We start from the raw sequence: 88983 nt of genomic DNA, 5'->3' as shown, positions 1-88983 counted from the left end.
CCCGTGTGAAAGTAGGTAATCGTCAGGCTCCCTAAGCCAAGAACCCCCGCCCGACAAGGCGGGGGTTTTTGCATTGGCGCGGCGGAAACGCGAGTGCAGGCAATCGATCCCCTCCGTTTGCGGCCCAAGCGCGTCGCCGGAATCCACCGCTTTCCATCATCCCGGACCAATCACCCGTCGATTCGCTGCAATCTCCAGCCAGGGAGGCGACTCGGGCCGGTTCGGCAAGGCACTTCTAACACCCGCTCGGTGACTGCGGCACGATATCGTCATAAAAATCTATGCGCATAAAGTCCATTTGCGCGACATGCCCGGCAAAGCAGATAAGCAGCCCTTCAGGGTAATATCGCCGTTCATCCCGATTCCCGGTGTTCATCTGCATAAGCCGGCACTCGGTGTCCTTCGCATTCCGTTTCCCGCACCGTTCATGACCGACAGCCCCGCACAAAGTGGTCGGACGACCGACTTCTTGCCATACCTGGTCGCTGCAACGTTCTTCATGGAGTATCTCGACACGACCGTGATCGCGACCGCGCTGCCGCAGATGGCGCGCTCGTTCGGCGTCGGGCCGAACGCGCTGAGCCTCGGGATGACGGCCTATATGCTGGCGCTCGCGGTGTTCATCCCGATCAGCGGCTGGATCGCGGATCGTTATGGCTCGCGCACGGTGTTTGCCATCGCCATCTTCGTCTTTACCGGCGCGTCGGTGCTGTGCGGGCTGTCCGAGGGGGTGATGACGTTCACAGCCGCGCGTCTGCTGCAGGGTGCCGGCGGGGCGATGATGGTGCCGGTCGGACGGATGATCGTCGTTCGCAGCACCGAGAAGGCTAAGCTGATGCGCGCAATCGCGACGATCACGTGGCCGGGCATTGTCGCGCCGGTCGTTGGGCCGCCCATTGGCGGCTTCATCACGACCTACGCGTCATGGCGATGGATCTTCCTGCTGAATGTCCCGTTCGGCATTGTTGCGCTCGTCTGTACCTGGCTGATCGTCCGGAACACGCGTGCCGACGAGCAACGACCGCTCGACTGGGTCGGCTTCGTGCTGGCAGGCGCTGCGCTGACCTGTCTGCTGATCGGTACCGAAGCGGCTGGCCAGCAGGACGTCGACTTCACGCGCGCGGGTATTCTGGTGGGCGCGAGCGTGCTGTTCGGCATCGCCGCGTGGATGCACGCGCAACGCTGTGCGCATCCGCTGCTCGATTTCACGACGCTGAAGGTGCCGACATTCTCGGTGACGGTGATCACCGGCTCCATCACGCGGATGGCGATCAATGCCGTGCCGTATCTGCTGCCGCTGCTGTTCCAGATCGGCTTCGGGTTGTCGCCGTTCCAGTCCGGCCTGCTGCTGCTCGCCAGCGCGCTCGGCAATCTCGGAATGAAGGCGGGAACGTCGTGGATCCTCGATCGATTCGGGTTTCGGCGCGTTGCGCTCGTCGACGTGACGATCGTCGGTCTCTTCACGATCGCGTGTGGCTGGCTGACAGCGTCGACGCCGCTGGCGATCACGCTGTTCGTCGTATTCGTCTACGGTCTCACGCGGTCGATGCAGTTCACGACGCTCGCGACGCTGGCGTATGCGGATATCCCGGCTCGACAGACGAGCGCGGCCAGCACGCTGTGGAGTGCTGCACAGCAGATGACGATCGGGATGGGGATCGCATTCGGTGCGTTGTCGCTGCGGCTCGCGGCGTTGGTGCGTGGCGACGCGGCCGGCATGCATTACGTGCTCGACGACTTTCGCTGGGCGTTCGTTGCGGCGGGCGTGCTCGCGCTGCTGACGTTGCCCGGTTATGCGCGGCTGGCTTCCAATGCTGGCGATCGCCTGCGGGCAAATGCGGCTCGTGGGTAAGCAGGACTTCTCATTGCATTGGCGTCGCGACGGGTGAGGGCTTCAGTTTTTTGTTGCTCACTTGAAACGTCGATCCGTCATGGCGACGATCGTCTGCAGGACAGTGTGCCCGTCGCCCGTAACCATTGGTGATGCGCGCACCATGCGGCATCACGGCACAACGATCCTCGCGCAATGATGTGCGGTGCTTGTTGCGCAAACTCACCCGCATACCGAATGGCGCGACAACATCACGTTGCACCCCGCAGGCTGTCACTGCGCGTCATGGAAGATGATGCCGACCGTGTGGCGGTGGCCGCTTCGGATTCTGCTCACGCCATGGCGCAAGTTGACGCGGTAGACGCCGCGCGTTCCCTGCACGGGCCTGCCGTGGACGGCGAAGATCACCGCGTCGCCTTGTGTGAGCGGCACCACTTCCGCGCGTGACTGCATGCGTGGTCGCTGTTCCGTCAGCACGAACTCGCCGCCCGTGAAATCCCGACCAGGTACCGACAGCAGGATAGCGACCTGAAGCGGAAAGACATGCTCGCCGTACAGGTCCTGATGAAGGCAGTTGTAGTCGTCGGGACCGTATTGCAGGATCAGCGGCGTCGGTCGTGTCTGTCCCGCCGCGTGGCAGCGATCGAGGAATGTCCGGTGCTCTTTCGGATAGCGGACGTCGATCCCGAGCGCCTGGTTCCAGCGATTGGCGATCGGCGCGAGATGCGGGTAGAGCGTCGCGCGCAGCTCGGCAACGACCCCGGGCAGCGGGTACGCGAAGTACTTGTATTCTCCGCGCCCGAAGCCGTGCCGTGCCATGACGACGCGCGAACGATAGAGCGCATCCCGCGGATAGAGCGAGGCGAGCGCATCGCACTCGCTCGCGGAGATCAGGCCCGGTACTCGCGCACATCCGTAGCGATCGAGTTCGACATCGACGGCCGGCCAGTCGATTGCATCGACGCGTTGCGCGATGTCCGCCGATTCGACGGCAGGTTGCAGATTGGCGATATTCACGGGCGTACCTCGGTTCGTCAGCGGTGTGGCGCCGTCCGGTCGCGCGGAATATTCGCAAGCGTCGCGTGCACGGTTGAAGCCACGATGAAAGTTGATGAACCCAGTCTAGCGGCGTCCGTGTGCCGACGCGCTCCAGATCTTGCTCTCCAATCCGGAAAGGCGGAAAAGGCAACGACGTGGCACGGCCCCATCGAATGCCGAGACGTGTCGAAGCGGAGAAGGAACCGTGAAATTTTCCACGGCAGGCGACCGGCTTTCACCGGCCACCTCCTGTTTACCCGATCACGCCACTGACCGGAACAACCAGTAGAGCCCGCCTGCCAGCACGATTGACGCGGGCAGCGTCAGCACCCACGCAAGCACGAGGCTGCGCACAGTGTTCCACTGCAACCCGGATCCGTTCGCGGCCATCGTGCCCGCGACGCCCGACGACAGCACGTGCGTCGTCGACACGGGCAACCCGTACACGTCGGCGGCGCCGATCGTCAGCATCGCGACGAGTTCGGCCGACGCGCCCTGCCCATACGTCAAATGCTGCTTGCCGATTTTTTCACCGACGGTCACGACGATCCGCTTCCAGCCGACCATCGTGCCGAGGCCCAGTGCGATCGCGACGGCGACCTTCACCCACGTTGGAATGAACTTGGTCGCGTGGTCGAGTTGCTTGCGATAGTTGTCGATCGCGAGCTTGTCGTCGGCGGCGAGTGCCGGCTGCCCCGACTTCTCGATCAGGCGAATTGCTTCGGACACCAGATACATCGTGTTGCGCACGTTGTCGACGTCGCGTTGCGGCACCGCCGCCATCGACCCCGACACGCCGACCGCGGTCGCGAGCGACGTGGACAGCTGTTGCACGGCAGGCAGCACGGCGGGCGTCAGTTCGCGATGCTGCACGTAGTGCTCGACGTCGGCGCGCGGGTTCGCGGACGGCGCGACGCCGTTCGTGTACTTCCCGAACGTTGCGGCAGCCTGGTTCGCGACGGCGACGAAGGTCTGCGTTTCGGCCGGCGTGACGGCCTTGTTCAGCGCATACGCGGTCGGCACCGTACCGATCAGGATCAGCATGATGAGGCCCATCCCTTTCTGCCCGTCGTTCGATCCGTGCGCGAACGACACACCCGTGCAGGTCAGGATCAGCAGGCACCGAATCCAGAACGGCGGCGGTTGATCCTTCTGTGGCTCCTTGTACAGCTCGGGAATCCGCACGAGCGCTTTCAGCACGAGCAGCAGCAGTGCCGCGCACAGGAAGCCGACGATCGGCGAGAGCAGCAGCGACTTGCCGACACCGAGCGCCTGGCCCCAGTCGACGCCGCTCGTGCCGGACGGTCCGTGCATCAACTGGTTCATCAGGCCGACGCCGATGATCGACCCGATCAGCGTATGCGAGCTCGACGACGGTAGCCCGAAATACCAGGTCGCCAGGTTCCACATGATCGCGGCGATCAGCAGCGCGAACACCATCGCGAAGCCGGCGCCGCTACCGACCTGCAGGATCAGTTCGACCGGCAGCAACTGCAGGATGCCGAATGCAACGGCGCCGCTCGAGACCATCACGCCGAGGAAGTTCCACATACCGGACCAGATCACCGCGACGTTGGGCGTCAGCGAGTGGGTATAGATCACGGTGGCCACCGCGTTCGCGGTGTCGTGGAAGCCGTTGACGAATTCGAAGCCGAGCGCGATCAGCAGCGCGGCGCCGAGCATCAGGTACGGGAACAGCGACCCTTCGCGGACCGGCGACAGATCGGCGATCAGGTGCGTGGCGATATAGGCGGCGCCGAACGCGAGCACCAGCAGGAACACGGCATAGCCGACCTGCCTGGTGCGTGCGACTGAACCCGGATTGTTCGATGCGGACGAAGCAGGATGATTCATGACGGCATCTCGTAAGGGAACCGCGTCCGATCCTAGCTTTCGCTAGCAGTCAGTTTGATGACAGTACGGATGACGAATCATGGTCTTACGGATGTGTAAGGGGAGGGCGCCGTGACGTCGTGACGCAACTTGCCGTGCACGGCTCGCGTCGTCGTCCATATAGTGAACACCAGCCTGCGCACCGGCATGCGGGCCGCCGGAAGTGCGCGGTGTGCGAGCGCGGCTAGCGCAGCATGCGTGGCGCGCTCCACGTCGATTCGCGCGCCAGCGCGACGAATGCGGCCAGATAGTCGGTCGACGCATCCGCCTCGCGGATGCCGAGGAAGATCTGTTTCGCGATGCCCTTCTTGCCGAGCTTCACCGGCACGACCGGCATCCGGTCCGCGTATTCATCGGCAAGCCACCGCGGCAGCGCGGCCACGCCGCGCCCGCTTGCCACCATCTGCAGCATGATGTCGGTCGTCTCGATCGACTTGTGGCGTCTCGGCACGATGCCGGCCGGCGTCAGGAACTGGTTGTAGATGTCGAGCCGGTCGGTCTCGACCGGGTAGGTGATCAGGACCTCGTCGGTCAGCTGCTCGGGCGTCACGTAGTCGGCGTTCGCGAACCGATGCGCATCCGCGACCACCAGCACCTGCTCGTAATCGAACACGGGATCGAAGCGCAGCCCCGGCTTGTTCAGCGGATCGGGCGTCACGAGCACGTCGATGTCATGGCCGAACAGCGCGCCGATGCCGCCGAACTGGAAGCGCTGCTTCACGTCGACGTCGACGTCCGGCCAGCGCGACAGATACGGCGACACGACCTTCAGCAGCCACTGGTAGCACGGATGGCACTCCATCCCGATGCGCAGCGTGCCGCGCTCGCCCTTCGCGTACTGCTTCATCCGCTCCTCGGCGAGTTCGAACTGCGGCAGCAGCCGGTTCGCCAACTTCAGCAGATACTGCCCGCCCTGCGTGAGCCGCAGGCCGCGTCCTTCCCGGTCCCAGATCGGCGTGCCGAGCTGCTGCTCGATTTTCCGGACGGTATGGCTGAGCGCCGATTGCGTGAGATGCAGCGCATTGGCGGCCGCGGTCAGCGAGCCCTGGCGCTCGACTTCGCGGATCACGACGAGATGGAATCGTTCCAGCATGGAGATCGTTCACCCGACAGATACATGAACAGATTTAATGGATGAATGAAATAATGCCATTTTATTTCATGAGATGAAATCCCTATGATGGCTGCCGGATCTTCAATTTCTTCTGGATGGCAGCTTCATGGTTACGACACACAACCTCGGTTTTCCGCGCATCGGCGCGAAGCGCGAACTCAAGTTCGGTCTCGAACGCTACTGGAAGGGCGAATCGTCGCGCGACGAACTGAAGGCACTCGGCGCCGAACTTCGCCAACGCCACTGGAACGACCAGCGCGACCTCGATCTCGTACCGATCGGCGATTTCGCGTTCTACGATCAGGTGCTCGACATGAGCTTCACGCTCGGCAACCTGCCGAAACGCGTGCAGGACTTCCATGGCGATGCGCTCGACAACTATTTCCGCGTCGCGCGCGGCCGTTCGGCGCAGTCGGCGGAAGAACACGCGGCATGCTGCGGCGGTGTCGCGGCCGGTGAAATGACGAAGTGGTTCGACACGAACTATCACTACATCGTGCCGGAGTTCCACGCGGACACGAACTTCTCGCTCGATCCGTCGCGCCTGCTCCAGCAACTGGCGGAAGCGCAGGCGCAGGGCGTCGCCGCGAAGCCGGTGATTCTCGGCCCCGTCACGTATCTGTGGCTCGGCAAGGCGAAGGACGATTCCGATCGCCTCGCGCTGCTGCCGAAGTTGCTGCCGGTATATGGCGCGCTGCTCGACACGCTGACCGCGCAGGGTGTCGAATGGGTGCAGATCGACGAACCGATCCTCGTCACCGAGCTCGACGCCGAATGGCGCCTGGCGCTGCGCACCGCGTACGACGCGCTCGAGACGCGCCGCATCAAGCTGCTGCTCGCGACGTACTTCGGACAGCTCAAGGAAAATCTGACGCTCGCGGTCTCGCTGCCGGTTGACGGCCTGCATATCGATGCGATCAACGCCCGCGACGAAATCGATGCACTGGTGCGCGAACTACCGGCCGACCGCGTGCTGTCGGTGGGCGCGATCAACGGCCGCAACATCTGGAAGACGGATCTGAACGCGACGCTCGACTGGCTCGAACCGCTCGCGAAGCGACTGGGCGATCGCCTGTGGCTCGCACCGTCGTGCTCGCTGTTGCATGTGCCGGTCGATCTCGCGAACGAGGAGAAGCTCGACGCGGAGATCCGCGCATGGCTCGCGTTCGCGCTGCAGAAGCTCGACGAACTGAAGGTGCTCGCGACCGCGCTGAACGAAGGCCGCGACAAGGTGGCCGACGCGCTCAGCGCGAATGCTGCCGCGATCGACGCACGCCGTCGCTCGCCGCGCGTGAACAACCCGGCGGTGAAGGCCGCGATCGCGCGCATCGACGCGCAACTCGGCAATCGCGCGAGCCCGTACACGCAGCGCGCGCCGAAACAGTCCGCGCGCCTGAACCTGCCAGCGTTCCCGACGACGACGATCGGCTCGTTTCCACAGACCGCCGAGATTCGCCTGGCGCGCAGCCGGTTCAAGGCCGGCGTGCTGGATGAAGCCGGTTACCGCGAGGCGATGCAGGCGGAAATCGCGCGCAGCGTGCGCGAGCAGGAGTCGCTCGAGCTCGACGTGCTGGTGCATGGCGAAGCCGAACGCAACGACATGGTCGAATACTTCGGCGAGCAGCTCGACGGCTACGCATTCAGCCAGTTCGGCTGGGTGCAGTCGTACGGTTCGCGCTGCGTGAAGCCGCCGATCCTGTTCGGCGACATCAGCCGCCCGAAGGCGATGACGGTCGAATGGATTGCGTATGCGCAGTCGCTGACGAACAAGCCGATGAAGGGCATGCTGACCGGCCCGGTGACGATCCTGAACTGGTCGTTCGTGCGCGACGACCAGCCGCGTTCGGTGTCGTGCTACCAGCTCGCGCTCGCGATCCGCGACGAAGTGCTCGATCTCGAGAAGGCCGGCGTGCGCGTGATCCAGATCGACGAGGCCGCGCTGCGCGAAGGGTTGCCGCTGCGCCGCGCGCAATGGGACGAGTACCTGGAATGGGCGGTCGAGTCGTTCCGCATCACCGCGAACGGCGTGCAGGACGATACGCAGATCCATACGCACATGTGCTATTCGGAGTTCAACGACATCATCGCGTCGATCGCCGACATGGACGCGGACGTGATCACGATCGAGACGTCGCGGTCGGACATGGAGCTGCTCGACGCGTTCGACAGCTTCAGGTATCCGAACGAGATCGGGCCGGGCGTGTACGACATCCACTCGCCGAACATCCCGACGCAAGATCACATCGTCGGCCTGATGAAGAAGGCGGCCGAGCGGATTCCGGCGGAGCGCCTGTGGGTGAACCCGGACTGCGGGCTCAAGACGCGCCAGTGGGCGGAAGTGATTCCGGCGCTGACGAACATGGTTGCCGCCGCGAAGACGCTGCGCAGCCAGGTGCGATAACGCGCGAACACTGGGCGAATGTCGTCGCGATCGACGATCGGGCGGCATAAACGGCGGCCCGCATGTCGCGATGAGCGTTTGGGGACGTTGCGGCGTACCGCGGTACGCCCAATGCAAACGGGCAGGCGATGTCGCCTGCCCGTTGCGTGGGGTTACGCGGTGCGTGCGCCGCGCGGCAGCGTTTCGTCCGCCTTGCCGGGCGCGCCGGCATCGTCGATGCTGACGCGGCGCGAGATCAGCCACACGCACACCGACGACAGCACGGCGGCGCTCGTGTACTGAATCGCGAGCGGCCACCATTGCGGCGCGGTGTTCTGTGCGATCAGCGTGGCGACGAGCGGCGTGAGGCCGCCGGCGATCGCACCGCACACCTGGTACGCGATCGAGATCGCCGTGTAGCGGATGCGCGCGATGAAGATGCCGCTGACGAAACCCGCGACCACCGAGTAGTAGCCCGACTCCGCGAGCGTCGCGAGGCCGACGCCGACCGTGATCGACAACGGCGTGCCCATGTGCACGAGCGGCAGCATCACGAACGGCACGATCGCGGCCCAGGCGCCGGTGATCAGCAGCACGCGCGTCGTACCGAAGCGCTGCGCGATGAACGCGGCGGCGAGCTGCACGACGAACTGCAGCACGGCGACGATCGTCATGCAATGCAGCACCATCGACCGGTCGAGCGACAGGAACTGCGTCGCGTAGCTGATCATGAAGATGTTGCTGAAATACACGCCGGCGATCCCGTACACGTTCGCGCCGATCGCGAGCAGCAGCAGCGGCCAGTACTTGAGCGCCTCGCGCACCGGGTTCTGCGCGGTGTTGCCGCTCTTTCTGACTTCCTCGAACTCGGGCGACTCGGACACGCTCGCGCGGATCACGAAGCCGACCGCCAGCAGCACGGCGCTCGCGAGGAACGGCACGCGCCAACCCCAGCTCATCATGTCGTCCTTCGACAGCGTGCTGATCGCGCCGAACGCGAGCATCGACAGGATCAGGCCGCTCGCGCTGCCGAGCTGCGCGAACGACGCGAAGAACGTGCGCTTGCCTTCGGGCGCATGCTCGCCGGCGAGCAGCACCGCGCCGCCCCATTCGCCGCCGACCGCGATGCCTTGCAGCACGCGCATCAGAACCAGCAGGATCGGTGCGATCACGCCGGCCTGCGCATGGGTCGGCAGCAGGCCGATCGCGACCGTCGACACGGCCATCAGCATCAGCGTCGCGAGCAGCGAGCGCTTGCGTCCGAAGCGGTCGCCGAGATAGCCGAACATCACGCCGCCGAGCGGCCGCGCGAAGAAGCCGACCGCGAACGAGCCGAACGACGCGAGCAGGCTGACGAAACGGCTTTCGCCGGGAAAGAACAGCGGCCCGAACACGATGGCGGCAGCGGTCGCATAGCTATAGAAGTCGTACCATTCGATCGTGGTGCCGACGAATGAAGCGAGCGCCGCCCGCTTCGGTTGCTTGATGGCAGTCCCCATCTGTTATGTGCTCCTCTGGAATCCTCTGATTTGGAATAGGTCGTGTGCCGGGATCAGTCGCGGTACGCGACGCCGGGCAGCACGCACAGCAACTCGTAGGCGAGGTTCGCGCCGAGCAGGGCCGTGGTGCCGAACGGGTCGTACGGCGGCGCGACTTCGACGAGATCGCAACCGACGATGTTCAGCCCCTTCGCGCCGCGGATGATCTCGAGCGCCTGCGGCACCGTGAGGCCCGCGATTTCCGGCGTGCCGGTGCCCGGCGCGTAGGCCGGATCGATGCCGTCGATGTCGAAGGTGATGTAGACCGGCGTGTCGCCGATGCGCGCGCGCACTTCTTCCATCAGCGGCGCGAGCGACTTGTTCCAGCATTCCTCGGCCTGGACCACGCGGAAGCCCTGCTCGCGGCACCAGTCGAAATCCTCGGCGGCGTAGCCGGTGCCGCGCAGGCCGATCTGCGTGACCTTGTCGCCGTGCAGCAGGCCTTCCTCGACCGCGCGGCGGAACGGCGTGCCGTGCGCGATCTTTTCGCCCATCATCGTATCGTTCACGTCGGCGTGTGCATCGACGTGGATCAATGCAACCTTGCCGTGCTTGCGGTGGATCGCGCGCAGGATCGGCAGCGCGATCGTGTGGTCGCCGCCGAGCGTGATCGGCTTGCAGTCGTGCGCGAGAATCGCGTCGTACGCGGTCTCGATGCGCGCGATGGAATCGTGCAGGTTGTACGGGTTGATCGCGACGTCGCCGATGTCGGCGATTTGCAGCGAATCGAACGGCGCGGCGCGCGTGGCCATGTTGTACGGGCGCAGCAGCACCGATTCCGTGCGGATCTGGCGCGGGCCGAAGCGTGCGCCGGTGCGATTGGAGGTGCCGAGGTCGAACGGCACGCCGACGAAACACGCGTCGAGGCCGGCGGCGCTCGCCACGTGCGGCAGGCGCATCATCGTCGCGATGCCGCCGCTGCGCGGCATTTCATTGCCGCCGAGCGGCTGGAAATGGGTGTGATCGTTCATGGGCTTGTCTCTTCCGATGTGGGGTTGCCGTATCATTCGACGCGGCCTGGCGCATAGTTTTACGCGTCCGACCGGAAAGAAGAATGCGAAGATATCGACGTAAACATCGATTTTCATCGATGTATGGAAGGGGAATAGCGTGCTGGGGAATCTGTCGACCCTCGATCTGCGGTTGATCCGCGTGTTTCTCGCGGTCACGGACGCGGGCGGCGTGTCGGCCGCGCAGGCGATGCTGAACGTCGGCCAGTCGACGATCAGCGCGCAACTGTCGTCGCTCGAGACGCGGCTCGGCTACCGGCTCTGCGAGCGCGGCCGCAGCGGCTTCCGGCTCACGCCGAAGGGCGAGCGGTTCCACGCGATGAGCCGCAAGCTGCTCGCCGCGCTCGACGAATTCGGGATGGCCGCGCGGCACATGGACCGCCAGCTCGTCGGTACGCTGAATATCGGCCTGATCGGTCATACGCCGGTCAGCCAGAACGCGCGGATCGCGGAGGCGATCGCCGCGTTCCGCACGCGCGACCAGGCCGTGCGCTTCTCGATCTCGGTGCGTGCGCCGGGCGATCTCGAGGAAAAACTGCTGAGCGGCGAGATCCAGATCGCGGTCGGCTACTTCTGGCATCGCGTGCCGACGCTGCACTACACGCCGCTGTTCGTCGAGCGGCAGGTCGCATACTGCGGTCGCGGCCATCCGCTGTTCGAACGCGCCGGTGCGCTGACGCCGGCCGACGTCGCGGGATTCGAATGGGCCTGGCGCTCGTATCCGCTGCCGGAGGCGCAGATGTCGACCACGCCCGATCGCGTGACCGCGACCGCCGACAACATGGAGGCGGTCGCGCTGCTGATCCTGTCAGGCCATCACCTCGGCTATCTGCCGCAGCACTTCGCGGCGCCGTATGTCGCGCAAGGGCTCCTCGCGCCGCTCAGCCCGGATCGGCTGCATTACGAGGTCACGTTCCACATGGTCGTGGCGCGCGACGGGCGCGGCGATCCGCTCGTCGAGGCGTTTCTCGAGGATCTCGAGCGCGCGCACCAGTCGCCCGACGTCGTGTGAACCCGCGTGCGGCCAGGCAACGCCGGCACTGTGGACGAATGTCACGCCGGAGCGGGCCGCGGCCTGCATCACGGCACCGGCAACCCCGCGTCATGCTTCACCTCCCGTAGCGACAGCGCCGATTCGATCGACGTGACGCCCGGCAGCATCCGCAGCGAGTCGCGCAGGAACGTGCCGTAGTCGTCGAGATCGCGCGCGACCACCTGCAGCAGGTAGTCGGCCGTGCCCGCGACGTTGTGGCACGCGAGGATCCGCTCGATGCCGAGCACTTCCCGTTCGAACCGGTCGGCGACCTTGCGGTCGTGCGTCGCGAACCTCACGAGCACGAACGCGACGACGCCGAAGCCGAGCGCCTGGCGTGACAACTGCGCGCGGTAGCGCTCGATGTAGCCGTCGTTTTCGAGACGTTTCAGGCGCCGCGCGCACGGCGTTTCGGACAGGCCGACGGAATCGGCGAGGCGCGCGATCGGCAGGCGGCCGTCGCGCTGCACCGCGGCGAGAATCGCGCGATCGGTTTTGTCGAGTTCGGTCATGTTGGCGGAATCCGTGTCTGGATTCCATGATTGTGGCGGATTCCGCTATGGATCGCCAATCCTGAGCCAAAGATGGCCAATAATCCCTCCACCTTCAGCGGCAACATATCGTCATTGAAGGACGGGGGCAGACCATGATTTCCACGCATTTGCTGTTGATTTATCTCGCCGCGCTGGCGGCCATCTACGCGGTGCCCGGGCCAGACATGGCGCTCGTGCTGCAGACCAGCATCGGCCGCGGCGTGCGCCCGGGCATGGCGGCGGCCGCCGGCCTTTCGCTGTCACGCACCGCGCACGTGACGCTCTCCGCATGCGGCGTCGCGGCGCTGATCCGCAGCGCGCCTTGGCTGTACGAAGCGATCCGTTACGGCGGCGCGCTTTATCTCGCGTACGTCGCGATCCAGGTGTTCCGCTCGCCGGTGTTCGCACTCGGCGACGGCGACGAGGCGGCCCCGGACGAACTGCGGCAGTCGTTCTTCAAGGGGCTGCTGACGAACCTGCTGAATCCGAAGGCGCTGCTGTTCTGCTCGGTGCTGCTGCCGCAGTTCGTGCGGCCCGAGGCCGGGCCCGTCGTGTGGCAGATGTTCGAGCTCGGCGCGCTGCTGGTCGCGGCCGGCGTGTGCTTCGACCTCGCATGCGTGTTCGGCGCGTCGCGCATCGCAGCGTGGATGCGCGCGCATCCGCTCGCGCAGACGGTTCAGCGCTGGACGTTTTCCGCTGCGCTGATCGGGTTCGCGCTGCGGCTGTCGATGGATTGAGCCGATCGACGGAGGCCGCGTGCAATGCCGGCCTTCGCGCCCATGCCCCGCCGCAGAAGGGCGTGCGCGCAAATCGTCTGACTGATCTAAACTCCCTTTAACTTCGCGCATTCGCGAACCGACTGACCGAACGGAACCGACTTCCGCCGGCTATGTCCGATTTCCTGGCTGTTCCGTGCAACGCGGTACCAAGGAGGGTCAGAACATGGCAAGGCATCTTCACGCCGACCGTGAACCCCGAATCGTCCCCGAGTCCAAGTGCCTCGGCCCGTGCGATCCGGCAGAACGCATCCACGTCACGATCATGTTGCGGCGGCAGGAAGAAGGGCAACTCGATACGTTGGTCCACCAGCTCGCCACCGGCGACGCACAGGCGAAACCGCTGTCGCGCGAAGCCTTCGCGCAGCGTTTCTCCGCCCATTCCGACGACATCCGCAAGACCGAGGACTTCGCGCGTCGTCATCAGTTGACGGTCGATCGCGTCGACCCGGTCGAAAGCGTCGTCGTGCTGTCGGGCACGATCCAGCAGTTCGAAGCGGCATTCAGCGTGAAGCTCGAGCGTTTCGAGCATCGTTCGATCGGTCAGTATCGCGGCCGCTCGGGCCCGATCGCGCTGCCGGACGAGCTCGGCGACGCCGTCACGGCCGTGCTCGGCCTCGACAGCCGCCCGCAGGCGCGGCCGCACTTCCGGCTGCGTCCGCCGTTCAGGCCGGCGCGCGGCGCCACGAGCGTCACGTTCACGCCGATCCAGCTCGCATCGCTGTACGGTTTTCCGGCCGGCGACGGCGCCGGGCAGTGCATCGCCATCGTCGAGCTCGGCGGCGGCTATCGCGCGGCCGATATCCAGCAGTATTTCCGCGGGCTCGGCATCGACACGCCGCCGACGCTCGTCGACGTCAACGTCGGCACCGGCCGCAACGCGCCGACCGGCGACGCGAACGGCCCGGACGGTGAAGTCGCGCTCGACATCGAGATCGCCGGTGCGATCGCGCCGGCCGCGAAGATCGCGGTCTATTTCGCGCCGAACAGCGACGCGGGCTTCATCCAGGCCGTCAACGCGGCCGTCACCGACAAGACCAACAGACCGTCGGTGATTTCGATCAGCTGGGGCGGGCCGGAAGCGATCTGGCAGGCGCAGTCGGCGCAGGCGTTCAACCGTGTGTTGCAGGCGGCCGCCGCGCAGGGCATCACCGTGTGCGCGGCGTCGGGCGACAGCGGCTCGGGCGACGGGTTGCAGGACGGCACCGATCACGTCGACTTCCCCGCGTCGAGCCCGTACGTGCTCGGCTGCGGCGGCACGCAACTCGATGCGCTGCCCGGGCAGGGCATCCGCGGCGAGGTCACGTGGAACGACGAGGCGTCCGGTGGCGGCGCGGGCGGCGGCGGCGTCAGCACGCTGTTCGACCTGCCGGCATGGCAGCAAGGATTGAAGGTTGCGCTCGCCGACGGCAGCAGCGTGCCGCTCGCGAAGCGCGGCGTGCCGGACGTCGCCGGCGATGCATCGCCGCAGACGGGCTACGAGGTGTCGATCGCCGGCACGCCAGCGGTGATGGGCGGCACGAGCGCGGTCGCGCCGTTGTGGGCCGCGCTGATCGCACGGATCAACGCGGCGGCAGGCGCATCGGCCGGCTGGATCAATCCGGCGCTGTACAAGAATCCGGGCGCGCTGCGCGACATCACCAAAGGCTCGAACGGCACGTATGCAGCCGCGTCCGGCTGGGATGCATGCACGGGCCTCGGCAGCCCCGACGGCGCGAAACTCGCGGCGATCCTCGCGCGCAAGCCGTCGAGCTGACACGCCGGCACAGACCTTTCCACGCGACGCGGGTTTCCTGCCCGCGTCTTTTTTCACCTCCAGGAGCAGCACGATGGGCATCGATTCCGCATCCTCCGGCGGCGTGTATCCGCTGCATCACGGCGACCACAATTCGCATGGCGTGCCGCCGACCATCAATCCGGTCGCGCTGAGCCACGGCCGCGACCAGCCGTTCTTCGATCCGGTCGCGTACGGCAACGGCCCCGACGACTCGGTCACCGACACGACCGAAGCGGCCGCGATCACGCACCATACGATCCTGATCGACGGCAAGCGCATCGCGTACACGGCGACGGTCGGCCATCTCGTGACGGTCGACCCGAGCAGTTCGCTGCCGGCCGCGAAGATCTTCTACGTCGCGTTCACGGCCGACGGCGCGAAGGAGGAAACGCGACCCGTCACGTTCTTCTACAACGGCGGGCCCGGGTCGTCGTCGGTGTTCGTGCTGCTCGGCTCGTTCGCGCCGAAACGCATCAAGACCTCGATGCCGGGATTCACGCCGCCCGCGCCGTACCAGATGGAAGACAATCCGGACAGCATGATCGACCACAGCGACCTGGTGTTCATCAACCCGGTCGGCACCGGCTATTCGGCGGCCGTCGCGCCGAACAAGAACCGCAATTTCTGGGGCGTCGACCAGGACGCGAATTCGCTGAAGCAGTTCATCAAGCGCTACCTGACGAAGAACAACCGCTGGAATTCGCCGAAATACCTGTTCGGCGAGTCGTACGGCACCGCGCGCAGTTGCGTGCTCGCGTACAAGCTGCACGAGGACGGCGTCGACCTGAACGGCGTCACGCTGCAGTCGTCGATCCTCGACTACCGGCAGGCCGGCAACCCGGTCGGCGCGCTGCCGACCGCCGCGGCCGACGCGTGGTATCACAAGAAGCTCGGCGTCACGCCCGCGCCGACCGATCTCGGCACGTTCGTCGAGGAAGTCGCGCAGTTCGCGCGTACCGATTACCTGACCGCACTGCGCAACGTGCCGCATGCCGATCCGGCCGCCGTGCGGAAGCTGGCGGGCTACACGGGCATCGACGCCGCGACGCTGCAGACCTGGGGGCTCGACATCGCGGGCTACGACGCGCGTGGCAATTCGCTGTTCCTGACGACGCTGCTGCACGCACAGGGGCTGGCGCTCGGGTCGTACGACGGCCGCGTGACCGGGATCTCATCGGGCATCGCCGGCAAGATCGATCCGAACTCGGGCGGCAACGATCCGACGATGACGGCCGTGACCGGCGTCTACACGGCGATGTGGAACAGCTACCTGAACGAGCAGTTGAAGTTCACGTCGAATTCCGCGTTCACGGACCTGAACGACCAGGCGTTCCAGAACTGGGACTTCAGCCACATCGATCCGACCGGCGCGCAGCAGGGCATCGATGCGAAGGGGAACGTGATTCTCTATACGGCCGGCGATCTCGCCGCGGTGATGGCGCTGAACGTCGACCTGAAGGTGCTGTCGGCGAACGGCCTCTACGATTTCGTCACGCCGTTCTACCAGACCGTGATCGACCTGCAGCAGATGCCGCTCGAGGACCAGAAGGTGCGGCAGAACCTGTCCGCGCGCTTTTATCCGTCGGGGCACATGGTGTATCTCGACGGCGGTTCGCGCACCGCGCTCAAGCGCGATCTCGCGACGATGTACGACGCGACGGTCAGCGATACGGGCGCGCGGATGCGGATTCGCGCATTGCAGGCGAAGAAGACGGGCGGCCACGCGTAGCGTCGCCCGTCGTGCATGTGCCGCGCGTAACCGCCAGGTTCGCGCGGCACGGCATGGTGCGGCGGCGGGGCCGGCTTACGCGGCCGGCCAGTCGAACGGCGTGTACGGCAGCGCGCGCTTGTGGCGCGAGCCGTCGTAGAAGCGCAGCACCGTTTCGTACACGCTGTCGGCCACGGGTTTGCCTTCGAGGAAATCGTCGATCTCGTCGTAGGTGACGCCATACGCGTGCTCGTCGGGGCGCAGCGGACGCAGTTCCTCGAGGTCGGCCGTCGGCACCTTCATCACGATCAGTTCGTCGCCGCCCAGCGCGCGGGCGACCGCGCGCACGCGGCGCTTGCTCAGGCCGGCGAGCGGCAGCACGTCCGCGCCGCCGTCGCCGAACTTCGTGAAGAAACCCATCAGCGATTCGGCCGCGTGGTCGGTGCCGATCACGATGCCGCGCCGCGCGCCGGCGACCGCATACTGCGCGATCATGCGTTCGCGTGCCTTGATGTTGCCGTGCACGAAATCCTGCTGTGCCGGGTTTTCGAACGCGTGGCCGGAGGCGACGAGCGAGGCGAGCATCGCGTCGGCGGCCGGCTTCACGTCGACCGTGAACGTCTCGTCCGCGCGCACGAACGCGAGCGCGCGCTGTGCGTCGGCTTCGTCGTTCTGCACGCCGTTCGGCAAGCGCATCGCGATGAAGCGGGCGTCGTAGCCGTCGGCGCGCAGCCGTTCGACCGCCAGCTGCGCGAGCCGCCCGGCCGTCGACGAATCGACGCCGCCGCTGATGCCGAGCACGTAGGTCCGCAAGCCGGTTGAACGAAGGTACTGCGCGAGGAAGTCGACGCGGCGGGCGATCTCGGCATCGACGTCGAATTGCGGGGCGACGTTCAGTTCGGCAATGATCGCGCGTTGGCGGCTGGCGTAATCGGCGGATGTCATGGAGGGTGGTTCCGGAACGAAATGCAAGGCGCTCATCATAAGCGCAATCGCGGCCCGACGCCGCGCCGGGCATGCGATCCGGCGGGCGCGCGTTGCATCGGCGAGACGCGCTGCATCGTCATGGGGCAGCGCGCGGGGCGGCAGGCTCCGGCGTGCACGCGGATGCCTCGTTTCGATGCATGAAAGGGGCGCGGTGAGGATGCGCTCGGCTGCCGCTCGCCCGCGTCAGCGCCGTGCGAGCACGACGCCCACCAGCGCGAGCCCGAAGCCGGCGAGCTGGACGGCCGCGAGCGTTTCGCCGAACAGCAAGTAGCCCTGCAGCGCGGCAAGCGGCGGCGCGAGGAACAGCAACGACGTCGCGCGCGCGGCGTTACCGCGCCGCAGCATCCACATCAGCATCGTGACCGCGCCGCCGGACAGGAACACGACGCCCCACAGGAGCGAGATCCACAGCGCCGGCGCGCCGATCCAGCGCGTTTCGTGCAGCAGCACCACGAAGACCGCCGCGACGATCGCCGCGCCCAGGTTCTGCACGGCGACGGCTGTGCGCAGGTCGTTCTGCGCGAGCTTGCCCTTCTGATACAGCGAGCCGGCGGTGATCGAGCCGACCGACAGGATCGATACGGCCACGACGAACCACGCGGGTGCGGCGCCCGGCGGCGGCGCGACGCCGCCCGCCACCTTCGGCGCGAGCACGAGCGCGACGCCGGCGAGCCCGAGCGCCATCCCGAGCCAGCCGCGCGCGGGCAGGCGCTCATTGAACAGCGGCACCGCGAGCACGGCGGTGGCGAGCGGCTGCAGCGCGCCGAGCAACGCCATCACGCCTGCATTCAGTCCCTGCGCGACGGCCCAGTAGCTGGCGCCGAGATAGACGCCTTGCAGCAGCGCGCCCGCGATCAGGTGACGCGGCCATTCGCGGCGGGCCGGCCACGGCGCGCGCGCGGCGAGCGCCACCGCGCCGAACAGCACGGCCGTGCCGGCGAAACGCGCGAGCAGGAACAGGTTCGGATCGGCATACGGCTTGATTGCCCGGGCGACGATGAAGCCGGTGGACCACAGCGCGACGAAAGCCGCGGCGACGAGCGAGTTGAACATGCATGGCGGGCCGCGATACGGCCGGACGAATCGTGAAGTCGGCCAGTATCGGCCGAACCGGAGCCGCTGTCTTGTCGGATTCTGCATTCGCCCGTGGCGCGAGCGCGGCGGCCATTCCGTTACCGGCCGGCCAGATGAAGGTGCTGCGGCATGAAGGCGCGCCGTGGCGCGCGGAAAGGACGGGAGAATCAGTCGAGCGAGAACGTGTCGAGCGGCTGGTTCGCGCGTGCGTCGGTGGCGAAGCGCGCGGCGAGCTGTTCGTACAGCCGGCGCGCCTCGTCGAGCGTCAGGTCGATCCAGTACGGATCGCCCGCGCCGTCGTTGAGTCGTTCTGGCGAAAACTGGATTTCGAGCACACTGCCTTTGCGATACATTGCGCAAGCCCCTTGATGGTCTGTCGTTCGGCGAAGCGCAGAGTGTAGCAACCGCTTGCCGTGCCGATTCGCGCGCATCGGGCAATACAGAATTTCGCTTTCGTGAACCGCGCCGACCGCCAGCCGCGCCGCCGTCAAATGGCGGTCAAACGGCCGTAATACAATGGTCGGCTTACCCATTACCAGTCGCCTCGGGCGCATTGCGATGCTGGCGGAACAACGTCATCAATACATTCTGTCGGAGCTCGGACGATCGGGCGCGCTGTCGGTCGCCGAACTCGTGCGCTCGCTCGACGTATCGCGCGAGACGATCCGGCGCGACCTGAATGCGCTCGCGGCGCGCGGCCTGCTCGTGATGACGCACGGCGGCGCGCTGGCGGCGGACCGCCGCGAGCCGAGCCTGTCCGAGCGTGAAGCGGCGAACGCCGAAGCGAAGCGCACGATCGGGCGACGCGCGGCCGAATTCGTGCCCGACGACGCATCGGTGCTGATCGACTCGGGCAGCACGCCGCATGCGGTCGCGCTCGCTCTGGCCGACCGGCACCGGCTGTCGATCTACACGAACGACTGGCGCACGGCATTCGTGCTCGCGCGGCGCAACGGCAATCGCGTGACGCTGCTCGGCGGCGAACTGTCCGACGACGAGGACGCGACGTTCGGGCTCGATACGATCCAGCAACTCGCGCAATACCATGTCGATTTCGCGTTCGTCGGCGCGGGCGGCATCACGTCGGACGGCGACTGCACCGACTATTCGCGGCTCGCCGCCGAAGTGCGCAGCCGGATGATCGCGGCGGCCGGCACGGCGATCATCGTCGCCGACCATTCGAAGTTCGGCCGCGTGACGCCGGTGCGGATCAACGGCACATCGGCCGCGCGCTACCTCGTCACCGAGCGCGCGCCGGACAAGGCCGTGCGCCGCGCGCTGACCGCACGCGGCATCGAGCTGCTCGTGTGCGACTGACGCGGGTCCGACATACAAGGTTCATCGAACCGTCATCGCGCGGGAAGAACCACCGTCAACACTGACTCATTCATCTCGACCGGCCCGTCCGGCAGGAGCAACGAATGACCGTCAGCGTACGCAGTTATCTTTCCCCGACCCTCGTCCTGCTTGCCTTCGACTGGCCCGATGCGGCGTCGCGCACGGACTTCCTCGGCTTCGCGATCCGGCGCACGCCGGGCTTCTGGTCGGCCGACGGCAAGACGCGGGCGCCGAACAGCTGGCTGCCGAACCGGCTCACGTTCGACGGCCCGGCCGCCGACACGCAGGGCGATGCACCGACCGACCAGGCGCCGATCCAGAAATTCATGTGGTGGGACGCGCGCATCGATCCGCAGGACCGCGATGCGTCGTTCCGCTATGACGTCTTTCCGGTCGTCGGCACGCCGGAGCACCTGCAGGTGCTCGATGCGGAGGCAGGCGTGTGCGACGTCGTGCTGCCCGCGCACGTCGTGGACGGTGTCGGCACGTGGTTCAACCGTGCGGTCGTCAGCTCGCAGGCGTTCGCGAAGCAGGTCGCGGCGCTGGGTCTCGCGCCGGATGCGGCGCCGAGCGCGGACCAGGCACTGAAGCTGCGCGCGTGGCTCGCGAACGACATGGAGCAGGTGTTCGCGGCGATGCTCGACCCCGCGTCGCGCGCGGTGTCGGCCGTCTATCACCTGACGGACACGCTGTGGGCGCTGCCGGCTTTCGAGGCGTTCGGACGGCGGCACGGCGAAGCGTCGCTCGCGATCGTCTACGACGCGCACACGACCGTGCGCAAGGGCAAGCCGCCGCTGCCGTCGCCGAACCAGCCGGCCGTCGACGCGCTGCAGGGCCTCGCGACGCTCGCGCCGCGCGACCGGACGCACATCATGCACGACAAGTTCATCGTGACCGACGCACCGGTAAATGCGGCAAACGCGGTGACGCCCGCGCGCGTGCTGACCGGTTCCGCGAACTTCACGACCGAAGGGCTGACGGAGCAGGCGAACGTGCTGCACGCATTCGATTCGCCGGCGCTCGCGGCGCTGTACAACGCGCGTGCGCACGCGCTGGCCGCGAATCCGCCGATCGCGGAGACGGCGAAGTTGTCGGCGGGCTGGTCGGCGCCGATGACGATCGGCAGCGCGCAGGTGCGCGTCGCGTTTTCGCCGGAGCCGGCGGGGCAGCGCACCGAGATCGATACGATCGTCGCCGCGATCGCGGCCGCGAAGCATTCGGTGTCGTTCTGCCTGTTCATGCCGACCGATGCTGCGCTGCGCGACGCATGCTTCGCAGCCGGCGACCGCGGCCTGATGATGTTCGGCCTGGTGAACCGCATCAACGTCGGCAGCGCGACGAAGGCCGATGCCGCGCAGCACGACGGGCAGTCGCTCGATGCGGCGACGCTCGCAAACCTCGAGCTTTATCATCGCCAGCGCGATCGGCGCGACGTGATCGATGCCGCGTATTTTTCGCCGGCGACGGTGCCGAAGGGTTTCGAGCCGGAACTGCGCCTCTTTCCGGGCGAGCCGGCGCCGGCGTATCCGCCGGTCGTGATCCACCACAAGTTCATCGTGATCGATGCGGAAGGCGCGAACCCGATCGTCTACACGGGCTCGGCGAACATGAGCCGCAACTCCGAGCAGTACAACGACGAGAACCTGCTCGAGATTCGCGACACGCGGATCGCGGCGATCTATCTCGCGGAATTCCTGCGGCTCTACGAGCACTACCGCGCGCGGGCGCTGTCGATCGAGACGAAACGGCATGGCGCCGGTGCGCATCGGCAACTCGCGCTCGCACCGGATTCGAGCTGGGCGAAGAAATATTACGTGGCGGGAAGCCCGGAAGAGAAGGCGCGGATCGCGCTGGCGTCGACCGTGCCGACAGACTCGCCCGCGACGCACGCGCGGCGTGAGGCGGCCTGAAGGAGCGTGCCGCGTGCGTCCGGCTCATGCCGGTTGCACGCGGCGAGGCGACGTTCGGGAGGTGTGCCGGACGGCGAGTGGAGCGCTCGCCAGCCGGCCTTCGGGCGGAATCGCGCGGTGCGCCTACGCGGCGACGTAGCGCAGCACGGAGTCGGTGATCGTCTCGCGATGTCGCGCGCGCAGCCGCGGCGCCGACGGATCGCGGCCGAACGCGGCGCCGAACGTATAACGGTTCGACACGCGGTGGAAGCAGAACGAGCTGATCAGCAGATGCAGGTCGAACGCGTCGATGTCCTTGCGGAAGGCGCCGCTCGCCGCACCGCGCTCGAGCAGTTCCTCGAGCGTCTTGATGATGCTGACGTTGCGGTTCTTGAACGACTTCAGCTGTTCGAGATACTTCGCGCCGTGGATGTTCTCGATCGACACGAGGCGGACGAAATCGCGATGCTTGTCGTGATAGTCGAACGTGAATTCGACGAGCCGGCGCATGCCTTCGCGCGGCTCCATGTCGCCGACGTGCAGTTCCTGTTCGAGCGCGCGGATGTCGCCGTACACCTTCTCCAGCACGGCCTCGTACAGGCCTTCCTTGCTTTCGAAGTAGTAGTAGAGCATCCGCTTCGTCGTGTTCGTGCGCTCGGCGATCGCGTCGACGCGCGCACCGGCGAGGCCCATCGCGGAAAACTCCTGCGTGGCGACGTCGAGGATGTTGCGCTTGGTTTGCTCGGGATCGTATTTGCGCCGCGCATCGGTCGCAAGCGCGCGGCTTTCGGACGTGGCGGCCTTGCTTCCAGCTTTCATGTGACTTTGTTGTGAGTTCGCGGCGGCATGAAGAAACCATTCTAGCATGCGGGAAATGCCCGCCCGGCCGACCTTTCGCTCTAATCGGCCGGGCGGTTTCGGCTGCCGCCGCCGCTCAGCGCCGGCACGACGCGAGCGCGTCGCGGGCCTGGTACGCGGTGTACGTGAGCTGCGCGGCGGCGAGGCCCGCGAGCCCGAACGTGCGCGTGAGCCCGAACGCGGCGAAGCCTTCCGGCACGGGCCGCTCGCCGGCAAGCGCGGCGGCGAGCGCTTCGCCGGCGACGGTGGTGGGCGCCATCCCGTGACCGCCGAATGCGATCGCGTGCCACACGCCGTCCGCGTCGCGGCCGATCTGCGGCATCTTGTGCCGCGCGTAGCTCATCAGCCCGCCCCAGGCGTATTCGACCTTCACGCCTTCGAGCTGCGGATACACGCGCAGCAGGTCGCGTCGCAGCAGCCGCGCGATCGCGTCGGGGCCGCGGTCGAGCACGGAGATTCGGCCGCCCCACAGAATGCGCGTGTCCTTCAGCGGGCGGTAGTAGTCGAACGCGAAACGCGTGTCGTAGATGGCGTACGGCGCGTCGATCGCGTCCGGCAGGCGCGTGCCGAGCGGTTCGGTCGCGATCACGTAAGTCGCGATCGGCAGCACCGCGCGCTCGATGCGCGGCGACACGCCGCGCGCGTAGCCGCCGCCGGCGAACACGACGTCCTTCGCGCGCACCGTGCCCTGCGCCGTGCGCACGACGTAGCCGGCGCCTTCGCGCGCGATGCCGAGCGCGGCTGAGCGTTCGAACACGCGCGCGCCGCCGCGCGATGCGGCCGCCGCGACGCCGAGCACGTACTTGAGCGGATGGAAGTGGAACGCGTTCGGCTCGAACAGGCCGCCGTAATAGCGCTGCGTCTTCAGCCGCGCGCGCAGCGCGTCGGTCGCGACCGGTTCCCAGTCGACGTTGAATTCCTGCTTCATCAGCGTGCGCACGCCGTCGAGCCGCGATGGATCGTCGAACCAGTTCGCGAGCATCACGCCCTCGTCGACGATGTCGCAGTCGATTCCGTAGCGGGCGATCCGCGCGCGGATCAGGTCGACCGCGTCGACGGTGAGCCGGTACAGGCGGCGGCCTTCGTCGCGGCCGAGCGTGCGCAGCAGGTCCGCGTTGTCGAGGCTGTAGCCGCCGAACACGAAGCCGCCGTTGCGGCCCGATGCGCCGAAGCCGACCCGCTCGCCGTCGAGCACGACGACGTCCCGCACGCCGCGCTCGACGAGGCCGAGCGCCGTGCACAGGCCGGCGAGGCCGCCGCCGACGATGCAGACCTGCGTGTCGATCGTGCCGGTCAGTTGCGGGTAGGGCTGGCGGGTAACGGTGGCTTCGTAGAAGTTCTGCATGCGTTTTCGGGGATTCGTGACGGCGGAAAAACGGACGGCGCGCGTCGATCTTGCCTGAACGCGCGCGCCGCGTCGAATGGGGTTTTCAGCGCAACGGCCGCGGCGATCGGGCGGCGGCCGTTGCGCGACCGGGCGTCAGGCGCCCGGCGTCGGGTTGGCCGGGGCGGCGACGTAGGCCGGATAGCCGGCATCGGCCTTTACCGTCGCCTCGGTCGGCGCGTTGCGCTCGATCCACGGCGCGATCTCCATGTCCTCGTAGCGGACGAGGCGGCATTTGCGCACCAGCGCGTAGCCGAGCCAGATCGCGAGGAAGAACGGCAGGCCGATGTAGGTCGCGGCGATGCCGGCCCAGTCGATCCTGTCGGCGAGGAACGCCTGGTAGTCCTGGCCGAGCGCGACGATGGCGCACAACGCGAATGCGAACAGCGGGCCGAACGGAAACCACTTCGACCGGTATGGCAACTGGTCGAGCCGAAAGCCCTGCTTCAGGAAGCCCTTGCGGAACCGGTAATGGCTGACCGCGATGCCGAGCCACGTGATGAAACCGCCCATGCCCGACGTGTTCAGCAGCCACAGGTACACCGTCTTGTCGCCATACAGCGACGTGAGGAAGCACAGCGCGCCGACGGCGGTCGTCGCGTACAGCGCGTTGCGCGGCACGCCGCCCGGCGACAGCTTCGCGAACAGCTTCGGCGCGCGGCCTTCCGTCGCGAGGTTGTAGAGCATCCGCGTCGACGCGTACATGCCCGAGTTGCCGGCCGACAGCACGGCCGTCAGGATCACCGCGTTCATCACGCCGGCCGCGAACGCGAGGCCCGCGTGGCGGAACACGAGCGTGAACGGGCTCACGCCGACGTCGGTCACGTCGCTCTTCAGCAGGCTCGGGTCCGTGTATGGAATCAGCACGCCGATCACGAAGATCGCGAACACGTAGAACAGCAGGATGCGCCAGAAGATCTGGCTGACCGCGCGCGGGATCGTCGTGCGCGGGTTCTCCGATTCGCCGGCCGCGACGCCGATCATTTCGGTGCCCTGGAACGAGAAGCCCGCGATCATCGCGACGCCGAGCATCGTTGCCCAACCGCCCGCGAAGGGCGCGTCGCCGATCGTGAAGTTGCCCCAGCCCGCGCTCGGGCCGCCTTGCATGATCCCGAAGATCATCAACAGGCCGATGCCGACGAACGCGACCACCGTCAGCACCTTGATCAGCGCGAACCAGTATTCGGCTTCGCCAAAACCGCGTACCGACAGCGCGTTGAGCGTGAAGATCAGCGTGAGGAAGATCGCGCTCCACCAGACGCCCGGCACGTGCGGAAACCAGTAGTGCATCACGAGCTGCGCGGCGACGAGTTCGACCGCGAGCGTCACGGCCCAGCTGTACCAGTAGTTCCAGCCGAGCGCGAAGCCGAAGCCTTCGTCGACGAATTTCGCGCCGTAGGTCGCAAACGAGCCCGACACCGGCATGAACGCGGCCATTTCGCCGAGGCTCGTCATCAGGAAGTAGACCATCAGGCCGATCAGCATGTACGCGAGCATCGCGCCGCCGGGGCCGGCCTGCGAGATCGACGCGCCGGACGCGACGAACAGGCCCGTGCCGATCGAGCCGCCGATCGCGATCATCCGCAGATGACGCGCCTGCAGCGCGCGGTGGAGGGACGGCTTCGCGGGCGGCGAGCCGGACGGACGGGGCGAGTCGGGGCGGGCATCTGAATGCATGGCGGGTGCTGGGCGCTGTCTCCGGGATTGTTTTTTGGTGACGAAGGGCGACGCGTCGGCGGCCGGCCGGCGGTCAGCGGCACTGCTTCGCGGGCCTGGTCCGGATCCACCGGATTTACCGGTGCAGCGGTGCGCGACGCGTGTCGTCTTCGTCTGTCGTCCGGCTGCCGCTGGGCGGCCGGCGGCGCGCCGGGTGCCATGCACCTCGTCGACGCTGCACCGATTGTGTGTGCCGACCGCATGCGCGGCAAACGATATTTCCGCACAGGGTGATGCGGCTTTGTCATCAACTTGTCGCGCGGCGCAATCGGGTCGGGCGACCCGGCCATCGGCCCTGGATACGTCACATGCCGGCATCGAAACGAGCGGATCAGTCCTGCCGAGGTGTTGCGTTTTGGGAATGAAGTCGTGAGTTAATATCAATAGCGGCCCGACTTGTGGCCATCGACAATGTGTCTCATGGATCGTGCCTCGCGAGGCCGGGGCGTGCCGTCGGGCCGGGTTTCCGGCGGCGGCGCCGCGCGATGCGCCAGGCGGCGCACCGGGCCCGCCTGGCGCATCCGCTTGCACACGGCGCGCGAACGCGCTCCAATCGAATCACGCGGGCGGCGTCGCCGCCGCACCGATCAATCTGTCCCTGAAGAGGAAGTGATGCAATTCAACGACATTCTTGCTGCGCTCGACATCGATCTCGCCCAGTGGAAAGGCAATGCGCTGACCGCGCGTTCGCCGCTCGACGGCGCGACGCTCGCGACGCTGGCGGTGGACTCGCCCGCCGACGCCGAGCGCAAGATCGACGCCGCGCACGACGCATTCCTCAAGTGGCGCACGGTGCCGGCGCCGGTGCGCGGCGAGCTCGTGCGCGTGTTCGGCAACGTGCTGCGCGAGCACAAGGCCGAGCTCGGCCGCCTCGTCACGCTCGAAGCCGGCAAGATCACGTCGGAAGGGCTCGGCGAAGTGCAGGAAATGATCGACATCTGCGACTTCGCGGTCGGCCTGTCGCGTCAGCTTTACGGCCTGACCATCGCGTCCGAGCGCCCGGGTCACCGGATGATGGAGACGTGGCACCCGATCGGCGTGTGCGGCGTGATCTCGGCGTTCAACTTCCCGGTCGCGGTGTGGGCGTGGAATGCCGCGCTCGCGTTCGTGTGCGGCGATCCGGTCGTGTGGAAGCCGTCGGAAAAGACGCCGCTCACCGCGATCGCATGTCACCAGCTGCTCGCCAAGGCGCTGCGCGAATTCGACAAGACGCATCCGGGCGTCGCGCCGGAAGGCCTGAGCCAGCTCGTGCTCGGCATGCGCGACGTCGGCGAGGTGCTGACGTCGTCGAAGAAGGTGCCGGTCATCAGCGCGACCGGCAGCGTGCGGATGGGCACGGAAGTCGCGAAGGTGCTGAGCCAGCGTCTCGCGCGCGGCATCCTCGAACTCGGCGGCAACAACGGGATGATCGTCGCGCCGAGCGCCGATCTCGACCTCGTGGTGCGCGCCGTCACGTTCGCGGCGGTCGGCACGGCCGGCCAGCGTTGCACGACGCTGCGCCGCCTGATCGTGCATCGCAGCGTCGTCGACCAGCTGCTGCCGCGCATCGAGAAGGCCTATGCGTCGGTGAAGGTCGGCAACCCGCTCGAGGAAGGCACGCTCGTCGGCCCGCTGGTCGACCGTGCGTCGTTCGACGCGATGCAGAAGGCGCTGGCCGACGCACGCGAGCAGGGCGGCGAAGTGAAGGGCGGCGAGCGCATCGACGTCGGTCACGCGGATGCGTACTACGTGCGTCCGGCCATCGTACGGATGCCGAAGCAATCGGCGGTGGTCGAGCGCGAGACGTTCGCGCCGATTCTCTACGTGATGGTCTACGACGACTTCGAAGACGCGATCGACGTGCACAACGCGGTGCCGCAGGGCCTGTCGTCGGCGATCTTCACGAACGACATGCGCGAGGCCGAGCAGTTCATGTCGGCGGCGGGCAGCGATTGCGGGATCGTCAACGTGAACATCGGCACGAGCGGCGCGGAGATCGGCGGCGCGTTCGGCGGCGAGAAGGAAACGGGCGGCGGCCGCGAGTCGGGTTCGGATGCGTGGAAGGCGTACATGCGCCGTGCGACGAACACGATCAATTACAGCCGTCAGTTGCCGTTGGCGCAGGGCGTGAAGTTCGACGTGTGACGCAGCGGCCCGTCAGGGCGCGTTGACGTTCGAATGACAAGGGCCGGTTGCCGCGAAAGCGGTAACCGGCCCTTGTCGTTTTCGGCGATGCGTGCGCGGCGATGCCCGATCCGCGCCCGCCCGATCACGTATTCATTCGTGCCGGGTGGATCCGTCGACTGCCGGCATGTTCTGCACGACCAGCATCTGGGGCGTCGACAGCGTGATCTGCGACGCCCGCAACTGCTTCAGGATCTCGAACAGCAGGTCGCTCTTCGTCGCGCTCGCGATCCGCGGGCTCGCCACGTAGCCCGTGACGCTCAGCGTGATCCCGTCCGGCGCCAACTGGCTGAACGTGACCGACGGCGCTGGCTTGTCGAGAATCGCCGGATGCTCGCGATATGCATCGAGCAGCAGGTCGCGCACCTGCTCGGGGTCGGTGTTCAGCGGGAACGTCAGCATCAGCGTCGCGACGCCCTGCGTGCTGTTGCCCATCGTCACGTTGCGCACGTTCTGCGAGATCAGCTGCGAGTTCGGCACGATCACGGTCGAGCGGTCGCTGAGCTGGATCTCGGTCGCGCGCACGTTGATGCGGCGGATGTCGCCTTCGACGCCCGCGATGCTGACCATGTCGCCGACCTTCACCGGCCGCTCGGTCAGCAGGATCAGTCCCGACACGAAGTTCTTCACGATCTCCTGCAGGCCGAAACCGATACCGACCGACAGCGCGCTGACGATCCACGCGAGGTTGCTCCACTTGACGCCGAGCAGCCCCAGCGTCATCAGCACGAGCAGCACATAGCCGACGTTGGTGAACAACGTGATCAGCGACACGCGCATTCCCGCATCCATGCCGAGTGCCGGCATGAACTCGCTGTCGAGCCAGCGCCGCACCGAGCGCAGCAGGTAGAAGCCGATCGCGAACCCGATCACCGCGTTCATGATCCGGTCGGGCATGATGTTCAGGCTCTGCAGCCGCTGGCCGCCGATCATCGCGACCGCGCTGTCGAGCAGGTCGCTCGGCGTCGTGCCGAAACCGCCCGTCAGCAACGCGATCGCCGCGACCAGCATCAGCAGGCTCGTGCCGAGACCGGACACGACGGTGTGGGCCTGGTCGAGATGCCGGTCGTCGAGCGCGAACAGGTGCTTGATCTGCTTGCCGGTCGACAGGTTCGCGGAGAACAGGCTTTCGCTCGCGTCGCGCGTCAGCTGCGTCATGATGTAGACGCTGCACAGCACGATCTCGAACCACACGAGCTCGTACGTGATGAAGCGTGCGACCGTGATGTAGCCGATCAGCAGCGCGCCGAGCGACACGACGATCGCCAGCGTGACGCCCGCATGGATCAGCCCCGCGAGCGTCGAGCGATCTTCAGGCGCCTCGCCGGATGCCGCAAGCGCGCTGCGGACGCGATTCGCGCGCAGGATCGACGCGCCGACGGTCAGCGCGACGACGAGCGAGACGATGCCGCGGCCGAACAGCGTGACGGACAGGCTGGTATCGACGATCCGGTTGATCGATTCGAGCGTGCCCGACATCAGCAGCAGCGCGGCCAGCACACCGGGGAACGGCCTCATCGCGAGCGCGACGGGATCGGCGAGCGCGGGCAGCCGCCACGACGGATGCTTCGTGCAAAGCAGCGCACGGCCGAGGCCGGCGATCAGCGCGCAGGTCACGGCGAGCTTCGCGAACTGGTCCCACAGATCGGTCATCGACGACGTGAGCTCGGCATGGCGGGCGAGCGCGAGATAGAGGATCTGGACGGCGACCGCGGTCGCGAGCAGCGTCGAGAACGCCGTCGCCAGCGCCAGCGCACTGCGGCGCAGCCGCGTGGGCGGCAGGCGGTTCAGGCAGAACCACGCAAGCCCGCGTTCGACGATGCGGCGGCCGCCGAGCCAGGCCGCGAGCGCGGCGATCACCAGCAGCGTGGTGAGCGCGCGCTGGCCGGGTGTCCAGGACGAACGCAGCATGTCGCGCAGTTCGTCGTTGAAATCGTCGAGCCGCTGGACGTCGTCCGGCGACAGATGGAACAGCGGCAGCCAGAACTGCGCGCCGAAGATGCTGCCGGAACGGAACGCAAGCTGGTTCTTCAGCAAGCTGCGGTGCAGCTTCGAGAACTGGTCGTTCAGGTTCGCGAGGTTGGTCTTCTGGTCGGCGGCCTGCTTCAGCGCCGCGTCGATTTGCGCCTTGCGCGCGTTCAGCGTCGCCCGCTGCTGTGCGACGGCGGGTGTTTCGGGCGATGCGCCCGGGGCCGGCGGCGGGCCGAGCACGTCGAGCTGCGCCTGGACCTGCGTGCGCTGCGGCGCGAGCTGGCTCTGCAGCTTGTCGACGTCGGCGCTCAGTTCCTGGGTCGCGTCGCCGAGTTCGTCGAGCTCCTTGCTGTTGGTCGCGTTCGACGTCTGCTGCTTGATGCGGTCCTGCTGCACCTGCATTTGCTTGAGTTGCGCAACGGCGTCGCCGAGCGAAATCGTCGGCACGGGGACGCCGACGCCGCTCGCGCCCGGGGCGGACGCGGCCGTCGGAAATGCCGACGCGGCCGCGATCGCCGCGAACTGCAGCAGTGCGAACAGCGCGATCCGGCGTGCGTACGTGGATAGTCGTTGTATGGACATGGAATGCTTACGTTTTGCCGACAATGACGGGTGCCGCAAGGCGCCCGGAAGCCGGGAGTTGGCCCGGTAGCATGTTACCGGGGCATGGCGGCCGCGGCGCTGCCGATCGTGCATCTTGCCTGGCGCGTACCGCGATGCCCGCGCGGGCATGTGATGGCCCCGCGAGCCCTTGCCGGCGGGGCCGTGACGGGTTGCGTTCGCAGTCCGGCAGCGAAACGTCGCGACGCCGGCGAACCTTACAGATCCGACAGACGGTTACGCAATTTACACAATACCCGGCGCGAAAGTGGGGTGTCCGAACCGGTTCGCCACGCCGCGCGGCCCGCGCGGCGTGCCGGTACAATGCAGCGAATCGCCCGACGGCGGCCCGCTGGCCGCCGGACAACAAAACACACGACACGATCAGGAGACACGACCAAGATGGTCTCAACGGACAGCTTTCCACCGGCAGCCGCCTCGTCCTCTTCCATCGACGCCGGCTCGATTTCGGCCCGCCTCGATCGCCTGCCACCGACCCGCAGCGTTTGGAAGCTCGTCGTGCTGCTGAGCCTCGGCTTCTTCTTCGAACTCTACGATCTGCTGTACAGCGGCTACGTCGCGCCGGGCCTCGTGAAGAGCGGGATCCTGTCCGCGACGACGCACGGCCTGTTCGGCACCACGGGCGTCGCGAGCTTCATCGCCGCGCTGTTTTCCGGCCTCTTCATCGGCACGATCGCATGCGGCTTCCTCGCGGACCGCTTCGGCCGCCGCGCGATCTTCACGTGGTCGCTGTTGTGGTACACGGCCGCCAACGTCGTGATGGCGTTCCAGGACACGGCGGGCGGATTGAATTTCTGGCGCTTCGTCGTCGGTCTCGGCCTCGGCGTCGAGATGGTGACGATCGGCACGTACATCTCCGAACTCGTGCCGAAGCAGATCCGCGGCCGCGCGTTCGCGTGCGAGCAGGCGGTCGGCTTCGTCGCGGTGCCGGTGGTCGCGTTCCTCGCGTATCTGCTCGTGCCGCACGCACCGCTCGGCCTCGACGGCTGGCGCTGGGTCGTGCTGATCGGCGCGCACGGCGCGCTGTTCGTGTGGTGGATTCGCCGCGAGTTGCCCGAGAGCCCGCGCTGGCTCGCGCAGCAGGGGCGCGTCGACGAAGCCGATCGCATCATGCGCGCGCTCGAGGCGAAGGTCGAAGCCGAATATGGCCGGCCGCTGCCGCCGCTCGCGCCGGCCGAGCCGGTGCCGCCGCGCGGCAGCTTCCGCGACATGTGGGTGCCGCCGTATCGCAGCCGCACGATCATGATGACGATCTTCAACGTGTTCCAGACGGTCGGTTTCTACGGCTTCGCGAACTGGGTGCCGACGCTGCTGATCAAGCAGGGCATCACGATCACGTCGAGTCTCATGTATTCGAGCGTGATCGCGCTCGCGGCGCCGCTCGGCCCGCTGATCGGCCTCGTGATCGCCGACCGCTTCGAGCGCAAGTCGGTGATCGTCGCGATGGCGGCGGCGATCGTCGTCTGCGGGCTGCTGTTCAGCCAGACGACGGCGGGCGCATTCCTGATCGTACTCGGCATCGGCCTCACGCTCGCGAGCAACATCATGTCGTACAGCTTCCACGCATATCAGGCCGAGCTGTTCCCGACGTCGATCCGCGCGCGCGCGGTGGGCTTCGTCTACTCGTGGAGCCGCTTCTCGGCGATCTTCTCGTCGTTCGTGATCGCGGCCGTGCTGAAGGGCTTCGGCACGTTCGGCGTGTTCGCGTTCATTGCCGGCGCGATGGTGATCGTGATGGCCGCGATCGGGTTCATGGGGCCGCGTACCAAAGGCATCGCGCTCGAAACCATTTCGAAGTAGACGCCGGTTGCGCACTCGCGTGTCGCGTGCGGCACGCGGGTGACAAGCAAGCGGCAACGAGTTGAAACAAAGCGTGACGAAGCGCAACACCGCCGCGAAACCGGGGGTTCGGCCCTGCCGATTCATGTCCGCGCGGGTAGAATGAAAGACCTGACGACTCATTAGCCGCCATTGGACCGAACGCGTTGTACTGCGAACGACTCCACCGCGAAGAGGCGTCGGCGCCGGGCACATGCGTGCCGCAGGCGTGTCGATGGCTCGCGCGGGAGATGCGCCGTTCGCCACGTGCGATGGCCGGATCGGCCGATGGCTTCGATCGCATGATGCTCTCCGACCTGACGCGGCGGTTATCCAGGCCGCGTTGCCGTACCCTCGCGGTCGCCACGTATGTGTGGCTCGCGGCCGCAGTTCCGATCTCCGTTCTTGTCGCGCGGCCAGCCGTTGCCGCGTCCGACGTGCCGTCGGCCACTGCTACGTCCTCCTCATCAACTGCTTCGGCCGTGCATCCGGCTTCGCCGGCACATGTGTCGTCGGAGGCGGCGCCGGCATCCGCCGCGTCCGCGGCCTCTCCGGCATCGGCAGCATCCGCCACACCGGCAAGCGAAGCCGAAGCGCCCGCACCGACGCCGCCGCGCCGGCACCCGCCGCTGTCGGCCGAGGAGGCGAGGAGCGCAACCGCGCGTGCGATCGACATGCGCAAGCGCTTCACGCAGGAAGTCGCGCGGCGCCTGAACGTGCCCGCGAGCGAGCAGCGCGCGTATGGCGATCGCCTTCAGAACGCGCTCGCCGATGCGGATCTCGGCGATCTGGCCGGCGAATACGTTGCGCTCGTCGACCGTGCGCCGAACGTTCAGGCGCTGTTCATCTACTTCCGCGCGACGTCGTCCAATGCGTGGTTGATGATCGGCGCGTCGCCGGTCGGCACCGGCTGGCCCGGCAAATACGATCACTTCCTGACGCCGCTCGGCGTGTTCCACCACTCGCCCGACAACATGGATTTCCGCGCGGAAGGCACGACGAACGACAACGGCATTCGCGGCTACGGCAAGCGCGACATGCGCATCTACGACTTCGGCTGGGTGGACGGCGAGCGGGGCTGGGGCAAGGGCGGCAAGTCGCCGATGCGCTTCCAGATGCACGCGACCGACCCCGATCGCCTCGAACCGCTGCTCGGCATCCGGCATTCGAAAGGCTGCGTGCGGATTCCTGCGTCGCTGAACACGTTCCTCGACACGCACGGCATCCTCGACGACGACTATCAGGCGCGCGTCGAGGCAGGCAAGTCGTTGTGGGTGTTGCGCCGCGATCGCGACATCACGCCGATCGCCGGCCGCTACCTGGCCGTGATCGACAGCGCGCGCAAGACGCGTCCGGCATGGTCGCCGGCGCCGGGGCGCAACGCATGGTCGAAGCTGCCGAAGAACGGCGATACGGCGGACTGACGACAGCCGGTCCGACGAGGGCGATACGGCGGGTGCGCCAGTTCGATGCACTGGCCGCGACGCTCGCGGCGGCCTGAGCGCGTTGTCGGTCGTATCCGCCGGCCCGCGCATCGGTCGGGGCCTGACGCAGGTCGCCCGCAAAATCGTACGGCGTGCAGTCGCGGAACGCGAAACGCCACGCGGTGGCGACGCGCGCGAACGCGTCGACGATGCGCGATGCGTGCCGGGATCGCTTCGTCAAGGATGACGAAGCGTCATTGTCGAGTGGTGCTCAGCGGAAGATTTTCAGCCAGTCGAACAGGCCGGGGTGCGGATGTCGCTTCGGCACCGGTGCCGGCGCACTGCGCGGCCGAAAATCGGGCGAGAACTGCGCACGCGGATCGATCGCGCGCGCACGCAATGCCGCATCGTAGAACGAGCCGACGATCGGCAGCGCGCTGTGTGCGCCCGCGCCCCAGTAGTCGCTGCGCAGCGTCACGCTACCGTCGTCGAAGCCGACCCACGCACCGGCCACCAGTTGCGGATGCATCAGGATGAACCAGCCGTCCGTGTTGTCCTGCGTCGTGCCGGTCTTGCCCGCGACGTCGACGCGAATCCCGTAGCGCGAGCGGATGTCGGCGCCGGTCCCGTAATCGACGACGCCGCGCATCACGTCGACCAGCGTCTGTGCCGCGGCCACCGGCAGCGCGCGTTCGGGCGGCGCGCTGCCGAACGCGGCGAGCACCTTGCCGTCGCGGTCCTCGATGCGCGTGATCATCTGCGGCGCGACGTACACGCCGCGGTTCGCGATCGTCCCGTACGCCGACACCATTTCCTTCAGCGTGACGGGGCTCGTGCCGAGCGCGAGCGACGGCACCGCGTCGAGCGCGCTGTCGCGCACGCCCATTGCGCGCGCGAGCTGCGCGACCCTGGCCGCGCCTTCGCGCTGCATCACCTGCGCGGTGATGCGATTGCGCGACAGCGCAAGCGCGTCGCGCAACGTCATCGGCGCGTCCGTCGGCGGCTCGGCATCGGTCGGATGCCACACCGCGTGCGCGCCGATCGGAATCGCGACGGGGCGATCGACGAACGTATCGCCCGGCCGCATGCCGTCCGCGAACGCGGCGCCATAGACGAACGGCTTGAACGTCGAGCCCGGCTGGCGTCGCGCCTGCACGACGTGATCGAACGGCTCGCTGCCGAAATCGGGGCTGCCGACCCACGCGCGAATCGCGCCGTTGCGCGGATCGATCGCGACGAAGCCCGCCTGCACCTGCGTCTTGCGCTCGCACAACGCGCGGATGAACGCGGGATTCGCGCCGAGCTGCTTCAGCGCCGCCGCATCGGCGAGCCCCGCGTCGCGCGCGGCGCGATAGTCGGGCGTCTGCCGGATGAAGCCGCGGAACAGGTCGTTGCGCAGCCCGCAGCCGGACGGGTTGTGCCACGCGCTATCGGCGATCGCCTGCAGGCGATCGGTCTGCTGCGTCAGCGCTTGCGTCGCCATGTCCTGCAGTTGCGCGTCGAGCGTCGTGCGCACGACGAGGCCGTCGGCGTAAAGATCGTAGTTGTTGCGATCGGCCCATGCGATCAGCCACTTGCGCAGCTGAACCGCGAAGTGCGGGGCGGGGCCGGGCTGCGCGGTCTGCGGCTCGAAGTCGACGCGCAGCGGCCGGCGCTGCAATTGCGCGAGCTGCCGCGGCGACAGCATGCCCATCGCCGCCATCCGGGCGAGCACGATGTTGCGGCGCTGTTCCGCGCGCTCGGGGTTCAGCACCGGGTTGTAATAGCTGTTGCCCTTGAGCATCCCGACGAGCGTCGCGCTTTCGACGATGTCGAGCTGGTCCGCCGACTTGCCGAAATAGGTGCGCGCGGCCATCTCGACGCCATACGCGTTGTACAGGAACGGCACCGTGTTCAGGTAGGTCTCCAGAATCTCGTCCTTGCTGTACACCGTCTCGATCTTGAACGCGGTGATCAGCTCCTTCACCTTGCGCGTGAGCGTCGGCGCGCGACCGACTTCGTCCGGATACAGGTTGCGCGCGAGCTGCTGCGTGATCGTCGAGCCGCCCTGGCGGCTGCCCGAGAACGTGTGCAGCCCGGCCGCGAGCGTGCGGCGCCAGTCGATGCCGTGATGCGCGTAGAAGCGGTGGTCCTCGGTCGCGATCAGCGCGTCGACCATGTGCGGCGAGATCTGCTTGAGCGGCACCCATTCGCGATTGACGGGCCGGAATTCGGCGATCAGCTGACCGTCGGCCGACAGCACGCGCGCGGGGCGGTCGATGCGCGCCTTGCGGATGTCGCCGATGCTCGGCGTGAACGGCACGAACGCGAGCAGGACCAGCAGGCCGAGCACCGGTATCGCGGCGAGCGTCAGCGCGACACCGCGGCGCGTCGGATGGCGCAGGCGATGCCAAGCGCCGGCGCCCAGCACGCGGGCGCCGGTGCGGCAGCGAAGCCACAGGTCACGAAGAAACGGCACGAAGCGATTCACGACGGCAGGAGCGCGAGCGGAAAAGGCGCGATCCTAGCAAACCGCGCACCGTTGCCGGCGGCCAAACAGCCCGTTTTCTTGCAGGATTTACAGACGATTACGTTTGTTTCCCGCGGACAACCTTTGGTCGTGTGCGCTGCCGCGATTCTTCCGATGAAACGGTGCCGGCCGCTTCGCCGACCACATCCGCGAGCCGCTGCGCGGCCGCTTCCATCCGCGCGCGATCGAACCCGCCGAAGCCGAGCACGAGGCCCGGACGCGCGGTGCCCGGCGCGAACATCGGCGACACCGCGCGCACCGCGACACCCGCCTGCGCGGCGCGCGCCACCACGTCGAGATCGTCGATCCCTTGCGCGAGCCACAGCACGACGTGCATCCCCTGATCGCCCGGCTGCACCCACGCGCGCTCGCGCGGCAGCCGCGCGCCGAGCGTGTCGATCAGCAGCGCGCGCTGTTCCGCGTAGACGCCGCGCACCCGGCGAATGTGGCGGTCGAGATGCCCTTCCGCGATGAAGGCGGCGAGCACGTGCTGATCGGCGGTCGGCGCGTGCCGATCCATCAGCGCGCGCGCACCGCAGAACGCGGGCACGAGGTCGTCGGGCGCGATCACGTAGCCGAGCCGCAGCGACGGGAACAGGATCTTGCTGAACGTGCCGAGATAGATCACGTGTTCCGGATCCAGACCTTGCAGCGACGGGAACGGATAGCCTTCGTAGCGCAGCTCGCTGTCGTAGTCGTCCTCGACCACCCACGCGCGATGTGCGCGCGCCCAGCCGAGCAGCGCGTTGCGTCGCGCCATGCTCATCGGCATCCCGAGCGGGTACTGATGCGACGGCGTGACGAACGCCGCGCGTGCGTTCGGCGCGAGACGGATGCCGGCGTCGACGTCGATGCCGTCCGCGTCGACCGGCACGCGGACCATCGCGTCGCTCCGGCCGGTGCTTTCGAGCAGCGCGGTGATGCCGCGATAGGCGGGATTCTCGACCCACGCGCGATCGTTCGGGCCGAGCAGGACCTGGCTCGCGAGGTGCAGCCCCTGTTGCGTGCCGCTCGTGATCACGACCTGATCGGCGCTGCAGCGCACCGAGCGCGAGCGGCGCACGTAATCGGCGATCGCTTCGCGCAGCGGCAGCGCGCCTTGCGGATCCGCGTAACCGGACGGCGCACCGGCGCCGCGGGCGCGCAGGCGGTTGCCGAGCCGGCGCCAGATGTCGTCGGGCGCGGTGAGCCCGACCGGCACCGAGATCGCGAACGGCACGGCCGGCAACGGCCGGAATTCGCGGGCGATCCGCGCGAACGTCGCGGCCGGTTCGGGCAGCCCGGCGGGCGCCGCACGCCGCCGGGCGGCGGGCGGTTCACCGGCCGGCGGAGCGGGCTCGGCCAGCGCGTTCGCGACCCGCGTGCCGGCGCCGCCGCGCGACTCCAGGAAGCCTTCGGCGACGAGCTGCGCATACGCGTCGACGACGGTGCCGCGCGCGACCTGAAGAGATGTCGCGAGCAGCCGCGTGGACGGCAGCGTGTCGCCGGGCCGCATGTCGCCGCGCCGCACCGCGTCCCGCAACGCCTGCGCGAGCTGGCGGCTCAGGTCGCCGGCCGCGCGGTCGAGCACGCCGAGCGACGGGATTTCGACGATCCGGGCGGTTCTGGCCATGATTCTGGTCTGCTGAAATTGTTCTAAACCGGCTCTACAGCATAAACCAGTTAGCGATCACAATCTGCGCATGACGGGCCGGTTGCGCCTGTTCCGTCCGAACCCTTTTCGACCGTGGAGCCGCCATGTATGTCCCTGCCGATTTCGCCGAATCCCGCCCCGACGCGCTGCGCGAACTGATCGTCGATCATCCGTTCGGCAGCCTGGTCACGCACGGGAAGGGCGGGCTCGACGCGAACCACCTCCCGTTCGAATTGCTGCCGGGCGACGGCGGCCTCGGCGAGCTGCATGCGCACGTCGCGCGGGCGAATCCGGTCTGGCAGGAGGTCGCGAACGGCGACGAGGTGCTCGTGATCTTCCGCGCCGGCGACGCGTACATCTCGCCGAACTGGTACCCGAGCAAGCATGCGGCGCATCGACAGGTGCCGACGTGGAACTACGTGGTCGTGCATGCATACGGCCGCATCACGGTGCGCGACGACGAGAAGTTCGTGCGCGGCGTGGTCGCGCGGCTGACGCGCACGCACGAGGCGTCGCAGCCGGCGCCGTGGAAGATGACCGACGCGCCGAAGGACTATCTCGACACGATGCTGCAGTCGATCGTCGGGCTGCAGATCGAGATCACGCGGCTCGTCGGCAAGCGCAAGCTCGGGCAGAACAAGGCGGTCGACGATATCCGCGGCGCGGGCGACGCGCTGATCGCGGACGGGAATCTCGCGATCGGCGAGGCGATGCTGGCGGAGGCGGATGCGAAGCGGAAGTAAGTCGAGGTGAATCGCACGGGGGCGCATGCCGCGCCCCGGCCGGCGCACGCTACTGTGTACGCGTCGCGCCCTTCGCCGCTTCCCCCGCCTGCGCCAGCGCCCCCCGAATCGCCGCTTCCGTCTTGTCATACCCGCCCTCGCCGTACCGCGTATAGACGACCTTCCCGTTCGCGTCGATCAGGTACAGCGCGGGCCAGTACTGGTTCCCGTACGCACGCCACGTGTCGTAGCGGTTGTCCTGCGCGACCGGATACTGGATGCCGAAGCGCTTGACCGCATCGGCGACGTTCTTCGCGTCGCGTTCGAACGGATACTCGGGCGTATGCACGCCGACCACGACGAGCCCCTGGTCGCGATACTTCCGGTACCAGTCGTTCACGTACGGAATCGTATGGATGCAGTTGATGCACGAGTACGTCCAGAAATCGACCAGCACGACCTTGCCGCGCAACTGGTCGAGCTTGAGCGGCACGCTGTTGTGCCAGCGCTCGATGCCGGTGAAGTCGGGCGCCGGCGTGCCGGCCAGCGAGGCGGTCATGCCCGCGTCGTCGCGGGTGCCGGCGAACGCGGCGAGCCCGGCCGTGGCGGCGAGGGCAATCACGAGGGCGGCGGTCTTGAATCTGGGCAGCATGGCGGTTCTCCGGTTCGGCCGGCCGCTGCGCGAGTGCGCGGGCCGGACAGGTTTCGACAGCCGTCATTGGGCCGCGCCGACGTATCTGCGGTGTGTCCGGCAAGCCGCGCGTGTGCAAAGTTGTGTGTCGTCACGGCGACGCGATACATTGGGATACAAACGCGCGCCCGCGGTGCGGTATAAAAGCGGACATCACCAGCCGGAACATCACGCCAACGACATCGACTCATGGACAAGATCGACCACGTACTGATCGTCGACGACGATCGCGCGATCCGCGAACTGATCGCGGACTATCTGGAGAAGAACGGCATGCGCGTGTCGCTCGCCGCGAACGGCCGCGAGATGCGCAACGCGCTCGACGACGGCGCGCCCGACCTGATCGTGCTCGATCTGATGATGCCCGGCGAGGACGGCCTCACGCTGTGCCGCGACCTGCGCGCGGGCAAGTTCCGGACGGTGCCGGTGCTGATGCTGACCGCGCGCGGCGAGGAAACCGACCGCATCATCGGCCTCGAGATGGGTGCCGACGACTATCTCGCGAAGCCGTTCGCGGTGCGCGAACTGCTCGCGCGGATCCGCTCGGTGCTGCGCCGCGCGCGCATGCTGCCGCCCGGCATGCAGGTGACGGAGACGGCCGCGATGCTCGCGTTCGGCGAATGGCGGCTCGACACGACGGGGCGTCACCTGCTCGACACCGAAGGCACGCTGGTCGCGTTGAGCGGCGCCGAGTACCGGCTGCTGCGGGTGTTCCTCGACAATCCGCAGCGCGTGCTGACGCGCGACCAGTTGCTCAACCTCACGCAGGGCCGGCAGTCCGATCCGTTCGACCGGTCGATCGACCTGCTCGTGAGCCGGCTGCGGCAGCGTCTGCGCGACGGCGCGCGCGAGCCGCGCTACATCAAGACGCTGCGCAACGAGGGCTACGTGTTCTCGTCGGCGGTGACCGCGGTCGAAGGCGACGCATGAACGCGCGCACCCTGTGGCACTGGCCGCGCTCGCTGTTCGCGCGGCTCGCGCTGATCCTGTGCGTGGGCCTCGCGCTCGCGCAGACGCTGTCGTTCTGGCTCACCGTGACCGAGCGCGACCAGGCGACCACCAACCTGATGATGGGCTACATCGAGCGCGAGGTCGCGAGCTCGGTCGCGCTGCTCGACCACCTGCCGCCCGATCAGCGCGCCGCGTGGCTGCCGCGTCTCGCGCGGCGCAGCTACGCGTTCATCCTCGGGCCGGGCGAGACGGGCACGCCGCCGGAGGCGCGGCTCTCGGCGCGCGTCGAGCGTTCGATCTCGGACGGCATCGGCGGCGATTACCCGCTGACCGCGAACGCGCTCCCCGGCGATCGCGAGCATCTGCAAGTGCATCTGCGCCTGACCGACGGCTCGCCGCTGACGATCGACATCCATCCGATGTCGACTGTGCCGCTGTCGGGCTGGCTGCCGGTCGTGCTCGCGCTGCAGCTCGCGGTGCTCGCCGCATGCTGCTGGCTCGCGGTGCGGCTCGCGACGCGGCCGCTGAAGCAGCTCGCGCAGGCGGCCGACGCGCTCGGCCCCGACCTGAAGGGCGAACGCCTGAACGAGGACGGCCCGTCCGAAGTCGCGCGCGCGGCCCGCGCGTTCAACGCGATGCAGGACCGCATCGCGCAGTACATGGCCGAGCGCATGCAGATCCTCGCGTCGATCTCGCACGATTTGCAGACGCCGATCACGCGGATGCGGCTGCGCGTCGACGTGATGGACGACGACGCGCAGGGCGCGAAGCTGCGCCAGGACCTGCTCGAGATGGAGCATCTGGTGAAGGAAGGCGTCGCGTATGCGCGCACGCTGCACGGCACGGAAGAGGCCGCGCGCCGCATCGATCTCGACGCGCTGCTCGACAGCATCGTGTGCGACTACATGGATGCGGGGCAGGACGTCGCGCTGCACAGCGGCGGGCCGCTCGCGCTCGTCACGCGGCCGAAGGCGCTGCGCCGGATCGTCGGCAACCTCGTCGACAACGCGCTGAAGTTCGCGGGCGCGGCCGAGATCGACGTGCAGGCGGCACCGGGCGGCGGCGCGGTCATCGCGGTGCTCGATCGCGGGCCCGGCATTCCGGACGATCAGCTCGACGCGGTGTTCGAACCGTTCCGGCGCGTGGAGACGTCGCGCAACCGGGAGACGGGCGGCACGGGGCTCGGCCTCGCGATCGCGCGTCAGCTCGCGCTCGCGATGGGCGGCACGCTCACGTTGCGCAACCGGCCGGACGGCGGCGGGCTGGAAGCGCGGTTGACGCTGGCGAACGCTGCGTGATCGGACGCCGCGTGATGCGGCGTCAGCACCGGCCGGTGCGCAGCGCGACGGTCCAGTCGTCGCGGCCGCGCGATGCCGCGGTGGCGGCGGCCGTATGCCAGTCGTATTCGACCGCATGGAACTCGGCGTGCCAGCCGGCCAACGTGCGCGATACCATCGCATAGCGCGCATGTGGCGAACCGGTTTCGATCCGGTGCGGATGCGGAAGATCGTCCATGTAAGCCTGCAACCCGACGCTGCCCGGGTTGACGATCACACGCCCGTCGTCGAGCTTCGCGATGCGCGGCACGTGCGTGTGGCCGCACAGGATCAGCGACGCCGGCGCGTCGCCCGCGCGCTGCGCGATTTCATCGGGCGTCGCCGCACGGCAGCCGTCGGGCGTCACCGTTTCGAGGAAATAGACGAGGTCGCTGGCGGGCGTGCCGTGCACCATCAGCACGTCGTCGCCGAGCGTCAGGCGCTCGGGCAGCGCGGCGATCCATGCGCGATGGTCGTCGCGCAGCGTGTCGTGCGCCCAGCGATCGGACAGCCGCATCGCGTCGCGATCGCCGGTCAGCAGTTGCCGTTCGTGATTGCCCTTGATGGTCGGCAGGTCGAGCGCGATCAGGCGGTCGGCCGTGTCGGCGGGATGGAGTGCGCCCGACACGATGTCGCCGAGGTTGACGATCACGTCGGCGCCGCGGCGGCGCACGTCGTCGAGCACCGCGTCGAGCGCGGCGAGGTTGCCGTGGATGTCGGACAGCGCGGCGATTTTCATGGTGAGCAAGTCGAGGCGGGGAACGGCGATTGTCGCGAATTCGGCGCGGATCGTCCAATCGCATCGATGGCGGGACACGCGCGACGCGCGGCGAGTTTCAGTCGGTCGCGATGCGCGCGTACATCGCGAAATCGCCCGGTACGCCGCGCACCATCCGGTACGCGCGCAACAATCCTTCGTAGCGGTAGCCGCATTTTTGCAGGACGCGCACGGAGCCGGCGTTGCTGGTCAGCACGACGCCCTGGATGCGCTTGAAGCCACCTTCGGCGAACGCCCATGCGGTGACGCTCGCGCACAGCGCGCTCGCGATGCCGCGCCCCCAGTGCGATGGCGCGAGGTCGTACGCGATCTCGGCCGAGCGGTTCGCGGTGGACACCGTATGCAGTCCGATCGTTCCCGCGAGTGCGCCCGACGCGTCGTCGACGATCGCGAGACGGCGGATCGAATCCGGATGAGTCGACTCGATGCCGTCGAACAGCGGCAGCAGATCGTCGCGCGCATGCAGGTTCCAGCTCGTGTGGCGGACGACGTCGTGATTCGACAGGTACGCGTACCACGCGTCGAGATCCGCGCGGTCGAGCTGCCGGAGCGACAGGCCGGGGAAACCGGAGCGGGGCGGCGCGGCGATCCTCATCGCGCACCCGCCACGCACGCTGCGGCGCGCATGCCGACGCGCCTACGCGGCATGACGCCGGTACAGCGCGAGCGAACCGGCCAGGGCGAGCAGCATCGCGCCGCACGTGCGTTCGAGCCACAGCGCGCCCGAGCGCTTCAGCAGCCGCACCGCGCGAGCGCCGAGCAGCGCGTAGCCGAACATCACCGCTCCGTCGAGCAGCGCGAACGTGACCGCGAGCGCGACGTATTGCGGCGCGAGCGGCGCGGACGGATCGAGGAACTGCGGCAGGAATGCGGAGAAGAACAGATAGCCCTTTGGATTGGTCACCGCGGTCAGGAAGCTCTTCGCGAAGATCGACGCGTTGCGTCCGTGCACCGCGCCGCCATGCGCGACGGCGACGTCGAGCGAGCCCTTCGACGTGAGCAGCCGGATGCCGACATACGCGAGATAGGCGGCGCCCAGCCATTTCACCACCGAGAACCAGAATGCCGACGCCATCAGCAGCGCGCCGAGGCCGAGCGCGACCGCGACAATCAGCGCGAAGTCGGACAGCATCGCGCCGGCGAAACCGTAGGCCGCGCGGCGCACGCCGTAGCGCGAGCCGTTGGTCAGTGCGAGCAGCACGGTCGGGCCGGGCGTCGCGATTCCGACGAACGCGACGGCGGCGAAGATCAGCAAGGTCGTTTGATGCATGCCGAAGGCTCCCTGTGCAAGGCGGGTGCTCGATTATCGGGCGCACGTCGTCGCGCTGTACAGCGGCGTTCGATGCGCGACCGATTATCTCGATTCTCGCAAGAAATTGTTTTCATCATTGCGCTGTCGACGGGAACCGGTTCCAACTACCATGGCGGCCGTGGCGGGCATGCTCGCCGCGACGTCGCGCGCGCGTATCGCACGCGCGCGTTCCCGTATGCGGCCGCGGCCGGCCTCGCATGCCGGCGGATCTCCCTGCCGCACACGCTACTCGCATAGAACAACGGGTTCAGCCCGGAGACGCTAACAACCATGAACAAGCAACTGATCGCAGCCCCGCTGCTGCTCTCGCTCGCGGGCATCGCATCCGCGCAAAGCTCCGTCACGCTGTACGGCATCGTCGACGCGGGCGTCACCTATCGCAGCAACGACCGGGTCGGCTCGCCGGGCGCCTATACCGGACATTCGAACGTCGGCCTGACCACCGGCAACCTGTCCGGCAGCCGCTGGGGCATCAAGGGTTCCGAGGATCTCGGCGGCGGGATGCGCGCGCTGTTCGTGCTCGAGAACGGCTTCGACATCACCAACGGCACATCGGGCCAGGGCGGTCGCCAGTTCGGCCGGCAGGCGTTCGTCGGCGTCGGCAGCACCCGTTACGGCACGGTCACGCTCGGCCGCCAGTACACGTCGCTCGACGACTTCGTGAGCCCGGTCGGCCCGTCGTCGTTCATCGGCGGCTTCGGCGCGCACCCGGGCGACATCGACGATCTCGACCAGACCGCGCGCGTCGACAGTTCGATCAAGTACACGAGCGCGAACTACTCGGGCTTCACGTTCGGCGCGCTGTACGGCTTCGGCAGCCAGCCGGGCAGCATGAAGCAGCGCAACACGTGGAGCGTCGGCGCGGCATACGCGGCGGGGCCGCTGCGCGTGGGCGTCGGCTACGAGCGTTCGGACAACAGCAAGACGGGCGCGACCGACCCGACGGCCGGCAAGTGGCGAAGCACCGACGACGGCCTGTTCAACTCGTCGATCAACGAAGGCTATGCGAGCGCGCAGTCGCAGCAGATCATCGCGACCGGCGCGACGTACGACTTCGGCCCGGCCGTGGTCGGCGTGAACTACAGCAACGTGCAGTACCGCAGCGGTGCGCAGTCGCTGTTCAACGGCCACGCGACCTTCAACGTCGCGGGCGTGTTCACGCGCTGGAACGTGCAGCCGCAGACGCAGCTGTTCGCGGGCTACAGCTACACGCGCGGCAGCGACGTCGACGGCATCGACAATCGCGCGCAGTATCACAACGTCACGCTCGGCGCGGTCTACGACCTGTCGAAGCGCACCAGCGTGTACCTGCTCGGCGCGTACCAGCATGCGTCCGGCACGACGCTCGACGCGCTCGGCCGGCCGGTGGCCGCGACCGCGTCGGTGTCGGACAAGGCGAACGGCCACTCGTCCGACTCGCGGTCGCAGGCGATCGTCAGCCTCGGCCTGCGCCAGAAGTTCTGACGTCACGCGCATGACCGGCGGCCCGCGTTCGAGGCGGGCCGCCGATTGCGTGGCCCGTTGCTTGTCGATGTCTGTTCCGCCGGCAGCGCGTGATCGACATCGTCGATGCGCTGCCATCGCTGCGCGCATCGCTCGTCGCCGCACGCGCGGGACATCTCTCTCCTCATCCGCATCTTCATCGGCAACGGCATTCCGCCGCACATCGCTTTATTTCATATATTCACGACTTTCCCGGCAATGCAGCGTGCGCCGCATAATATTTTTTCTCTTTCATTTTAATTTCGATTTGTAATCATTGAATCGCTTTGCCGGAAATGGGAATTCAATGCATGTAAATCAGAAAAAATGACGCGTCCGTATTGGGCGATTCGGAATTTAGTGCCGGAAAGCGCGAATTGCGAGAGCGCCGCCGGGGGCGCGGATCTGCGATACGACACCCGCAGCGGCGTGTCTTCAGTCAGCCGGTGTCGCGTGGTCAAAGAACGTAATGAATCATTCGCGGCGCAATTGAGCCGGTTTTTGAAAAAATCACCAATATTTCATACGCATCGAATTAGAGTGTCGAAAAACGATCGTCCGGGAGCATCATTCATGTTATCGAAACAAATTCGCGCGGCATTGCTTGGATTGTGCATGGCAATGCTGGCGCCGGTCGGTCACGCACAAGCGCAATACACGACGGACTGGCTTGCGAACACGTTCGGCACGCTCGCCGCGCACGTCGGCAACGGTGCGCGCTCGCTGTGGGTCGCGCCCGAGGGCGTGATCTATACGGCGTCGCGCTGGGACGAGAACGCGGGCGGCGTCGCGATCTACCAGAACGGGCAGACGCTCGGCACGATCGGCATCCACGACGAATTCCAGGGTGGCGCGATCACCGGCAACGCGAACTCGCTGTTCGTCGCGCTCGGCTACAACCGCACGTTCGGCAGCGGTTCGGTCGGCCGCTACAACCGCAGCACGAACCAGCGCGACCTGCGCATTCCCGTCAGCACGTGGACGGGCATCCAGTACGCGGACGTGATCACGGGCCTCGCGACGACCGGCAACCTGCTGTACGTGAGCGACTTCTACGGCAACCGCGTGCGCGTCTATACGACGGACGGCGTGTGGCAGCGTGACATCGGCGTATCGGGCCCCGGCGCGCTGGCGCTCGATGCGGCCGGCAACCTGTGGGTCGCGCGCAAGAGCGCGGGCGTCGTCGCGCAGTTCAGCCCGACGGGCACGGCGATGAACACGATCCAGATGGCGGCCCGCGCGCGGCCGGCGTCGCTGTATTTCGATGCGCCGAGCGGGCAGTTGCTGGTGGGCGACGAAGGCCCCGACATGAACATCAAGATCTATGCGCTCGTGGGTCTGCCCGTGCAGCTCGGCACGTTCGGCGTGCAGGGCGGGTATCTCGACACGACCTCGGGCATCAAGGGGCAGGTCGGCGACAAGCGTTTCACGCGCGTCGCCGGCATCGGCAAGGATGCGGCCGGCAACCTGTACGTGCTGAACAACGCGTGGGGCGGCGGCTGGGATCTCGGGCGCAACGGCAGCACCGACCTTCATTCGTACGGCCCGACGGGCGCGCTGCAATGGAAACTGCAGGCGCTGAACTTCGAAGGTGCCGCCGCGCCGGATCCGGCGACCGACGGCGCATTCTTCTACAGCGGCAACAACGTATACACCGGCACCGCGGGCGGCACGTTCGTCGCGAACACGATCGATCCGTTCAGCTATCCGAAGGACCCGCGCCTCGACATGAACGACTACCAGCGCGGCCAGCATTTCGGCCAGCTCGCGCTGGTGAACGGCACCCGGATGCTCGTCGCGACCGGGCAGAACCCGGGCAACTACAACATCTATCACTTCAACGGCGCGAACGGCTACATCGCGATTCCGGACGGCTCGATTCCCGGCAAGCCGTTCAACACGACGCTGCAGGTCACGGCCGGTTTCGCGCTCGACGACAACGGCGACGTATGGGCCGGGCTCGATCGCACCAACAACATTTCGCACTATCCGATGACGGGTTTCGACGCGACCGGGAAACCGACGTGGGGCAAGCCGGTGCAGATCCCGATTCCGCGCACCGTGCTGCCGCTCACGCGAATCATCTACCAGGCCGACAGCGACACGATGATCCTCGCGCAAGGCATCGCGGGCACCTGGGACTGGACCGCGATGAACGGGCACATCGAGGTCTATCGCGGCTGGAAGGCCGGCAACACGAGCACGCCGAACGTCGCGATCAACCTGACGAGCGCGAATCCGAAATCGATGGCGGCGGCCGGCCACTACCTGTTCGTCGGCTACGTGCACACGGTGCCGAACGTCGACGTGTTCGACCTCAACACCGGCAGCCTCGTGACCACGCTGACGAACTCGAACACGTCGGCGATGGACGTCGGCAACGACGTCGACTCGATGTACGGCATCCGCGCGTACCTGCGCTCGACCGGCGAATACGTGATCACGAAGGACAACTACAACGGGTCGAGCGTCGTCGTGTATCGCTGGCGTCCGTGATCGCGCATGCCGCACCGTTCGGACCAGCCCGGTCTCACGGCGCGCCGAGCACGCGGCCGTTCACCTCGCGCCCGTACATCGAGTCGGGCGTGTCGTGGAATTTCGCGCGGGTGTCCTGGACCGAGCCGGTGAAACGCGGGTCCTGCGGGCGCTCGTGACTGTCCATGAAGGTCGCGACGTCCCACGCTTCCTGATCGGTCAGCGTGCCGCCGAGCCCGAGCGGCATATTGGCCTTCACGAAGCCGGCCGCGTTGCGGATGTCGCCCATCCCCGCGCCCCAGTTGAACGAGCGCGCGCCCCAGAGCGCCGGAAAGACCGGCTTGCCGCCGCTCGATTGCCCCTGGCCGTCCGCGCCGTGACACAGCGCGCAGTGCTGCGTGTAGACGGCGGCGCCACGCGCGTAGTCGGCTTTCAGCGCGGGCGGCGGCAGTTTCGGAAAGCCTTGCCCCGGCAGCTTCGCGCCGACAGGCGCACCCTTCGCGAGCCAGTACGAATAGGTTTCGAGCGCAACGAGGATCGGGTCGCCGGCGGGCGGCGCCTTGCCGTTCATGCTGTAGCGAAAGCACCCCTGCAGGCGTTCGGCGAACGTGTTCACATGGCCGTTCTTGATCCGGTAGGCCGGGTATAGCAGGTACGCGGCCCACATCGGGCTCGAATCCGGACGGCGGCCCGCGTCGAGGTGGCAGCTCGCGCAGGTCAGCTTGTTGCCGACGTACTTGCCCGCATATTCGGGCGTGTGCAGGAAAATCTGCTCGCCGAGCTTCACGGTCTTGCCGAAGTCGTCCGCGGGGATCGCGGATTCGGGCGGCGGCGTGAACGGCTTCGCCGTCGTCGCGGCGGGCAGGGCGGCTGCCGCAGGAGCGGAAGCGGTGGCCGGTGCGTCCTGCGGCGCGGCCGCGCAAGCGAGCGCGGGCATCCAGGCCGCGCCGAGCAGCGCGGCGCGCGCGCCGCGGATCAACGTCGTGCGGTCGATCATTGTTTTTCTCCGTTCGCGGCACCGCCACGCGCATAGTACGCAGCCACCGCGTCGACATCGGCGTCGGACAGCTTGCCGGCGATCGTCGGCATCAGCGCCATCGGGCCGGGCGCCCGCGTGCCGTGCTTCCAGCCGTTCAACTGGCCCGCGATGTATGCGGCCGGCTGGCCGGCGAGCGGCGGAAACGCGGCGCCGACGCCGAGGCCGCCCGCGCCGTGGCATTGCGCGCACGCGGGCAGGCCCTGCGACCAGCGTCCGCGCGTCGCGAGCCAAGCGCCGGTGTTCGCCGGGTCGATCGACGTGGCGTCGGAAGCGGCAATGGCGGGCGGCGCGGGCAGGCTCGCGAAGTACGCGGAGACCGCGTCGCGATCGTGCGCCGACAGCAGTTTCGCGAGCGGCTGCATGACCGGGTTCTGGCGGCTGCCGTCCGCGAACGCGGCGAGTTGCGCGGAAAGATAGGCGGCGTTCGTGCCCGCGAGACGCGGAAAGCCGGCGGCCGCGTTGCCTTCGCCCTGCGCGCCGTGGCAGCCGATGCATGCGGCCGCGCCCGTCGTCGTGCCCTGGGTGGCGATGGTCTTGCCGAGTGCGATGTCGTCCGCGTGGGCATGGCCGGCGAGCAGTGCCGCCGCGGCGAGCAGCAACCGCGCGGACCGGCGCCGCGGGATGTCGACCGAATCGTTCACGTGTCCCCTCCTTGATGTCTGTCTTATGGCGTGGCCCGGCGTGCACACCCGCGCGGTCAGCCCGCGTCGGGCCCGTCTTGCCGTGGCGCGAGATTCGGCGTCGGTGCCGTCGCGTCGTATTGCCCGAAGCCGTAGCGCGCGAATATCCGGAACGCGTCCGGCGACCGGATGAACGCGAGCCACGCGCGTGCGGCTTCCGGATGCGGTGCGTGCTTCACCATCGCGCCCGCATAGATCGCCGTCGTATTGTGCGCGGCCGGAATGTCGATGTGCATCAGCGGATGCCCGATCTGTTCCTGGAACGCCGCTTCCGATTGCCACAGCACGCCGGCGTCGGCACGCCCCTGCATCAGGAACAGCGCGGTTTCCCGATGATGGATGTGCGTGAGCTCGGTCGTGCCGGCGCGCACCTTGTCGTCGTAGACGATACGCGCGAGCGCATCGCCGCCGGCCTTCACGAGCGATGCGCGGATCTGCCGCGCGACGCCTTCGAATGCCGGGTTCGGCATCGCGAGCGTCACGTCGGGCCGCGCAAGATCGTTCAGCGACGTAATGCGCTTCGGGTTGCCGGCGCGCACCATGATCGTCAACTGGTTCGTCACGTAGGGCACGGCCGGGCCTTCGAGCGTGCCGTCCGCGATCAGCTCGCGGATCTTGCCGAGCCCGGCGAAATACGCATCGGGCTTGACCGTCCACGTCATGTTGCCGACGGTGATCGTGCCGCCCGCGTGAATCTGCTTCACGAGCAGGCCGGGCGGGATGGTTTCCCAGTAGATGCGGCCGCGGTATTCGGGATGGTCGGTCTCGAACTTCGCGACGAGCGGTGCCATCGCGAAGAAGTAGTTGCCGCCGACGTACAGCACCAGCTTCGGCGCGGTGAGGTCACCGTGGAAATCGGCGAGCACGTCGACCTGCGGCACCGTGAATTCGAGGCCGCGGTTCGTCGCGTCGTTGTTGCGGCCGTCCTGCCACGGCGGAAAGATGCTGCGCGACGTGTCGGCCGGTGCGGCGAGCGACAGCATCGACGTGCAGCAAAGCGCGGCCAGCGCGGCATGCAGCGCTGGCTGCCACCGGCGTCGCAACGGAGAACGCGTGCGGAGCGATGTCATCGGGCGCCTCACTTCGCGTAAGTGAAACCGGCGTGCTGCAGTTCGGGCAGCGTGCCGACCGCGCCCGGCGTGACGATCGCCGACGGAATCACGTGGTTGGTGAGATCGGCGGCGAGGGCGTCGAGCGGCAGCTTGTCGGGATTCGCGTTCGCGCCGTCGAGCCGTTCCGCGAGTTCCCAGATCGCGTTGTGGCACGAGAGGAACACGACGCCACGCTGCAGCAGCGCGGCGATGCTGTTGTCGTGCGACGAGAATGCGCCGTCGGCCCGTTCATGATCGGCGGCGTCTTTCGATTGCGCCGGTTTCGCGGCAAGCAGCGTGTTGGTCGCGAACGCTGCGCCGGCGAATTTCGCGAGGCCGTATTTGTCCCACGCGGCCTGGTCGAACAGCGCGAGATGCGCGGCGCCATGCGTGGCCGATACGACGAGGAAGTCCGGATGACCGAACGCCCAGATCTGCGCGTTCAGCGCGTTGCGCATCAGGTTCAGCCATGGGCCGCCGAGCTCGGTGTTGTCCCACACCTGCTTCGGGCCGCCGCGATAGCCGATCACTTCCATGAGCGCCGCATGATCCCATTGATCGGGGCGCTCGACGATCATCGGCACCGTCTTGAAGTCGCGTCGTCTCGGTATGGCCGCGAGACGGCGGGTGAGGTCGGCGAGGCGCGTCGCGCCGCTGGCGAGCAGCGCGCCGGATTCGGGTGTCGCCGCCTGCGCGACGCGCGAGGCGCCGAGCAGCGCGGTGCCGGCCGCGAGGCCGAGTGTCTTGAGCGCGCCGCGGCGCGCATCCCGGTCGGACATCGAACTCTCCCATATCGTTTTTGTGGGGGCGTGGTGCATCGCCGTGTCGCGGCGATGCGTCGCCATCGCGTAGCCAGTCTAGAGGCGCGCGATCGACGGCGGAAATCGCGATATCGGATGGGAGATATTCGAGGGTCCGATGATTGGCGGAAACGACAAGGCCGCGCGGCGCCGACGTGTGCGGCATCGCGCGGCCTTCGTCAGCCGAGAAAGGTCAGTGCGCGGCGCGTTCGCGCAGCACTTCCGACGGCCGCACGTTGCGCACGAACACGCCGGCCAGCACCGCGCCTGCCAGTGCGATCGCGCCGGCCAGCACGAACGCGGACGCGAACGAGCCGCTGCGCTCGACGATGAAGCCGGTCACGGCCGGCCCGATCACGCCGGAGAGGCTGCCCATGCAATGCAGGAAGCCGCTGACGCCGCCGACGCGCGCCGGATGCACGACGTCCTGCACGATCGCCCAGTAGATCGCGCCCGTCACGTACAGGAAGAACAGCGATACCGACATCAGTGCGACCGCGCCTTGCGTCGACTGCACGGCGCCCGCGACGGCCACGCACGCGCCGGCGCCGAGCAGGCAGGTGACGAGCACGATGCGGCGCGACAGCAGGAGGTTGCCGGTGAGCCGGTACAGCGCATCCGAGATCGCGCCGCCGCACGCGAGGCCGACGGTGCCGACGAGCCAGGGCACGACGGTGGCGATGCTCATCTCCTTGATGTTCAGGTGGTGCGCACGCACGAGGTAGCTCGGGAACCAGCTCAGGAAGAAGAACAACACGTAGTTGTAGCTGAAGAACGCGGCGGCCGTCGCGAGGATGCGCGGCTGGCGCACGTAGTGCGACAGCGTGTGCGCGGGCGTTGCCGTGCCGGCGGCGGCAGGGGCGTGGGCGGGCGTTGCGGCAAGCGTTGCCGCGGGCGCACGCTCGGCATCGCCGACCGGCGTGGCCGGACGGTCCGTCGTCGACATCATCCACACGACGACCCACACGAGCCCGATCGCACACACGATCCAGAACGCCGGTCGCCAGCCGAACTGCGCGGCCAGCAGCCCGACGATCGGCCCGGCGATCGCGCCGCCGAGCGGCGAGCCGGCACTGAGCAGGCCCATCGCGGTCGCGGCGGCGTCGCGCGGCAGCCAGTTGTTGACCATCTTGTTGGCCGCCGAGCACAGCGGCCCTTCGGCCATGCCGAACAGCAGCCGCACGATCAGCAGGCTCACGAAGCCGACGGTGAGCGCGGTCATCCCGCAGAACACCGACCACAGCCCGACCGACAGCACGTACACGAGCTTCGGCCCGAGCCGGTCGGACGCAAGCCCGCCGATGAAATTGAACAGCGCGTAGCCGATGAAGAACGTGCTGAACACGAGGCCCATCTGCGCGGCGTCGATGCCGAGATCGGTCTGCACGATCGGCGCGACGATCGACAGCGCGACGCGGTCGAGATAGTTGATGCCGTACACCAGGAACAGCAGGAATACCGTGAACCATGCCTGCGACTTCTGCTTCATCTCCGTCTCCTTCGTGCCGGTGGGCCGGCCGTCATGTGTTGTCTTGTCGATCGTTTGCCGCGTCGTCGTGGACCTCGGCGGGCAGGGTATTGCGCGGTTCGCGTCGATTGCCGCGAACCGGGTAAACGGTCGTTCAGCGCGCGTGCAATGGCGCGAGCAGCGCATCAGTGCCGCCCGCGCGCAGCGTCGACAGATGCGCGCCGACGCGCGCGATCAATGCGTCGGGCCACGCGGCCGAGCCTACATGCGCGGTGCTGCCGAGTGCGGCCCGAACCGCGCCGGTCGCATCGCCGGCCGCGGACAACGTCGCGCCGAGCGTGGCCGCGCCCGGATCGCTGATCGTGAGCGGTCGGCCCGATTCGTCATGCGCGGTGGCGAGGTAGTGCAGCCACAGCGCGAGCGCGCGTTCCAGGTACGGTCGCTCGGCACCGGCCGCCGCGCTTTCGCCGAGCGCCGGCAGCCAGCGCAGCGGCACCTTCTGCGTGCCGTCCATCGCGATCTGTTCGGTTCGATGCGCGAGCGTCGGATTGCGGAAGCGCTGCACGAGCGTCGCGCAATAGCCGTGCGCGTCGTATCCGGCCGGCACGTCGACGGTCGCGAGCAGGTCGCGCGTCATCACGCCGTTGACGAGTGCCGCGATCGCCGGATCGGCCATCGCATCGGACACGGTCGCGCGGCCGCGCAATTGCCCCGCGTACGCGATCGCCGAATGCGAGCCGTTCAGTAGCCGCAGCTTCATCGTCTCGTAGGGCCGCACGTCGCCGACGAGGTGTGCGCCGGCATCTTCCCAGCGCGGGCGCGGGCCGGCGAAGCGATCCTCGATCACCCATTGCGAGAACGGCTCGCAGACGATCGCGGCCGCGTCGCGCGCGCCGAGATGGGCATGCGCCCAGTCGAGCGATTCGGGCGTCGCGGCCGGCACGATCCGGTCGACCATGCTGTTCGGGAACGCGATGTCGTCGCGGATGCGCCGCGCGAGCGCGCCGTCGATGCGTTCCGCGTAGTCGATCATCAGCGCGCGCAGCGTGTCGCCGTTCGACGTCATGTTGTCGCAGCTGACGACGCTCAGAGGCGCATGGGCCGGCCGCAGCCGCAGGCCGGCGGCGATCACGCCGAGCGCGGTGCGCGGCGCGTCGGGTGTCGCGAGATCGTGGCGGATCGCGGGATCGTCGGCATCGAGACCGCCACTGGGGCGGCGGCAATAACCTTTCTCGGTGACGGTCAGGCTGACGATCGACACGGCCGGATCGGCGATCAGCGCCAGCAGCGCCGGCAGCGATTCGGGTGCGAACAGCGCGCCGTGCACCGCGCCGACGATGTGCGTGCGCGCGCCTTGGCCGTCGCGTTCGGTCACCGTGTACAGGTGATCCTGCGCGGCGAGCAGGTCGACGGTATGACGCCGCCGCAGTTCGACGCCGACGATGCCCCAGCGCAGGTCGCCCTGTTCGAGCACCGTATCCGTATGCAGCGCCTGATGCGCGCGATGGAACGCGCCGAGGCCGAGATGGACGATGCCCGTGCGGACCGCCTGCCGGTCATAACCGGGGCGGCGCGTGCCTGGCGGCGCGGTGCGCAGGAAATCGGGGGCTGATGACATGACGATTGGCAACGAGTTGTACCATGGTAGATGGTGGAGTGCGTGCAGGTTATTTCGAGTTTCACCGCGAAGTTATCGGTGTAAACGCTAGATCGTCTGAATTCGATTGCTTATGTACCATGGTAGACATCGATATCAAGCCAGATCAATCGCAACCATGAGCGAAACGGCAGCACTGGAAGAAGCAGACGTCGTGGTCACGGCGTTGCAGGGGTTCTCGCTGGACGAGAGCCGGTCGTATACGGATCAGGTGCATGCGCTGCTGCGCCACGCGATCGTGCGCGGCGCGTTGCCGCCGCGCACCGCGCTTTCGGAGGCGGTGATCTCCACGACGATCAAGGTCAGCCGCACGCCGGTGCGCGAAGCGTTCGCGCAGCTCGCCGATGAGCGGCTCGTGCAGATCATCCGGAAGGTCGGCACGCTGGTCGCGCCGATTCCTGTGTCGATCCTCGAGGAAGGGCGCTTCGCGCGCAGCACGCTCGAATGCGCGAACCACGTCGAGCTCGCGCAGAAGATCACGCCGGCGCAGCTCGCGGAACTGTCGCGGATCATCGATGCGCAGCGCGAGGCCGTGGCGGCCGGCGATGTCGAAGCGTTCTTCGATCTCGACGAGGCGATGCACGGCCGGATGTTCGCGTTCGCGGGCCGGCCGCACGTGTGGGAAATGCTGCAGCCGATGAAGCGCCAGTTCGACCGCGTGCGCTGGCTGCTGCTCGACCGCGTCGAGGATCACGCGCGCCGCGCGCTGCAGGAACACGAACAGATCCTCGCGCACATCGCGTCGCGCAACATGGCGCTGCTCGGCGCATCGGTCGCGGCGCACGTCGACCGGATCGGCTCGCACCTGCCCGACGTGCGCAGCCGCGCGCCGCATTACTTTGTCGACTGAAACGCCCGCTGGAGGAGCGCAGTGAAAATCGAACGCTTGCAGATCATCGTCACGTGTCCGGGCCGCAATTTCGTGACGGTGAAGATCGTGACCGACGAAGGCGTATACGGCCTCGGCGACGCGACGCTCAACGGGCGCGAGCTCGCGGTGCGCGCGTACCTGGAAGACCACGTGTTCCCGTGCCTCGTCGGCCGCGACCCGCGCAAAATCGAAGACATCTGGCAATACCTGTATCGCGGTGCGTACTGGCGGCGCGGGCCCGTGACGATGACGGCGATCGCCGCGATCGACATGGCGCTGTGGGACATCCTCGGCAAACTCGCGGGCATGCCCGTCTACCAGTTGCTCGGCGGAAAGAGCCGCGACGGCCTGATGGTGTACGGCCACGCGAACGGGCGCGATCACGAGGAAGCGGTCGACGCGGTGCGCGCACACATCGAGGCCGGCTATCGCGCGATCCGCGTGCAGTCCGGCGTGCCGGGGCTCGACAAGGTATACGGCGTCGGCAAGACGGCCGGCGCGTACGAGCCCGCCGAGAAAGGGCTGCCGCCCGAGGAACCGTGGGACACCGCGCTCTACCTGCGCCACACGCCCGAGTTGTTCCGCAAGGTGCGCGACGCGGTCGGAGATGCGCCGCACCTGCTGCACGACGCGCATCACAGGCTCACGCCGATCGAGGCCGCGCGGCTCGGCCGCGATCTCGAGCCGCATCGCTTGTTCTGGCTCGAGGACGCGACGCCCGCGGAGAACCAGGAAGCGTTCCGCCTGATCCGCCAGCACACGACGACACCGCTCGCGGTCGGCGAGGTATTCAACTCGATCTGGGATTGCAAGGACCTGATCCGCGACCAGCTGATCGACTACATTCGCGCGACCATCGTGCACGCGGGCGGCATCACGCACGTGCGGCGCATTGCCGATTACGCGGCGATGTACCAGGTGCGCACCGGCTTCCACGGCGCGACCGACCTGTCGCCCGTGTGCATGGCGGCGGCCGTGAACTTCGGGTTGTGGGCGCCGAACTTCGGCATCCAGGAACTGATGCCGCACAGCGCGCTGACCGATGAAGTGTTTCCGCACAGCTACCGCTTCGAGGACGGCTATCTCGTGATGGACGACGTGCCGGGCCTCGGCGTCGACATCGACGAGACGCTGGCCGCGAAATATCCGTACGAGCGCGCGTACCTGCCGGTTGCCCGGCTGCGCGACGGTTCGATGTGGAACTGGTGAGCGCCGAAGATCCGAGGGAGAGAACCGAAATGTTGAGCGTCGTTGTCGATCGTCCGAACAGCATGGCCGTGCGCGAGGTGCCGCTGCCCGCGCCCGCCGCCGGCGAAGTGCGCGTGAAGGTGCGCTATGCGGGCATCTGCGGGTCGGACCTGCACATCTTTCACGGCAAGAATCCGTTCGTGTCGTACCCGCGCATCATTGGCCACGAGTTCGTCGGCACGATCGAATCGGTCGGCGCGGGCGTCGACGCCGCGCGGCTCGGCGAGACGGTCGCGGTCGATCCGGTGATCAGCTGCGGGCATTGCCATGCGTGCACGATCGGCCGGCGCAACGTCTGCCGCCACCTGACCGTGCTCGGTGTGCATCGCGACGGCGGCTTCAGCCAGTACACGTGCGTGCCGGCCGACAATGCGTACCGGATTCCGGACGCGATCGCCGACACCTGCGCGGCGATCGTCGAGCCGTTCGCGGTGGCCGCAAACGCGACGTCGCGCACCGGCGTGCTGCCGGGCGATGTCGCGCTGATCTACGGCGCCGGCACCGTCGGCCTGACGATCCTGCAGGTGCTCAAGCGCGTGTACGGCATTCGTGCGTTCATCACCGACCGGCTCGACGCGCGGCTGCAACTCGCGCGCAAATGTGGCGCGGCGGAGGACGAGGTCATCAACACGAGCGTCGAGTCGCTGCCCGACGCGCTGGAAAAGCGCGGCGTCGACGGCGGCCCGACGCTGATCTTCGATGCGGTCTGCCATCCGTCGATTCTCGAGGAGGCCGTGCGGATCGCCGCGCCGGCCGGCCGGATCGGCGTGCTCGGATTCTCGTCGGAGCCGTCGGCGATCGTGCAGGCGGAGCTGACGAAGAAGGAGCTGACGCTTGCGGCGTCGCGGCTGAACTGCGCGATGTTCCCGCAGGTGATCGACTGGATTGCCCGCGGGTTGATCCAGCCGGAGCACATCGTCACGCACAAGGTGGGTTTTCGCGACGTCGCGCAGGCGTTCGAGATGGCCGAGCGCAATCCCGAGAAAAGCTGCAAGATCCTGCTCGATTTCGCGGGCGGCTGATACTGCTTCGTGTAGCCGGCCGGGGCGCGTTGCGCATGTCGCGCGGCCCCGGCCGAATGACGTGATCGCTCGCCGACGGCGGGCCGGTGCGGCGCGAATCCCGCGCGCCGCGTCGAGGGCAGGCCCGGGATCGGACACATCGATATCCAACATCAGGAGACATGCATCGTGACCCGGATTCCCTTCGAGGAAATGCAACGCGCGATCCATGCGGCGCTCGTGAACGCCGGCATGCGCGAACACGACGCCGAAATCTGTGCGAGGGTGCATACCGAATCGACCTGTGACGGCGTCAATTCGCACGGCATCAATCGCGTGGCGCGATTCATCGACTATCTCGACAAGGGGTGGGTGAATCCTGACGGAGCGCGCGTGCGCGTCAAGCAATTCGGCGCGATCGAGGTGTGCGACGGCCAGCGCGGGCCGGGCATTCTCAACGCGTTGTCCGCGACCGAGCGGGCCATCGAGATCGCCGACGCGCAAGGCGTCGGCATCGTGGCGATGCGCAATGCGACCCACTGGATGCGCGGCGGCACGTATGGCTGGCACGCGGCCGAGCGCGGTTACATCGCGATTTGCTGGACCAACACCGAATCCTGCATGCCCGGCTGGGGCGGCAAGAACACGCGCGTCGGCAACAACCCGTTCGTAATGGCGGTGCCGCGGGACCGCGGCCATATCGTGCTCGACATGGCGATGTCGCAGTACTCGTACGGAAAGCTGCAGGCCACCCGCCTGAAAGGGAAGAACATGCCGTTCCCCGCCGGCTTCGACAGCGACGGAAAGCTGACCGCCGAGCCGGGCCCGATCGAAGCGTCGATGCGGATCCTGCCGATGGGCTACTGGAAGGGTTCGGGGTTCGCGATCGTGCTCGACGTGCTCGCGGCGGTGCTGTCCGAAGGACTTGCGACGAACGGGATCGATGCGATTCAGGAGGGAAGCTGCACGGGATGCTCGCAGGTCTTCATCGTGATCGACCCGCGCAAGCTCGGCGGCGAAGCCTTCACGAGCCAAGTGGCCGACGGCGTGGCGGACTACGTGAACACGTCCGAGCTGGCGGAAGGCAGCGACGAAGTGCTCTACCCGGGGCAGAGCGCGCTGCGCACGCGGATCGAACAGCGGCGACACGGCATCGCCGTCGACGACGGCATCTGGGCCGACGTGCTCGCGCTCGCGGAGCGCCGGGCGTCGCCGCATCGCTGACGACACGACGGCGGGCGCGCCGGAACGGAATGACGGATCGACCCCATCGCTGCAAAGACGCTTGTTTTCATTGGGAGAACTGACCATGAGGGCGGATGTCGCGCTTGCGCCGGACGCAAGCATCGAGACACGGAACGAAGATGAGTTGTACCGGAAAGTGATACTGAGGATCGTCCCGCTGTTCTTCCTCGGCTTCATCATGTCTTATCTGGACCGCGTCAACATCGGTTTCGCGAAATTGCAGATGGCGGCCGATTTCGGCCTGACGAATGCGTCGTTCGCGCTCGGTGCGAGCGTGTTCTTCTGGGGCTACATGCTGTTCGAGATCCCGAGCAACCTGATCCTGCGGCGTGTCGGCGCGCGAGCGTGGATCGCGCGGATCATGATCACCTGGGGGATCGTGTCGATCCTGATGGTCTTCTCGAGGAACGAAGTTGCGTTCTATTCGCTGCGGTTCCTGCTGGGCGTCTGCGAGGCCGGCTTCGTCCCGGGCGTGATGTACTACACGAATACGTGGCTGCCGGCCCGACGTCAGAGCGGCATGTACTCGCTGTTCCTGATGGCGTTGCCGATCGCCGTCATGTTCGGCGCACCGCTATCCGGCGCGATCATGGAGACGATGGGCGGTGTGGCGGGCATCCGCGGATGGCAGTGGCTGTTCCTGCTCGAAGGGCTGCCGTCGGTGGTGTTGGGCATCGTCATTCTGATGCTGCTGCGAAACAGGCCGGCCGACGTGGACTGGCTGACGCCGCGCGAGAAGCAGATCATCGAAGCGAATGTCGAGAAGGAGGCCGCCTTCAAGTCGCATCGCGTGGCCGATGCATTCCGGTCGCCGAAGATCTATGCGCTGATCGTCGTGATGATCCTGTTCAACACCGGGTTCTACGGCCTGACGTTCTGGATGCCGACGCTGTTTCACGATGCGGGCGTCTCCAGCAGCCTGAACGTCGGGCTGTTGACGGCCATCCCGTTCGGCGTCGCGGCGATCTGCATGTACGTGAACGCGAAGCGCGCGGAGCAATCCGGGCGGCTGCGACGGCACGGTGTGGTGCCCGTCGCGCTGGCCGCGATCGGCCTGTTCGTCGCGACGATTGCGCACGGCAATTTCTGGCTCGCCGTGGTGATGCTGACCGTCGCGACGTCGGGCATCCTGTCGCTGATGCCGATCTACTGGACGCTGCCGGGGCGCGTGCTGTCCGGCCCGGCAGCGGCGGCCGGCTTCGCATTGATCAACGCGTGCGGGAGCCTGTCCGGCATTCTGGGCGCGATGATCATCGGCTATGCAGGCCTCCGGGTCGGCATGATCATCCTCGCTGGCTTCCTGGTGCTGTGCAGCGTCGTGTTCTATCGGGTGTGCCCGCCCACGGCGGACTAGCCGCGAGCCAGGCCGCGGCCGTCCGCACGAAGGTGCGTCAGAACGACACCGTCGTCGTCAGCGTGACGAGCCGCGGCTCGCCGACGGCGACGATCAGATTGCTGTTGCTCGACGGATAGTAGGTCTTGTCGAGCAGGTTCTTCACGTTGAGCTGGATGCGTGTCGGGAACTTGCCGATCGTCGTTTCATAGGCCGCGAATGCGTCGACGGTCACGTAGCCGGGCAGCGTGAAGCTGTTCGCGGTGTCGCCGGGCCGTGCGCCGACGAGCCGGGCGCCGCCGCCGAAGCGCCAGCGTCCGGGCAGGTTCGCGATCGCCGTGTCGTACACCGCGAACAGGCTGCCGGTGTGGCGCGCGACGTTGACGAGCGGCGTGTTGCTGTCGCGGTCGTTCGCGTTCGTGTACGCGTAGCTGCCGATCAGGCTCAGATGGCGCGTGAGCTGCCCCGCGACGTCGAGTTCGATCCCGCGCGAGCGCGCGGTGCCGATCGTCGAGGTGATGTCGCCGACCGTGACCGCGACGTTGCGCTTGTCGATCTGGTAGGCCGCGAGCGTGCCGGTGATGCCGGGTTTCAGGCTGAACTTCAGGCCGGCTTCCAGCACGCGGCCGAATTCCGGCGCGAGCGGTGCGGCCACGTTCGACGCGACGTTCGGCTTGAACGAGCGGCTCACGTTCGCATAGGCGGTCAGCGCGGGCGTGAGCGCATAGGCGAGCCCGAACTGCGGCAGCCACACGTTGCCGTGCGAGCGGTCGGCGAACACGAACGGCCGCCCCATCCCCGATTCCTGCTGCCAGTCCTCCCAGCGCAGCCCGCCGACCGCGGTGAGCCGGTCGGTGATCTTCACGGAGTCCTGCACGATCATCGAGTACGTGTGCACCTTCGAAAGCGAATCGCTCTGCTTCGTGCTTATCGTGCCGCCGGGCGCGAGCAGGCCGTAGACGGGATCGTAGAGATTGAAGCCCTTGGTCGCGGCGCCGCGGATCGTGTCGCCGCGGAAGCTGCGCTGGCGCTCGTATTCGCCGCCGATGTAAAGCGCGTGGTTCATCCCCGCGAGCGTCAGGTTGCCGAGCAGGCCGAGCGTCGCGATCTGGTCGGAGTCGTTGCGCCCGAGGTTCGCGTCGGACGTGCGCGACAGCGCGCCGGTCGTGGCGTTGAAGGCGGTCGCGCGGGTGATGTATTGATCGTAGCGGTCGCGGCCCCAGCCGTAGGTCGCGCGCACGCGCCATGCGTCGGAGAGGCGGTGCTCGATGCGCGCGCGCAGCGTTTCCTGGATCCCGCCGCTTTGCGCCCACGCTTCCTCGTAGCGGCGATAGCGCAGCGCATCGTCGGGGCGGCCGTTCACGAGCACGGTGCCGCGATCGAACGGCATCGTGTAGTCGACATACTGGTAGCTGACGTCGATCGACGTGTTCGCGTCGTGCCATGAAAGCGCGGGCGCGATCAGCGCGTTGCGTTCGCGGCCGAAGCTGCGCCAGTAGCGGCTCGTATCGTATTCGCCGGTGAGCCGGAACGCGAGCGTGCCGCCCGCGACCTGACCCGGCTTGCCGAGCGGACCGGTCAGGTCGAACTGAGTGCTGCTGCCGCCGTGGCTCGTGCGCGAGGCCGAGATCGAGCCGCCGAACGTTTCTTCCGGCTTGCGCGTGACGAGGTTGATCACGCCGCCCGGGTCCTGCATCCCGTACAGCAGCGAAGCGGGGCCCTTCAGCACTTCGACGCGGTCGATCGTCGCGAGATAGCTGTGCAGCACCGGTGTGCGCACGCCGTCGACGAGCACGGAGCCGTCGTTGTTCGAGCCGAAGCCGCGCTTGATGAACGCGTCGCGCGTGCCGCCGAGCGTGTTGGTCTGCGTCACGCCGCTGATGTTGCCGAGCACATCGTCGAGCGAGCGCGCCTGCTGGTCCTGCATCACGCTGCTGCTGACCACGGCGACCGATTGCGGAATGTCCTTGAGCGGACGATCGTCGCCGCCGGCGACGCTGCTGGTGCGCGGCTGGTAGCCGACGGTCGGATCTGCGGCCGCCGATGCGCTGACACTGATCGTCGGCAGTTCGCGTTCGGACAGCGCGGGCGTCGACGACGGCGAGGACGTGGCCGCCGAAGCCGTGGCGGCAGGGTCGGCATCCGCATGCGCGCCGCTTGCGACGCAAAGAGTGATCAGGGCAGGCAGGCTCGCGCGCCACGGACGCAAGGTCCGCGCGCGGCGGGGCAGTCGACGGGATGGCATGAATCGATGAATGGACGGCGTGCTAAGGATGAAGGCGCGGGCCGCGGCGCTTCACTGATTCGCCGCGGCAGGACGCGCATGATATACGTAATGAGAATCGTTTGCAATTACGGCGAGGCCGATACGGCTCGGGCATCGCGATTACCGGGCCGCAGGCCGTCTGCTGCCGTAGCGGCAAAAATTCCTGTCACGTCGCGTGCAGCGCGACGTCGCGCTCGACGCGCGGTGTCCGGCAATCAGAACTTCTGCTGGATGCCGGCCATCACGCCGAGCTGATTCATCCCGGTGCCGACCGTCCCGCCGGCGGCGACCGCGTTCGCGGCCAGCGTGCTGTTGAACATGTAGCCCACCGACGTATAGACGGTCGTCCGCTTCGACAGGAAATAGTTCGCTCGGCCGACGAGGAGCGTGGCGTTCGTGCCGCTTTCGCCGTTTTCCCGGCGTTGCAGGTAGCGCACGCCCTGCAGGTCGAGCGCGAGGTAGGGTGTCGCGTAGTACGTGCCGCCGGCGAACACGATATCGGCCTGCAGGTGTGCGGCCGCCGCGAGATTGCGGCGGATCCAGCCCGCGCCGAGTTTCGCGGGGCCGATCTTCACGTAGCCGGCGACGATGTCGCGCGTGTCGGTGTACGCCGGATTGTTCAGCGGCGCGAGCGCGCCGCCGCCGCCGCGCATCACGTCGTGCGACGCGGCGAGCCCGAAATTGCTCGCGTCATAGGCGAGCATTGCCGTGTATTGGCGGCAGGCGACGATGTCGCCGGGCACTTGTCCCGCGCAGCCCGTCGCGGACGGTCCCGCCGGCCCGGCCGCGTCGCGGCCGAAGCTGTAGGTCGCGCCGAGCGTCACGCCGTGGAACGTGCCCTTGTAGCCGATCGCGTTGTCGCTGCGCGCGTTCGGCAGATACGAGTCGAAATCGGCCATCGAATGAATCGACGGACCGATCACGTCGGCATTGGTCAGCACGATCATCGACATGTTCATCTGTCGGCCGAGGGTCAGCGCGCCGAAGGGGCTGTTCACGCCCACGTTCGCTTGCCGCCCGAACAGACGCCCGCCGTAGTTCAGCGCACCGGTGCCGGGCTGGAAGCCGTTTTCGAGCACGAAGAAGGCCTGATAGCCGCCGCCGAGATCCTCCGTGCCGCGCAGGCCCCAGCGTGACGGCACCTCGCCGGTCAGCGTCGGCATGCCGGTGAACGATCCGCCGCGCGCGGCGTTGTTGTAGTAGGACACGCCGGTATCGATGATCCCGTACAGCGTGACGCTGCTTTGCGCACAGGCCGGTCCGGCCAGCGCCATCGCCGTCGCGAATGCGACGCCCAGTTTCGTTTTCATGGCTGTCTCCAAACAGTATGTAGATCTACTTATCGATTTTTCTAATGCCCCGGACATGTCCGGGATGCCGACGGGTATCGGCAGGGCCGCGTGCGTCGCGCGTTACGAGATCGCCGGATCGCGCTGCCGCTGCGGCGCCGCGGCGCGCGCGCCCGCCACGGCGACGGCGATCGCCGCGCCGGCCATCGGCACGAGGAACGCAAGATAGAGATGGGGCACGGACCAGCCGTCGTCGAGCAGCGCACCGACCGTCATCGGCGACAGGATCGCGCCGAGGCGACCGATGCCGACCGCGAGGCCGATGCCGGTCGTGCGGATCTCGGCGGGGTAGGGTGTCGGCGACAACGCATACATGCCGGCCACGCACGCATTGATCACGGCACCGAGGAACACCGCGACGGTCATCCCGATGCCGAGCGAGCCGGTGTTCGCGCCGAACACGACCATCAGCGCGCCGCCGAGCAGCAGCGTTGCGCCCAGCAGGTTGCGCAGGCCGAACCGGGTCGACAGCAGGCTGAAGAGCGACGCGCCCGCGATGCCGCCGAGGTTGAGCAGCACGCCGCCGGTCACGCCCTGCGATGCCGACAGTCCGGCCTGGACCAGCAGCTTCGGCGTCCAGCTCACGACGAAATAAAAGCTGCCCATCACGAGAAAGAACGCGATCCACAGCGCGATCGTGCGGCGCGCGAGCGGTGCGCGCAGCACGGCCGTCCAGCTCGACGCGGGGCCCGTCGTGTCGATGGACGCCGTCACGGCCGGCAGCGCGTCGATGGGCGCGCGCTTCATTCTCGCGAGGATGCGGTTGATTTTCTGCAGCGCGTCGTCCGGCCGCCGTGCCAGCAGGAAGTCGAGCGATTCCGGCAGCAGTGCGAGCACCATCGGGATCGCCATCAAGGTCAGGATGCCGCCGAACGCGAACACGCTGCGCCATCCCCACGTCGACAGCAGGTAGCCGGCGATGACCCCGCCAGCGGTGGCGCCGATCGCGTAGCCGGTCGACTGCATGCCGATCGCGGCGCTGCGCCATTTGTTCGATGCGTATTCGCCGCTGATGACGGTCAGGCTCGCCAGCATGCCGCCGATGCCGAGCCCTGTGTAGGCCCGTGCGATCGCGAGTTGCAGCGTGCTGTGCGTGGCCGCGCAGGCGAGCATCCCGGTCGAGATCACGGCGAGGCAGAGCAGGATGATGCGGCGGCGGCCGACGCGGTCGGCCAGCGGCGCGATCAGCACCGAGCCGATGCCCATGCCGGCGAGCCCCGCGCTCAGCAGCAGGCCGATTTCCTTGCCGCTCAGTTTCCACTCTGCGGCCAGGTGCGGCGCGGCAAATGCGATGGCCAGCACGTCGAAGCCGTCGAGCATGTTCAGCACGACGCAGGCCGTGACCGCCATCGTCTGGAACGCGCTCATCGGGGATGCGTCGATCGTATTGCGGATATTTGCACTCACGTCAAAGACCCTTCATAAAAATAGTATGACTAATCGAATGGGAAAAACAGAAGCCGGCTGCAGCAAGCGTGGCGAACGCGAATGCATGTGCCGGCGGCCAACCGCGGGGATGCCTGCAGCCACAAGCCGGCGTCGCTCGCGCGCCAATGCGACGGTTACGCCGGTTCGGGTTGCTGCAGCAGTCGCTCGATCACGCGCCGCGCGCGATTGGGGCCCGCGTCGACGTGAATGTCGATCTGGCGGCCTCCGGGAAACCGCAGCTGATTCCGGTATTGCGCTTCGATCACGGTCTTGTCCTCGTCGAACGTCGCCGCCGATTGCTCGATGACCGTTTGCGCGACGCGTTCGACGTCGTGTTGCGGATTGGTCGCGATGGTCCAGAAATAGTGCGTCGTGGTGTCCGTCTCCGGCGTGATGCCGTGGAAGCCGCGCATGTGAAAGCCGCCGCGCGCGGGGTCGAGCAGGTCGCCGGTGCCGACGTCCATCGCGCCGGTCCAGATCCGGATATGCGACACGTGGAATTCGATTTCCTGCCAGCGATCGACCCGGCCCGCGAACGGCCACGCGGCCGTGTACGTTGGCGGCGGGTCGGAATCCGGCATCCGGCGCACCAGCGTCACCGTGTCGCCGTCGCTGCTGACGCGGGTTTCCGCGCCCATGTGCAGCGGCGCGTTGCCGCCGATCGTTTTCAGATGCACATAGCCGAGGTGGCTCAGGTCCATCAGATTGTCGTGAATCAGCTGATACGGCGCGTCGTAATGGTAGTTGCCGCTGCCGAACCGGTATTGCGGATCCGTGTGGAACGCATAGCGCGGCGGCGCGCAGGTCGGTTGAGCATGCGCGTCGGCGCCGATCCAGATCCACACGATCGCATCCTGTTCCCGCACCGGATACGACGACACACACGCCTTTGCCGGAATCCGGTCCTGCCCGGGAATCTCCACGCAGGTGCCGTCGCGGTCGAACAGCAGGCCGTGATAGCCGCAGCGCAGGCCGCGCGCTTCGAGCGAACCGCACGACAGCGGCAGCGACTTGTGGCAGCAGCGATCCTCCAGCGCGCCGACTTCCCCGGACGGCATCCGGAACAGCACGACCGGGCGGCCGAGCAGCGTGCGGGCGACGGGTTTGTCCGTCAGTTCGGAAGACAGCGCGGCGACCCACCATCGGTCGACCGGGAACTTAGTAGTATTGATCGGTGGCCGGGCATGTTGCGCCATTGATCGTCTCCAGTATTGTGATTGGCCGCCGCGTGTCGGGCGGTCCGTCTACAGCTCTACAGGTCGAGTACCAGCAGATCGCTTCGCGATCGCGAGCAGCACGGCATGAACTGGTCGCCGGCCGCCTGTTCCGCTTCCGTCAGATACGAATCGCGATGATCGGGTTCGCCTTCGAGCACGCGCGTCATGCAGGTGCCGCACACGCCTTGCTCGCACGACGTGAGCACGTCGATGCCGTTGGCCGCCAGCGCGGCGACGACCGTGCATTCGGCCGGCACGTCGATCACCTTGCCGCTGCTCGCGATGCGGACCTGGAACGCGCGATCCGCGCCGGACGACGCAACCGCGCCGCCGAAGAACTCGTAATGCAGCCGCTCGTCGGCCCAGTTGCGCTCGCGTGCGGCGTTCAGCACCGCGTCCATGAAGCCGCGCGGGCCGCATACGTAGAGGTGGGTGCCGTCAGGCGCCGCGGCGAGCACGGCGGGCAGGTCGAGGCGTTGGGCGGGGTCGCCGTCGTCGACGTGGAAGCGGGCGCGATCGCGGAACCCGGCTGCGTCGATCCGCTCGACGAAGGCCATGCGATCGGTCGAACGCGCGCAGTAGTGCATGTCGAAGGGCGCGCCGGACGAGAACAGCCGTTCCGCCATGCAGAGAATCGGCGTGACGCCGATCCCGCCCGCGAGCAACAGGTGGTGCGGGGCGTCGGGCGCGAGCGGAAATTGATTGCGCGGCATGCCGATCCGTACGGTATCGCCTTGCCGGACTTCGTCGTGAATTGCGCGCGACCCGCCGCGGCCCTCGGCATCGCGCAGCACCGCGATCTGGTAGCGATCGCCGAGTTCGGGGTGGTTGCACAGCGAGTACTGGCGCACGAGCCCGCCCGGCAAATACACGTCGATATGCGCGCCGGCGTCGAAGCGCGGCAAGGGCGACCCGTCATCGCTGACGAATTCGAAACCGCAGATGTCGCGCGCTTCCTGCCACTTGCGGGCCACCCGGACCGTCAGCGTCGCGGCGCTCATGACGCCTCCTTGATCTGCGCGACCGGAATCACGGGCCGCTGCGGGCTCGACGCGTTTTCGTCGGCGAGCAGCCGCTCGATCACCTTGCGCGACAGCACGCCGCCGGCGTCGATGTTGAGCTTGAGCAGCTTGCGGTCCGGCCACTGCTCGAGGTTGAGTTGCTGGCGCTCGAGCATGTCGAGATCCTCGGCGAAGATCTTGCCCTGGCCTTCGCGGATCTCGGCGGTCAACGCGTGATCGTCGGGCCGGAAGTTGCGCGCCATCCCCCAGAAATACCAGATCGAGGTGTCCGTCTCCGGCGTGATGAAGTCGACCACGATCGACGACGCCTTCAGCTCGGCCGGCGCGTCGTAACCGCCGTGGCCCGCATGCGCGACGCCCACTTCGATCATCACGTGGCTCGGCGGCGTGAAGCGGCAGATCTGCCAGCGGTCGACCGGCACGTCGTCGGCCAGCCCGTTGCCGCGCAGCGCCATCCGCCAGAACGGCGGCGGCATCACGTTCTCCATGAAGCGGCTCGTGACGACTTCGTCACCGTTGGCGGTCGTCTTCGGCGGCGCTTCGTCGATTTCCTTCTGGCCGATGCTCGTCGCATGCACGTAGGTCTCGTGCGTGAGGTCCATCAGGTTGTCGATCATCAGCCGGTAGTCGCAACGGATGTGATACAGGCCGCCGCCGTGTGCCCAGGCCGGATCTTCGGCCCACTGGAGCGCGGGCAGCTTGTCGGGATCGGCTGCGGACGCGTCGCCGGGCCACACCCAGACGAATCCGTACCGCTCGACCGTCGGAAAGCTGCGGATCGGCGGAAAGCCGCCGACGCGCTGGCCCGGCATGCCGGCCGTCTTGCCGTTACAGCCCATTTCCAGCCCGTGATAGCCGCACACGAGCACGCCGTCGCGCACGAATCCCAGCGACAGCGGCGCGCCGCGGTGCGGGCAGAAGTCCTCGAGCGCGGCGACCCGGCCGTCCGCCGCGCGGTAGAACACCATCGACTCATTGCAAATCTTGCGGCCGAGCGGCTTGCCGTCGATGTCATCGGGCGTGCACGCCACATACCAAGCGTTCTTGAGAAACACGTTCTTCGTCTCCTTCAGGGCGGTGCCGCCGGTGCGCGGCAATTCTTCATTCCGTGTACTGAATGAGATTCAGTGTACGCATCGAGATTGGCCAGGGCAAGGCGAGCGGTATACTGGTTTTCCCGGGAAATGGCGCGACGCAGCGCCATGCCGTCGGCGCACGCAACGGCGTGCGCCGCCTACGTCATCGACTCATTCATGGAAAAAACGAATCCCGCCGACGCGCCGGCTTTCCCGCTCGACCTGTACGACGAACCCGGGCATCTGATCCGGCGCGCGCACCAGATCGCGGTTGCGATGTTCTACGAGAAGCTGGGCCGGGACGTGACGCCGGTGCAGTACGCGGTCCTGCGGATGCTTTATGAGTGTCCGGGGCTCGATCAGGTCACGCTCGCGCAGCGGGTGGCGCTCGACACGTCGACGACCGCGGACCTCGCGGTCCGGCTCGAAGCGAAAGGATTGATCGTCCGCGAAGTGTTGCCGCGGCGTCAGCGGCGCCTGCTGCTGACGCCGGCGGGCGTCGAGCTGCTCACGCACCTGATTCCGTCGGTGCAGGAGCTGCGCGCCGGCCTGTTCGACGGCATGGGCGAGGACGATTCGCGGGAACTGATGCGCCTGTTGCGCAAGTTCGTTCATTTGAACAACGAGCAGAGCCGTGCGCCGCTGCGGGTCGGCGAGGAGTCGTAGCGATTGAATGCTCCGCGACGGGGAGAGCGATGTGGCAACGCGGCGGCAGGCCGCTCAGCGCCGCCCCTCGGCGTCACGGGCGTGACGCTTCCCCTTCCAGCCGCCGAACCGCTTCCGCGACTTCGTTCCTGAAGCGCACCAGCGCCGCCTGCTCCGGCGCGGGCGGCTGCACGGCCGCCCACAGCATGTCGATGAGCTGCGCGGCCGTCGTTTCCGTATCGAGCTTGCGGTGCCCGAGGATCGCATCCCACAGCACGTGCTCGATCGGCCCGAACACCATCGAGCGCAGCAGGCTCAGCGGCATGTCGCTGCGCACCTGCCCGGCCGCCTGGCCGCGCGCGAGCACGTCCATCAGCGGCGCCGTGTAGCGGCGCTGCAGCGCGGTGAGCTCGTCGCTCAACGCATGCTGCTTCGCCCGCCCCTCCGACAGCACCAGCGCGCACAGCCCCGTGCCGTTCACCAGCATCAGCCGCAGGTGCGTGCGCACGATGAACGCGAACTGCTGCTGCACCGACGCTTCCTGCGGCATCCCGACTTCGAACGCGGCAATGATTTCGTCATACCAGTCGGCGATCACGCGCGCGCACAGCTCGCGCTTGCCGCGGAAGTAGCTGAACACCGTCGCCTCCGATACGCCGACGCGCTGCGCGATCTCGGCGGCCGTCGCATGCTCGTAACCCTTTTCGGCGAACACTTCACGACCGGCGCGCAGGATGTCCTGCACGCGCTGCTGGGACTTGCGCCCGGCGGGTGCGCGCGACGGCTCGGGACGGTCGGCTTTGGCGGTGGCGGTCATGGTGTCGGCGGTAGCGGCTGTCATGCCGCCATGATATCTGAGTGTCACTCAAAAAACTATTGACGACAAGCTGGACGAGGCGCGAAACTGTGCAAAATTTGCGCTGTATTGGCTTAATGAATCGACGCATTGATCCGATTTGAGCGAAACTCAGAAATCGGCGCGTGCGACCCACTTTCTGGAGACGGAGGAGACATGATCAACCTGCCCGGTGTGCAATTCATGCTCGGTGAAGACATCGAGATGCTGCGCGACGCCGTCGCGACGTTCGCGGCCAAGGAAATCACGCCGCGCGCGGCGGAAGTCGACCGCACCGACCAGTTTCCGATGGATCTGTGGAAGAAGTTCGGCGATCTCGGCGTGCTCGGCATGACGGTGGCCGAGGAATACGGCGGCGCGAACATGGGCTACACCGCGCACATGGTCGCGATGGAAGAGATCTCGCGCGCATCGGCGTCGATCGGCCTGTCGTACGGCGCGCACTCGAACCTGTGCGTGAACCAGATCCACCGCAACGGCACCGACGCGCAGAAGCAGAAGTATCTGCCGAAGCTCGTGTCGGGCGAACACATCGGCGCGCTCGCGATGAGCGAGCCGAACGCGGGCTCCGACGTCGTCAGCATGAAGCTGCGCGCGGACAAGCGCGGCGACCGCTACGTGCTCAACGGCACGAAGATGTGGATCACCAACGGCCCCGACTGCGACACGCTCGTCGTCTACGCGAAGACGGACATCGACGCCGGCCCGCGCGGCATCACCGCGTTCATCGTCGAGAAGGGGATGAAGGGCTTCTCGGTCGCGCAGAAGCTCGACAAGCTCGGCATGCGCGGGTCGCACACGGGCGAGCTCGTGTTCCAGGACGTCGAGGTGCCGGAAGAGAACATCCTCGGCCAGCTCAACGGCGGCGTGAAGGTGCTGATGAGCGGCCTCGACTACGAACGCGCGGTGCTGTCGGGCGGCCCGACGGGCATCATGGCCGCGTGTCTCGACGCGGTGGTGCCGTATATCCACGACCGCAAGCAGTTCGGCCAGTCGATCGGCGAATTCCAGCTGATCCAGGGCAAGGTCGCCGACATGTACACCACGTTCCAGGCGTGCCGCGCGTACCTGTACGCGGTCGGCCGCCACCTCGATTCGGCCGGCAGCGACCACATTCGCCAGGTGCGCAAGGACTGCGCGGGCGTGATCCTCTACACGGCCGAGAAGGCGACGTGGATGGCCGGCGAGGCGATCCAGATCCTCGGCGGCAACGGCTACATCAACGAATATCCGGTCGGCCGTCTGTGGCGCGATGCGAAGCTGTACGAGATCGGCGCCGGCACGAGCGAGATCCGCCGCATGCTGATCGGCCGCGAGCTGTTCGCGGAAACGATGTAACGCCCCACGTCACGCGAACGGAGCCCCGTCGATGCCGATCATCGAATCGAAACTGAACCCGCGTTCGGAAGACTTCCGCGCGAACGCCGCGGCGCTGGAGGCGGTCGTCGCCGACCTGCGCGCGAAGATCGAACAGCTCGCGCAAGGCGGCGGCCAGGCCGCGCGCGACAAGCACCTGTCGCGCGGCAAGCTGCTGCCGCGCGACCGCATCGCGCAGTTGCTCGATCCGGGTGCGCCGTTCCTCGAGCTGTCGCAGCTCGCGGCGAACGGCATGTATAACGACGACGCGCCGGGCGCGGGCGTGATCACCGGGATCGGCCGGATCGCGGGCCGCGAGTGCGTGATCGTATGCAACGACGCGACGGTCAAGGGCGGCACCTACTACCCGATGACCGTGAAGAAGCACGTGCGCGCGCAGGAAATCGCCGCGGAAAACCGGCTGCCGTGCGTGTACCTCGTCGATTCGGGCGGCGCGAACCTGCCGAACCAGGACGACGTGTTTCCCGATCGCGACCACTTCGGCCGCATCTTCTTCAACCAGGCCACGATGTCCGCCGCGGGAATCGCGCAGATCGCGGTCGTGATGGGCTCGTGCACGGCGGGCGGCGCGTATGTGCCGGCGATGAGCGACGAGTCGATCATCGTGAAGAACCAGGGCACGATTTTCCTCGGCGGTCCGCCGCTCGTGAAGGCCGCGACCGGCGAGGAAGTGAGCGCCGAGGATCTCGGCGGCGGCGACGTGCACACGCGCCTGTCGGGCGTGGCCGACCATCTCGCGCAGAACGACGCGCATGCGCTGTCGATCGCGCGCAACATCGTCGGTCATCTCGCGCCGAAGATCGCGTCGCCGGTGGCGGTGCGCGAGCCGAAGCCGCCGCGCTACGACGCGAAGAGCCTGTACGGCGTGATTCCGGTCGACACGCGCAAGCCGTTCGACGTGCGCGAGGTGATCGCGCGCATCGTCGACGATTCGGAGTTCGATGAATTCAAGGCGCGCTTCGGCACGACGCTCGTCACGGGCTTCGCGCACATCTGGGGCCATCCGGTCGGGATCGTCGCGAACAACGGCATCCTGTTCTCCGAATCGGCCGTGAAGGGCGCGCATTTCATCGAGCTGTGCTGCCAGCGCAAGATTCCGCTCGTGTTCCTGCAGAACATCACGGGCTTCATGGTCGGCCGCAAGTACGAGAACGAAGGCATTGCGCGCCATGGCGCGAAGATGGTGACGGCCGTGTCGAACGCGAAGGTGCCGAAGTTCACGGTGATCATCGGCGGCTCGTTCGGCGCGGGCAACTACGGGATGTGCGGCCGCGCGTTCGGCCCGCGTTTCCTGTGGATGTGGCCGAATGCGCGGATCTCGGTGATGGGCGGCGAGCAGGCGGCATCGGTGCTCGCGACCGTGCGCCGCGACGGCATCGAGGCGAAGGGCGGCACGTGGTCGGCCGAGGACGAGGATGCCTTCAAGCAGCCGATCCGCGACCAATACGAGCGCCAGGGGCATCCGTATTACGCGAGCGCGCGGCTGTGGGACGACGGCGTGATCGACCCCGCGCAGACGCGCGACGTGCTGGGCCTCGGCCTCGCCGCGTCGATGAACGCGCCGATCGACGACACGCGCTTCGGCGTGTTCCGCATGTAACGGCCGGGAGGGCTGACCGATGCGATACGAAACGATCAAGGTAAGCGAAGCCGGCCGCGTGGCGACCGTCACGCTCGCGCGGCCCGACGTGCGCAACGCGTTCAACGAGACGACGATCGCCGAGCTGACCACCGCGTTCGAGTGGCTCGATGCGCACGCCGGCGTGCGCGCGGTCGTGCTCGCGGCGGAAGGCGCCGCGTTCTGCGCGGGCGCGGACCTGAACTGGATGAAGAAGATGGCCGGCTACTCGGACGACGAGAACCGCGCCGACGCGCGCAAGCTCGCGCGGATGCTCGAGGCGATCCATCGCTGCGGCAAGCCGGTGATCGCGCGCGTGCACGGCGACGCGTATGCGGGTGGCGTGGGCCTCGTCGCGGCGGCCGACATCGCGATCGCCGCCGACGGCGCGAAGTTCTGCCTGTCCGAAGCGCGGCTCGGGCTGATTCCGGCAACGATCGCGCCGTACGTCGTGCGCGCGATGGGCGAGCGCGCGGCGCGTCGCTACTTCACGACGGCCGAAGTGTTCGACAGCGCGCGCGCCGCGTCGCTCGGCTTCATTCACGATGCCGTGCCGGCCGAGGCGCTCGACGAAACGGTCGCGAAGCTGGCCGCGACGCTCGTCGCGAACGGCCCCGACGCGGTGCGGGCATGCAAGCGGCTCGTCGCCGACGTGGCCGGCCGGCCGCTCGACGCGACGCTGATCGAGCAGACCGCCGACTGGATCGCGCGGACCCGCGCCGGCGCGGAAGCGCGCGAAGGGATCGCGTCCTTCCTCGAGAAACGCACGCCTTCGTGGCGTGAATGACGGCGTGCCCCTAACTTTCCGGACGACACCGAAGCCATGTTCGACAAGATTCTGATCGCCAACCGCGGCGAAATCGCCTGCCGCGTCGCCGCGACGTGCAAACGTCTCGGGATCGCGAGCGTCGCCGTCTATTCCGACGCGGACGCGAACGCGAAGCACGTCGCCGCGTGCGACGAGGCCGTGCACATCGGCGGCTCGGCGGCCGCGGACAGCTACCTGCGCATCGAGCGCATCATCGAGGCCGCGCGCGCGACCGGCGCGCAGGCCATCCACCCGGGCTACGGTTTCCTGTCCGAGAACGAGGATTTCGCGCACGCGTGCGAAGCGGCCGGCATCGCGTTCATCGGGCCGCCGGTCGACGCGATCGCGGCGATGGGCTCGAAGGCCGCCGCGAAGGCGCTGATGCACGCGGCCGCCGTGCCGCTCGTGCCCGGCTACCACGGCGACGACCAGGACGCGGCCAACCTGCATCGCGAAGCCGACGAGATCGGCTACCCGGTGCTGCTGAAGGCGAGCGCGGGCGGCGGCGGCAAGGGCATGCGCGTGGTCGAGCGCTCCGAGGACTTTCCGGCGGCGCTCGCGTCGTGCCAGCGCGAGGCCGCGAGCAGCTTCGGCAACGATCGCGTGCTGATCGAGAAATACCTGACGCGCCCGCGTCACGTCGAAGTGCAGGTGTTCGGCGACACGCACGGCAACACCGTCTACCTGTTCGACCGCGACTGCTCGGTGCAGCGCCGTCACCAGAAGGTGCTCGAGGAAGCGCCGGCGCCGGGGCTGCATGAAGACGTGCGCCAGGCGATGGGCGAGGCGGCGGTCGCGGCCGCGCGTGCGGTGAATTACGTCGGCGCGGGCACCGTCGAATTCATCATGACGGGCGACGCGTTCTACTTCATGGAAATGAACACGCGCCTGCAGGTCGAGCATCCGGTCACCGAGATGGTCACGGGGCTCGATCTCGTCGAATGGCAACTGCGCGTCGCAGCGGGCGAGCCGCTGCCGCTGCAGCAGGACGAGCTGCGCGTGCAGGGCCACGCGATCGAGGCGCGTCTCTACGCGGAGAATCCGGCGCGCGGCTTCCTGCCGTCCACCGGTACGCTGAAGCACTTGCGGCTGCCGGAAGGCGTCGAATTCGCGATCGGCGCGCCGGTGCGCGTCGACAGCGGCGTGCGCGAAGGCGATGCGATCACGCCGTTCTACGATCCGATGATCGCGAAGCTGATCGTGCACGGCGCGGACCGCGCGGAAGCGCTCGGCCGGATGCTGCGCGCGCTGCGGGCATGCGAGGTGGTCGGCCTGCACACGAATGCCGCGTTCCTGCAGCGGATCGTCACCTGCGCGCCGTTCGCGATCGCCGATCTCGACACGGGCCTGATCGAGCGCAACCACGCTGCGCTGTTCGCGCCGCAACAGCCGCCGCGCGCGACGCTCGCGCTGGCCTGCGCGGCGCTGCTCGCGCGCGAACGCGATGCGGCCGCACGGGACGGCGCGTCGCCGTGGCGCGCGCTGCCGGACTGGCGGCTGAACGGCGGCTATCGCCGCACGCTCGAATGGCATGCGCCCGAACGCGAAGCGGACGTGACGGTCACCTACCTGGACGACGGCGGCAGCACGCGCATCGCCACCGGCGACGCGGCCGCGCAGCCGTTCGCATGGGCACGCGGCGCCACGCCGCTCGACTTCGACGTAACGCTCGACGGCGTGCGCAGCAGCGGCCGCGTGTATGCGGACGGCGACAGTTTCCACGTATTCACGCAGGGTGTCGCCGAGACGTTCGAATGGCGCAACGTGCTCGCGCACGCCGGCGATGCCGAACATGGCGGCGGCCGCCTGACCGCGCCGATGCCCGGCAAGGTGATCGCGGTGCTGGTCGAGCCGGGCCAGAAGGTCGAGGCCGGCACGCCGCTGATCGTGATGGAAGCGATGAAGATGGAGCACACGATCGGCGCGCCGGGCGCGGGCGTCGTCGCCGAAGTGCTGTACGGCGTCGGCGACCAGGTCGCGGATGGCGCGCAGCTGCTGATGATGGCGGAAGGCTGACGGGGGCGTGCGTCGCGCACGGGCCGGCGCGGCGCCTCGCGGCGCGACGCCGGCCTTGTCGCATCCGGCGCCGGCGGCGCGCATGGCATGCCTTGCGGTGCGCCCGGTCGCCAACCGGCGCCGTTGGCGCCGCGTATGACCATGCATGACAGTCTGGCGGCCGGCGCTCCGCTAGACTGGCGGATTGCTCGCGCGGCCGCGTGCCGCGCGCTACACTGCGACCATTCAACCTCCCATCCCGCCGACGATGACGTCTCCTGTCCTGAACGGCCTGCGCATCGGTATCACGATCGGTCTGCGCGCCCCCGACGAAAGCCTGTGGATCAACGGTATCAAGCAGAACGCGCTGTTTCTCGCGAAGCTGCTGATGGCATCACCGCATGGTTACCGCGTGACACTGGTCAACACGACCGACGTGCCGCTCACCGACGCGCTGCCGTGGGATCGCACCGTGTACGACACGCGCGCGTTCGCGGACATGAAGGATGCGCTCGACGTGGTGATCGAGCTCGGCGGGCAGATCGACGCCGCGCAGACGGCCTACCTGAAGGCGCGCGGCGCGAAGATCGTCAGCTACTGCTGCGGCGTCGAGTACATCAACGCGATGGAATCGATGCTGTTCGGCCGCCGGCTGTGGGATTCGCTGTTCATCAACCGCGGCTACGACGAGGTGTGGGCGATTCCGCAGATCGCGCCGTCGTCGCTGCCGTTCCTGCAGTCGCTGCGCCGCTGCCCGGGGCGCGTCGTGCCGTTCGTGTGGGATCCGATGTTCCTCGACGCGCGTGCGGCATCGTTGCCCGGGCACGGCGAGTACCGCCCGCGCAGCGAGCCGGGCAAGCGGCTCACGGTGATGGAGCCGAACCACAACGTCGTGAAGTTCTGCGTGTACCCGATGCTGATCATCGACGAAGCGTACCGGCGCGACCCCGATGCGATCTGCTTCGCGCACGTGACGAACGCCGACCGTCTCGCGCACGAAAGCCCGGAGTTCGTGATGCTGATGAACTACCTGGACATCGTGCGCGCCGGCAAGGCGAGCTTCGTCGGTCGCTTCGACACGCCGCTGTTCCTGGCCGACCTGACCGACATCGTGGTGTCGCATCAATGGTCGAACCCGCTCAACTACTTCTATTTCGACGTGTGCTGGCAGGGCTATCCGCTCGTGCACAACGCGAGCCTCGCGCCCGACCTCGGCTACTACTACCCGGACAATGACGTGCAGAAGGGCGCGGAGGCGCTGCTGCACGTGCTGCACACGCACGACGACGACTGGGAAGGGTACACGCGGCGCCAGCGCGAGATCCTTGGCCGCTATACGTCGGCGAACCCCGCGCTCGTCGCCGAATACGATGCGCTGCTCGCGAACCTGATCGGCGCGACGGCGGCGTGAGTTGCGCGTGTCGCAAGCCGTCGTCCGGATTGTCTCCGGTTAATGTCTGAAGAAATGGTGCCATTAAAAAAGAAACCGTCGAACCGGGGAAGATTCGACGGTTTTGAAGGCACGAATTTGACGGCTCCGAGGGAAGTCCGTCAGAAATTATTTTAGAGGTTAACAAGTCGGAAAGATTGTTAAACATCTTTCAATCGACGACGATCATATAATTCGGGCGAATATTATCGCCTCTGACTTGTATGATTAATATTCGGTCATCGTCAATATCGTTTGAAACGACGGAATTCAATTCTGTCGAGACCGAATGTGCCGTGTCGGGTCATCGGCGGCGCACGATGCGGACGGCTGCGGCGAAATCCGGGTATCGAGCCCGGGCAGTTTTTGCTGGCGGTTATTTGTCATACAAAAATATCGAACGTCCGATTTTTGAAACGAGTCGTGCGGTAAATCGATTCGCCGAGCGATGTTCGAGTGGATCAAAATAAACGATATCGATTGGCGCTTTGCAGGTGATTTTGTGTAATCTGCCGCACTGTCGTCGACGTGCCCGCGTGGTGTATTTCCTGTATTTGAATATCGTTGACAATATCGGGTTTGACGGCGCGCTGAAATAAAAAGTACGCTCCCGGAAAAGATCAAAACAAGAGGATGGGCCGGGTAGGCGGTGGCGCGTGTCGTGGTCGGCTCGCGCCATATGTATCGAGAGCGCGGGCCGTCATCGGCGGTCCGACATTTGCCGGAGCGCCGGATGAATGCGGTCGAACCTCGCCTGGAGGCGAACAGCGTTGCGAATCGGGACGAGATCGATCTCGTGTTCGGCGCGCCTGACGATCACCCCGACCTTGCGTCGGTACGCAGTTTCGTCGAAAGCCGGCTCGGATTCGCGCGCGAGCCGGTCTGCCGCGCCGACCTGTCGGGCGGCGTGCTGTATCACGAATGTCTCGCGCGGCTGCGCTGGGGATCGCGCGATGCATTGCCGCCGCTTGCGTTCCTGCCGCGCCTCGAATCGCTCGGGCTGATGCGCTGGTTCGACCGCCTCGTGGTGAGCCGGACGATCGACGCGCTGCGCGCCGATCCGAACGCCGTGTACGGCTGCAATGTCGCGGCGATGAGTGCGGTGGTGGACGACGCGTGGCTGGCCATTTTCAGGCGGCTCGAGCGCGAGCCGTCGGTTGCGGCGAGGCTGGTCGTCGAGATTACCGAGACGGGGCCGCTGAATCCCGTCGCGGGCCGGTCGTTCGTGAACCGGTTTCGCCAGGCCGGTTGCCGCGTCGCGATCGACGACTTCGGCGTCGGCTTCAGCGCGCTGAACAACCTGGTGGTCGGCAACCCCGATATCGTGAAGCTCGACAGGTCCGTCCTGTCGCTGATCAAGCGCAACGCGATCGGGCGCTACCAGTTTCGCCGGCTGATCGCGTTCGCGCATGAAAGCGCGCGGCACGTCGTCGTCGAAGGCGTGGAGAACGAGGTCGACCGGCAGATCATCCTGGATTCCGGCGTCGCCTGGGCGCAGGGCATCCGCTTTACATGGCGGTCGCCGGCCGCCGCATGACGCCGCGGCGCGGGCGCGGCGCGCCGGCATCGGGCAACGAAGGATTGCAAAGGGGCGTGGGTATGGCGGCGACGAAGAAGGCCGGGCACGGAACGGGCACGCAGGCGGTCGATGCGCGCGAACTCGTCGCGATCGCCGAACTGGCCGACATGCTGTGGCAGCTCGGCGCCGAATCGAACGACGCGCCGCTCGACGTCGCACCGTATCTCGATGGCCTGAAGGCCGTTGCGCATCGTATTCGCCGGATGAAGCCGCTCGACGCCGACGGCTGCGAACTCGCGGCGCGGCACTACTATGCCGGCGTGTTTGCGGGCGCCTGCGGCGACGATTCTGCGATTGCGTGCGGCGTATCCGGCAGCCTCGCGCGGCACGCCGGCCAGGTCAGCCGTGCCGCGCTCCGCTGTTTCGCGGGGCTGGCGCGGATCGGACGCCGCCACGGCCGCCTGTTCGCCACGCGCGGCGGCGACCGGGTGCCGCCCTGGCGCCCGCTCGCGCACCGCGCCTGACGTTCGCCGATCGCGGGCGCGCGGCGCCCGGCAAGCGCCCCGTCAGTCTTTTCCGAATCCGCCGAGCACGAGCGCCAGCGCGCGATCGACCGCATCGTCCCATCGACCCGGATGCGCGGCGCGCACGATCCGGATGCCCGGATACAGCGCGGTACGCGAGCCGGTTTCCCAGCGCGCGTCGGCTTTCGGGCTCAGCAGCAGGACCGCCGGCACGCCCAACGCGCCGGCCAGATGGATGTGCGCGGTGCAGGTGGTGACCACGGCGTCCATCGCGAGCATCAGCGCGGCCAGATCGCTGAAATCGCCGATCGCGCGATGCGGGAACGTGACCGGCAGATCCGACGGCTCGGACTGCGCGGCGGTCAGCACGTTCTCGCTGGCGAGGGTCGCGCGCGCGGCTTCGTCGCGCCGGCCCGCACGCAGCAGCAGCGCCGAGCGCGCGAGTTCGACACGGCCACGCAGCGCGTCGGGTCTTGATCGGCGCGTCGGCCTGCCGCGCGCTGTGCCGGTCGATGACGAACGGGCCGTGGATCGAATCGACCACGACGAAGTTGCGGGCGGCGTGCTCATGAACGGCTGGCGGACGGATGCGCTCAGCCCAGCGCGCGCCCGGCGAACAGGCGCTGGATCTGCTCGGAATACGCGCGGACGTTGTGGTCGGCGAGCGTGTCGACCTGCTGCAGACAGCGGCGGGCCGCCGCGGCGTAATCGTCGAGCCGCGCGTCGTGCGTTTGCGCGGCGGTTGCGATCGCGCGCGCCGCGTCGAAGATCTCGAAGTCCGGGTAGTAATAGCCGACGTCGCGCAGGAACGGCGAGTTGTGCACGAGCGGGTAGTTGCCGTACAGCGCGTCGTACAGCAGGTAGTTCAGGCCGTTTTCCCAGTGGTGCGACACGACGATGTCGGTGTGATGCGCGGCCCACGCGACGAACGGCGCGCGCACGTCGGCCGTCGCCTTGCCGTCGCGCACCATCTCGAGCCCGAGCGCGAGATGCTTGAAGGCGACGTTTTCCTTCTTGTCGAACGTGTTGGTCATGTACACGTGCTCGACGAGTTCCGGGTGCGCGACGTAGCACGCATTCGCGGCCAGCATCGGCACGATCGAACTCTTCACGACGTTCAGGTTCGGTTCGAAGAACGCGATGCGCTTGGCCGGACCGTGATTGCGATAGCCGAAGCGCGCCTTCAGTTCGGGATCGGCGTCGAGGCTGCGTTCGATGAAGTACGGCGACCAGATGTGCGGCAGCTCGATCACCGGCGCGCGATACACGGCCTGGAAGTAGGCCGCGCACGTGTGCATGTGCTGCGGGTTGGTCCAGATCTCGTCGAATTGCACGCGGTTCGGGTTCGGCCGCCAGTTGTTCTTCTCGAAGTTGATCGTCTCGACCGCGATCACGTAGTCGTTGCCGAAGCGGTACGACACGCACTTGCCGCCGCGCTGGCGCACCGCGTCCGTGTGCGACGGATCGATGAACGCGTTCATCTCGATCAGCAGGTCGGTCTGGTGGACGATCGACGACAGCGGCCGCAGCGCGTCGCCGAACGCGTCCATCATCAGCGCCTGCGGGTAGTCGGTGATGCCGTCGTCGTGCGCGAGCCACACTTCGCCGATCAGCGGCGAGCGTTTCAGCAGCATGTACAGGTACACGCAATGCTGGTTCGCGCCGTTGTACCAGATCGACTGCGTCGCGTCGCGCTGAACGTTCATCGTAATCGCGACATTGATTTTCATCGGCGGCTCCGGGTGGACGGTGCGCGGTTCAAGGCGTGTCGTTCTGCGACTGGCGCGGCACATAGCCGGTCAGGTGCCAGCGGCCGTCGTCGAGGCGAAAGCTCAGCTTTTCATACACCGTCGTCCCTGTCTTGAGCGTCGTCGTAAAGTCGACATTCGCATAAAGCCCGTCGGGCATCGACGATGAATTCGTGTAGCGAATGCGCGTGATCTGCGCCCAGCCGCGATGGCTGACCATGCCGACCGACTGGCGCGCGCGCTGCATGTCCAGAGCGAACTGGTCCTGCCTGATGCGCGCCTTCACGAACGCGGCGGAGTCGTTCCACACCATGCCGTACTGGCCGGCGTCGAGCTGTTTGAAGACCGCATCGGCATCGCGCAGCAGCGCGTCGGCCGATTCGCCGTCGGCTTGCGCGTGCGCACCGATCGCGATCGACGCGATGACGCAGCCGATCAGCCATTTCGTGCGGGCGAGGGGCGGGTGTGCGTTCATGTTGAGGCCCGGAGCAGGCGGCGCGTCATGCGTCGCGATAGAGCGATGCAATCGCGTCGGAATATGCGGCGACGTTGTCGGGGTTGTAGATGCTGACCGAGTCGAGCACGTGCTTCGATTGCTCGCGGTACGCGTCGAGGTTCGCATCGTGCTCGGCGAACGCCTGCAGCAGCGCACGGCCGCCGGCCTGGCAATCGAAGTCCGGATAGAAATACCCGGCCGTGCCGAGGAATGGCGAGTTGTGGATCAACGGATAGTCGCCATACAACAGTTCGTAGTACAGGTAGTTCTGCGCGTTTTCCCACGTGTGCGACACCACCGCGTCGCCGTAGGCGGCCATGAACTCGTACACCGCATAGCGGCTTTCGAACGTCGTGATGCCGTGGTTGACGATGTCGAGGCTCTTCGCGAAGTGAACGAAGGTCGCATGTTCCTTCAGGTGCAGCGTATTGCACACGCGCACGAACTCGAGGAATTCGGGTTTCGCGCGGTACGCCTCTTCCGTGACCAGCATCGGGATGATGCTCGTCTTCACCATGCAGATGTTCGGCTCGAACATCGTCACGCGCCAGCGCGGCTTGCCGGGCTGATAGCCGAACGACAAACCGGCGCCAAGCGTTGCACGCGCCTTGTCGAACAGCATCGGATGCCAGATGTGCGGGACGATCGTCACCGGCGCGCGCAGGCCGGTCTGGTAATAATGCAGGCACGAGCGCTCGAATTCCGGAATCGTCCACACCGCGTCATACGGCGCGCCCGAGAACAGGAAGCCCGACGGCTTGTCGAACATCGCGCGCTCGATGTCGATCACGTAGTCGTTGCCGACCCGCATCGTGACGACCTTGCCGCCGCGCTCGCGGAACGCGCGCAGGTAGTCGGCGCCGAACTGCGCGCTCATTTCGATCAGCACGTCGCAGCGCTCCAGCGCTTCGTCCATCGACAGCAGCGGCACGTCCCATTCGCCGAGCATCATCTGCGGATCGGCGACCTGTTCGCCGCCGTTCACCATCACGGCTTCCGCGACGAGCGGCGACTGACGCAGCAGCAGGATCAGCAGCAGGCAGTTCTGGAAGATGCCGTTTTCCCACAGCGACTGGCCGGCGCCGCGTACGAACAGCGACACGCCGACGACGAGACGCTTGCCCTCGCCGGGCGCTTGACGGGCTTTGGAGTCCGACATGCGTATGCTCCGGTTCAGGCGACCAGGCGCGCGACGAACGCGTCCAGGTTCGCGGGGTTGTCGATCGAGACCGACTGCAGCAGCCGGCCGGCTTTCGCACGATAGTCGTCGAGCCGCTCGTCGTGATGCAGCCATGCATCGCGCAGCGCCTGGCCACCGCCGGCGGAATCGAAATCCGGATAGTAGTAGCCGGCGTCGCCGAGCAGCGTCGAGTTGTGGATCAGCGGATAGCCGCCGTACAGCACGTCGTAGTACAGATAGTTCTGCGCGTTTTCCCAGTGGTGGGACACGACGGCGTCCGCGTGGCGCGCCATGAAGCCAGGCAGGTCGATGCGCGGCTCGAACGTCGCCTTTTGCTGGCGCACGAGGTCGAGGCTGTTCGCGAAGTGCACGAACGTCGGATGCGCCTTCATCTGCATCGAGTTGACGACGAACAGATGCCGCACCGCGTCCGGTTGTGCGCGGTAGAACTCGTCGCACGCGAGCATCGGGTAGTGGCAGGACTTCACGACCGAGATGTTCGGCTCGAGCGTGGCGAGATTCCAGGGACGGCGGCCCGGCCGATAGCCGAACGTCAGGCCTTCGCTCGCCAGCGCGGCAATGCGGCGATCGAGGAAGTACGGCGACCACAGATGCGGAATCGTGAAGACCGGCGCGCGCGTGAGCGTGCGTAACAGCGGCACGTCGATCTTCTGCGACTTCTCGAGCACCCACACTTCGTCGAACTGCGTGCCGTTGAAGACGTGTCCCGACGGTTTGCCGAAGATCGGCGTTTCGGCGAGACCGCTGTAGGTATGGCCGACATAGCACGCGACGAGCTTCGTGCCGAGCGCCTTCACGTGCCGCATCCATTCGGTCGGCAACTGCGCGCCCATTTCGATCACGACGTCGAGTTCGTGCGTGACGTCGGAAGGCTTCACGAGCGGCACGTCGAGGCCGTCGAGTTCGAGGCCGGTCGGCAGTGCGTTGGCGTCGCCGCCGTTCAGGAAATAGACGGGGCCGACGCGATCGGAGCGCTTGAGCATCATCGCGAGGTACGCGATGTTCTGGTGAATCCCGTTTTCCCAGATCGCCTGGCCGTCCCGCGCAAACAGCGAGATGCCGACGGCCGGCCGTTGCTTGCGGGTGCCGCCCGAGGCGGCTTGATTGATGTCCGTCACCGGTTGGTTTCCTCTGCGGCGTCGTGCGTTCGGCCGTGGCCGCGAAACGGCGCGCCGTGGATTGTCGTGGTCGCGTTCGCGCCGGCGCGCACTGGAATGTGCGTCGAGCGGCGCGGATCGCGAGGCGGCCGCAGGATTCCGGGGTGTCGTCGGGCGGGTCTGGCACGGCGCGCGACGCGGTCGGAACGCTCCGGCAGCTGTCTGCGGCGATTGTGGCACGGAAGGCGCCGTTTTGTGGAGGGGGCTGACGAACTTTGACATAGCCGCCGGCACGGGAGCCGGGGCCCCGGCGAAGCGGGGTCGACGGGGGCAGCAGGGTGCCGGCGGGGCAACCGCGCCCTGCCGGTGAGGGCCGTCGTGCGCAGGCGCGAGGGCGCCCGGGCCGCGACGGCCGGCTGCTCAGCGCTGCAGCGAGATCTCGACGCGGCGGTTGCTCGCGCGGCCTTCGGCCGTCGCGTTGGACGCGACCGGATCGGCGCTGCCGCGGCCCGTGACCGACACGGACTGCGCTTTCAGCCCGTGCGCCTTCAGGTAGCTTGCGACGGTTTCCGCGCGGCGCTTCGACAGCGCGAGATTGGCGGCGGTGCTGCCGACCGAATCCGTATGGCCGGTGACCGTCACCTGCGTGTACGTGCGGTCTTCGCGTTCGCTCAGCAGCTTGTCGAGCGATGCGCGCGCGCCCGGCGTGAGCGTGGCCAGGCCCGTCGCGAACAGCGCGTCGCCCGCGAGGTTCACGTGTTCGACCGCCGCGGGCGCGGGGGCCGGCGCCGGCTCGGCGGCCGACGCTGCCGCGGCCGGCGCGGCACCGCACTGGAATACGAGCGTCGCGGGATCCGAGCCGTCGCGCACCGCACGGGCCGAGTCGATCGTGCGCACCGGCTGGTCGCCGCAGATCTTGCGGGCGGCCTTCATGCAGGTCTGCGGGCCCGACAGCAGGCCGTGGCAATCCACCTGGAAGGTGCGCACGCCGTCGCGCGGCTGCAGTTCGGATGCGCTGAAGGTCGGGCCGGATGCGGTCGAGCACGCGGCGAGGGCCGTTGCGGAAAGTGCGAGCGCAAGAGCGAGTTTGTTCACGATTACGTCCTCAATGCTTGGGTTGACTGAAGCCCGCCACGCGTTGCGCGGCGGGCTCGTCCTGCCGTCGGGGCCGCCCGCCGCCGTCCGGCTCGTGAGCCGGCGGCGTGGCGGCGCGACGCGTTACTTCCACTGGTACAGCATGCCGGCGCCGATCACCTTCTGACCGCCGCTGAAGCCGCCGTTGATCGACGCCTTCAGGTTCTCCGTGATGCGCGCCTGCATGTTGACCGCCATCGCCTTCTGACCGAGGAACGACGCGGTGCCGACACCCATCCCGAAGTTGGCGTCGCGATCGAGCTGCGGGATCGACGCCATCGCGCCGACGGCCGCGATACCCTGCTTCGCCATCTGGTCGGTCTGCTGCAGTTGCGAACCCAGCGAGTTGATCTGCGCCTGCTGGCCCGACAGTGCCGTCGACAGCGTCGTCTGCACCTGCGTCAGCTGGTTCACGTTCACCGCGTCCGTGCCTTGCGTGCCCGGCGCGACGTTCGTGATCTGGCGCTGCTGCGTGTCGCTGCCGACCGACACCACGTTCGAACGGCCGCCGTCGGTCGAATTCGCGCCGATCGCCACCGAGTTCGAGCCGGCGGTGACCGTCGGCCGGTCGGAGCCGGTGCCGGTCATGTCGGCCGCGACGGCGGTGTTGTTCAACGTGCGCGTCGTGTTGTTGTTGATCGTGTTCGACAACTGGTTCACCTGATCGCCGAGGTTCGTCACGCCGGTCGACAGCGAAGCCACCGTGCTGTTCGTCGTGCTCAGGCCGGTCGACAGCGAGCCGATGCCGGTCGACGTCGACGTGGACAGCGACGTGAGGTTGCTGTTCGTCGAGCTGAGGCCCGTCGACAGCGAGCTGATCGCCGTCGAGGTCGACGTGGACAGCGACGTGAGGTTGCTGTTCGTCGAGCTCAGGCCCGTGGACAGCGAACCGATGCCGGTCGACAGCGACGAGATGTTCGACGCGGTCGACGTCGACAGGCTGTTGACCGCCTGGTTCGTCGCGTTGAGCTGGCTGCCGTTGATCGCGTCCGTGCTGGTGGCCGATACCTGGCCTGCCGCGACGTTCGTGATCTGGCGTTCCGCGCCCGGTGCGCCGACGCTGAAGACGCCCACCGGCGAGGTGCCGTAGACCGGGTACGTGATGCCGCCGACCGTGACGCTCGACACGCCGACGGCGTTGCCCGTGGTCGAGTTCGCGCCCATCGCGATCGAGTTGGCGACATTGGCCTGCGCGTTCGTGCCGAAGGCGAGCGCATCCGCGGCGGTGGCCGACGCACCCGAGCCGTAGGCCTGGGCGCCGGTCGCGCTCGCGACCGCCTTGTTGCCGAGCGCGATCGTGTTGTCCGCGGTGGCCTGGTTCGAGCTGCCGAGGGCGAGCGCGCTGTTGCCGGTTGCCGTGTTCGCGTTGCCGAGCGCCACTGCGCCGGTGCCGGTCGCCGTGTCGTTCGCGCCCATCGCCACCGCGCCGGTGCCCGTCGCGATGCTCGGGTCGCCGATCGCGACCGCGCCGTCGCCGCTCGCCGTGTTGCCGGAGCCGATCGACACCGCCTTGCCGCCGGTGGCCGAAGCGTTCTGGCCGATGGCGACCGCGCCGGTCGACTGTGCGTTCGAGCCGTCGCCGACCGCGACGCTGCTGGTGCCCGCCGCGCTGGCGTTCACGCCGGCCGCCAGCGAGTTGACGCCCGTCGCGCCGTTGTTGGCGTAGTTGCCTTGCTGCGTGCCGTTGTCGTTGACGCTGTAGTAGTGCGTCTTCGCGGCTTCGATCGCGGTCGAGGTCGAGGTGGACAGCGACGTGATCGAGCTGGTTGCCGAGCTGAGGCCGGTCGAAGTCGAGGTCGACAGCGACAGCACCGTGCTGTTGGTCGAGCTCAGGCTGGTCGACAGCGAGCTGAGGCCGGTCGAGGTCGAAGTCGACAGTGACGTGACCGTGCTGTCGGTCGAGCTCAGGCCGGTGGACAGCGAGCTGATGCCGGTCGAAGTCGACGTGGACAGCGACGTGATCGTGCTGTTGGTCGAGCTGAGGCCGGTGGACAGCGAGCTGATGCCGGTCGAGGTCGAGGTGGACAGCGACGTGATCGTGCTGTTGGTCGAGCTGAGGCCCGTGGACAGCGAGTTGATGCCGGTCGAGGTCGACGTCGAGAGCGAGCTGATCGAGCTGGTTGCCGAGGACAGGCCGGTCGACGTGGAGGTCGAGAGCGACGCCACCGTGCTATCGGTCGAGCTGAGGCCCGTGGACAGCGAGTTGATGCCGGTCGAGGTCGACGTCGAGAGCGAGCTGATCGAGCTGGTTGCCGACGACAGACCCGTCGACGTGGAGGTCGAGAGCGACGCCACCGAGCTGTCGGTCGAGCTGAGGCCCGTGGACAGCGAGCTGATGCCGGTCGAGGTCGACGTGGACAACGAGCTGATCGAGCTGGTTGCCGACGACAGACCCGTCGACGTGGAGGTCGACAGCGAAGCAACCGTGCTATCGGTCGAGCTGAGGCCCGTGGACAGCGAATTGATGCCGGTCGAGGTCGAAGTGGACAGCGAGCTGATCGAGCTGGTTGCCGAGGAGAGACCGGTCGACGTGGAAGTCGACAGCGAAGCCACCGTGCTATCGGTCGAGCTGAGGCCCGTGGACAGCGAGTTGATGCCGGTCGAGGTCGACGTGGACAGCGAGCTGATCGAGCTATTGGCCGACGAGAGGCCGGTCGACGTCGAGGTGGACAGGGAGCTGATCGAGCTGGTTGCCGACGACAGACCGGTCGACGTGGAGGTCGAGAGCGACGCCACCGAGCTATCGGTCGAGCTGAGGCCGGTCGACAGCGAGTTGATGCCAGTCGAAGTCGACGTGGACAGCGAGCTGAGGCCGGTGGACAGCGAGTTGATGCCGGTCGAGGTCGAGGTCGAGAGCGAGCTGATCGAGCTGTTCGCCGACGAGAGACCCGTTGACGTGGAGGTCGACAGCGAAGCGACCGAGCTGTCGGTCGAGCTCAGGCCCGTGGACAACGAGTTGATGCCGGTCGAGGTCGACGTGGACAGCGAGCTGATCGAGCTATTGGCCGACGAGAGGCCGGTCGACGTCGAGGTGGACAGGGAGCTGATCGAGCTGGTTGCCGACGACAGACCGGTCGACGTGGAGGTCGAGAGCGACGCCACCGAGCTATCGGTCGAGCTGAGGCCGGTCGACAGCGAGTTGATGCCAGTCGAAGTCGACGTGGACAGCGAGCCGATCGAGCTATTCGCCGACGACAGACCCGTCGACGTGGACGATGACAGCGAAGCGACCGAGCTGTTGGTCGAGCTGAGGCCGGTCGACAGCGAGTTGATGCCAGTCGAAGTCGACGTGGACAGCGAGCTGAGGCCGGTGGACAGCGAGTTGATGCCGGTCGAGGTCGAGGTCGAGAGCGAGCTGATCGAGCTGTTCGCCGACGAGAGACCCGTTGACGTGGAGGTCGACAGCGAAGCGACCGAGCTGTCGGTCGAGCTCAAGCCCGTGGACAACGAGTTGATGCCGGTCGAGGTCGACGTGGACAGCGAGCTGATCGAGCTATTGGCCGACGAGAGGCCGGTCGAAGTCGAGGTGGACAGAGAGCTGATCGAGCTGGTTGCCGAGGACAGGCCGGTCGACGTGGAGGTCGACAGCGAAGCGACCGAGCTATCGGTCGAGCTGAGGCCGGTCGACAGCGAGTTGATCCCGGTCGAGGTCGAGGTGGACAACGAGCTGATCGAGCTGGTTGCCGACGAGAGACCGGTCGACGTGGAAGTCGACAGCGACGCGACCGAGCTATCGGTCGAGCTGAGGCCCGTGGACAGCGAATTGATACCCGTCGAGGTCGAGGTCGAGAGCGACGAAATCGAGCTGGTTGCCGACGAGAGACCGGTCGACGTGGAGGTCGAAAGCGAAGCCACAGAGCTGTTGGTCGAGCTGAGGCCCGTGGACAGCGAGTTGATGCCCGTCGAGGTCGAAGTGGAAAGCGACGAGATCGAGCTGTTCGCCGACGACAGGCCGGTCGATGTGGAAGTCGACAGCGAAGCGACCGAGCTATCGGTCGAGCT

Annotated in this window: 69 protein-coding genes; 30 read left to right on the top strand and 39 right to left on the bottom strand. The window is 67.4% G+C overall.

What is annotated here, in order from left to right:
* The first annotated feature begins 427 nt into the window (after positions 1-427).
* Positions 428-1852: a DHA2 family efflux MFS transporter permease subunit gene (locus WS46_RS21185; RefSeq protein ID WP_059691642.1), complete on the top strand. Its 1425-nt coding sequence runs from the start codon at positions 428-430 to the stop codon at positions 1850-1852.
* 252 nt (positions 1853-2104) lie between these two features.
* Here WS46_RS21185 and WS46_RS21180 read toward each other — a convergent pair whose 3' ends face one another.
* From WS46_RS21180 to WS46_RS21170, 3 genes are all read right to left on the bottom strand, one after another.
* Complete coding sequence (locus WS46_RS21180) at positions 2105-2848, bottom strand: 2OG-Fe(II) oxygenase (protein ID WP_059691641.1); 744 nt, start codon at positions 2846-2848, stop codon at positions 2105-2107.
* Between the two features lie 282 nt (positions 2849-3130).
* Positions 3131-4723 (bottom strand): inorganic phosphate transporter, encoded by a 1593-nt coding sequence (locus WS46_RS21175; protein WP_059691640.1) that lies wholly within the window; start codon positions 4721-4723, stop codon positions 3131-3133.
* 223 nt (positions 4724-4946) lie between these two features.
* Positions 4947-5855, bottom strand: a complete 909-nt coding sequence (locus WS46_RS21170) for a LysR family transcriptional regulator (protein ID WP_059691639.1) — start codon at positions 5853-5855, stop codon at positions 4947-4949.
* Positions 5856-5982: 127 nt separating this feature from the next.
* Between WS46_RS21170 and metE the strand changes: the two genes are divergently transcribed.
* A complete protein-coding gene (metE, locus tag WS46_RS21165) occupies positions 5983-8277 on the top strand; it encodes a 5-methyltetrahydropteroyltriglutamate--homocysteine S-methyltransferase (protein ID WP_059691638.1) in 2295 nt (764 codons plus the stop codon).
* Between the two features lie 152 nt (positions 8278-8429).
* On the opposite strand, the gene WS46_RS21160 is transcribed toward metE, so the two are convergent.
* Entirely contained in the window at positions 8430-9755 is a 1326-nt protein-coding gene (locus WS46_RS21160) for an MFS transporter (RefSeq protein ID WP_059691637.1), read from the bottom strand.
* Positions 9756-9808: 53 nt separating this feature from the next.
* Positions 9809-10765: an agmatinase gene (speB, locus tag WS46_RS21155; protein WP_059682426.1), complete on the bottom strand. Its 957-nt coding sequence runs from the start codon at positions 10763-10765 to the stop codon at positions 9809-9811.
* 139 nt (positions 10766-10904) lie between these two features.
* Between speB and WS46_RS21150 the strand changes: the two genes are divergently transcribed.
* Positions 10905-11816 (top strand): LysR family transcriptional regulator, encoded by a 912-nt coding sequence (locus WS46_RS21150; protein WP_059532632.1) that lies wholly within the window; start codon positions 10905-10907, stop codon positions 11814-11816.
* A gap of 68 nt (positions 11817-11884) precedes the next feature.
* Here WS46_RS21150 and WS46_RS21145 read toward each other — a convergent pair whose 3' ends face one another.
* On the bottom strand, positions 11885-12349 hold the full coding sequence (locus tag WS46_RS21145; RefSeq protein ID WP_044848788.1) for an Lrp/AsnC family transcriptional regulator: 465 nt from the start codon (positions 12347-12349) through the stop codon (positions 11885-11887).
* A gap of 134 nt (positions 12350-12483) precedes the next feature.
* Between WS46_RS21145 and WS46_RS21140 the strand changes: the two genes are divergently transcribed.
* The 3 genes from WS46_RS21140 to WS46_RS21130 all read left to right on the top strand — a co-directional run bounded on the left by WS46_RS21140 (position 12484) and on the right by WS46_RS21130 (position 16652).
* The gene (locus tag WS46_RS21140) at positions 12484-13107 is read left to right on the top strand and encodes a LysE family translocator (protein WP_059691636.1); all 624 of its coding nucleotides are present in this window, start codon (positions 12484-12486) and stop codon (positions 13105-13107) included.
* A gap of 205 nt (positions 13108-13312) precedes the next feature.
* Entirely contained in the window at positions 13313-14902 is a 1590-nt protein-coding gene (locus WS46_RS21135) for a protease pro-enzyme activation domain-containing protein (protein WP_059532627.1), read from the top strand.
* A gap of 73 nt (positions 14903-14975) precedes the next feature.
* On the top strand, positions 14976-16652 hold the full coding sequence (locus tag WS46_RS21130; RefSeq protein ID WP_059532624.1) for a S10 family peptidase: 1677 nt from the start codon (positions 14976-14978) through the stop codon (positions 16650-16652).
* Positions 16653-16727: 75 nt separating this feature from the next.
* Here the strand turns inward: WS46_RS21130 and nadE are convergent, their stop codons facing one another.
* The 3 genes from nadE to WS46_RS21115 form a co-directional block, all read right to left on the bottom strand.
* Entirely contained in the window at positions 16728-17576 is an 849-nt protein-coding gene (gene nadE, locus WS46_RS21125) for an ammonia-dependent NAD(+) synthetase (RefSeq protein WP_059532621.1), read from the bottom strand.
* A 225-nt stretch (positions 17577-17801) separates the two neighbouring features.
* The gene (locus WS46_RS21120; RefSeq protein ID WP_059691635.1) at positions 17802-18671 is read right to left on the bottom strand and encodes a DMT family transporter; all 870 of its coding nucleotides are present in this window, start codon (positions 18669-18671) and stop codon (positions 17802-17804) included.
* Positions 18672-18859: 188 nt separating this feature from the next.
* Positions 18860-19045, bottom strand: a complete 186-nt coding sequence (locus tag WS46_RS21115) for a hypothetical protein (protein WP_006752380.1) — start codon at positions 19043-19045, stop codon at positions 18860-18862.
* A 205-nt stretch (positions 19046-19250) separates the two neighbouring features.
* Here WS46_RS21115 and WS46_RS21110 point away from each other — a divergent pair, with 205 nt between their 5' ends.
* Both WS46_RS21110 and WS46_RS21105 read left to right on the top strand, forming a co-directional pair.
* The gene (locus tag WS46_RS21110) at positions 19251-20009 is read left to right on the top strand and encodes a DeoR/GlpR family DNA-binding transcription regulator (RefSeq protein WP_059532616.1); all 759 of its coding nucleotides are present in this window, start codon (positions 19251-19253) and stop codon (positions 20007-20009) included.
* 104 nt (positions 20010-20113) lie between these two features.
* On the top strand, positions 20114-21940 hold the full coding sequence (locus tag WS46_RS21105) for a phospholipase D-like domain-containing protein (protein WP_059691634.1): 1827 nt from the start codon (positions 20114-20116) through the stop codon (positions 21938-21940).
* A 123-nt stretch (positions 21941-22063) separates the two neighbouring features.
* Here WS46_RS21105 and WS46_RS21100 read toward each other — a convergent pair whose 3' ends face one another.
* The 3 genes from WS46_RS21100 to WS46_RS21090 all read right to left on the bottom strand — a co-directional run bounded on the left by WS46_RS21100 (position 22064) and on the right by WS46_RS21090 (position 25838).
* Entirely contained in the window at positions 22064-22738 is a 675-nt protein-coding gene (locus WS46_RS21100) for a TetR family transcriptional regulator (RefSeq protein ID WP_059464545.1), read from the bottom strand.
* Positions 22739-22853: 115 nt separating this feature from the next.
* Positions 22854-24122 carry an FAD-binding oxidoreductase gene (locus tag WS46_RS21095; RefSeq protein ID WP_059691633.1) on the bottom strand — a complete coding sequence of 423 codons (1269 nt, stop codon included), beginning with the start codon at positions 24120-24122 and terminating at the stop codon, positions 22854-22856.
* Positions 24123-24257: 135 nt separating this feature from the next.
* The gene (locus tag WS46_RS21090; RefSeq protein ID WP_059691632.1) at positions 24258-25838 is read right to left on the bottom strand and encodes an amino acid permease; all 1581 of its coding nucleotides are present in this window, start codon (positions 25836-25838) and stop codon (positions 24258-24260) included.
* Between the two features lie 651 nt (positions 25839-26489).
* On the opposite strand from WS46_RS21090, the gene WS46_RS21085 reads away from it, so the two are divergent.
* On the top strand, positions 26490-28001 hold the full coding sequence (locus WS46_RS21085; protein WP_059532606.1) for an aldehyde dehydrogenase family protein: 1512 nt from the start codon (positions 26490-26492) through the stop codon (positions 27999-28001).
* Positions 28002-28133: 132 nt separating this feature from the next.
* Here WS46_RS21085 and WS46_RS21080 read toward each other — a convergent pair whose 3' ends face one another.
* Positions 28134-30593 carry a DUF3772 domain-containing protein gene (locus tag WS46_RS21080; RefSeq protein WP_059691631.1) on the bottom strand — a complete coding sequence of 820 codons (2460 nt, stop codon included), beginning with the start codon at positions 30591-30593 and terminating at the stop codon, positions 28134-28136.
* Positions 30594-31013: 420 nt separating this feature from the next.
* On the opposite strand from WS46_RS21080, the gene WS46_RS21075 reads away from it, so the two are divergent.
* Both WS46_RS21075 and WS46_RS21070 read left to right on the top strand, forming a co-directional pair.
* Entirely contained in the window at positions 31014-32432 is a 1419-nt protein-coding gene (locus WS46_RS21075; protein WP_059691630.1) for an MFS transporter, read from the top strand.
* A 269-nt stretch (positions 32433-32701) separates the two neighbouring features.
* Positions 32702-33874 (top strand): hypothetical protein, encoded by a 1173-nt coding sequence (locus WS46_RS21070; RefSeq protein WP_059691629.1) that lies wholly within the window; start codon positions 32702-32704, stop codon positions 33872-33874.
* A gap of 271 nt (positions 33875-34145) precedes the next feature.
* Here the strand turns inward: WS46_RS21070 and WS46_RS21065 are convergent, their stop codons facing one another.
* A complete protein-coding gene (locus WS46_RS21065; RefSeq protein WP_059691628.1) occupies positions 34146-36344 on the bottom strand; it encodes a penicillin-binding protein 1A in 2199 nt (732 codons plus the stop codon).
* Between the two features lie 97 nt (positions 36345-36441).
* Positions 36442-37995 (bottom strand): PLP-dependent aminotransferase family protein, encoded by a 1554-nt coding sequence (locus tag WS46_RS21060; protein ID WP_059691627.1) that lies wholly within the window; start codon positions 37993-37995, stop codon positions 36442-36444.
* 125 nt (positions 37996-38120) lie between these two features.
* Here WS46_RS21060 and WS46_RS21055 point away from each other — a divergent pair, with 125 nt between their 5' ends.
* Entirely contained in the window at positions 38121-38759 is a 639-nt protein-coding gene (locus WS46_RS21055) for an FMN-binding negative transcriptional regulator (protein WP_059691626.1), read from the top strand.
* A 49-nt stretch (positions 38760-38808) separates the two neighbouring features.
* Here WS46_RS21055 and WS46_RS21050 read toward each other — a convergent pair whose 3' ends face one another.
* Positions 38809-39390, bottom strand: a complete 582-nt coding sequence (locus WS46_RS21050) for a thioredoxin family protein (protein WP_059691625.1) — start codon at positions 39388-39390, stop codon at positions 38809-38811.
* 228 nt (positions 39391-39618) lie between these two features.
* Between WS46_RS21050 and WS46_RS21045 the strand changes: the two genes are divergently transcribed.
* Both WS46_RS21045 and WS46_RS21040 read left to right on the top strand, forming a co-directional pair.
* Positions 39619-40359 (top strand): response regulator, encoded by a 741-nt coding sequence (locus WS46_RS21045; protein ID WP_059532572.1) that lies wholly within the window; start codon positions 39619-39621, stop codon positions 40357-40359.
* Positions 40356-41678 carry an ATP-binding protein gene (locus tag WS46_RS21040; RefSeq protein WP_059691624.1) on the top strand — a complete coding sequence of 441 codons (1323 nt, stop codon included), beginning with the start codon at positions 40356-40358 and terminating at the stop codon, positions 41676-41678. The genes WS46_RS21045 and WS46_RS21040 overlap by 4 nt, the downstream gene beginning before the upstream one ends.
* A gap of 22 nt (positions 41679-41700) precedes the next feature.
* Here WS46_RS21040 and WS46_RS21035 read toward each other — a convergent pair whose 3' ends face one another.
* The 3 genes from WS46_RS21035 to WS46_RS21025 all read right to left on the bottom strand — a co-directional run bounded on the left by WS46_RS21035 (position 41701) and on the right by WS46_RS21025 (position 43744).
* Positions 41701-42435: a metallophosphoesterase gene (locus WS46_RS21035; protein WP_059691623.1), complete on the bottom strand. Its 735-nt coding sequence runs from the start codon at positions 42433-42435 to the stop codon at positions 41701-41703.
* 97 nt (positions 42436-42532) lie between these two features.
* Entirely contained in the window at positions 42533-43069 is a 537-nt protein-coding gene (locus tag WS46_RS21030; protein ID WP_059691622.1) for a GNAT family N-acetyltransferase, read from the bottom strand.
* 42 nt (positions 43070-43111) lie between these two features.
* Positions 43112-43744 carry a LysE family translocator gene (locus WS46_RS21025; protein WP_059691621.1) on the bottom strand — a complete coding sequence of 211 codons (633 nt, stop codon included), beginning with the start codon at positions 43742-43744 and terminating at the stop codon, positions 43112-43114.
* 312 nt (positions 43745-44056) lie between these two features.
* Here WS46_RS21025 and WS46_RS21020 point away from each other — a divergent pair, with 312 nt between their 5' ends.
* From WS46_RS21020 to WS46_RS21015, 3 genes are all read left to right on the top strand, one after another.
* On the top strand, positions 44057-45250 hold the full coding sequence (locus tag WS46_RS21020; RefSeq protein WP_059691620.1) for a porin: 1194 nt from the start codon (positions 44057-44059) through the stop codon (positions 45248-45250).
* A gap of 89 nt (positions 45251-45339) precedes the next feature.
* Entirely contained in the window at positions 45340-45507 is a 168-nt protein-coding gene (locus WS46_RS35555) for a hypothetical protein (RefSeq protein ID WP_156443167.1), read from the top strand.
* 334 nt (positions 45508-45841) lie between these two features.
* On the top strand, positions 45842-47764 hold the full coding sequence (locus tag WS46_RS21015; RefSeq protein ID WP_059691619.1) for an SMP-30/gluconolactonase/LRE family protein: 1923 nt from the start codon (positions 45842-45844) through the stop codon (positions 47762-47764).
* 34 nt (positions 47765-47798) lie between these two features.
* Here WS46_RS21015 and WS46_RS21010 read toward each other — a convergent pair whose 3' ends face one another.
* The 6 genes from WS46_RS21010 to WS46_RS20985 form a co-directional block, all read right to left on the bottom strand.
* Positions 47799-48740, bottom strand: a complete 942-nt coding sequence (locus WS46_RS21010) for a c-type cytochrome (RefSeq protein ID WP_059691618.1) — start codon at positions 48738-48740, stop codon at positions 47799-47801.
* The gene (locus WS46_RS21005) at positions 48737-49423 is read right to left on the bottom strand and encodes a c-type cytochrome (protein WP_059691617.1); all 687 of its coding nucleotides are present in this window, start codon (positions 49421-49423) and stop codon (positions 48737-48739) included. Before WS46_RS21005 ends, WS46_RS21010 begins: the two co-directional genes overlap by 4 nt.
* A 56-nt stretch (positions 49424-49479) precedes the next feature.
* Positions 49480-50532, bottom strand: a complete 1053-nt coding sequence (locus WS46_RS21000; protein WP_059691616.1) for a substrate-binding domain-containing protein — start codon at positions 50530-50532, stop codon at positions 49480-49482.
* 8 nt (positions 50533-50540) lie between these two features.
* Positions 50541-51332, bottom strand: coding sequence for a hypothetical protein (locus WS46_RS20995; RefSeq protein WP_059691646.1), 792 nt, complete (start codon positions 51330-51332; stop codon positions 50541-50543).
* A gap of 214 nt (positions 51333-51546) precedes the next feature.
* A complete protein-coding gene (locus WS46_RS20990; protein ID WP_059532534.1) occupies positions 51547-52842 on the bottom strand; it encodes an MFS transporter in 1296 nt (431 codons plus the stop codon).
* Between the two features lie 133 nt (positions 52843-52975).
* The gene (locus tag WS46_RS20985; protein WP_156443166.1) at positions 52976-54439 is read right to left on the bottom strand and encodes a mannitol dehydrogenase family protein; all 1464 of its coding nucleotides are present in this window, start codon (positions 54437-54439) and stop codon (positions 52976-52978) included.
* Positions 54440-54596: 157 nt separating this feature from the next.
* Here WS46_RS20985 and WS46_RS20980 point away from each other — a divergent pair, with 157 nt between their 5' ends.
* The 5 genes from WS46_RS20980 (at position 54597) to WS46_RS20960 (ending at position 60197) form a co-directional block, all read left to right on the top strand.
* On the top strand, positions 54597-55328 hold the full coding sequence (locus tag WS46_RS20980) for a GntR family transcriptional regulator (RefSeq protein WP_059532528.1): 732 nt from the start codon (positions 54597-54599) through the stop codon (positions 55326-55328).
* 21 nt (positions 55329-55349) lie between these two features.
* Positions 55350-56558, top strand: a complete 1209-nt coding sequence (manD, locus tag WS46_RS20975) for a D-mannonate dehydratase ManD (RefSeq protein WP_059532525.1) — start codon at positions 55350-55352, stop codon at positions 56556-56558.
* Between the two features lie 29 nt (positions 56559-56587).
* Positions 56588-57619, top strand: a complete 1032-nt coding sequence (locus WS46_RS20970) for a Zn-dependent oxidoreductase (protein WP_059532522.1) — start codon at positions 56588-56590, stop codon at positions 57617-57619.
* A gap of 168 nt (positions 57620-57787) precedes the next feature.
* Positions 57788-58822 carry a 3-dehydro-L-gulonate 2-dehydrogenase gene (gene yiaK / locus WS46_RS20965; RefSeq protein ID WP_059691614.1) on the top strand — a complete coding sequence of 345 codons (1035 nt, stop codon included), beginning with the start codon at positions 57788-57790 and terminating at the stop codon, positions 58820-58822.
* Between the two features lie 157 nt (positions 58823-58979).
* A complete protein-coding gene (locus WS46_RS20960) occupies positions 58980-60197 on the top strand; it encodes an MFS transporter (protein ID WP_257130023.1) in 1218 nt (405 codons plus the stop codon).
* A 37-nt stretch (positions 60198-60234) separates the two neighbouring features.
* On the opposite strand, the gene WS46_RS20955 is transcribed toward WS46_RS20960, so the two are convergent.
* The 6 genes from WS46_RS20955 to WS46_RS20930 all read right to left on the bottom strand — a co-directional run bounded on the left by WS46_RS20955 (position 60235) and on the right by WS46_RS20930 (position 68513).
* The gene (locus WS46_RS20955; RefSeq protein WP_059691612.1) at positions 60235-62421 is read right to left on the bottom strand and encodes a TonB-dependent siderophore receptor; all 2187 of its coding nucleotides are present in this window, start codon (positions 62419-62421) and stop codon (positions 60235-60237) included.
* A 236-nt stretch (positions 62422-62657) separates the two neighbouring features.
* On the bottom strand, positions 62658-63752 hold the full coding sequence (locus WS46_RS20950; protein WP_059691611.1) for a porin: 1095 nt from the start codon (positions 63750-63752) through the stop codon (positions 62658-62660).
* Positions 63753-63854: 102 nt separating this feature from the next.
* The gene (locus tag WS46_RS20945; RefSeq protein WP_059691610.1) at positions 63855-65198 is read right to left on the bottom strand and encodes an MFS transporter; all 1344 of its coding nucleotides are present in this window, start codon (positions 65196-65198) and stop codon (positions 63855-63857) included.
* Between the two features lie 155 nt (positions 65199-65353).
* Positions 65354-66415 carry a Rieske 2Fe-2S domain-containing protein gene (locus WS46_RS20940; protein WP_059691609.1) on the bottom strand — a complete coding sequence of 354 codons (1062 nt, stop codon included), beginning with the start codon at positions 66413-66415 and terminating at the stop codon, positions 65354-65356.
* Positions 66416-66471: 56 nt separating this feature from the next.
* Positions 66472-67437: a PDR/VanB family oxidoreductase gene (locus tag WS46_RS20935; RefSeq protein WP_059691608.1), complete on the bottom strand. Its 966-nt coding sequence runs from the start codon at positions 67435-67437 to the stop codon at positions 66472-66474.
* The gene (locus WS46_RS20930) at positions 67434-68513 is read right to left on the bottom strand and encodes an aromatic ring-hydroxylating dioxygenase subunit alpha (RefSeq protein ID WP_059691645.1); all 1080 of its coding nucleotides are present in this window, start codon (positions 68511-68513) and stop codon (positions 67434-67436) included. The genes WS46_RS20935 and WS46_RS20930 overlap by 4 nt, the downstream gene beginning before the upstream one ends.
* 198 nt (positions 68514-68711) lie before the next feature.
* Here WS46_RS20930 and WS46_RS20925 point away from each other — a divergent pair, with 198 nt between their 5' ends.
* Positions 68712-69200, top strand: coding sequence for a MarR family winged helix-turn-helix transcriptional regulator (locus tag WS46_RS20925; RefSeq protein WP_059532660.1), 489 nt, complete (start codon positions 68712-68714; stop codon positions 69198-69200).
* 73 nt (positions 69201-69273) lie between these two features.
* Here the strand turns inward: WS46_RS20925 and WS46_RS20920 are convergent, their stop codons facing one another.
* On the bottom strand, positions 69274-70020 hold the full coding sequence (locus WS46_RS20920; RefSeq protein WP_059691607.1) for a TetR/AcrR family transcriptional regulator: 747 nt from the start codon (positions 70018-70020) through the stop codon (positions 69274-69276).
* 171 nt (positions 70021-70191) lie between these two features.
* Here WS46_RS20920 and WS46_RS20915 point away from each other — a divergent pair, with 171 nt between their 5' ends.
* The 7 genes from WS46_RS20915 to WS46_RS20885 all read left to right on the top strand — a co-directional run bounded on the left by WS46_RS20915 (position 70192) and on the right by WS46_RS20885 (position 79305).
* Positions 70192-71373, top strand: coding sequence for an isovaleryl-CoA dehydrogenase (locus WS46_RS20915; protein WP_059532493.1), 1182 nt, complete (start codon positions 70192-70194; stop codon positions 71371-71373).
* Positions 71374-71404: 31 nt separating this feature from the next.
* Positions 71405-73012, top strand: a complete 1608-nt coding sequence (locus WS46_RS20910; RefSeq protein ID WP_059691606.1) for a carboxyl transferase domain-containing protein — start codon at positions 71405-71407, stop codon at positions 73010-73012.
* Between the two features lie 19 nt (positions 73013-73031).
* Positions 73032-73817 (top strand): enoyl-CoA hydratase/isomerase family protein, encoded by a 786-nt coding sequence (locus tag WS46_RS20905; protein ID WP_059532487.1) that lies wholly within the window; start codon positions 73032-73034, stop codon positions 73815-73817.
* A 36-nt stretch (positions 73818-73853) separates the two neighbouring features.
* Entirely contained in the window at positions 73854-75854 is a 2001-nt protein-coding gene (locus WS46_RS20900) for an acetyl/propionyl/methylcrotonyl-CoA carboxylase subunit alpha (RefSeq protein WP_059691605.1), read from the top strand.
* A gap of 247 nt (positions 75855-76101) precedes the next feature.
* Positions 76102-77244 carry a DUF2827 domain-containing protein gene (locus tag WS46_RS20895; RefSeq protein ID WP_059691604.1) on the top strand — a complete coding sequence of 381 codons (1143 nt, stop codon included), beginning with the start codon at positions 76102-76104 and terminating at the stop codon, positions 77242-77244.
* A 751-nt stretch (positions 77245-77995) separates the two neighbouring features.
* Entirely contained in the window at positions 77996-78799 is an 804-nt protein-coding gene (locus tag WS46_RS20890) for an EAL domain-containing protein (RefSeq protein WP_059691603.1), read from the top strand.
* 62 nt (positions 78800-78861) lie between these two features.
* Positions 78862-79305 carry a hypothetical protein gene (locus WS46_RS20885; RefSeq protein ID WP_059691644.1) on the top strand — a complete coding sequence of 148 codons (444 nt, stop codon included), beginning with the start codon at positions 78862-78864 and terminating at the stop codon, positions 79303-79305.
* Positions 79306-79347: 42 nt separating this feature from the next.
* On the opposite strand, the gene WS46_RS36535 is transcribed toward WS46_RS20885, so the two are convergent.
* The 7 genes from WS46_RS36535 to WS46_RS35550 form a co-directional block, all read right to left on the bottom strand.
* On the bottom strand, positions 79348-79875 hold the full coding sequence (locus WS46_RS36535) for a hypothetical protein (RefSeq protein ID WP_059691602.1): 528 nt from the start codon (positions 79873-79875) through the stop codon (positions 79348-79350).
* A gap of 23 nt (positions 79876-79898) precedes the next feature.
* Positions 79899-81035 carry a DUF2827 family protein gene (locus tag WS46_RS20875; protein ID WP_059691601.1) on the bottom strand — a complete coding sequence of 379 codons (1137 nt, stop codon included), beginning with the start codon at positions 81033-81035 and terminating at the stop codon, positions 79899-79901.
* A 28-nt stretch (positions 81036-81063) separates the two neighbouring features.
* The gene (locus WS46_RS20870) at positions 81064-81528 is read right to left on the bottom strand and encodes a DUF4019 domain-containing protein (protein WP_059691600.1); all 465 of its coding nucleotides are present in this window, start codon (positions 81526-81528) and stop codon (positions 81064-81066) included.
* Between the two features lie 25 nt (positions 81529-81553).
* Positions 81554-82708: a DUF2827 domain-containing protein gene (locus WS46_RS20865; RefSeq protein WP_059691599.1), complete on the bottom strand. Its 1155-nt coding sequence runs from the start codon at positions 82706-82708 to the stop codon at positions 81554-81556.
* A gap of 14 nt (positions 82709-82722) precedes the next feature.
* Positions 82723-83868, bottom strand: a complete 1146-nt coding sequence (locus WS46_RS20860; RefSeq protein ID WP_059532461.1) for a DUF2827 domain-containing protein — start codon at positions 83866-83868, stop codon at positions 82723-82725.
* A 399-nt stretch (positions 83869-84267) separates the two neighbouring features.
* Positions 84268-84942 (bottom strand): OmpA family protein, encoded by a 675-nt coding sequence (locus tag WS46_RS20855; protein ID WP_059691598.1) that lies wholly within the window; start codon positions 84940-84942, stop codon positions 84268-84270.
* Positions 84943-85065: 123 nt separating this feature from the next.
* On the bottom strand, positions 85066-88983 hold a 3918-nt coding region (locus WS46_RS35550; RefSeq protein ID WP_179949176.1), incomplete at its 5' end, for a YadA-like family protein.

Origin of the sequence: Burkholderia sp. RF4-BP95 (genome assembly GCF_001521985.1) — a bacterium.
Classification (GTDB): domain Bacteria; phylum Pseudomonadota; class Gammaproteobacteria; order Burkholderiales; family Burkholderiaceae; genus Burkholderia; species Burkholderia diffusa.
Note: the sequence above shows the minus strand (reverse complement) of the source record. Positions and strands in the feature narration are given on the sequence as shown.

What these genes read in the sequence shown, in the direction of transcription:
- WS46_RS21185 (WP_059691642.1), top strand. Translation starts at nt 428, where the DNA reads ATGACCGACAGCCCCGCACAAAGTGGTCGGACGACCGACTTCTTGCCA.
- WS46_RS21175 (WP_059691640.1), bottom strand. Translation starts at nt 4,723, where the DNA reads ATGAATCATCCTGCTTCGTCCGCATCGAACAATCCGGGTTCAGTCGCA.
- WS46_RS21170 (WP_059691639.1), bottom strand. Translation starts at nt 5,855, where the DNA reads ATGCTGGAACGATTCCATCTCGTCGTGATCCGCGAAGTCGAGCGCCAG.
- metE (WP_059691638.1), top strand. Translation starts at nt 5,983, where the DNA reads ATGGTTACGACACACAACCTCGGTTTTCCGCGCATCGGCGCGAAGCGC.
- WS46_RS21160 (WP_059691637.1), bottom strand. Translation starts at nt 9,755, where the DNA reads ATGGGGACTGCCATCAAGCAACCGAAGCGGGCGGCGCTCGCTTCATTC.
- speB (WP_059682426.1), bottom strand. Translation starts at nt 10,765, where the DNA reads ATGAACGATCACACCCATTTCCAGCCGCTCGGCGGCAATGAAATGCCG.
- WS46_RS21145 (WP_044848788.1), bottom strand. Translation starts at nt 12,349, where the DNA reads ATGACCGAACTCGACAAAACCGATCGCGCGATTCTCGCCGCGGTGCAG.
- WS46_RS21140 (WP_059691636.1), top strand. Translation starts at nt 12,484, where the DNA reads ATGATTTCCACGCATTTGCTGTTGATTTATCTCGCCGCGCTGGCGGCC.
- WS46_RS21135 (WP_059532627.1), top strand. Translation starts at nt 13,313, where the DNA reads ATGGCAAGGCATCTTCACGCCGACCGTGAACCCCGAATCGTCCCCGAG.
- WS46_RS21130 (WP_059532624.1), top strand. Translation starts at nt 14,976, where the DNA reads ATGGGCATCGATTCCGCATCCTCCGGCGGCGTGTATCCGCTGCATCAC.
- nadE (WP_059532621.1), bottom strand. Translation starts at nt 17,576, where the DNA reads ATGACATCCGCCGATTACGCCAGCCGCCAACGCGCGATCATTGCCGAA.
- WS46_RS21120 (WP_059691635.1), bottom strand. Translation starts at nt 18,671, where the DNA reads ATGTTCAACTCGCTCGTCGCCGCGGCTTTCGTCGCGCTGTGGTCCACC.
- WS46_RS21115 (WP_006752380.1), bottom strand. Translation starts at nt 19,045, where the DNA reads ATGTATCGCAAAGGCAGTGTGCTCGAAATCCAGTTTTCGCCAGAACGA.
- WS46_RS21110 (WP_059532616.1), top strand. Translation starts at nt 19,251, where the DNA reads ATGCTGGCGGAACAACGTCATCAATACATTCTGTCGGAGCTCGGACGA.
- WS46_RS21105 (WP_059691634.1), top strand. Translation starts at nt 20,114, where the DNA reads ATGACCGTCAGCGTACGCAGTTATCTTTCCCCGACCCTCGTCCTGCTT.
- WS46_RS21100 (WP_059464545.1), bottom strand. Translation starts at nt 22,738, where the DNA reads ATGAAAGCTGGAAGCAAGGCCGCCACGTCCGAAAGCCGCGCGCTTGCG.
- WS46_RS21095 (WP_059691633.1), bottom strand. Translation starts at nt 24,122, where the DNA reads ATGCAGAACTTCTACGAAGCCACCGTTACCCGCCAGCCCTACCCGCAA.
- WS46_RS21090 (WP_059691632.1), bottom strand. Translation starts at nt 25,838, where the DNA reads ATGCATTCAGATGCCCGCCCCGACTCGCCCCGTCCGTCCGGCTCGCCG.
- WS46_RS21085 (WP_059532606.1), top strand. Translation starts at nt 26,490, where the DNA reads ATGCAATTCAACGACATTCTTGCTGCGCTCGACATCGATCTCGCCCAG.
- WS46_RS21080 (WP_059691631.1), bottom strand. Translation starts at nt 30,593, where the DNA reads ATGTCCATACAACGACTATCCACGTACGCACGCCGGATCGCGCTGTTC.
- WS46_RS21075 (WP_059691630.1), top strand. Translation starts at nt 31,014, where the DNA reads ATGGTCTCAACGGACAGCTTTCCACCGGCAGCCGCCTCGTCCTCTTCC.
- WS46_RS21070 (WP_059691629.1), top strand. Translation starts at nt 32,702, where the DNA reads ATGCGCCGTTCGCCACGTGCGATGGCCGGATCGGCCGATGGCTTCGAT.
- WS46_RS21060 (WP_059691627.1), bottom strand. Translation starts at nt 37,995, where the DNA reads ATGGCCAGAACCGCCCGGATCGTCGAAATCCCGTCGCTCGGCGTGCTC.
- WS46_RS21055 (WP_059691626.1), top strand. Translation starts at nt 38,121, where the DNA reads ATGTATGTCCCTGCCGATTTCGCCGAATCCCGCCCCGACGCGCTGCGC.
- WS46_RS21050 (WP_059691625.1), bottom strand. Translation starts at nt 39,390, where the DNA reads ATGCTGCCCAGATTCAAGACCGCCGCCCTCGTGATTGCCCTCGCCGCC.
- WS46_RS21045 (WP_059532572.1), top strand. Translation starts at nt 39,619, where the DNA reads ATGGACAAGATCGACCACGTACTGATCGTCGACGACGATCGCGCGATC.
- WS46_RS21040 (WP_059691624.1), top strand. Translation starts at nt 40,356, where the DNA reads ATGAACGCGCGCACCCTGTGGCACTGGCCGCGCTCGCTGTTCGCGCGG.
- WS46_RS21035 (WP_059691623.1), bottom strand. Translation starts at nt 42,435, where the DNA reads ATGAAAATCGCCGCGCTGTCCGACATCCACGGCAACCTCGCCGCGCTC.
- WS46_RS21030 (WP_059691622.1), bottom strand. Translation starts at nt 43,069, where the DNA reads ATGAGGATCGCCGCGCCGCCCCGCTCCGGTTTCCCCGGCCTGTCGCTC.
- WS46_RS21025 (WP_059691621.1), bottom strand. Translation starts at nt 43,744, where the DNA reads ATGCATCAAACGACCTTGCTGATCTTCGCCGCCGTCGCGTTCGTCGGA.
- WS46_RS21020 (WP_059691620.1), top strand. Translation starts at nt 44,057, where the DNA reads ATGAACAAGCAACTGATCGCAGCCCCGCTGCTGCTCTCGCTCGCGGGC.
- WS46_RS21015 (WP_059691619.1), top strand. Translation starts at nt 45,842, where the DNA reads ATGTTATCGAAACAAATTCGCGCGGCATTGCTTGGATTGTGCATGGCA.
- WS46_RS21010 (WP_059691618.1), bottom strand. Translation starts at nt 48,740, where the DNA reads ATGATCGACCGCACGACGTTGATCCGCGGCGCGCGCGCCGCGCTGCTC.
- WS46_RS21000 (WP_059691616.1), bottom strand. Translation starts at nt 50,532, where the DNA reads ATGACATCGCTCCGCACGCGTTCTCCGTTGCGACGCCGGTGGCAGCCA.
- WS46_RS20995 (WP_059691646.1), bottom strand. Translation starts at nt 51,332, where the DNA reads ATGTCCGACCGGGATGCGCGCCGCGGCGCGCTCAAGACACTCGGCCTC.
- WS46_RS20990 (WP_059532534.1), bottom strand. Translation starts at nt 52,842, where the DNA reads ATGAAGCAGAAGTCGCAGGCATGGTTCACGGTATTCCTGCTGTTCCTG.
- WS46_RS20985 (WP_156443166.1), bottom strand. Translation starts at nt 54,439, where the DNA reads ATGTCATCAGCCCCCGATTTCCTGCGCACCGCGCCGCCAGGCACGCGC.
- WS46_RS20980 (WP_059532528.1), top strand. Translation starts at nt 54,597, where the DNA reads ATGAGCGAAACGGCAGCACTGGAAGAAGCAGACGTCGTGGTCACGGCG.
- WS46_RS20970 (WP_059532522.1), top strand. Translation starts at nt 56,588, where the DNA reads ATGTTGAGCGTCGTTGTCGATCGTCCGAACAGCATGGCCGTGCGCGAG.
- WS46_RS20955 (WP_059691612.1), bottom strand. Translation starts at nt 62,421, where the DNA reads ATGCCATCCCGTCGACTGCCCCGCCGCGCGCGGACCTTGCGTCCGTGG.
- WS46_RS20950 (WP_059691611.1), bottom strand. Translation starts at nt 63,752, where the DNA reads ATGAAAACGAAACTGGGCGTCGCATTCGCGACGGCGATGGCGCTGGCC.
- WS46_RS20940 (WP_059691609.1), bottom strand. Translation starts at nt 66,415, where the DNA reads ATGGCGCAACATGCCCGGCCACCGATCAATACTACTAAGTTCCCGGTC.
- WS46_RS20935 (WP_059691608.1), bottom strand. Translation starts at nt 67,437, where the DNA reads ATGAGCGCCGCGACGCTGACGGTCCGGGTGGCCCGCAAGTGGCAGGAA.
- WS46_RS20925 (WP_059532660.1), top strand. Translation starts at nt 68,712, where the DNA reads ATGGAAAAAACGAATCCCGCCGACGCGCCGGCTTTCCCGCTCGACCTG.
- WS46_RS20920 (WP_059691607.1), bottom strand. Translation starts at nt 70,020, where the DNA reads ATGACAGCCGCTACCGCCGACACCATGACCGCCACCGCCAAAGCCGAC.
- WS46_RS20915 (WP_059532493.1), top strand. Translation starts at nt 70,192, where the DNA reads ATGATCAACCTGCCCGGTGTGCAATTCATGCTCGGTGAAGACATCGAG.
- WS46_RS20910 (WP_059691606.1), top strand. Translation starts at nt 71,405, where the DNA reads ATGCCGATCATCGAATCGAAACTGAACCCGCGTTCGGAAGACTTCCGC.
- WS46_RS20905 (WP_059532487.1), top strand. Translation starts at nt 73,032, where the DNA reads ATGCGATACGAAACGATCAAGGTAAGCGAAGCCGGCCGCGTGGCGACC.
- WS46_RS20900 (WP_059691605.1), top strand. Translation starts at nt 73,854, where the DNA reads ATGTTCGACAAGATTCTGATCGCCAACCGCGGCGAAATCGCCTGCCGC.
- WS46_RS20895 (WP_059691604.1), top strand. Translation starts at nt 76,102, where the DNA reads ATGACGTCTCCTGTCCTGAACGGCCTGCGCATCGGTATCACGATCGGT.
- WS46_RS20890 (WP_059691603.1), top strand. Translation starts at nt 77,996, where the DNA reads ATGAATGCGGTCGAACCTCGCCTGGAGGCGAACAGCGTTGCGAATCGG.
- WS46_RS20885 (WP_059691644.1), top strand. Translation starts at nt 78,862, where the DNA reads ATGGCGGCGACGAAGAAGGCCGGGCACGGAACGGGCACGCAGGCGGTC.
- WS46_RS36535 (WP_059691602.1), bottom strand. Translation starts at nt 79,875, where the DNA reads ATGAGCACGCCGCCCGCAACTTCGTCGTGGTCGATTCGATCCACGGCC.
- WS46_RS20875 (WP_059691601.1), bottom strand. Translation starts at nt 81,035, where the DNA reads ATGAAAATCAATGTCGCGATTACGATGAACGTTCAGCGCGACGCGACG.
- WS46_RS20870 (WP_059691600.1), bottom strand. Translation starts at nt 81,528, where the DNA reads ATGAACGCACACCCGCCCCTCGCCCGCACGAAATGGCTGATCGGCTGC.
- WS46_RS20865 (WP_059691599.1), bottom strand. Translation starts at nt 82,708, where the DNA reads ATGTCGGACTCCAAAGCCCGTCAAGCGCCCGGCGAGGGCAAGCGTCTC.